General features: G+C 69.6%; 86 protein-coding genes, 1 tRNA gene and 2 pseudogenes. 61 read left to right on the forward strand and 28 right to left on the reverse strand.

The window, feature by feature from the left end; genetic code table 11:
- Positions 1-132: 132 nt before the first annotated feature.
- Genes qcrB through ctaE form a run of 4 tightly spaced genes read right to left on the reverse strand, consistent with a single transcriptional unit; the run spans position 133 to position 4,374 of the window.
- Positions 133-1,776, reverse strand: coding sequence for a cytochrome bc1 complex cytochrome b subunit (gene qcrB, locus ACKOQ4_RS06480; RefSeq protein WP_526290012.1), 1,644 nt, complete (start codon positions 1,774-1,776; stop codon positions 133-135).
- Positions 1,773-2,924, reverse strand: a complete 1,152-nt coding sequence (qcrA, locus tag ACKOQ4_RS06485) for a cytochrome bc1 complex Rieske iron-sulfur subunit (protein WP_526290014.1) — start codon at positions 2,922-2,924, stop codon at positions 1,773-1,775. The genes qcrB and qcrA overlap by 4 nt, the downstream gene beginning before the upstream one ends.
- On the reverse strand, positions 2,921-3,727 hold the full coding sequence (gene qcrC, locus ACKOQ4_RS06490; RefSeq protein WP_526290016.1) for a cytochrome bc1 complex diheme cytochrome c subunit: 807 nt from the start codon (positions 3,725-3,727) through the stop codon (positions 2,921-2,923). Before qcrC ends, qcrA begins: the two co-directional genes overlap by 4 nt.
- A 35-nt stretch (positions 3,728-3,762) precedes the next feature.
- Entirely contained in the window at positions 3,763-4,374 is a 612-nt protein-coding gene (ctaE, locus tag ACKOQ4_RS06495; RefSeq protein ID WP_526290018.1) for an aa3-type cytochrome oxidase subunit III, read from the reverse strand.
- A gap of 131 nt (positions 4,375-4,505) precedes the next feature.
- Between ctaE and trpD the strand changes: the two genes are divergently transcribed.
- Positions 4,506-5,579 (forward strand): anthranilate phosphoribosyltransferase, encoded by a 1,074-nt coding sequence (trpD, locus tag ACKOQ4_RS06500; protein ID WP_526290153.1) that lies wholly within the window; start codon positions 4,506-4,508, stop codon positions 5,577-5,579.
- On the opposite strand, the pseudogene ACKOQ4_RS06505 reads toward trpD, so the two are convergent.
- Positions 5,517-7,346 (reverse strand): annotated as a pseudogene (locus ACKOQ4_RS06505) (DEDD exonuclease domain-containing protein); the annotation flags it as partial. The gene trpD and the pseudogene ACKOQ4_RS06505 sit on opposite strands and share 63 nt — an antisense overlap.
- Before the next feature lie 124 nt (positions 7,347-7,470).
- Here ACKOQ4_RS06505 and ACKOQ4_RS06510 point away from each other — a divergent pair.
- From ACKOQ4_RS06510 to ACKOQ4_RS06550, 9 genes are all read left to right on the forward strand, one after another.
- On the forward strand, positions 7,471-7,701 hold the full coding sequence (locus ACKOQ4_RS06510) for a hypothetical protein (RefSeq protein WP_526290020.1): 231 nt from the start codon (positions 7,471-7,473) through the stop codon (positions 7,699-7,701).
- A 168-nt stretch (positions 7,702-7,869) separates the two neighbouring features.
- The gene (gene ripC, locus ACKOQ4_RS06515; protein WP_526290022.1) at positions 7,870-8,988 is read left to right on the forward strand and encodes a peptidoglycan hydrolase RipC; all 1,119 of its coding nucleotides are present in this window, start codon (positions 7,870-7,872) and stop codon (positions 8,986-8,988) included.
- Between the two features lie 46 nt (positions 8,989-9,034).
- Entirely contained in the window at positions 9,035-9,817 is a 783-nt protein-coding gene (locus tag ACKOQ4_RS06520) for a hypothetical protein (protein ID WP_526290155.1), read from the forward strand.
- A gap of 13 nt (positions 9,818-9,830) precedes the next feature.
- Complete coding sequence (locus tag ACKOQ4_RS06525) at positions 9,831-10,979, forward strand: glycosyltransferase family 4 protein (protein ID WP_526290024.1); 1,149 nt, start codon at positions 9,831-9,833, stop codon at positions 10,977-10,979.
- Positions 10,980-11,022: 43 nt separating this feature from the next.
- A complete protein-coding gene (locus ACKOQ4_RS06530; protein WP_526290026.1) occupies positions 11,023-11,403 on the forward strand; it encodes a polyketide cyclase / dehydrase and lipid transport in 381 nt (126 codons plus the stop codon).
- 73 nt (positions 11,404-11,476) lie between these two features.
- A complete protein-coding gene (locus ACKOQ4_RS06535; protein ID WP_526290028.1) occupies positions 11,477-11,911 on the forward strand; it encodes an SRPBCC family protein in 435 nt (144 codons plus the stop codon).
- 44 nt (positions 11,912-11,955) lie between these two features.
- Positions 11,956-13,212, forward strand: a complete 1,257-nt coding sequence (locus tag ACKOQ4_RS06540; protein WP_526290030.1) for an ArsA family ATPase — start codon at positions 11,956-11,958, stop codon at positions 13,210-13,212.
- Between the two features lie 19 nt (positions 13,213-13,231).
- Complete coding sequence (locus tag ACKOQ4_RS06545; RefSeq protein ID WP_526290032.1) at positions 13,232-13,630, forward strand: hypothetical protein; 399 nt, start codon at positions 13,232-13,234, stop codon at positions 13,628-13,630.
- 109 nt (positions 13,631-13,739) lie between these two features.
- Positions 13,740-14,480 carry a lysophospholipid acyltransferase family protein gene (locus ACKOQ4_RS06550; RefSeq protein ID WP_526290034.1) on the forward strand — a complete coding sequence of 247 codons (741 nt, stop codon included), beginning with the start codon at positions 13,740-13,742 and terminating at the stop codon, positions 14,478-14,480.
- On the opposite strand, the gene ACKOQ4_RS06555 is transcribed toward ACKOQ4_RS06550, so the two are convergent.
- Positions 14,422-15,729: a glycosyltransferase 87 family protein gene (locus tag ACKOQ4_RS06555; RefSeq protein WP_526290036.1), complete on the reverse strand. Its 1,308-nt coding sequence runs from the start codon at positions 15,727-15,729 to the stop codon at positions 14,422-14,424. The genes ACKOQ4_RS06550 and ACKOQ4_RS06555 overlap by 59 nt on opposite strands.
- Positions 15,730-15,862: 133 nt before the next feature.
- Here ACKOQ4_RS06555 and ACKOQ4_RS06560 point away from each other — a divergent pair, with 133 nt between their 5' ends.
- Positions 15,863-16,708 (forward strand): hypothetical protein, encoded by an 846-nt coding sequence (locus tag ACKOQ4_RS06560; protein WP_526290157.1) that lies wholly within the window; start codon positions 15,863-15,865, stop codon positions 16,706-16,708.
- 10 nt (positions 16,709-16,718) lie between these two features.
- Positions 16,719-17,204, forward strand: a complete 486-nt coding sequence (locus ACKOQ4_RS06565; protein WP_526290038.1) for a polyadenylate-specific 3'-exoribonuclease AS — start codon at positions 16,719-16,721, stop codon at positions 17,202-17,204.
- Here ACKOQ4_RS06565 and ACKOQ4_RS06570 read toward each other — a convergent pair.
- Positions 17,177-17,392: a (2Fe-2S)-binding protein gene (locus tag ACKOQ4_RS06570; RefSeq protein ID WP_526290040.1), complete on the reverse strand. Its 216-nt coding sequence runs from the start codon at positions 17,390-17,392 to the stop codon at positions 17,177-17,179. The two genes, ACKOQ4_RS06565 and ACKOQ4_RS06570, sit on opposite strands and share 28 nt — an antisense overlap.
- Before the next feature lie 88 nt (positions 17,393-17,480).
- Here ACKOQ4_RS06570 and bfr point away from each other — a divergent pair, with 88 nt between their 5' ends.
- Positions 17,481-17,960 carry a bacterioferritin gene (gene bfr / locus ACKOQ4_RS06575; protein ID WP_526290159.1) on the forward strand — a complete coding sequence of 160 codons (480 nt, stop codon included), beginning with the start codon at positions 17,481-17,483 and terminating at the stop codon, positions 17,958-17,960.
- A 57-nt stretch (positions 17,961-18,017) separates the two neighbouring features.
- Entirely contained in the window at positions 18,018-19,403 is a 1,386-nt protein-coding gene (locus ACKOQ4_RS06580; RefSeq protein ID WP_526290042.1) for a class II 3-deoxy-7-phosphoheptulonate synthase, read from the forward strand.
- Between the two features lie 68 nt (positions 19,404-19,471).
- Here the strand turns inward: ACKOQ4_RS06580 and ACKOQ4_RS06585 are convergent, their stop codons facing one another.
- On the reverse strand, positions 19,472-20,677 hold the full coding sequence (locus ACKOQ4_RS06585; protein WP_526290161.1) for a protein kinase domain-containing protein: 1,206 nt from the start codon (positions 20,675-20,677) through the stop codon (positions 19,472-19,474).
- Positions 20,678-20,798: 121 nt separating this feature from the next.
- On the opposite strand from ACKOQ4_RS06585, the gene ACKOQ4_RS06590 reads away from it, so the two are divergent.
- A complete protein-coding gene (locus tag ACKOQ4_RS06590; RefSeq protein WP_526290044.1) occupies positions 20,799-21,215 on the forward strand; it encodes an Rv2175c family DNA-binding protein in 417 nt (138 codons plus the stop codon).
- Between the two features lie 10 nt (positions 21,216-21,225).
- Here ACKOQ4_RS06590 and ACKOQ4_RS06595 read toward each other — a convergent pair whose 3' ends face one another.
- Genes ACKOQ4_RS06595 through ACKOQ4_RS06610 form a run of 4 tightly spaced genes read right to left on the reverse strand, consistent with a single transcriptional unit; the run spans position 21,226 to position 25,187 of the window.
- Positions 21,226-22,713, reverse strand: a complete 1,488-nt coding sequence (locus tag ACKOQ4_RS06595; RefSeq protein ID WP_526290046.1) for an alpha-(1->6)-mannopyranosyltransferase A — start codon at positions 22,711-22,713, stop codon at positions 21,226-21,228.
- A 6-nt stretch (positions 22,714-22,719) separates the two neighbouring features.
- Entirely contained in the window at positions 22,720-23,808 is a 1,089-nt protein-coding gene (idsA2, locus tag ACKOQ4_RS06600; RefSeq protein WP_526290048.1) for a bifunctional (2E,6E)-farnesyl/geranyl diphosphate synthase, read from the reverse strand.
- A gap of 46 nt (positions 23,809-23,854) precedes the next feature.
- The gene (locus ACKOQ4_RS06605) at positions 23,855-24,559 is read right to left on the reverse strand and encodes an LppM family (lipo)protein (RefSeq protein WP_526290051.1); all 705 of its coding nucleotides are present in this window, start codon (positions 24,557-24,559) and stop codon (positions 23,855-23,857) included.
- A 22-nt stretch (positions 24,560-24,581) separates the two neighbouring features.
- Positions 24,582-25,187 (reverse strand): GNAT family N-acetyltransferase, encoded by a 606-nt coding sequence (locus ACKOQ4_RS06610; RefSeq protein WP_526290053.1) that lies wholly within the window; start codon positions 25,185-25,187, stop codon positions 24,582-24,584.
- Positions 25,188-25,454: 267 nt separating this feature from the next.
- Here ACKOQ4_RS06610 and ACKOQ4_RS06615 point away from each other — a divergent pair, with 267 nt between their 5' ends.
- From ACKOQ4_RS06615 to ACKOQ4_RS06735, 25 genes are all read left to right on the forward strand, one after another.
- Complete coding sequence (locus tag ACKOQ4_RS06615) at positions 25,455-25,856, forward strand: SCO2097 family morphological protein (protein WP_526290055.1); 402 nt, start codon at positions 25,455-25,457, stop codon at positions 25,854-25,856.
- 347 nt (positions 25,857-26,203) lie between these two features.
- The gene (gene mraZ, locus ACKOQ4_RS06620; RefSeq protein WP_526290057.1) at positions 26,204-26,635 is read left to right on the forward strand and encodes a division/cell wall cluster transcriptional repressor MraZ; all 432 of its coding nucleotides are present in this window, start codon (positions 26,204-26,206) and stop codon (positions 26,633-26,635) included.
- On the forward strand, positions 26,610-27,782 hold the full coding sequence (rsmH, locus tag ACKOQ4_RS06625) for a 16S rRNA (cytosine(1402)-N(4))-methyltransferase RsmH (protein ID WP_526290059.1): 1,173 nt from the start codon (positions 26,610-26,612) through the stop codon (positions 27,780-27,782). The genes mraZ and rsmH overlap by 26 nt, the downstream gene beginning before the upstream one ends.
- Positions 27,783-28,826 carry a cell division protein FtsL gene (gene ftsL, locus ACKOQ4_RS06630; protein ID WP_526290061.1) on the forward strand — a complete coding sequence of 348 codons (1,044 nt, stop codon included), beginning with the start codon at positions 27,783-27,785 and terminating at the stop codon, positions 28,824-28,826.
- Positions 28,823-30,742: a peptidoglycan D,D-transpeptidase FtsI family protein gene (locus ACKOQ4_RS06635; RefSeq protein ID WP_526290063.1), complete on the forward strand. Its 1,920-nt coding sequence runs from the start codon at positions 28,823-28,825 to the stop codon at positions 30,740-30,742. The genes ftsL and ACKOQ4_RS06635 overlap by 4 nt, the downstream gene beginning before the upstream one ends.
- Before the next feature lie 55 nt (positions 30,743-30,797).
- Complete coding sequence (locus ACKOQ4_RS06640; protein WP_526290065.1) at positions 30,798-32,336, forward strand: UDP-N-acetylmuramoyl-L-alanyl-D-glutamate--2,6-diaminopimelate ligase; 1,539 nt, start codon at positions 30,798-30,800, stop codon at positions 32,334-32,336.
- Positions 32,333-33,814 carry a UDP-N-acetylmuramoyl-tripeptide--D-alanyl-D-alanine ligase gene (locus ACKOQ4_RS06645; RefSeq protein WP_526290067.1) on the forward strand — a complete coding sequence of 494 codons (1,482 nt, stop codon included), beginning with the start codon at positions 32,333-32,335 and terminating at the stop codon, positions 33,812-33,814. The genes ACKOQ4_RS06640 and ACKOQ4_RS06645 overlap by 4 nt, the downstream gene beginning before the upstream one ends.
- Positions 33,811-34,890 carry a phospho-N-acetylmuramoyl-pentapeptide-transferase gene (gene mraY, locus ACKOQ4_RS06650; RefSeq protein WP_526290069.1) on the forward strand — a complete coding sequence of 360 codons (1,080 nt, stop codon included), beginning with the start codon at positions 33,811-33,813 and terminating at the stop codon, positions 34,888-34,890. The genes ACKOQ4_RS06645 and mraY overlap by 4 nt, the downstream gene beginning before the upstream one ends.
- Entirely contained in the window at positions 34,890-36,353 is a 1,464-nt protein-coding gene (gene murD / locus ACKOQ4_RS06655) for a UDP-N-acetylmuramoyl-L-alanine--D-glutamate ligase (protein WP_526290071.1), read from the forward strand. The genes mraY and murD overlap by 1 nt, the downstream gene beginning before the upstream one ends.
- 4 nt (positions 36,354-36,357) lie before the next feature.
- Entirely contained in the window at positions 36,358-37,947 is a 1,590-nt protein-coding gene (ftsW, locus tag ACKOQ4_RS06660; RefSeq protein WP_526290073.1) for a putative lipid II flippase FtsW, read from the forward strand.
- A gap of 83 nt (positions 37,948-38,030) precedes the next feature.
- A complete protein-coding gene (murG, locus tag ACKOQ4_RS06665; protein WP_526290163.1) occupies positions 38,031-39,131 on the forward strand; it encodes an undecaprenyldiphospho-muramoylpentapeptide beta-N-acetylglucosaminyltransferase in 1,101 nt (366 codons plus the stop codon).
- Positions 39,132-39,166: 35 nt separating this feature from the next.
- Positions 39,167-40,588: a UDP-N-acetylmuramate--L-alanine ligase gene (gene murC, locus ACKOQ4_RS06670; protein WP_526290165.1), complete on the forward strand. Its 1,422-nt coding sequence runs from the start codon at positions 39,167-39,169 to the stop codon at positions 40,586-40,588.
- Positions 40,585-41,589 carry a cell division protein FtsQ/DivIB gene (locus ACKOQ4_RS06675; protein WP_526290075.1) on the forward strand — a complete coding sequence of 335 codons (1,005 nt, stop codon included), beginning with the start codon at positions 40,585-40,587 and terminating at the stop codon, positions 41,587-41,589. The genes murC and ACKOQ4_RS06675 overlap by 4 nt, the downstream gene beginning before the upstream one ends.
- A gap of 213 nt (positions 41,590-41,802) precedes the next feature.
- Entirely contained in the window at positions 41,803-43,020 is a 1,218-nt protein-coding gene (ftsZ, locus tag ACKOQ4_RS06680) for a cell division protein FtsZ (protein WP_526290077.1), read from the forward strand.
- A 26-nt stretch (positions 43,021-43,046) separates the two neighbouring features.
- Entirely contained in the window at positions 43,047-43,748 is a 702-nt protein-coding gene (gene pgeF / locus ACKOQ4_RS06685) for a peptidoglycan editing factor PgeF (RefSeq protein WP_526290079.1), read from the forward strand.
- A 3-nt stretch (positions 43,749-43,751) separates the two neighbouring features.
- The gene (locus ACKOQ4_RS06690) at positions 43,752-44,513 is read left to right on the forward strand and encodes a YggS family pyridoxal phosphate-dependent enzyme (RefSeq protein WP_526290081.1); all 762 of its coding nucleotides are present in this window, start codon (positions 43,752-43,754) and stop codon (positions 44,511-44,513) included.
- An 81-nt stretch (positions 44,514-44,594) separates the two neighbouring features.
- Positions 44,595-45,299 carry a cell division protein SepF gene (locus ACKOQ4_RS06695; RefSeq protein ID WP_526290083.1) on the forward strand — a complete coding sequence of 235 codons (705 nt, stop codon included), beginning with the start codon at positions 44,595-44,597 and terminating at the stop codon, positions 45,297-45,299.
- Positions 45,300-45,404: 105 nt separating this feature from the next.
- A complete protein-coding gene (locus ACKOQ4_RS06700) occupies positions 45,405-45,695 on the forward strand; it encodes a YggT family protein (RefSeq protein WP_526290085.1) in 291 nt (96 codons plus the stop codon).
- A 188-nt stretch (positions 45,696-45,883) separates the two neighbouring features.
- Positions 45,884-46,627, forward strand: coding sequence for a DivIVA-like cell division protein Wag31 (wag31, locus tag ACKOQ4_RS06705; RefSeq protein WP_526290087.1), 744 nt, complete (start codon positions 45,884-45,886; stop codon positions 46,625-46,627).
- A gap of 62 nt (positions 46,628-46,689) precedes the next feature.
- Positions 46,690-47,349: a hypothetical protein gene (locus ACKOQ4_RS06710; protein WP_526290089.1), complete on the forward strand. Its 660-nt coding sequence runs from the start codon at positions 46,690-46,692 to the stop codon at positions 47,347-47,349.
- Positions 47,350-47,367: 18 nt separating this feature from the next.
- The gene (locus tag ACKOQ4_RS06715; protein WP_526290091.1) at positions 47,368-48,735 is read left to right on the forward strand and encodes a TIGR01777 family oxidoreductase; all 1,368 of its coding nucleotides are present in this window, start codon (positions 47,368-47,370) and stop codon (positions 48,733-48,735) included.
- A 97-nt stretch (positions 48,736-48,832) separates the two neighbouring features.
- Positions 48,833-49,957: a 4Fe-4S dicluster domain-containing protein gene (locus ACKOQ4_RS06720; RefSeq protein WP_526290093.1), complete on the forward strand. Its 1,125-nt coding sequence runs from the start codon at positions 48,833-48,835 to the stop codon at positions 49,955-49,957.
- A 40-nt stretch (positions 49,958-49,997) separates the two neighbouring features.
- Positions 49,998-50,813 (forward strand): FAD/NAD(P)-binding protein, encoded by an 816-nt coding sequence (locus ACKOQ4_RS06725; protein WP_526290167.1) that lies wholly within the window; start codon positions 49,998-50,000, stop codon positions 50,811-50,813.
- Positions 50,810-51,571, forward strand: coding sequence for an NADH-quinone oxidoreductase subunit B family protein (locus ACKOQ4_RS06730; protein WP_526290095.1), 762 nt, complete (start codon positions 50,810-50,812; stop codon positions 51,569-51,571). The genes ACKOQ4_RS06725 and ACKOQ4_RS06730 overlap by 4 nt, the downstream gene beginning before the upstream one ends.
- A gap of 94 nt (positions 51,572-51,665) precedes the next feature.
- Positions 51,666-52,967, forward strand: a complete 1,302-nt coding sequence (locus tag ACKOQ4_RS06735; protein ID WP_526290097.1) for a Ni/Fe hydrogenase subunit alpha — start codon at positions 51,666-51,668, stop codon at positions 52,965-52,967.
- Between the two features lie 54 nt (positions 52,968-53,021).
- On the opposite strand, the gene ACKOQ4_RS06740 is transcribed toward ACKOQ4_RS06735, so the two are convergent.
- Positions 53,022-53,750, reverse strand: a complete 729-nt coding sequence (locus ACKOQ4_RS06740) for a type 1 glutamine amidotransferase (RefSeq protein ID WP_526290099.1) — start codon at positions 53,748-53,750, stop codon at positions 53,022-53,024.
- A 37-nt stretch (positions 53,751-53,787) separates the two neighbouring features.
- Between ACKOQ4_RS06740 and ACKOQ4_RS06745 the strand changes: the two genes are divergently transcribed.
- Both ACKOQ4_RS06745 and ACKOQ4_RS06750 read left to right on the forward strand, forming a co-directional pair.
- A complete protein-coding gene (locus tag ACKOQ4_RS06745; RefSeq protein WP_526290101.1) occupies positions 53,788-54,225 on the forward strand; it encodes a DUF2784 family protein in 438 nt (145 codons plus the stop codon).
- Positions 54,226-54,233: 8 nt separating this feature from the next.
- The gene (locus tag ACKOQ4_RS06750) at positions 54,234-55,220 is read left to right on the forward strand and encodes a TerC family protein (protein WP_526290103.1); all 987 of its coding nucleotides are present in this window, start codon (positions 54,234-54,236) and stop codon (positions 55,218-55,220) included.
- A gap of 2 nt (positions 55,221-55,222) precedes the next feature.
- On the opposite strand, the gene ACKOQ4_RS06755 is transcribed toward ACKOQ4_RS06750, so the two are convergent.
- A tRNA-Leu gene (locus tag ACKOQ4_RS06755) sits at positions 55,223-55,308 on the reverse strand.
- 64 nt (positions 55,309-55,372) lie between these two features.
- Positions 55,373-56,065 (reverse strand): sensor domain-containing protein, encoded by a 693-nt coding sequence (locus tag ACKOQ4_RS06760; RefSeq protein WP_526290105.1) that lies wholly within the window; start codon positions 56,063-56,065, stop codon positions 55,373-55,375.
- A gap of 110 nt (positions 56,066-56,175) precedes the next feature.
- Between ACKOQ4_RS06760 and ACKOQ4_RS06765 the strand changes: the two genes are divergently transcribed.
- On the forward strand, positions 56,176-57,510 hold the full coding sequence (locus ACKOQ4_RS06765) for a M20/M25/M40 family metallo-hydrolase (RefSeq protein ID WP_526290107.1): 1,335 nt from the start codon (positions 56,176-56,178) through the stop codon (positions 57,508-57,510).
- Between the two features lie 35 nt (positions 57,511-57,545).
- Positions 57,546-58,076 (forward strand): YbhB/YbcL family Raf kinase inhibitor-like protein, encoded by a 531-nt coding sequence (locus tag ACKOQ4_RS06770; protein WP_526290109.1) that lies wholly within the window; start codon positions 57,546-57,548, stop codon positions 58,074-58,076.
- Here the strand turns inward: ACKOQ4_RS06770 and ACKOQ4_RS06775 are convergent.
- Genes ACKOQ4_RS06775 through ACKOQ4_RS06785 form a run of 3 tightly spaced genes read right to left on the reverse strand, consistent with a single transcriptional unit; the run spans position 58,073 to position 60,407 of the window.
- On the reverse strand, positions 58,073-59,146 hold the full coding sequence (locus ACKOQ4_RS06775; protein WP_526290169.1) for a quinone-dependent dihydroorotate dehydrogenase: 1,074 nt from the start codon (positions 59,144-59,146) through the stop codon (positions 58,073-58,075). The two genes, ACKOQ4_RS06770 and ACKOQ4_RS06775, sit on opposite strands and share 4 nt — an antisense overlap.
- On the reverse strand, positions 59,146-59,388 hold the full coding sequence (locus tag ACKOQ4_RS06780; RefSeq protein ID WP_526290171.1) for a DUF5703 family protein: 243 nt from the start codon (positions 59,386-59,388) through the stop codon (positions 59,146-59,148). The genes ACKOQ4_RS06775 and ACKOQ4_RS06780 overlap by 1 nt, the downstream gene beginning before the upstream one ends.
- 20 nt (positions 59,389-59,408) lie before the next feature.
- Positions 59,409-60,407 carry a YncE family protein gene (locus tag ACKOQ4_RS06785; RefSeq protein ID WP_526290173.1) on the reverse strand — a complete coding sequence of 333 codons (999 nt, stop codon included), beginning with the start codon at positions 60,405-60,407 and terminating at the stop codon, positions 59,409-59,411.
- A 174-nt stretch (positions 60,408-60,581) separates the two neighbouring features.
- Between ACKOQ4_RS06785 and ACKOQ4_RS06790 the strand changes: the two genes are divergently transcribed.
- Genes ACKOQ4_RS06790 through ACKOQ4_RS06810 form a run of 5 tightly spaced genes read left to right on the forward strand, consistent with a single transcriptional unit; the run spans position 60,582 to position 63,902 of the window.
- Positions 60,582-60,881, forward strand: a complete 300-nt coding sequence (locus tag ACKOQ4_RS06790) for a hypothetical protein (RefSeq protein ID WP_526290111.1) — start codon at positions 60,582-60,584, stop codon at positions 60,879-60,881.
- A 53-nt stretch (positions 60,882-60,934) separates the two neighbouring features.
- The gene (locus ACKOQ4_RS06795) at positions 60,935-61,768 is read left to right on the forward strand and encodes an undecaprenyl-diphosphate phosphatase (protein ID WP_526290175.1); all 834 of its coding nucleotides are present in this window, start codon (positions 60,935-60,937) and stop codon (positions 61,766-61,768) included.
- A 22-nt stretch (positions 61,769-61,790) separates the two neighbouring features.
- A complete protein-coding gene (locus ACKOQ4_RS06800) occupies positions 61,791-62,483 on the forward strand; it encodes a histidine phosphatase family protein (protein ID WP_526290113.1) in 693 nt (230 codons plus the stop codon).
- Positions 62,484-62,538: 55 nt separating this feature from the next.
- Positions 62,539-63,123, forward strand: a complete 585-nt coding sequence (locus tag ACKOQ4_RS06805; protein WP_526290115.1) for an Rv2134c family protein — start codon at positions 62,539-62,541, stop codon at positions 63,121-63,123.
- Positions 63,120-63,902 carry an Rv2133c family protein gene (locus ACKOQ4_RS06810; RefSeq protein ID WP_526290117.1) on the forward strand — a complete coding sequence of 261 codons (783 nt, stop codon included), beginning with the start codon at positions 63,120-63,122 and terminating at the stop codon, positions 63,900-63,902. The genes ACKOQ4_RS06805 and ACKOQ4_RS06810 overlap by 4 nt, the downstream gene beginning before the upstream one ends.
- Before the next feature lie 4 nt (positions 63,903-63,906).
- Here the strand turns inward: ACKOQ4_RS06810 and ACKOQ4_RS06815 are convergent, their stop codons facing one another.
- Positions 63,907-64,356, reverse strand: coding sequence for an META domain-containing protein (locus ACKOQ4_RS06815; protein WP_526290119.1), 450 nt, complete (start codon positions 64,354-64,356; stop codon positions 63,907-63,909).
- Between the two features lie 60 nt (positions 64,357-64,416).
- On the opposite strand from ACKOQ4_RS06815, the gene ACKOQ4_RS06820 reads away from it, so the two are divergent.
- From ACKOQ4_RS06820 to ACKOQ4_RS06830, 3 genes are all read left to right on the forward strand, one after another.
- Positions 64,417-65,241, forward strand: a complete 825-nt coding sequence (locus ACKOQ4_RS06820; RefSeq protein WP_526290121.1) for a 3'(2'),5'-bisphosphate nucleotidase CysQ — start codon at positions 64,417-64,419, stop codon at positions 65,239-65,241.
- Positions 65,241-66,476 carry a cysteine--1-D-myo-inosityl 2-amino-2-deoxy-alpha-D-glucopyranoside ligase gene (gene mshC, locus ACKOQ4_RS06825; protein WP_526290177.1) on the forward strand — a complete coding sequence of 412 codons (1,236 nt, stop codon included), beginning with the start codon at positions 65,241-65,243 and terminating at the stop codon, positions 66,474-66,476. The genes ACKOQ4_RS06820 and mshC overlap by 1 nt, the downstream gene beginning before the upstream one ends.
- A gap of 69 nt (positions 66,477-66,545) precedes the next feature.
- Positions 66,546-67,997: a DUF1254 domain-containing protein gene (locus tag ACKOQ4_RS06830; RefSeq protein ID WP_526290123.1), complete on the forward strand. Its 1,452-nt coding sequence runs from the start codon at positions 66,546-66,548 to the stop codon at positions 67,995-67,997.
- On the opposite strand, the gene ACKOQ4_RS06835 is transcribed toward ACKOQ4_RS06830, so the two are convergent.
- The 5 genes from ACKOQ4_RS06835 to ACKOQ4_RS06855 form a co-directional block, all read right to left on the reverse strand.
- Positions 67,994-69,118 carry an acyl-CoA dehydrogenase family protein gene (locus tag ACKOQ4_RS06835; RefSeq protein WP_526290179.1) on the reverse strand — a complete coding sequence of 375 codons (1,125 nt, stop codon included), beginning with the start codon at positions 69,116-69,118 and terminating at the stop codon, positions 67,994-67,996. The two genes, ACKOQ4_RS06830 and ACKOQ4_RS06835, sit on opposite strands and share 4 nt — an antisense overlap.
- Positions 69,119-69,142: 24 nt before the next feature.
- The gene (locus tag ACKOQ4_RS06840; RefSeq protein WP_526290125.1) at positions 69,143-70,318 is read right to left on the reverse strand and encodes an acyl-CoA dehydrogenase family protein; all 1,176 of its coding nucleotides are present in this window, start codon (positions 70,316-70,318) and stop codon (positions 69,143-69,145) included.
- A gap of 64 nt (positions 70,319-70,382) precedes the next feature.
- Positions 70,383-70,790 carry a PIN domain-containing protein gene (locus tag ACKOQ4_RS06845; RefSeq protein WP_526290127.1) on the reverse strand — a complete coding sequence of 136 codons (408 nt, stop codon included), beginning with the start codon at positions 70,788-70,790 and terminating at the stop codon, positions 70,383-70,385.
- Positions 70,787-71,032 carry an AbrB/MazE/SpoVT family DNA-binding domain-containing protein gene (locus tag ACKOQ4_RS06850; protein ID WP_526290129.1) on the reverse strand — a complete coding sequence of 82 codons (246 nt, stop codon included), beginning with the start codon at positions 71,030-71,032 and terminating at the stop codon, positions 70,787-70,789. The genes ACKOQ4_RS06845 and ACKOQ4_RS06850 overlap by 4 nt, the downstream gene beginning before the upstream one ends.
- A gap of 71 nt (positions 71,033-71,103) precedes the next feature.
- Positions 71,104-71,943: a PAC2 family protein gene (locus tag ACKOQ4_RS06855; RefSeq protein ID WP_526290181.1), complete on the reverse strand. Its 840-nt coding sequence runs from the start codon at positions 71,941-71,943 to the stop codon at positions 71,104-71,106.
- Between the two features lie 298 nt (positions 71,944-72,241).
- Here ACKOQ4_RS06855 and metH point away from each other — a divergent pair, with 298 nt between their 5' ends.
- Positions 72,242-75,985: a methionine synthase gene (gene metH, locus ACKOQ4_RS06860; RefSeq protein ID WP_526290131.1), complete on the forward strand. Its 3,744-nt coding sequence runs from the start codon at positions 72,242-72,244 to the stop codon at positions 75,983-75,985.
- Positions 75,986-76,001: 16 nt separating this feature from the next.
- Here metH and ACKOQ4_RS06865 read toward each other — a convergent pair whose 3' ends face one another.
- The gene (locus ACKOQ4_RS06865; RefSeq protein ID WP_526290133.1) at positions 76,002-76,277 is read right to left on the reverse strand and encodes a hypothetical protein; all 276 of its coding nucleotides are present in this window, start codon (positions 76,275-76,277) and stop codon (positions 76,002-76,004) included.
- Between the two features lie 169 nt (positions 76,278-76,446).
- Between ACKOQ4_RS06865 and ACKOQ4_RS06870 the strand changes: the two genes are divergently transcribed.
- The gene (locus ACKOQ4_RS06870) at positions 76,447-77,112 is read left to right on the forward strand and encodes an HAD family hydrolase (protein WP_526290135.1); all 666 of its coding nucleotides are present in this window, start codon (positions 76,447-76,449) and stop codon (positions 77,110-77,112) included.
- A 10-nt stretch (positions 77,113-77,122) separates the two neighbouring features.
- On the opposite strand, the gene ACKOQ4_RS06875 is transcribed toward ACKOQ4_RS06870, so the two are convergent.
- Positions 77,123-78,658: a sugar porter family MFS transporter gene (locus ACKOQ4_RS06875; protein WP_526290137.1), complete on the reverse strand. Its 1,536-nt coding sequence runs from the start codon at positions 78,656-78,658 to the stop codon at positions 77,123-77,125.
- A gap of 110 nt (positions 78,659-78,768) precedes the next feature.
- On the opposite strand from ACKOQ4_RS06875, the gene ACKOQ4_RS06880 reads away from it, so the two are divergent.
- Genes ACKOQ4_RS06880 through ACKOQ4_RS06905 form a run of 6 tightly spaced genes read left to right on the forward strand, consistent with a single transcriptional unit; the run spans position 78,769 to position 82,792 of the window.
- Positions 78,769-79,041 carry a phosphoribosyl-ATP diphosphatase gene (locus ACKOQ4_RS06880; protein ID WP_526290183.1) on the forward strand — a complete coding sequence of 91 codons (273 nt, stop codon included), beginning with the start codon at positions 78,769-78,771 and terminating at the stop codon, positions 79,039-79,041.
- 6 nt (positions 79,042-79,047) lie between these two features.
- Positions 79,048-79,899: an ATP phosphoribosyltransferase gene (gene hisG / locus ACKOQ4_RS06885; RefSeq protein WP_526290139.1), complete on the forward strand. Its 852-nt coding sequence runs from the start codon at positions 79,048-79,050 to the stop codon at positions 79,897-79,899.
- A 47-nt stretch (positions 79,900-79,946) separates the two neighbouring features.
- Entirely contained in the window at positions 79,947-80,429 is a 483-nt protein-coding gene (locus tag ACKOQ4_RS06890; protein WP_526290141.1) for a DUF4126 family protein, read from the forward strand.
- Between the two features lie 55 nt (positions 80,430-80,484).
- Positions 80,485-81,084, forward strand: coding sequence for a hypothetical protein (locus ACKOQ4_RS06895; RefSeq protein ID WP_526290143.1), 600 nt, complete (start codon positions 80,485-80,487; stop codon positions 81,082-81,084).
- A gap of 21 nt (positions 81,085-81,105) precedes the next feature.
- Positions 81,106-81,957: a class I SAM-dependent methyltransferase gene (locus tag ACKOQ4_RS06900; RefSeq protein ID WP_526290145.1), complete on the forward strand. Its 852-nt coding sequence runs from the start codon at positions 81,106-81,108 to the stop codon at positions 81,955-81,957.
- 52 nt (positions 81,958-82,009) lie between these two features.
- Positions 82,010-82,792 (forward strand): aspartate racemase/maleate isomerase family protein, encoded by a 783-nt coding sequence (locus tag ACKOQ4_RS06905; protein WP_526290147.1) that lies wholly within the window; start codon positions 82,010-82,012, stop codon positions 82,790-82,792.
- Between the two features lie 47 nt (positions 82,793-82,839).
- Here ACKOQ4_RS06905 and ACKOQ4_RS06910 read toward each other — a convergent pair whose 3' ends face one another.
- Together ACKOQ4_RS06910 and ACKOQ4_RS06915 are read right to left on the reverse strand one after the other, a co-directional pair.
- Entirely contained in the window at positions 82,840-83,133 is a 294-nt protein-coding gene (locus ACKOQ4_RS06910) for a DUF503 domain-containing protein (RefSeq protein WP_526290149.1), read from the reverse strand.
- A gap of 7 nt (positions 83,134-83,140) precedes the next feature.
- Positions 83,141-83,638: an MTB12 family secreted protein gene (locus ACKOQ4_RS06915; protein ID WP_526290151.1), complete on the reverse strand. Its 498-nt coding sequence runs from the start codon at positions 83,636-83,638 to the stop codon at positions 83,141-83,143.
- A gap of 145 nt (positions 83,639-83,783) precedes the next feature.
- Here ACKOQ4_RS06915 and ACKOQ4_RS06920 point away from each other — a divergent pair.
- Positions 83,784-84,409: pseudogene (locus ACKOQ4_RS06920) on the forward strand (proteasome ATPase); the annotation flags it as partial.

Below are 84,409 nucleotides of genomic sequence, written 5' to 3' on the forward strand. Positions count from 1 at the left end.
CACACCGAGTCCCCCCCCCCCCCCCCCACCGGTACCGGTCACGGTCCCGGCAACGCCCGCACCCCCCGGTCCCCCCCCCGGTGCGCCCCGGCCCCCAGCCGCCGGGCGGGGGCCCTTCTCGAACCGGCGGGGCTACCGGGAGTAGCTGCCGTTCCCGTTCCCGTTGGGCTCGTGGTCCTGGTACTCCTTGAGCGCCGTCAGGGCCCGCTGCTCGGAGGCGTGTGCGGCCTCGTTGAGTGCGGCGTCCTCGACCGCCGGGTCGGCGGTCAGGAAGCTGCCACGGCCAGGCTTTCCGGCCATGCCCAGCTTGTTCATCCGCTTGGGCAACGCTGCGCCCTCGTACTCCAGCGGAATCGGGTGGCCGTGATCGTCGACCGGCCCCAGCGGCTGGTGCAACTCGATGTAGGCGCCATGCGGCAGACGCTTGATGATGCCGGTCTCGACGCCGTGCTCGAGCACGTCGCGATCACTGCGCTGCAGTCCGACCGCCCAGCGGTAGGCGATGAAGAAGGCCAGCGGCGGAATCACCAGCATCCCGATCCGGCCGATCCAGGTGGTCGCGTTCAGCGAGATGTGGAACTTGTAGGCGATGATGTCGTTCATCGCGCTGAAGGTCAGCACGGTGTAGAACGCGATCGCCATGGCCCCGATCCCGGTGCGAACCGGGACGTCACGCGGACGCTGCAGCAGGTTGTGGTGGGCGTCGTCCCCGGTGAAGATCTTCTCCAGGAACGGGTAGATGATCATCAGCAGGAACACCACGCCCATGATCACCGCAACCCAGACGGCGGCCGGGATGGTGTGGTTGCCGATGTAGATCTCCCACGGCGGGAACAGCCGGATCAGGCCGTCGGTCCAGAGCATGTAAAAGTCCGGCTGCGAGCCGGCCGACACCTGGGAGGGCTTGTAGGGACCCAGCACCCAGATCGGATTGATCTGCAGCAACCCGCCCATCAGACCGAGGATGCCGATGACCATCGCGAAGAAGGCGCCGGACTTCACGGCGAACACCGGCAGTACCCGCACCCCGACGACGTTGGTCTCGGTGCGGCCCGGGCCGGGGAACTGGGTGTGCTTCTGGAACCACACCAGGGCCAGGTGAGCTCCGATCAGAGCGAGCATGATCCCGGGGAAGATCAGGATGTGCACGGCGTAGAGCCGCGGCATGATGATGTTGCCGGGGAAGTCACCGCCGAAGATGGCCCAGTGCATCCAGGTGCCGACCAGGGGCAGGCCCAGGGTGATCGACGACAGCGCCGCCCGGATCCCGGTGCCGGAGAGCAGGTCGTCGGGCAGCGAGTAGCCGAAGAAGCCCTCGAACATCGCCAGGATCAGCAGCAGCGCGCCGATCATCCAGTTGACCTCGCGGGGCCGGCGGAACGCGCCGGTGAAGAACACCCGGGCCATGTGCACCATGATCGAGGCAGCGAAGAGCAGCGCCGCCCAGTGGTGCACCTGACGGACGAACAGACCGCCCCGCACCTCGAAGCTGATGTTCAGCGCCGTCTCGTAGGCCCGGGACATCTGGATGCCGCGCAGCGGCTGGTAGACGCCCTCGTAGGTGACCTCGGCCATCGACGGGTCGAAGAACAGCGTCAGATACACCCCGGTCAGCAGCAGGATGATGAAGCTGTACAGCGCCACCTCACCGAGCAGGAACGACCAGTGGGTGGGGAACACCTTGTTCAGCTGCCTTCGCAGGGCAGCCGCCGGGTGATACCGCGAATCGATGTTGTCGGCAGCCTGCTCCAGGCGGTCGGCGACGCTTGTGCTCATGATCTGCGCTCCCAGAATGCCGGTCCGACGGGCTCGATGAAGTCGCCGTTGGCGACCAGATACCCGTCTTCATCGATAGTAATGGGCAACTGCGCCAAGGCGCGAGCGGCCGGTCCGAAAATCGGCCGTGCGAAGTGCAGTGCATCGAACTGCGACTGGTGGCACGGGCACAGGATCCGGGAGGTCTGCTGCTCGTAGAGCGAGGACGGGCAGCCCAGGTGCGAGCACACCTTCGTGTAGGCGAAAAGCTCGCCGAAGTTGAAGCTCTCCTGGCCCTGGCGTTTGACCACCCGTGCCATGTCGACCGGCTTGATGCGGATCAGCATGACCGGATTGCGCACGCCCATCGAGATGTGGGTGAGCCGCTCGTGCGACTCGACCGTCGTCCCGTCGCCGTCCTCCTCGCGCCAGGGGAACACCGTCTCCATGCCGCCGGCGTCGATGTCCTCGGGCCGGATCTTGGTGAACGGCGATTCCCCCGGCAGGCCGGTGGCACGGCCCAGGTAGATGGTTTCGCCGGTGTAGCGCGGAGTCCAGTCCGAGGTCCACAGCACGGCCTTGAGGCCGTCGGCGGTCTGGACCACAGGCTTCCAGGGGTTCTTGATGAGGCCGCCGACGAACGCCACCAGGGCGCTGAGGCCGAAGGCACCGACGCTGATGCCCGCCGCGGCGCCGATGATCTTGCGGCGCTTGATAGTCGAGGTCTCGAAGGCGTTTACCAGGGTTGCCGCGGTGGCCTTTCGCTCCACCTCCGCGGAGGCGCCGTCGTGGCGGTCCTGGATGGAGATCTCCTCCGGGATAAAGCGCTTCTGGAAGAGCACCGCACCGATACCGATGGCCATGATCGACAGCCCGAAGGTAATGCCGTACATGGGAGTCGTCCAGGAGTAAAGCAGGTTGCCCTTGACGCCGTAGGGCTTGTACTGCCATGGCCAGAACAGGAAGACCAGCAGCAGCGCCAGGCCCATGAAACCGCCGAACAGCAGCCAGCCCGCGACCAGCCGCTCCGAGCGTTTCTCCGCACGGGTTCCCGGGACCGGCCAGCGGTCCTCTTTCAACACCGTCTCGACGCCGTCCAGCCGAGCGCCCAGTGCGGTCAGCTCCTCGTTGGACATCCGCGAGAGGTCCTCGCCCTGGTGCTCGCTCATGACCGTGCCCCGATCCACATCGCGACCGCGATCGCGGCCGCCATTCCGACGACGAAGATTGTGACGCCCTCAGATGCCGGGCCGAATCCGCCGAGACCGTAGCCGCCCTGGTTCATCGTCTGCGAGGACGAGCGAACGTAGGCGACGATGTCCTTCTTCTCCTCCGGGGAGAGCTGGCGGTCGGAGAACTTCGGCATGTTCTGCGGGCCGGTCAGCATGGCCGTGTAGATCTGCGCCGGGGTGGCAGGATCCAGGCCCGGCGCGTACTTGCCCGAGGAGAGCGCGCCGCCGCGGCCGGTGAAGTTGTGGCAGGACGCGCAGTTCAGCCGGTACAGGTAGCCGCCGCGGGCCACGTCGTTGCCGATCAGCGACTCGTTGGCGATCTGGCCGTTGGCATCGCGCGGGACCAGCGGGCCGCCGCCCATGCTCTGCACGTAGGCGGCCATCGCGTCGGTCTGGGCCAGGTCGAAGATCGGGTCCTTGCGGGGGGCTTGCGCCTCCCCGCGCATTGCCGGCATCCGGCCCGTGTTGACCTGGAAGAAGACCGCAGCCTCGCCGACGCCGACCAGGCTCGGCCCGCGGCCCTCGACGCCCTGCAGGTTGGCGCCGTGGCAGGTGATGCAGGCCGTCTCGTACAGCTGCTGGCCGGTGCGCAACAGCGCCGACTGCGATTCGTCGGCAACGGCCACCTGGGGCTTGGGCGTCAGGGTGGCGGCCAGCACGCCGGCCAGGGCGAGGCCGAAGAGCAACAGGACGGCGCCGGTCAGCCGGCGATGCAACCGCCGGCGCGACTTGCCGCTCATGCCCGATCCGATCGTGAGCATCGAACCCCTTTTCATCAGCGGATGAAGTAGATCGTCGCGAACAGGGCGATCCAGACGATGTCGACGAAGTGCCAGTAGTAGGACACCACGATCGCCGCCGTCGCCTGGGCTGGAGTGAACTTGCTCATCTTGGTGCGGAGCAGCAGCAGGACGAAGGCGACCAGGCCGCCCACCACGTGCAGGCCGTGGAAGCCGGTGGCCATGTAGAACACGCTGCCGTAGGCACTGGAGGCGATGGTCGTCCCGTGGGTGACCAGGTGGTGGTACTCGTAGGCCTGGCCGAGGACGAAGAAAAATCCCATCAGGAAGGTGATCACGTACCAGCGGCGCAGCCCGAAGACGTCCCCGCGTTCGGCGGCGAAGACGCCCATCTGGCAGGTGAAGGACGACGCGATCAGCACCAAAGTCACCGGAACTGCCTGGTAGAGGTTCAACTCCGTGGGCGGCGGCGGCCAGGCCCCGCCCGACTGGGAGCGCGCGGTGAAGTACATCGCGAACAGTCCAGCAAAGAACATCAGTTCACTGGAAAGCCAGACGATGGTGCCGACACTGACCATGTTCGGCCGGTTCAGCGAATGCACGCGCGAGGTAATTGCAGTTCCGGAGGTGCCCACAGCGCTCGTCACAAAGAGAAGTATGACGCTTTGTAGTTGTCGAGGTATAGGCAGGGGCGGAATTAGTCCGAACAAGTTTTCCGCCGCCCCCTCTCGGCGTTGGTGGCAGATGCCCCACGTGGGACGATCGGACCGTGACAACCCTGTCCTCAGACCCGGCCGGTGGCCCGCCGGCTTCGACATGGCCGCAGGTCCTGGGCCGATTGACGACGGGCTCGGAGCTGGTGCCCGGTCAGGCGGCCTGGGCGATGGACCAGATCATGTCGGGGTCGGCGACCCCGGCGCAGATCGCGGCTTTCGGCGTGTCGATGAAGATGAAGTGCCCCTCGGCCGCGGAGGTCCGTGAGCTGGCCGACACCATGCTCGGCTACGCGCTTCGGGTTCCCACCGACGTCATCGGCACCGACACCGTTGACGTGGTGGGCACCGGCGGTGACGGATCCAACACCGTCAACCTGTCCACCATGGCCGCGATCGTGGTGGCCGCCTCCGGGGTGCCGGTGGTCAAGCACGGGAACCGCGCCGCCTCGTCGCGCAGCGGCGGGGCCGACATGCTCGAGGCGCTCGGAGTCCGCATCGACCTGGGGCCCGAACAGGTCGCACGGTGCGTCGCCGAGATCGGGATCGGGTTCTGCTTCGCGCCGGTGTTCCACCCGTCGTACAAGTACGCGGGCCCGCCCCGTCGTGAGATCGGCGTCCCGACGGTGTTCAATATCCTTGGGCCGCTTACGAATCCGGCCGTGCCGCGGGCCGGCCTGATCGGCTGCGCGTTCGGCGAGCTGGCCGAGGTGATGGCCGGGGTGTTCGCGTCACGGCGGGCCAGCGTGCTGGTGGTGCACGGTGACGACGGCCTCGACGAACTCACAACCTCCACGACCAGCACCATCTGGCGGGTCCAGGCGGGCACCATCGACAAGATCACCTTCGATCCGCTCGGGTTCGGATTCCCGCGTGCCCGGGTGTCTGACCTGGTAGGCGGTGATGCCGAGGCCAACGCCGAGGAGGCCCGCGCGGTGTTCGGCGGGGCAACCGGCGCGGTGCGCGACGCGGTGGTCCTCAACGCGGCGGGAGCCATGGTCGCCCACGCCGGCCTATCCAGCCATGCCGAATGGCTGCCCTCCTGGGAGACCGGTCTGAGCCGGGCCGCCGAGGCGATCGACTCCGGCGCGGCGGGGCGACTCCTCGACCTCTGGGTGGAATTCACCCAGCGACTGTGAGGGGTGGAATTCACCCAGCGACTGTGAGGCCGCGCACTTTGCCGAGTTAGCCCTTTTCGCCCAGTCCTTCCATCGCCCGGCGGAATAGCGTGGTGTTGCGAAACCCTCTGTGGCGCAAACGATCCTGACTCCAGGCTGGGCGATCCAGCGGGCGATGAGCGAGGTCTCCTCGACCAGTGCGCCACCCAGCGGCGCCGGCTGTGGCAGCACCACCTGGGCCGCGCTGCGCAGCGCCTCGACAACCGGCATCGGCGGGACGCCCCGGCGCGCGCGCCCCGCCGCGGCGAGCTGACCGTGCCGAACCACCGCCAGCTGCCAGCCGCCCCGGCCGTCGGGCGCGGCCGCGACCAACTCCGAGACGCCGGCCAGGGCGCGCAACCGCTGGCCTCGCCACAGCACGTCGACGGCCACCGCGGTGAGGTCACGAAGCCGTGCGGCGTTCTCGTAGCGGGCGCGGGCGGCAAGCTCGCCGACCTTCTCGACCGCGGCGGCCAGGGGGGCGTCGTCCAGCCCGTCGATCAGGTCGGCGGCGCGCCGCGGGGCCGGCGCGTACCCCGCGGCCGTCAGGCCCCGCCGGGCCGGGCACGGCGCGACCTCGCGGTCCGGACAGTTGGGCCCGTGCTCGGCGGTGCGGCCGAGTCGGCCGGTGCAGGTCCGGACTGAGGTGAACCGGGCGATCAGGCCGGCGGTGTCGGCGGCGTCCGCACGCGATCGAAACGGGCCCAGGGCGCGCTGCTGCTGCGGCCCGCGGACCACGGACAGCCGCGGGAACGGCTCGTCGGTGAGTACCACCCACCACCACCGGTGCGGAAAGCGCGAGCGGCGGTTGTAGGGCGGGGCGTGGGCCGCAAGCAGACGCAGTTCGCGCACCCCGGCCTCCAGCGCGTGCGCGCATTCGACGTGGTCCACGGCGGTCGCCAGTGCCACCATCTCCTTGATCCGGCCGCGCGGATCGGCGCCGGTGAAGTACTGGCCGACACGACGGCGCAGGTCGCTCGCGGTGCCGACGTAGAGCACCTCATCGCGGGGGCCGCGGAACAGGTAAACGCCGGGCTGGTGCGGAAGATGCTGTGCCAGAGTTCTTTTGGCGCGCTGAGCGGTCGTCACGGCGGGTAGGTAAGAGCGCAACTCGCGATAGCTTCCGACACCCTGATTGCCCACTCGCTCGATGAGTGCGTGGAGCACGTCGACAGTGGCGCGGGCGTCGTCGAGCGCCCGGTGGGTGGGTTCGGTGGCGGATCCGACCAGCCGGGCCAGCGCGGCGAGCCGGACGCTGGGCGCCTCCTCGCGGGTCAGCACCCGCCGGGCCAGCCGCACGGTGCACAGCACCGGTGGCCGCGGCCAGTCGATCCCGCACTGCTCGGCGGCCGACCGCAGGAATCCGACGTCGAAGCCCGCGTTGTGCGCCACCAGAACGGCCCCGCGGGCGAACTCCAGGAACATCGGCAACACCGCGGAGATGGTCGGTGCGTCGCAGATCATCGCGGTGGTGATCCCGGTGAGCTCGACGATCTTCGGCGGAATGCTGCGCTGCGGGTCGACCAGGGTGGCGAACTCGCCGATCACCTCACCGCCGCGCACTTTGACCGCCCCGATCTCGGTGATCGCGTCGTGCGCGCCGTGGCCGGCGGACTTGGCCCGGGGGCCGGTGGTCTCCAGGTCGACGACCACGAAGGTGGTCTCGCGCAGGGGAGCATCGGCGGCGCCGGGCTGAAATCCCTCGGCGTCGCCGAAGCTCAACTGGGCGGGGGAGTGCGATCCGGCCACGGTCTGGACCGTAGGTGGGGATACCGACAAGGCCCCGGCGCGACACTCTGAGAATCTGTCGGAGGGTCGCCATATGGTTCACGGCAGTTCAGTCACCGACCACCGCCTGATGAGGAGACCGAAGATGGCGCAGCACACACCGGAGCCGGATGAGCCGGTTGTCATCGACTGCGACGAGTGCGCGGTGCGTGGCCCGGGTTGTCGGGACTGCGTGGTCAGCGTGTTGCTGGGAACGCCGGAGACTTTGCTGGAAGACGAGCGGGCAGCCTTGGAGGTGCTCGCCGAAGCGGGTCTAGCCCCTCGGTTGCGGCTGGTCCCCATCCGCCGGGACACCGGGTCAGGTCTGGCCGGCTAGCTCGGGTGCCGTGGGGCTGTTGTGATCGATGTGGCACCGGTTCTACGGGAATTCTCAGCGGTCCCGATGGACAAAGCCGATGCCGTTTCGTAACCTATCTGAGACCTAAAGCACACGGACCGGCGGCTCGACGTGTTGAGTCGACTGCAGTCGTAAGGATGCGAAGTCTTGAAGCTGGAGCCATTTTTCGTGAGGAAACACGCCGTGCGCAAGCCGGCGGCGGCAGCTGTCGCGGGAGTTTTGGCGCTCTCTGCCGTATGGGCAGGCGCGGCGGCCGCCGACCCGGCCGAGGACGCGCTGGCCAAGCTCAACGAACTCTCCCGTCAGGCCGAGCAGCTCACCGAGACCATGCACACGGCGCAGCTGGACCTCGACAAGAAGGTCGCGCTGCAGAACGAGGCTGACAAGAAGCACGCCGACGATCTGGCCGCCCTCGACGCCGCCAGGGCGCACCTGGAGACCTACCAGACCGCCGTGAACAAATTAGCTGCCGCCGTATACATGGGCGGGCGCACCGACGGCCTCAACGCGATCCTGACCGCCACCTCACCGCAGAACCTCATCGACAAGATGGCCGTGCAACGGGTGATGGGCATCGAGATGGCCGAACAGATGCAGGGCTACCGTCAGGTCAGCGAAGAAGCGGTCACCGTCGAGGCCGCCTCGGCACAGTCCGCCGCCGAAGCCAAGGCCGCCGCCGATGAGGCCGCCGCCGTGCGGGCCGAACTTCAGCGCAAGCAGTCCGAGTTGCAGGTCCAGATCGCCGCGGTCAAAGCCCGCTACGCCATGCTCACCCCCCTCCAGCAGGCAGTCCTGGCAGCCCCGGCGGCTCCGCCGCCGTCGGTCCTCGCCGCCGCCGCACCCGAGCCCGCGCCCGAGGCCGCCGCGCTGGGCGATGTCGCCTCGCTGGCCGCCCTTCCGATCCCGGGCCCGGGCAGCGGAGCGGGATCCACCGCTGTGCAGGCCGCGCTGACCCGGCTGGGTGACCCCTACGTCTGGGCGGCCGCGGGCCCCGACGCCTTCGACTGCTCCGGCCTGGTCATGTGGTCCTTCCAGCAGGCCGGAGTGTTCCTGCCGCATTCCAGTCAGGCGCTGGCCGCGGGCGGTCAGCCGGTGTCGATGGAACAGATGCAGCCGGGGGATGTGATCACCTACTACTCGGATGCCTCCCACGTCGGCATGTACGTCGGCGACGGCATGATGGTGCACGCCTCGACCTACGGAATCCCGGTGGCCGTCGTTCCGGTGAACAACGCCCCGATCTACAACGTGCGCCGGTACGGGTAACAACGTCCGCCGGTCCGCCCTGGCCGGGGTGCTGGCCGCCCAGTTGATGGCTGCGTCGGCCTTCCTGGCCGTCCAGTCCGCCGACGGCGTGACGGGCCGGCAGCCGCCCGGGACCGCCGCATCGTCGCAGACTCATCGGAGCGTCCGCGCGGTAAGCCTTGGAGGCGCCCGAACCGATCTCCTGCTCAACAGGGTCCGCGCTGAGATCGGCGGTGCCGTCACGGACGTCGAGCGGTTCTGGGGTACCGACTGGACGTCAGAGATCGTGGTGGTCGCCACCGACACCGAACGGAGCTTCGTCACCGAGGCGCGCCTGGACCCGGCCCGCCGCTGGAACGACATCGCGGCGGTCGCGGTGGCCGACCGGGCCGACCCGGTCCGCGGGCAGGCGGACGGACAGCGAATCGTGCTCGCGCCAGGTGCCTCCGACATGTCCGACACCGCGCTGCGACTCGTGTTGACCCACGAGCTTTTTCATCTGGCCGCCCGTGCCGAGACTGCGCTGGACGCGCCGCGGTGGCTGACCGAGGGTGTCGCGGACTTCGTCGCCCGGCCGGCTACGCCGATACCGCCGAATGCTGCCGACAACACCGCGTTGCCCGCCGACGCCGACCTCGACCGGGCCGGCCCGGGCCGATCAGCGGGCTACGACCGGGCGTGGTGGTTCGCCCGGTTCGTCGCCGATGATTTCGGCACTGACGGCCTGCGCCGGCTGTATGCCGCTGCCTGCGGACCCGGCCACGGCGACCTGCCTGCCGCGGCCCGTCAGGCGCTCGGGGTCGACATGGCCGAGTTGCAGGCCCGCTGGGCCCGTTGGCTGACCCGATAGCCTCATAACTCCGATGACACGGATCCTGCTGGTCACCAATGACTTTCCGCCGCGCCGCGGCGGTATTCAGTCCTACCTCGAGCAGTTCGCCAACCGGCTTGCCCGCACCGGCGAGCATCAGCTCACCGTCTACGCCCCGCAGTGGAAGGACGCCGACGCCTACGACCGCGCGGCTCCGTTCCCGATCGTCCGGCATCCGGGCACCGTGATGATTCCCGAGCCGGGCGTGGACCGCCGGATGCGCCGTCTGATCGGCGAACACGGCATCGAGACCGTGTGGTTCGGGGCGGCCGCGCCGCTGGCGTTGCTGGCGCACAGGGCACGCGGCGCCGGCGCGCAGCGGGTGCTTGCCTGCACGCACGGGCACGAGGTGGGCTGGTCCATGCTGCCCGGCGCCCGATCGGCGCTGCGTCGCATCGGCGACGGCGCTGACGTCATCACCTACGTCAGCCGCTACACCCGCGGCCGGTTCGCCTCGGCGTTCGGCCCCCGGGCCCGCCTCGAGCACCTGCCCCCGGGAGTGGACACCGCCCGGTTCCGGCCGGATCCGCAGGCCAGGGCCGAACTACGGGCCCGCTACCGGCTGGGCGAGCGGCCGGTGGTGGTGTGCATCTCGCGGTTGGTGCCGCGGAAGGGCCAGGACATGCTGGTCAAGGCGTGGCCGGATATCCGCCGGCGGATCCCCGGCGCCGCCCTGGTGATCGTCGGCGGAGGCCCGTACGCGGAGACCCTGCATCGACTGGCCGCCGATAGCGGAGTCGGAACCGAGGTGGTGTTCACCGGCGGGGTACCGGGCGCCGAACTGCCGGCCCACTACGCGATGGCCGACGTGTTCGCGATGCCGTGCCGGACCCGCGGTGCCGGTCTGGACGTCGAGGGACTCGGCATCGTGTTTCTGGAAGCCTCGGCCACCGGTGTCGCCGTGGTGGCCGGAGACTCGGGCGGCGCCCCGGAGACCGTGCTCGACGGCCGGACCGGCCGGGTCGTCGACGGGCGCTCCCGCGACCAGGTCGTGGGCGTCATCGCCGATCTACTGGCCGACCCGGCGACCGCCCGGCGGATGGGGGAGGCCGGCCGGCGCTGGATCGGCACCGATTGGGACTGGGACACCCATACCGCGCGTCTGGGCGAACTGCTGCGGGTCGGCCCGGCTCGGCCCTGACCCCGTCGGCGGCCGACGGGCCGGCCTGTGTAAAGCTCTGGCGATGAGCAGCATCCAGGTCGCCGACGAGACATTCGTCGCGGCCGGCTCCGAGGCGGTCGGCCGGGCGGTGGGCGACCGCGGCAACTGGCGGCGGTGGTTTCCGGACCTTCGGCTCGCCGTCGTCGAGGACCGCGCCGGCAAGGGCGTCAGATGGACAGTGGCCGGCCCCCTGACCGGAACCATGGAAATCTGGCTGGAGCCGGTGCTGGACGGGGTGATCCTGCACTACTTCCTGCACGCCGAGCCGACCGGTGCGCCGACAGCCCAGCGCGAGACAGCCGCCATGACGCACCGGCGGCGGGTGGCCGGTAAACGGATGGCCTTCGAGGTCAAGAATGACCTGGAGGCCGGACGCCCGGTAGGTGTGGCACCGACGGCGTAACGGCCTCCGAGGGTACGGTTTGGAACGGGACCGGTCGTGGGTCCCGCAGGGTGACGGGGTGAGCGGTAATCAGGTGGCTGACAAGACGGCGCAAACGATCCATATCGATGCGGATCCCCGCACCGTTATGGCCGTCATCGCCGACATCGGCTCCTACCCGGAATGGGTGTCGGAGTACACCGAGACCGAGGTTGTCGAGAGCGATGCCGAGGGCTACCCGAAGGTCGCCAGACTGGTACTGGACGCCGCGGTGCTCAGCGACACCATGGTGCTCGAATACGACTGGCCGCCGGATCGGGCCTCGGTGCGGTGGTCGTTGGTGTCCAGCACCCTGCTGAGGGCCCTCGACGGCGCCTACACGCTGACCCCGAGCGGACGCGGGACCGAGGTCACCTACGAGTTATCGGTGGACCTGACAGTGCCGATGATCGGTCTGCTCAAGCGCAAGGCGGAGCGCCGGCTGACCGAGACCGCGCTCAAGGACCTCAAGAAGCGGGTCGAGGGCTGAGCGTGAACAGAAGCGGGATCGGAGAAGCGGGAACGGTGGATGACGTGAGCCGACCGACCGGGGTCCGGATCGGTTTCTTCGTCGGCAAGGGCGGGGTCGGCAAGTCGACGCTGGCCTCGGCAACAGCGGTGCAGGCGGCACTCAGCGGTCAGGCGGTACTCGTGGTGTCTACCGACCAGGCGCATTCGCTCGGTGACGTCCTCGGCGTCGCCGTGCAGCCCGGCTGCGGCGCGGAGCCGGTACGGATCCTGACCGAGGAACAGGGGGGCGAGACCGGCGGCGGTCACCTCGACGCGCTGGAACTGGACACCTTGAAACTGCTGGAGTCGTTCTGGCGCCACGCCGCTCCGGTTCTGGCATCTCGCCTTCCGGAGTCCGACCTGGAACGCATTGCCCCCGAGGAACTTTCGGCGATCCCTGGGATCCAGGAGGTGCTGGGACTGAGCGCGGTCGCCGAACTGGCGGCCTCGGGCCGGTGGGACTACGTCGTGGTGGACTGTGCGTCCACCGCGGACGCACTGCGGATGCTCACCCTGCCGGCGTCGCTTTCGCTCTACCTCGAACGCGGCTGGCCCCGGCATCGGCGACTGTCGGCGAACACCGAGGATCCCAGGACCGCGGCACTGGTCGCCATGGTCGAGGCCGCATACGGCAGCGTCGAAGCCCTGACGGCACTGCTGACCGATCAACGGGTGGGCGCACACCTGGTGCTGACCCCGGAACGGGTGGTCGCCGCCGAGACCGTCCGAGCGCTGGGTTCGCTCGCTGTCATGGGCGTCCGGGTCAACGAGTTGATCGTCAATCAGGTTTTGTTCCAAGATGATTCGTTCGAATACCGAAACCTGCCCGAGCACCCCGCCTTCGACTGGTACTCGGCCCGGATCTCCGAACAGCAGGCGGTGCTCGACGAACTGGTATCCGCGGTCGGCGAGGTTCGGTTGCTGCTCACCCCGCACCTGGCCGGCGAGCCGATCGGACCCAAGGCGCTGGCTCAGCTGCTTGACGAGGCCCGCCGCCGCGACGGCTCGACCCCGCCCGGGCCGCTTCGCCCCGTTGTCGACCGGGAGTCCGGCGAGGGTCTCGATGCGGTGTACCGGATGCGGCTAGAGTTACCCCCGCTCGACTCGAGCCGGCTGAGCCTGGGCCGGGCCGGCGACGACCTGATCATCAGCGTCGGCGGCCTTCGCCGGCGGGTCCGGCTTGCATCCGTACTGCGGCGCTGCGTCGTCGCCGGTGCGGCTCTGCGCGGCAACGAGTTGACCGTTCGGTTCCGACCCGACCCGGAGGTGTGGCCCAGATGAGCCAGGAGGCGCATCGCGCATGAGCGAAGCCGGCCACCCCGAACTCGGGCCCGAATTGCGGCAGCTGGCCCGTGCCATCCTCGAGCGTCTGGACCCCGCGGTCCGGGCGGCCGCAACCATGGCGACCGAGGCGCTGCGCGGACCGGGCCGTTGCCAGCAGGTGTGGTGTCCGGTGTGTGCACTGGCGGCGCTGGCCAGCGGCGAGCAACATCCCTTGCTGGGTGTGATCGCCGAGCACAGCGTCGCGCTGATGTCGGTGGTGCGAACGATGGCGGCCGACCCGCAGGGCCGCGCCGAGGATTCCCGGCCGGCGGAGGACCCCCTTCCGGAGCCCTCCGGCGAGGCCGCCCCGCGGTCGTCGAACGGGAGTTACCACCACATCCCGATCGTCATCGAAACGGTCGGCGCCGACGACTGAGCAGCCTGTGGATTGGCCGTGAACCGGATCTTCCCGGTGGTTCGGCCAGTGGGTGGATGGGTACAGTGAGACACATCAACCAGGCCGCCGCGCATGAGAGGGAGGGATCATGTGGTACTGGCTTTTCAAGTACATCTTCATGGGTCCTCTGCTGTCGTTCCTCGGGCGCCCGAAAGTCGAAGGCCTGGAACACGTTCCGCCGTCCGGGCCGGCCATCCTGGCCAGTAACCACCTCGCGGTGGCCGACAGCTTCTTCCTGCCCCTCGTGGTGCGCCGCCGGATCACCTTCCTGGCCAAGTCCGAGTACTTCACCGGGAAAGGAATCAAGGGCGCTTTCAACCGGTGGTTCTACACGGTGGCCGGCCAGGTGCCGATCGACCGGACCAACGCCGACGCGGCTCAGGCCGCGCTTGAGACCGCCCAGCGGATCCTGGCCGACGGCAAGCTGCTCGGCATGTACCCGGAAGGAACCCGCTCGCCGGACGGCCGGCTCTACAAGGGCAAGAGCGGGCTGGCCAGGCTCGCGCTGGAAACCGGAGTCCCGGTGATTCCGGTCGCGATGATCGGCACCGACGTCGTCAACCCGCCGGGGTCCAGGATGTGGCGCTTCGGCCAGGTGACCGTCCGGTTCGGCAAGCCGATGGACTTCTCCCGATTCGACGGGATGGAGGGCAATCGCTTCATCGAGCGGGCGGTGATCGACGAGGTGATGTACGAGTTGATGGAACTGTCCGGCCAGGAGTACGTCGACGTCTACGCCGCGACGCTCAAGCAGGCCGGTGTCAAGACGGCTAAGCCGGCCGGACCAGGTCAGCCGTCCGCGCGGATCCCCCAGACTGCCGCAGGCTAGCCGCCGGCGGCGCGGACCGCAGTCCCGCGACCGCGATCAGCGCCAGCGCCCACCACACGTAGGACATGCCGAGCAGTTGGCGCCACCAGGAAGCGTCGGCTTCGTGGTGCTCGGGCATCAGGCCGATCGGTGACCAGACCGTCAGCGCAACCCCGGCCGCGCAGATCAGTCCCAGCACGGCATCGCGGCGCCGGGCAGCCGATACGGCGGTCACCACGATCGCCGGCAGCGTCCACACCCAGTGGTGCGACCAGGACACCGGCGAGACCACCAGGCCGAACAGGGCAACGCAGACCAGCGCCAGGGTGGGCTCGCCGGTGGCCAACACCCGGCGCACCGCCCACACCGTCAGCCCCAGCACTGCCAGGCAGGCTGCGGTCCACACCGCGAAATGAGTGCTGCCGTCCAGGCCGAGCCGGGCCAGCGCCCCGGCCGCGTTCTGATTGGTGTTGAGGGTCGGGGTGCCGATCCGCTGGGTGTCGTGCACGGTGACGGTCCAGTACTGCACCGAGTCGCGCCACGCCAGGGCGAAGCCGACCGCCGTCGCGGCCACGAACGAGAGCAGCGCGGTCAGCGCGGCGCGGAAGTCGCGGCGGAGCGCGAGGTAGAGCAGGAAAACCGCCGGGGTGAGCTTGAGTGCGATCGCCAGGCCGAGCAGCAGTCCGCGCGGCCAGGGCGTGCGCCGGGGGACGCAGTCGGCAATCACCAGGGTCATCAGGATGACGTTGATCTGGCCGAAGGAGAAGTTCGCCCCGATGGGCTCGAGCCACCAGACCGCCAGCGCCACCGTTCCAGCCGCCAGCCAGCTCCGGCGCAGCCAGGGCGGCCCCGTGTGGCCGGGCCAGTTCTCGGCCACACCCAGCCGGGTGAGCACGATCCAGGTCGACACCATCAGCAGCAACCAGGTGATCGCGGTGGTCGCCACACTGGCCGCCGGCAGCGAGACCAGCGCGAACGGGGCGAAGATGATCGCCGCCAGCGGGGGATAGGTGAACGGCAGGTCCAGGCCGCCCTGGGTGTGGAATATCGCCCCGTCGGCGTACAGCGGGCGGCCCTGCAGCCAGGCCTGCCCACCCATGCGGTAGACGTCGGTGTCAATGCGGTAGGGGATGTGGCCGAAGAGCATCCAGCCGGCATGCGCGACCGCGACGGCGATGAGCACCTGGGCCAGACGCCAGAGAATCGGCCGGCGCCCGGATCGGCTCCGCCCTACGGCACTGCCCGAGTCGGGCGATTCCAGCCTGCTCATCTCCGCACAAGAGTATCCGGCAGCAACCCCCGGAAGCCCGCAGGCGTATTTTCTAGCCGTGCCGTCAGCCGCGCTACCCGCCCTTTTCGCCGGCCTCCACTTCGACGTCGTCGCCCCTGGTCGACGGCCGTTGATGTGGTGTCTGATCGCGTTCATCGTGACCTTCTTCGTGACCAGGACCATCACCCGCTATATCCGCGCCACGGCCGACCGGACCGGCCCGCGCAAATGGTGGCAGCCGCACAACATCTCGGTCTCATCGTCCGGCGGTTCAGGCGGCGGTCTGCACATCCACCACGCGGTATTCGGCGTGATATTCGTGCTGATCGCGGGAGTGGCCATGGTGACCATGTCTACCGAGGGCACCGCTGATCAGTTCACGGCCACGGCAATCCTTTTCGGCATCGGCGCCGCCCTGGTGCTCGATGAATTCGCGCTGATCCTGCACCTCGAGGACGTGTACTGGACCGAGGACGGCCGGACGTCGGTAGACGCGGTCTTCGTCGCCGCGGCGGTGGCGGGGCTGCTGGTGCTCGGCTTCAACCCGCTGGCCATCTTCAACACCGGAGGCTGGCTGAACGCTGATTCGCTGCTCGCCAGGATCATGGTGGTCGCGGTGGTGCTGGTCAACCTGGGGCTGGCGGTGGTGGTGCTGCTCAAGGGCAAGCTGTGGACGGGGTTGCTGGGCATGTTCTTCACCCCGCTGCTTCTGGTCGGTGCCATCCGGCTGGCCCGTCCGCACTCGCCGTGGTCCCGCTGGCACTACCAGGACAAGCCCCGCAAGATGCGCCATTCGCTGGCCAGGGAGCGATACCTGCGCCGGCCGTTCGTACAGGCTGATCTGTGGCTGCAGCACGTCATCGCCGGTGAGCCCCGTTTCCCCAGCGACAACGAGGTCAACGCCGAACTCGACCGGCGGGTGCATGCCGCCCCCGCCCCCGGCCACCCCGCGGCCGAACCGGCCGCTGTCGCGTCGTAGGCGGGGACGCGTGCGTTTCTTCTACGACACCGAGTTCATCGACAACGGTCGCGTTATCGACCTCATCTCGATCGGCGTCGCCGCCGAGGACGGCCGCGAGTTCTATGCGGTGTCCACCGAGTTCGACCCGGAGTCCGCCGGCCGGTGGGTCCGCAGCCACGTGCTGCCGAAGCTGCCGCCGCCGGCGTCGGCGTTGTGGCGCTCGCGCCGGGAGATCCGCGAGGGCCTGGAGAGTTTCCTCGGGGTCGACGGCGACGAGCCCATCGAACTGTGGGCGTGGGTGGGCGCCTACGACCATGTGGCCCTGTGCCAGCTGTGGGGGCCGATGACCAGCCTGCCGCCGCAGATTCCCCGATTCACCCGCGAACTGCGCCAGCTGTGGGAAGACCTCGGGTGTCCCCGGATGCCGCCCAGGCCGTCGGACACCCACGACGCGCTGGTCGATGCGCGGCACAACCTTCGCCGCTATCAGCTCATGACGGGGGAGGCGTCCTGACGCGATATCGCAGAGGAGACGGCCCGCGCGGACCCCGCTTCGAGGATCGCTTTGACGCTTCGCAGGCAACGGCCGCAGTCCAGGCCCGCACCGCAGGCGATGGCAACCTGCTTGCAGGTCGACGCGCCGCAGGCCACGGCTTCGGCAACCGTCGTGCTGGTGACCCCGCTGCAGAGGCAGACGTACATCGAGAGCCTTTCATCGCGCAGGATCGGGTTAGTACAGGCTAATATAGCTTAGGCTACCCTATAACATTGGGCCATGAGAGGAGACGACGTGCGCGGCGACCCGGAGGTCCTGAATCTGCTCAACGAGCAGCTGACGAGTGAGCTCACCGCCATCAATCAGTACTTCCTGCACGCCAAGATGCAGGAAAGCTGGGGTTTCACCGAGATCGCCAAGCACACCCGCGCGGAATCCATGGAGGAGATGGTTCACGCCGAGCGGATCACCGACCGGATCCTGCTCCTCGACGGACTGCCCAACTACCAGAGGATCGGATCGCTGCGTATCGGCCAGACGCTCCGCGAGCAGTTCGAGAGTGACCTTGCGATCGAATACGAGGTGGTTGCTCGGCTCAAGCCTGGGGTCGTGATGTGCCGGGAGAAGCAGGACTCCACGTCGGCGGCCCTGCTCGAGGGCATCCTGGCCGACGAGGAACACCACATCGACTACCTGGAGACGCAGCTTCAGCTGATGGACAAGCTCGGCGAGGAGTTGTACAGCGCGCAGTGCGTATCGCGCCCGCCGGCTTGATTTCCCGGTGGTCTGCGCCGTTCCGGCGGCCGTGCCCGGCCCGGCTACGATGAGTCGGTGAACTGGACCGTCGACGTGCCCATCGACCAGCTGCCGGCCCTGCCGCCGCTGCCGACTGAGTTGCGCGCCCGGCTCGACGCGGCTCTGGCCAAGCCGGCCGCCCAACAGCCGAGCTGGGATCCCGACCAGGCCAGGGCGATGCGCACGGTGTTGGAAAGCGTTCCTCCGGTGACCGTCGCCTCGGAGATCGAGCGGTTGTCCGGCCAGCTCGCCGCGGTGGCTCGGGGCGAGGCCTTCCTGCTGCAGGGCGGGGACTGCGCGGAGACGTTCGCAGACAACACCGAGCCCCACATCCGGGCGAACATCCGCACCCTGCTGCAGATGGCGGTTGTGCTGACCTACGGCGCCAGCCTGCCGGTGGTGAAGGTAGCCCGCATCGCCGGCCAGTACGCCAAGCCACGCTCCTCCGACACCGACTCGCTGGGTCTGAAGTCCTACCGGGGCGACATGGTCAATGGTTTCGCGCCGGATCCCGCCGTCCGCGAGCACGACCCGTCCCGTCTGGTCCGGGCCTACGCCAACGCCAGTGCGGCGATGAACCTCGTCCGCGCCCTGACGTCGTCGGGACTGGCCTCGCTGCACCTGGTGCACGACTGGAATCGGGAGTTCGTGCGCACCTCCCCGGCCGGGGCCCGCTATGAGGCGCTGGCCGCCGAGATCGACCGCGGGCTGTCGTTCATGAGCGCTTGCGGAGTCAACGACCGCAACCTCGACACCGCCGAGATCTACGCCAGCCATGAGGCCCTGGTGCTCGACTACGAGCGCGCGATGCTCCGTCTCAGTGACGAGTTCGGCGAGCCTCGGCTCTACGACCTCTCGGCGCACTACATCTGGATCGGCGAGCGGACCCGGCAACTCGACGGCGCACACATCGCCTTCGCCGAAGTGATCGCCAACCCGATCGGGGTGAAGATCGGCCCCAGCATGACCCCGGAGTTGGCCGTCGAGTACGTCGAGCGGCTCGATCCGCACAACAAGCCGGGACGGCTGACGCTGGTCAGCAGGCTGGGCAACCACAAGGTGCGCGACTTGCTCCCGCCGATCATCGAGAAGGTGCAGGCGACCGGGCATCAGGTCATCTGGCAGTGCGACCCCATGCACGGCAACACCCACGAGTCCTCGACCGGCTACAAGACCCGGCACTTCGACCGGATCGTCGACGAGGTTCAGGGGTATTTCGAGGTACACCGGGCGCTGGGCACCCATCCCGGCGGCATCCACGTCGAGATCACCGGGGAGAATGTGACCGAATGCCTCGGCGGGGCGCAGGACATCTCCGACACCGATCTGTCCGGACGCTACGAGACCGCCTGCGATCCGCGGCTGAACACTCAGCAGAGCCTCGAACTGGCGTTTCTGGTCGCGGAGATGCTGCGCGACTGAGAGTCGGGCTGCAGGCTCCGCGGTTGGCGTGGGCGGAGATGCTGCGCGACTGAGAGCCGGGCTGCAGGCTATCGGCTGATCGAGCCGCCCAGATTCAGTCCCACCGACCACGCCGCCGCGGCCACGAGGCCGGTCAGAATCAGCACGGCGAGCACCCAGAACAGCATCGCCCGCCGTCCGCGCTGGCGGGCCCAGGCGAACTCCGCGATGTCGATGCCGGCGAATTGCCCTGGCGCCGAGGGATAGTCGCTGAAATCCCCGTCGTCTTCCGGCCGGCTGTCGAAGCCGTGGGCTGCCGGCCTTGGTTGGGGTTCGGGGGTGAACTGGCGGGTCCGGCTTGGCGGACCGGCATGGCGCGGTCCCAGCGGCGGCACGGGCCGGTTGCGCGGCGGGTCGGTTGCCGCGGCACGGCGGGCGGAGCGCTGGGCGGAGTTCCTCGGGGCGGGCACCCGGAAGGCCGGCAGTTCCAGTTCCCCGGCGATCGCTTCGAGTTCGGCGTCCATGGCGGCGGCGTCGGGAAACCGGTCCCGGGGGTTGCGGGAGGTAGCGTGCGCGATCAATTCGTCGAACTGCGGCGGCACGCCGGCGATGACGGTGCTGGGCGGGGGAACGTCGCGATCCAGTCGCTGGTGAGCGACGGTGAGCGCGGTATCCCCGCGGAAAGGTGTTGTTCCGGTGAGTAATTCGAAGGCCATGATGCCGGCCGAGTAGACGTCGCTCCGGGGCCCGGTCTCCAAGCCCTCGACCTGTTCCGGAGAGAGGTAACCGGCCGTGCCGAGGATGACGCTGGTCGCGGTGATCCCCGCATCGGCCATGGCCCGCACCAGTCCGAAATCGACCAGTTTGACCTCCCCATCGTCGGAGATCAGCACGTTCTCCGGCTTGATATCGCGGTGCACCAGACCGGCCCGATGTGCCACTCCCAGCCCGCCAAGCACCGGTCGGAGCACAGCCACCACCGCGTGCGGCGGCATCGGTCCGCGTTCGCGCAGCAACTCCCGCAGCGTTCCGCCCTCGATGAGTTCCATCACCAGAAACGGGTGGGTGACGTCGTTGCCCTGGTCGTAGATCGCAACCAGCCCGGGGTGTTTGAGCCGCGCGACCGCACGGGCCTCCCGCTGGAAACGAGCGAGAAACTGATGGTCGTCGGCGTAGCGGGAATCCATCACCTTCAGCGCGACGGGCCGGTCGAGCCGGGTGTCGAGTCCGCGGTAGACCGTCGACATTCCGCCGGTCGCTATTCGGGTCTCGACGCGATAGCGGCCGTCGAGCATGGCGCCGACGAGGGGGTCCGTCACCGGCCCATCCTAATTCGGGCGCACCCGGGGACCCGGCACGCCGAACTGTGCGCGACGGCGGCGTGTCCGGCCGCCCCGGGTATCTAGACTGGCGGTTGTGAGCAGCTTCCCGGTCGGTGAGGACGTACTGGATCCGGACGAGTCGGTGTACGACCTACCCACGGTTTCCGAATTGTTGCGGGTGCCGGTGACCAGGGTGCATCAGCATCTGCGCGAGGGTCACCTGGTGGCGGTGCGCCGCAACGGCATTCCCGTCGTACCGCAGGCGTTCTTCACCGGCGGCGATGCCGGTTCAGAGCAGGTGGTCAAGGCGCTGCCGGGTCTGTTGGCGGTCCTGCGCGACGGCGGCTACCGCGACTCGGAGATCCTGCGCTGGTTGTTCACCCCCGACCCGTCGCTCACCTTGACCCGCGACGGAGCGCGTGAGCCGAAGACCAACGCCCGACCGGTCGACGCGCTGCACTCCCATCAGGCGCGGGAGATCCTCCGGCGCGCCCAGGCCATGGCTTACTGAAGGATCCCGACTAGCCGGTGGGTTGCCGTTCGACCCGCCAGGCATCGGGGCGTTTGAGCGAATACCAGGCTGTCACGGCAATGGCGGTCGCGAGCAGCACATGCAGCCACGAGTACATACCGTGGGAGCCGTCGGGCTTGAAGATCACCATGATCCACGTCGAGAAGCCGGCGATGAGCGCGATTGCCGACCGCGACTGGGCCAGGGCCGACACGACGGCCAGCGGCCAGGTGTAATACCACGGCAGTGCGGCAGGCACGAACAGAACAACCACCAGCATCGCCCAGGCGATGCCTTGCAGCGCCTCCCGGTCGTCGTGCCGGAACCGCCACCACAGCAACGGAAGCGAGACCAGGATGATCCCGACTCCGATCAGTCGGGTGACGTCCAGAACGCCGTAGAAACTGACCGGTACGAACGAGCCGATGGTCGCATCGGTCAGGTTCGCCACGGCGGTGGGAATGGTGAGCCAATTGATGATCCGCACCGATCCCGCCAGCGCGGTCAGCCAGCCCAGTCCGACGCCGGCCAACCCCGACAGCGCCGCGAACACGGCGGCCAGTATGGCCAGCGAGCCCGCCGCCGCGGTGACGAAGGCCCGCACCGGCCTGCCGCCCAGATGGCGAACCCAGACCCACACCATGAAGGGCAACGCGAGTATCGCCGTGGCTTTCACCGCGACGGCCACCGCGATCATGGCGACGCCGACGGCGTGCCGGCCTGCGAAGGTCAGTGCGATGCCCGCCATCATCAGCCCGACCATCAGCATCTCGTTGTGCACACCGCCCATCAGGTGGATGATCACCAGCGGGTTAAGCACGCAGATCCACAGTGCGACCGCGCCGTTGGCGCCGACATGACGCGCCACCCGGGGCGCGGCCCAGATCAACAGCAGCAGGCCGGGCAGCATGCACAACCGGAGCAGCATGGTGCCCGCGACCACATTGTTGCCGACGATGGTCGTCACGAATCTGGCGATCAGGATGAAGGCCGGTCCGTAGGGGGCGGTTGTCGTCATCCAGACGGAACTGACGTTGTCCAGCAGCGAGTTCGGACTCTCGATGGGGCCGACGACATAGGGGTCGAAACCGTCCCGCAGCAAGGCTCCCTGCGCCAGGTAGGAGTAGGTGTCCCGGCTGAACAGCGGGACGCTGAGCAGCAGTGGCAGCAGCCAGAACCCGGTGGTGGCAATCATGGTGTACTCACTGGCCGATCTGCCGTCAACCAGCCTGCGGCCCAACCAGATCCACGCGGCGAGCATCACGATGACACCGCCCCACAACACCAGGGAAGACACCACCAGTCCGTGACCGAAACGCAGCCAGGACATGTGTGCGGACTCCAGGACCGGATCGTGCTGACGGGTGCTGCCGGCCCCCAGGCCGCCGACTGCGATTGCCAGCGCGCCGAGGAATCCCAGCCAGGCGGGTCGGCTCTCGTCGGAGCGTGCGAACCCGATCAGACGGGCGGTCGGCTTCAGGGCCGTTCCGGGTGCCATCGGAGCCTATGCCGTCCGGTTGGCGGCCAATCCGGCGAGCTCGGCCAGACCGGTCTTGGCCGGCGGGTTCACCGGCGAATCCTCGAGGAGTTGCAGTGCGTGGCGGGTCAGCGTGCCGATGCGGTCTTCAACCGCCGCCAGCGCGCCGACCGACTCGATGACCGAACACAGTTCGCGGACACCGTCCTCGCTCAGGTCCGTGCCGATCGAGGAGCGAAGCAGTTCCGCGGCCTCGGGGTCGCACCGCTCGGCCCGATCCACGGCCTCGGCCAGCAGCACCGTCCGCTTACCCGACCGCAGGTCGTCGCCGGAGGGTTTCCCGGTGACGGCGGGGTCGCCGAAGACGCCGAGCACGTCGTCGCGCAATTGGAAGGCGACTCCCAGGTCGTTGCCCAGGCTGTGGAACATGGCTTGCACCTCCGGGCGGTCGGCGGCGGCCGCCGCGCCCAACTGCAAGGGGCGCGAAACCGTGTAGGAAGCGGTCTTGTAGGTGTTGACGTTCATCGCGGTCTCGATCGAATGCGACCCGCTGGACTCGGCGACGATGTCGAGGTACTGCCCGCCGAGCACCTCGGTACGGATGTCCGACCAGACCCGCTGGACCCGGTTCTTGGCTTCCGCATCGAGGCTGACGTCGGCCACGATGTCGTCGGCCCACACCAGCGAGAGATCCCCGAGCAGGATCGCCGCCGAACGGCCGAACTGCTCGGCCGACCCGCGCCAGTTCCGAAGCCGGTGAAGCTCGGCGAAATGCTCGTGCGCGGTGGGCATTCCGCGCCGGGTGGCGGAGTCGTCGATCACATCGTCGTGGACCAGCGCGCATGCGTGCAGCAATTCCAGCGCCGAGAACAGTCGGAGGACCTCGTCGCCGACGGGATCCTCCGGACCTTCGGTGACAGCCCGGTAACCCCAGTAGGCGAAGGCCGGGCGGAGCCGCTTGCCGCCGCGCAGCACGAAGTCCTCCAGCACGGCGATGAGGTTGTCGTAGTCGGTTCCGATGTAGGCCGCCCCGGCGCGGCGGCCGGCCAGATAACCGCGGAGTTGGACGGTGACGGCGCCGGCAAGTTCGGCGGCCGACGGAGCAGCTGCGTGCACGCTCAGCGCGCGCCCCTTTCTCCCGGGCGGACCGGGTGCCTCCAGACTAGAGGTCGTCGTTCGGCTCGGCAGCCGCGAACCGGGGGGATGTGCGGTCGTGGTCACGCCAGGCCAGCGCCGCGATGACCCCGGCGACCAGGCCGGCCGCCAGCAGCAGCCAGAGCGCCGCGGCTGCGAACGAGCGGGTGCTGGGGTCGGTGTAGCGGGACTGCGCGCTCATGGTGGTGACCACACCCGGCTTGAGTTGCCACTCCACCGCGTTGGCGTCGATACGGTCGCCGTTGGTGGACGTCACCTCGCCCGGGAACGCGGCGCTGAACTTCACGTCGGCCTCCGGGTCGGTGACGTTGGTCAGATCGACCCGGCCTTCGAGGATCACCAGGTTCCCGGCCCGCCGCAGCGAGATGTCGACCCCCGTCGCGTCGCGGCTGAGGTTGGCCAGTTGCGGCACCTCGGCAAGGCTCAGCTGGTTGAAGGAGGCCCGTGAGCCCACGTAGCCGTCCGCCTTGTACGACGAGACCGATATCTTGTCGCTGAAGCCGACGTTATCGGCGAACTGCGGGCCCTGGTCCTTGTCGTCGCGGGGCTTGACCGCGGCGACGATCTCCCCGGACACCCGGTCATCGGATGAGACGGTGATCGAGGCGTGCACGCGCAGACAACCCGCCAGCAGCGGCGTGGCGAGAAGCAGCAGGACCGCCAGCACCCGCAGGTTGCTGCGGCGCGGGCGGTCACGCACGGGGGGACCCACGATGGGTATCGTGCCAGACGTCCTACAGCGGCAGGGCTCGACCCAGAATGGCGAACGCCCGCGGGTCTCCGGAGAAGTGATAGCCGCGGATGACGTCGGAGAAGCCCAGTCTGCGGTACAGCCGCCAGGCCCGGTTGGTCTCGCCGTTGATCTCCGGAGTGGAAAGCAGAACGTTCGACTCCGGGCGCTCGCTGAGCAGTCGGCGGGCCAATGCCTCGCCCAATCCGCGTCCCTGGGCGTCGGGATGGATGTGCAACTCGGTGAGTTCGAAGTAATCGCCCATCAGCCTGGTGATTTCGGCGTGCGGAAAACCGAAGTGGTGCAGCCCGCGCAGCACCTGCTGCTGCCACCACTGGTCGGGCGCGCCGCGATACCCGTACGCCACGCCGAGCAGGGGTGCGGCGGCCAGCTGCGCCGGCCCCGGCAGTCCGGTCCCGCCACCGTCGACCTCGACCTCGACCGCGGCCACCGCCCGCCAGCCGTTTCGCCGGCTGTGCTCCAACCACATCGGGGCGCGCTGGTTCTCGGTGCCGCGGGGATAGTGCATGGCATCGACGTAGACCGTCAGGGCGTCGTCCAGGCGAGCCTGCAGGTCATTGGGGGAAAGGTCGATCAGGAAGGTCCCCAACGTCTGCCTCCCCCTTCGCCGCCAACGAAGTGTTTCACCGTCATTATGGAGTCAGTCCGGCGTGCCGACGGACCCGGTTGCTGATGGACCCGGGGCCGGGGGAGCGAATTCCGGCCGACCAGAGCTAGACTTCGGCCACCACGGTCAAAATCCCGTGTTCAAACCGGGTGGTACAGGGCATCCTCACCTCGTATCATGTGGGTAGCCGCCGGGCTGTCGCCACGGCGGTCAACCCGTACACCGGCCGCATCGGCAAAGGAGGGACGAATGCCACTCTCCGAGCATGAGCAGCGGATGCTCGACCAGATCGAGAGCGCTCTCTACGCCGAAGACCCCAAGTTCGCGTCCAGCGTGCGTGGTGGCACGTTGCGGACGCCCTCGACCCGCCGGCGCCTTCAGGGCGCGGGGCTGTTCATCCTGGGTCTGGCGATGCTGGTGGCCGGAGTGGCGGTCAAGGCGACGATGGTCGCAGGCTTCCCGGCGCTGTCCGTGCTGGGCTTCGTGGTGATGTTCGCCGGCGTGGTCTTCGCCGTCACCGGCCCGACCGTTCCCGGAGCGCGTGATCGCGGGGGCGCCCCCGGCGCACCGCGTCAGCAACGCCGCGGCAAGGCGAGCGGATCGTTCTCCAGCCGCATGGAGGATCGCTTCCGGCGCCGTTTCGACGAGTAGAGGCAGCTCAGGGGCACAATGGCAGCCGATTCGGCTGCCGTTTTCCGGTTGCGCAGCCGATTCGGCCGTCCCTTCGGGTTTTCTCGCTGCGACCGGTTCGGCCGCCTGTACAGGCGTGGCGGCCCCACGCCGCCCCACCACCGTGATTTGACCGCTGATCTGCGGTTATCCAATCAGTAGCGGTAGGAAGCGGGCGCTGCCGCGGCGGGATTTGCCGACATCGGGGGTGATTCCGGGCGAAATCCACGACTTTTCGGGCCGTCAGTGGAGAAAAGTGGGGGATTGTGGGGTATCGTGGCGGCAGCGGAGTGACTCCCACTCCGGGGTGTTAGGAGGAGGTGCGGTGGATGTTCCTCGGCACCTACACACCCAAACTGGACGACAAGGGGCGGCTGACCCTGCCGGCCAAGTTCCGCGACGCACTGGCGGGTGGCCTGATGGTCACCAAGAGCCAGGACCACAGCCTCGCGGTCTATCCGCGGGCGCAGTTCGAGCAGTTGGCGCGGCGTGCGGCGGCGACCTCGCGCAGCAACCCGGAGGCGCGGGCGTTCCTGCGCAGCCTGGCGGCGGGAACCGATGAACAGCATCCCGATGCTCAGGGCCGGATCACCCTGTCGGTCGACCACCGGCGCTACGCGAACCTCACCAAGGACTGCGTGGTCACCGGAGCGGTCGACTTCCTGGAGATCTGGGACGCCGGATCCTGGCAGGACTATCAGCAGGCCCACGAAGAGAACTTCTCCGCAGCCAGCGATGAAGCCCTCAGCGACATTATCTAGCCCAGCAGTCCGAACCGCGGTGGCACCTGCATCGTGGTCTCTGCCCGAGCCGGCCCTGGCGTACTTCCCCGACGCCAGGTTCGCGATCTCGGACAGGGACCTCGGTGCAGGACCCCGGCGGGATCGGGCCGGAGCACATCGAGGCGGAGGGTGTGCCGCGGTGACAGACGACGACCACGGGCACGTCCCGGTGCTGCTGGAACGATGCGTCGAGCTGCTGGCCCCCGCGCTGGCCCGTACATCGCCCGATGGCGCCGGTGCGGTGCTTGTCGATGCCACTGTCGGCGCCGGAGGGCATGCCGAGCGATTCCTGGAACGCTTCGCCGGCCTGCGCCTGATCGGTCTGGACCGGGACCCCGACGCGCTGGCCATCGCCGGAGAGCGGCTGGCCCGCTTCGGGGACCGGGTCACCCTGGTGCGTACCCGCTACGACGGTCTTCCGGCGGCGCTGCTCGGAAGTGGTCTGGCCGCAACCGATTCGGTGGACGGCGTACTTTTCGACCTCGGTGTCTCGTCGATGCAGCTGGACCGGCCGGAACGAGGTTTCTCCTACGCCCAGGACGCGCCGCTGGATATGCGGATGGATCCCGACGCGGAACTGACCGCGGCCGAGATCCTCAACACCTGGGATCACGGGCGGATCGCCGACGTGCTGCGTCGCTTCGGCGAAGAGAAGTTCGCCGGCCGGATAGCCGGATTCATCGTGGAGCGGCGCGCGCGGCGGCCCTACATCCGGACCGGTGACCTGGTCGAGACGCTCTACGCTGCGATTCCCGCCGCCACCCGGCGCACCGGCGGGCACCCCGCCAAGCGCACCTTCCAGGCATTGCGAATCGCCGTCAACGCCGAGTTGGACGCGCTGAGCGCGGCACTGCCGGCCGCCCTGGCCGCGTTGCGTCCCGGCGGGCGCATCGCCGTGATGGCCTACCAGTCACTGGAGGACCGAATCGTCAAGACGTCCTTCGCGGCCGCTACAGCATCACGCACGCCCGAGGGTCTGCCGGTCGAATTACCCGGTTACGAACCGGAATTCGTGACGCTCACCAGAGGCGCTGAACGTCCTGACGCCACCGAGGTGCAGCGTAACCCGCGCAGCGCCCCGGTCCGGCTGCGAGCAATTGAACGCCGCGAAGAAAGAGGGATGTGAATGAAGGTCGGGCGTAAGCCGGGCACCCGCGCCGGAGCCGATGACGCCTCCAACCGAGTGGGCGCGCCGGCCCGTTCCCGCCGCGGTGAGAAGGGCTCGGCGCCCAGACGCCGCTCCGCCGACAGCCCGGGCCGTTCGCGAGCCGGTACCCGCACCCGTCCGCAGGAGGCGCGCAGCCCGCGGCAGGGACCGCAGAGCGCACCGGCCGCGCGACCGGCCGACCGCCCTGCGCGCCCGAAGAGCTCCAGTCAGGCCAAGGCCCGGGCCAAGGCACGTAAAGCGAAGGCTCCCAAAGCGATCCGGCCGCCACTTCGTGATCGGTTGCTGATCAAGCTTGCCGCCGTCGAATTGAGCCCGCGCGCCCTGATTGCCCGGATTCCATTCGTGGTTCTGGTGATCGCCGCACTGGCACTGGGGCTTGGTATCACGCTGTGGTTGTCGACCGATGCCGCCCAGCGCTCATATCAGCTGGGTAGTGCCCGCGCCCTCAACGATGCCCTGGTCCAGCAGAAGGAGGCCCTCGAGCGCGATGTGCTGGAAGCCGAGTCGGCACCGGCACTGGCTGACGCCGCTCGCAACCTGGGCATGATCCCGTCGCGCGACACCGCCCATCTGGTGCTCGATCCGGCCGGCAACTGGGTGGTCGTCGGGCAGCCGAAGCCGGCAGAGGGCGCGTCGCCGCCCCCGCTGAACACCAAATTGCCCGAGGAGAAGCCCCCGGCCCCGACTCCGGCCGGGCCGCCGGTCGCGCCAGCGGTCAAGCCTGCGCCCGGCGCCGAGATCCCGGCCCGGACCGTGCCCGCGGCCGCCGGCCCGGAGGTTCCGGTGCTGGTGCCCGTCACGCCGGCCCCACTCACCGCGCACAACCCCGCGGGGGCGCCTCCCGGGCAGGCGCCACTGCCCGGCCCGGCCCCCGGCCCGCTGCTCGCGGCTCCCGGTGTCCCCCCTGTCCCTGCCTTGACGACAGCCCCGGGGCCTATCGCCCCGGCCGTGCCGCCCGCCGCCGCGCCCCTGGTTCCCGCCGGACCGGGAGTCGTCCAGTGAGCAGGCCGGGAGCCAAGAGGCGGCCGCGCGTGCGTGCCACCACGACCGTGCCTGTCACCCAGGGCCGGGCCGCTAACTCCCGCCGGGTCAGAACGGTCGCCGAACCCTCCTCGGGCACATCGTCATTCGTCTACCGCTACCGGGTGGGCAATGCAGTCATCTTCCTGGCGTTGATCGTCGCGGCCGCCCAGTTGTTCAACCTGCAGGTCCCTCGTGCGGCGGGACTGCGGGCTGAGGCCGCCGGTCAGCTGAAGGTCACCGATGTCGAGAAGGCCGTTCGCGGCGCCATTGTCGATCGCAACTTCGACAAGCTGGCGTTCACCACCGAGGCCCGGGCGCTGACGTTCCAGCCCGCCAGGATTCGCAAGCAGCTGACCGAAGCTCGGCAGAAGTCCCCGACGGCGCCCGACCCCGACCAGCGACTGAGTGAGATCGCACGGGACGTCGCCGCCGCACTGAACAACAAGCCGGATGCCCCGACGCTGCTGAGGAAACTACGCAGCAACGAGACCTTCGTGTATCTGGCCCGTGCCGTCGACCCCGGCATCGCGGCCGGAATCACCAAGAAATTCCCCGAAGTCGGCGCCGAGCGTCAGGACCTGCGCCAGTATCCCGGCGGGTCGCTGGCGGCCAATGTCGTCGGCGGCATCGACTGGGACGGCCACGGACTGCTCGGCCTGGAGGACGCCATGGACTCGATGCTGGCCGGCGCCGACGGGTCGGTGACCTACGACCGCGGCTCTGACGGGGTTGTCATCCCGGGCAGTTACCGCAACCGGCACGAGGCCGTCAACGGCGCCACGGTGCAGCTCACTCTCGACGACGACATCCAGTTCTACATCCAGCAGCAGGTGCAGCAGGCCAAGGACGCCTCCGGTGCGCGCAACGTCTCGGCGGTGGTACTCGACGCCAAGACCGGCGAGGTGCTGGCGATGGCCAACGACAACACCTTCGACCCCAGCCAGGACATCGGCCGCCAGGGTGACCGCCAGATCGGCAACCTCCCGGTCACCTCGCCGTTCGAGCCGGGCTCGGTCAACAAGATCGTCACCGCCTCCTCGGCGATCGAGTTCGGCCTGACCAACCCCGACGAGGTCCTCTCGGTTCCCGGCTCGATCAACATGGGCGGGGTCAACGTCCGCGATGCCTGGGGACACGGTGTGATGCCCTACACCACGACCGGTGTGTTCGGTAAGTCGTCGAACGTCGGCACGCTGATGCTGGCCCAGCGGATCGGCCCGGAGCGCTACTACGAGATGCTGGGCAAGTTCGGACTGGGCCAGCGGACCAATGTGGGCCTGCCGGGCGAGAGCGCGGGCATCGTGCCGCCCATCGACCAATGGTCGGGCAGCACCTTTTCCAATCTGCCTATCGGGCAGGGTCTTTCGATGACCCTGCTGCAGATGACCGGCATGTACCAGGCGATCGCCAACGACGGAATGCGCATCCCGCCGCGCATCGTCAAAGCGACGATCGCCGCCGACGGCACCCGCACCGAGGAGAAGCGGCCCGACGGCATCCGGGTGGTCTCGTCCCAGACAGCGCGCACCGTGCGCAACATGCTGCGCGCCGTGGTCCAGCGCGACCCGATGGGCGATCAGCAGGGCACCGGCCCGGCCGCCGCCGTCGACGGCTACCAGATGGCCGGCAAGACCGGCACCGCCCAGCAGATCAACCCGGGGTGCGGCTGCTACTACGACGACGTGTACTGGATCACGTTCGCCGGTATGGCGCCAGCCGACGATCCCCGCTACGTGGTGGGAATCATGATGGACGCCCCGGCGCGCAACGCCGACGGCACGCCGGGGCACTCGGCGGCCCCGTTGTTCCACAACATCGCCGCCTGGCTGATGCAGCGCGAGAACGTCCCGCTCTCGCCGGATCCGGGTCCGCCGCTGACGCTGCAAGCCGCCTGAGGTGCGTGACCGCTCGGTAGGGTGGTGAGCCGGGCTGGATGGAGGTGAGGCGGCGGTGACCGGTGTCCTGCGGCCCCAGTCCACCCCGGGACTGTCGCTGACGCGTCTGTCGGCCGGGATCGGTGCGGTCCCCCTCGACGACCCGGCCCTGCCCGGTGTCCCCGTCAGCGGTGTCACCCTGCGAGCCCAGGACGCAGCCCCTGGCGATCTGTTCGCCGCCCTGCCCGGAGCCAGTGCGCACGGTGCGCAGTTCACCGGCGCGGCCGTGGATGCCGGTGCGGTCGCCGTTCTCACCGATCCCGACGGCGCGGCGATCATCCACCGACTGCTCGGCGACCCCGCCCCGCTGCCGGTGCTGGTGCATCCGGCCGCGCGCTCGGTGCTGGGCGGACTGGCCTCCGACGTCTACGGGCGTCCCTCCGATCGCGTGGTGGTGCTCGGCGTCACCGGAACCTCCGGGAAGACCACGGTGAGCCACCTGATCGAGGCGGGGTTGCGCTCGGCGGGCCGCACCGCCGGCCTGATCGGGACCGTCGGGGTCCGCATCGCCGGTCACGACGTCCCCAGCGCGCTGACCACGCCGGAGGCCCCGGCCCTGCAGGCCCTGCTCGCGGTGATGGCGGAGAGGGGTGTCGACACCGCAGTGATGGAGGTGTCCAGCCACGCCCTGGAACTCGGCCGGGTGGATGGAATCCGCTTCGCGGTAGGCGGTTTCACCAACCTCTCCCGCGACCACCTGGACTTCCACCCAAGCATGGAGGCCTACTTCGAGGCCAAAGCCAAGCTGTTCGAGCCGTCCAGCCCGCTGCATGCCGGCATTTCAGTGGTCTGCGTCGACGACGACGCCGGCCGGGCGATGGCGCGGCTCGCGGCGGAGGCAGTCACCGTCAGCGCCGAAGGCAATGCCGCTGACTGGACCGTCGAGGACGTCGTCGCACTCGGCAGCGGAGCGCAGGAGTTCACCGTCGTCGACCCGGCGAGGGTGCGTCACCGCCTGCGCATCGGGCTGCCCGGCCGTTACAACGTCGCCAACGCACTGCTGGCGGTGGCCATGCTGGACAGCATCGGGGTGTCTCCGGAGCAGGCGTCGCCGGGACTGCGCACCGCGACGGTGCCGGGCCGGCTTGAGCCGGTCGACCTGGGACAGGACTTCCTTGCCGTCGTGGACTACGCGCACAAACCGGGAGCGCTGCGCGCGGTCCTGGAAACACTGGGCGCCAAGCCCGCCGGCCGGCTCGCGGTGGTATTCGGCGCGGGCGGCAACCGCGATCCGGGCAAACGCGAGCCGATGGGCGAGGCTGCCGGCGACTTGGCCGACCTGGTGGTGATCACCGACGACAACCCCCGTGACGAGGACCCCGCGCTGATCCGGGCCGCCATCCTCGCCGGCGCCCGCCGCGCCGGGCGCGCCGAAGTGGTCGAGATCGCAGACCGCCGCGCCGCCATCGACCACGCGGTCGGCTGGGCCCGATCCGGAGACGTGGTGGTGATCGCGGGCAAGGGGCACGAGACCGGACAGACCGCCGGCGGCCGGACCCGGCCCTTCGACGACCGCGCGGAACTTGCCCGCGCGCTGCGGGGGAGGACCCGGTGATCGACCTGACCGTCGCTCAGATCGCCGACATCGTCGGCGGCCGGCTCTCCGGGATCACCCCCGCCGAGGCGGCCGTCACCCGCGTCACCGGAACCGTCGAGTTCGACTCCCGCGCGGTGGGCGAGGGCGGACTGTTCCTCGCGCTGCCGGGAGCCAGATCCGACGGGCACGACTTCGCCGCCGCCGCCGCCGCGGCCGGGGCCGCGGCGGTGCTCGCGGCCCGGCCGGTCGGAGTTCCGGCCATCGTGGTCCCGCCGGCCTCGGCGGCCGACGCCCACGCCGGTGTCCTCGAACACGACTCCGACGGCTCCGGTGCGGCGGTGCTGTCGGCGCTGGCCAGACTGGCCGCCGCGGTGGCCGCCGAACTGGTCGCCGGGGGCCTGCGCATCGTCGGCATCACCGGCTCCTCGGGCAAGACCTCCACCAAGGACCTCATTGCGGCGGTGCTGCGCCCGCTCGGCCAGGTGGTCGCCCCGCCCGGATCCTTCAACAACGAACTGGGCCATCCCTGGACGGTGCTGCGGGCTGACCGCGACACCGACTATCTGGTGCTGGAGATGTCGGCGCGGCACCCCGGCAACATCGCCGCCTTGGCCGCCATCGCCCCGCCGTCGGTCGCGGTCGTCCTCAACGTCGGAACCGCCCACCTGGGCGAGTTCGGCTCCCGCGAGGTGATCGCGCAGACCAAAGCCGAACTCGTGCAAGCGGTTCCGGATTCCGGCGTGGCGGTGCTCAATGCCGACGATCCGGTGGTCGCAGCGATGGCCGCCATGACCCCGGCCCGGGTGGTGATGGTGGGCCGCGCCGAGACGGCAGACGTCCGAGCCGACGGGGTGGAACTCGACGAGCTCGCCCGCCCGCGGTTCACCCTGCGCACCGCCGCCGGCTCGGTGGACGTCGCCCTGGCCGTGCACGGTGAGCATCAGGTCGGCAACGCCCTGTCCGCGGCGGCGGTCGCCCTGGAATGCGGCGCGAGCCTGCGGCAGGTGGCCGACTCGCTGGCCGCCGCGGCGCCGGCCTCCCGCCACCGGATGGAGGTGCGCACCCGCCCCGACGGGGTGACCGTGGTCAACGACGCCTACAACGCCAACCCGGATTCCGTGCGTGCGGGTCTGCAGGCGCTGGCGGTGATGGCCCGTCAGCCGGGCGGCCCGCGGCGCAGCTGGGCGGTTCTCGGCGAGATGGGCGAACTGGGGCAGGATTCGATAACCGAACACGATCGCATCGGCCGGCTGGCGGTGCGCTTAGATATCAGTCGGCTCGTCGTCGTCGGAACCGGGAGGCCTATGAGCGCCATGCACCACGGGGCGGTCATGGAGGGTTCCTGGGGGCCGGAATCGACGATGGTTCCCGACGCCGATGCCGCGCTGGAGTTGCTGCGTGCCGAACTCGCCCCCGGGGACGTGGTGCTGGTCAAGGCATCCAACGCCGCCGGGCTGGGCGCATTGGCCGAAGCGCTGCTGGCGGACGGTCGATGAGGCAGATCCTGATCGCGGTCGCGATCGCGCTGACCGTCTCGATACTGCTGACCCCCGCGTTGATCAGGCTGTTCACCCGACAGGGTTTCGGCCAGGAGATCCGCGAGGACGGTCCGCCGAGCCACCAGACGAAGCGCGGCACCCCGTCGATGGGCGGGGTGGCGATCGTGGCCGGTATCTGGTCCGGCTACTTCGGCACCCATCTGGTCGGCCTGGCCATGGACGGCGTGGGTCCGTCGGCCTCGGGTCTGCTGGTCCTCGGACTGGCCACCGCCCTGGGCGGCGTTGGCTTTCTCGACGACCTGATCAAGATCCGGCGGTCACGCAACCTGGGCCTGAACAAGACCGCCAAGACGGTGGGTCAGATCACCGCCGCGTTGCTGTTCGGAATTCTGGTGCTGCGCTTTCCCAACGCCGAGGGGCTGACCCCCGGATCGAACCAGCTGTCCTACGTACGCGAAATCTCCACTGTCGCACTGCCTCCGGCGTTGTTCGTGCTGTTCGTCGTCGTCGTCGTCAACGCGTGGGGCAACGCGGTGAACTTCACCGACGGGCTGGACGGGCTGGCTGCGGGCTGTATGGCGATGGTCAGTGCGGCCTACGTCCTGATCACCTTCTGGCAGTTCCGCAACGCCTGCGCGACGGCGCCCAACCTGGGCTGCTACAACGTCCGCGACCCGCTGGACCTGGCGATCATCGCGGCCGCCACCGCCGGGGCCTGTGTCGGGTTCCTCTGGTGGAACGCCGCGCCGGCCAAGATCTTCATGGGCGACACCGGTTCGCTGGCGCTGGGCGGCATCATCGCGGGGCTGTCTGTCACCAGCCGCACGGAGGTGCTGGCGGTCGTGCTGGGCGCCCTGTTCGTCGCCGAGGTGACCTCGGTGGTGGTTCAGATCGTGGCGTTCCGCTCGACCGGTCGCCGGGTGTTCCGGATGGCGCCGTTCCACCACCACTTCGAACTGCTCGGCTGGGCCGAGACCACGGTGATCATCCGGTTCTGGCTGCTGACGGCGATCGCCTGCGGGCTCGGGGTGTCGCTGTTCTACAGCGAGTGGCTCTCCGCAATCGGGGACTGATGCACGACGAGCTGTCGCTTCCGGCCCCGGGGGCGCGGGTGCTGGTGGCCGGAGCCCGGGTCACCGGCCGGGCTATCGTCTCGGCCCTGGCGGACTGGGACGTCCGGCTGTCGGTGTGCGACGACGACGTGTCCGCCGCCGACGCCCTCGACCGTGCCCACGCTCTCACCCCGGCCGAGGCGGCCGGCCGGGCCGGCGAGTTCGATCTCGTGGTGACCAGCCCCGGATTTCCGCCCACCGCACCGGTTTTGGCCGCCGCCGCCGCCGCGGGCGTGCCGATCTGGGGCGATGTCGAGCTGGCTTGGCGGCTGGACGCCGCCGGCCGGTTCGGACCGCCGCGACGCTGGCTGGTGGTCACCGGGACCAACGGCAAGACCACCACCACCTCGATGCTCTTCGACATGCTCGTCGCCGACGGGCGCTCGGCGGTGCTGTGCGGGAACATCGGCGAGCCGGTGCTCGACGTGCTGGACCGGCCCGCCGAGGTCCTTGCCGTCGAGGTCTCCAGCTTCCAGCTGCACTGGGCGCCGTCGCTGCGGCCCGATGCGGGTGTGGTGCTCAACGTCGCCGAGGACCATCTCGACTGGCATGGCAGCTTCCAGGCCTACGCGGCGGCGAAGGCCCGCGCGCTGGACGGCCGGGTGGCGGTGGTGGGTCTCGACGACCCGGCGGCCGCGGCGCTGCTGCCCGGGGCCGCAGCTCCGGTGAAGGCCGGTTTCCGGCTGGGTGAGCCTGGGCCCGGCGAACTGGGCGTGCGGGACGGCGCACTCGTCGACCGGGCCTTCGCCGCGGACCTGGTGCTGGCCCGGGCCGAGGCGATCCCGGTCGCGGGGCCGGTCGGGGTGCTCGACGCGCTGGCCGCGGCGGCGCTGGCCCGGGCGGTGGACGTTCCCGCCGCCGCGGTCGCCTCGGCACTGGCCGGTTTCCGGGTCGGCCGGCACCGCGCCGAGTTGGTCGGCGTGCTCGACGGGGTCCGGTACGTCGACGACTCGAAGGCCACCAACCCGCACGCCGCGCAGGCCTCGATCCTGGCCTATCCGCGGGTGGTATGGGTGGCCGGCGGGATGCTCAAGGGCGCCTCGGTGGACGCCGCGGTGGCCGCGGTGGCCCCCCGGCTGGCCGGTGCGGTGCTGATCGGCAGGGACCGGGCGGCGTTCGCCGGGGCATTATCGCGACACGCACCCGATGTCCCCGTCATCCAGGTTGTGACGGGGGAGGATGCTGTGATGCATGAGACCGATGAGTCGGATGTGACTAGTGGGACTCGCGTGGTTCACGCATCGGGGTCCGGCCTGGGCCGGTTGGTGATGACCCAGGTCGTCGCCGCGGCCGCCGGCCTGGCACGCTCCGGCGACACGGTCCTGCTGGCTCCGGCCGGTGCCTCCTTCGACCAGTTCAGCGGTTATGCCGCCCGCGGCGACGCGTTCGCCGAGGCCGTCCGGGCCGCGGGCGGGGCCAGGTAGCGCGATGGGCGCGCTGTGGTCCCGGTTGAGGCGCCGGGACGCCGGGCCGGCCGCCGTCGGCGGCCCGGCGACCGAACCCGCCGGGGCCGGGAAATCGCGGTTCGTGCCCAACGCCCGCTTCGGCGCCTGGCTGGGCCGGCCGATGACCTCGTTTCACCTGATGGTGTCGGTAGCCGCGCTGCTGACCGTCCTCGGGCTGACCATGGTCCTGTCCGCCTCGGGGGTGCACTCCTACGACGAGGACGGCTCACCCTGGTCGATCTTCATCCGCCAGCTGATGTGGGCCGGACTGGGCCTGTTCGCCTGCTGGTTCGCCCTGAGGCTGCCCGTCGCGTTCCTTCGCCACACCGCCTTCGCCGGGTTCGCGCTGACCGTCGCGATGCTGGTGGCCGTTCTGATCCCCGGGGTCGGTCACGTCTCCAACGGCACCCGGGGCTGGTTCGTGGTCGCCGGGCTGTCCATGCAGCCCTCGGAGCTGGCCAAGATCGCCTTCGTCGTCTGGGGATCGCATTTGCTGGCCGCCCGGCGCATGGAGCGGGCCAGCCTGCGGGAGATGCTGATCCCGCTGATCCCGGCCGCCGTGATCGCCCTGGCACTCATCGTGGCGCAGCCCGACCTGGGCCAGACCGTGTCGCTGGGCATCATCCTGCTGGCCCTGCTCTGGTTCGCCGGCCTGCCGCTGAAGGTCTTCGTCAGTTCCCTGCTGGCGACGATCTCCGCCGCCGCGGTGCTGGCGGTCTCCGCGGGCTACCGATCCGATCGGGTGCGGTCCTGGCTGGATCCCAACGCCGACGCGCAGGGCGCCGGCTACCAGGCCCGGCAGGCCAAGTTCGCGCTGGCCAACGGCGGCGTCTTCGGCGACGGTCTGGGCCAGGGAACCGCCAAGTGGAACTATCTGCCCAACGCCCACAACGACTTCATCTTCGCCATAATCGGCGAGGAGCTCGGCTTCATCGGGGCCTTCGGGCTGCTCTGCCTGTTCGGACTCTTCGCCTACACGGGTATGCGGATCGCCAAGCGATCGGTAGACCCGTTCCTGCGGCTGTTGTCCGCAACCGCCACCGCCTGGATCGTGGGGCAGGTCTTCATCAACGTCGGGTACGTGATCGGCCTGCTGCCGGTGACCGGAATCCAGCTTCCGCTTATATCGGCTGGCGGAACATCGACGGCGACAACACTTTTCATGATCGGGCTGCTGGCCAACGCGGCCCGTCACGAGCCGGACGCGGTGGCGGCGCTGCGAGCGGGCCGCGACGACCGGATGAACCGGCTGCTGCGGCTTCCCCTGCCCGAGTCCTACCTTCCGAGCCGAACCGAGGCATTGCGCGACCGGTTGCGGTCCCGTCCGGAGGCCGCCAGGCCGGCCGCCAAGACCGTCAAGACCGCCAAACCCGCCGCGCGTAAGGCGACTGCGGCGGCCGCGCCGGGCACCGCGCGCCGGTCCGGCCACAGCGCCGCTCCGTCGCGACGATCGGGGCATGGCGCAGGCGTCCCGCGCCGATCAGGGCATGATGGAGGCGCCTCGCAGAGGAGGGCCGTCGCGGCGAAGGGTCGCGTCCGGCAGGGAGCACTGGAAGGTCAGCGTCACGGGTGAGCGTCTCTGGAGTCGACGGCGGGATCGGCCGCCGCGACTCGGGCATCGACGGCGATGAGGCCCGTCGGGACGCCGGCCGGGCGGTGTCCGTCGTGCTGGCCGGCGGCGGCACGGCCGGTCACGTCGAGCCGGCACTGGCCGTCGCCGACGCGCTGCGGGCGCTGCGGCCCGACATCCGGATAACCGCCCTGGGAACGGCCCGCGGGCTGGAGACCAGGCTGGTGCCCGAACGCGGCTATGACCTGCGCCTGGTGACTCCGGTGCCGCTGCCGCGCACGCTCAACGCCGACCTGCTCCGGCTGCCCTGGCGGATCCGCCGGTCGGTTCGCGAGGCCAGGGCCGTGCTCGACGCCGTCCGCGCTGACGTCGTGGTGGGTTTCGGCGGATACGTGGCGGTTCCGGCCTACCTCGCCGCGCGCGGAAGCGGCGTGCCGGTGGTGGTGCACGAGGCCAACGCCCGGGCCGGGCTGGCCAACCGGCTGGGTGCCCGGATCGCCCGGCGGGTGCTGGCGGCGGTTCCCGACTGCGGACTGCCGCGCGCGGAGGTCGTCGGGATGCCGCTGCGAGCGTCGATCACCGGGCTGGACCGGGCCGCGCTGCGCGCCGAGGCGCGCGCACATTTCGGCTTCGCCGAAGAAGCCCGGGTGTTGCTGGTCTTCGGCGGCTCGCAGGGCGCGGCCTCGCTCAACCGCGTCGTCTCGGCGGCGGCCGGGGAGTTGGCCGCGGCCGGAGTCTCGGTACTGCACGCGCACGGGCCCAAGAACACCCTGGAGTTGCCCACGCCGCGGCCCGGCGACCCGCCATATGTCGCGGTGCCCTACCTCAACCGGATGGATCTGGCCTATGCGGCCGCCGATTTGGCGATCTGCCGGTCGGGCGCGATGACCGTCGCGGAGGTATCGGCGGTCGGCCTGCCCGCTGTCTACGTGCCGCTGCCGATCGGCAACGGCGAGCAGCGACTCAACGCGTTGCCGGTGGTCGGTGCCGGCGGCGGGCTGCTGATCGCCGACGCCGACCTGACGCCCGGCTACGTCGGCGCGGAGGTCGTGAGGCTGCTCTCCGACGGACCGCGGCTTGCCGCGATGACGGCCGCGGCGGCCGGCGTCGGCCACCGCGACGCGGCGCGACGCCTGGCTGACGTGGTGCTCGACGTGGCGCGCGCCGGCCGGGGGGTCCGCCGGTGAGCCGGGCACTGCCGCCTGAACTCGAACGGGTGCACATGGTCGGAATCGGGGGAGCCGGGATGTCCGGGATCGCCAGGATTCTGCTCGACCGGGGCGGGCTGGTGTCGGGCTCGGACGCCAAGGAATCGCGCGGGGTGGCTGCGCTGCGCGCCCGCGGCGCGCAGATCGCGATCGGCCACGACGCGGCCAATCTCGACCTGCTGCCGGGCGGCCCGACCGCCGTGATCACCACCCACGCCGCCATCCCCAAGACCAACCCCGAACTGGTGGAGGCCCGCCGCCGTGCGGTGCCGGTGATCCTGCGGCCGGCCGTCCTGGCCAGGCTGATGGCCGGCATGCGCACGTTGATGGTGACCGGCACGCACGGGAAGACGACCACCACCTCGATGCTGATCGTCGCGTTGCAGCACAGCGGGTTCGACCCGTCCTTCGCCGTCGGGGGTGATCTGGGGGAGGCCGGCACCAACGCCCATCACGGCAGCGGCGAGGTGTTCGTCGCCGAAGCCGACGAGAGTGACGGCTCGCTGCTGGAGTACACCCCAGACGTGGCCGTGGTCACCAATATCGAAGCCGACCATCTCGACTTCTTCGGCACCCGCGAGGCCTACACGGCGGTCTTCGACGAGTTCGTCGAACAACTGGCCCCCGGCGGAGCGCTGGTGGTGTGCGCCGACGATCCGGGAGCGGCGGCCCTGGCGGACCGCAGTGCGGCGATGGGGGTGCGGGTGCTGCGCTACGGCAGCGACCCCGGGGCCGACCTGGCCGCCCGCCTGGTCGGCTGGGAACAGCATGGAACCGGCGCGGTGGCCGAGATCCGGTTGGCCGGAGACACCCGGCCCCGGGCGATGCGGCTGGCAGTACCGGGCCGGCACATGGCTCTCAACGCATTGGCCGCGCTGCTGGCCGCCCGCGAGGCCGGCGCCCCGGTCGGAGAAGTCCTCGACGCGCTGGCCGGATTCGAGGGCGTGCGCCGGCGCTTCGAACTGGTCGGCGTCGCCAACGGGGTGCGTGTCTTCGACGACTACGCGCACCATCCGACCGAGGTCCGGGCCGCCCTGACCGCGCTGCGCGAGGTCGCCCGCCAGGACCCCAGCGGGCGTCCCGGTGCGGGAGGCCGGAGCATCGTGGTGTTCCAGCCGCATTTATATTCGCGCACAAAGGCTTTCGCCCGCGAGTTCGCATCGGCCCTGGACAGCGCGGACCAGGTTTTCGTCCTGGACGTGTACGCGGCCAGGGAGCAGCCGCTGACTGGAATCAGCGGCGCCACGATCGCCGAACACGTCAGCGTCCCGGTGCGCTATCTGCCGGACTTCTCCGCCGTCGCCGGCCAGGTGGCCGCCGTGGCCAGACCGGGCGACGTGGTGGTCACCATGGGGGCCGGGGATGTGACGATGCTGGCCCCGGAGATCGTCGGGGCGCTCAGCGCGCGGGGCGGCGCACCGGGGAGTTCGCGATGATCGGCGAGGCCGGGGATCGCCACGACCCCGAGGCCGAGACGGATTCCGACGCGCCCCGCGCCGACGCCGGGACCGGGATCGGGGAGCCCGTCACGGCCGACCTCGCGAGCGCCGACCCGGACAGCGCGGACGGAGCCGGCGCCGACCCGGACAGCCCGGACGGGGCCGCCGAGCAGGCGGCCGATCCGGAGGGTCCGCGGCGGCGCGCGCGCCGGGAGCGCGCTGAACGGCGCGCCGCCCAGCAGCGGGCTATCGCGATCGAGGAGGCCCGCCGCGAGGCCAAGCGACGGGTCCGCGGGCAGGGGTCCGGGGACTCGCCCCGCCCGACCGCCCGGACCGTCAAAGGGCTCCGGCTGCTGATCTGGTCGATCGTGCTCAGCGTGGTCGGAGTCGCGCTGGGACTGGTGCTGTACTTCACGCCCGTGATGTCGGCGCGTTCGGTCGTGGTCATCGGCACCGGGGCGGTCAGCCGCGAGGAGGTCGTCGAGGCCGCCGGGGTCAGGCTGGGAACGCCGTTGCTGCAGATCGACACCGACGAGGTCGCCGATCGGGTGGCCGGCATCCCGCGGGTGGCCAGCGCCCGGGTCCAGCGGGAATACCCGTCGGCCGTCCGGATTTCGATCGTCGAGCGAATCCCTCTGGTGGTCAAAGACTTTCCGGACGGTCCGCACCTGTTCGACCGGGACGGAGTGGACTTCGTCACCGCGCCGCCTCCTCCCGGCCTGCCCTATATCGACGTCGACAACCCGGGTCCGGCCGATCCGCCCACCATCGCCGCGCTGGAGGTGCTGACGGCGCTGCGACCAGAGGTGGCGGGACAGGTTGGCCGGGTCGCGGCGCCGTCGGTGGCGGCGATCACCCTGACCCTGATGGATGGCCGCATCGTGGTGTGGGGGACCACGGACCGCACCGACGAGAAGGCCGAGAAGCTGACGGCGCTGCTGACCCAGCCGGGTCGGGTCTACGACGTGTCGAGCCCGGATCTGCCCACCGTCAAGTAGTCCGGGGGCGGCGCGACTCTGGGAGACCGCGGCCCGAAATTCCTCCGGCGACACGCGGGCGCGCCTCCCCGATCGCGTGGCCGGCCGGTCATACGGTGCTGAAGACACGAACAACTTGACATAACTCTAAGCCTGAGGTTGAGGTTGAGGGTTTATCAGGGAAGTCGCGCCAGCCCAGGCTCACAGCAGGTCCACACCGGAGGAAGACCACCGATGACCCCACCGCATAACTATCTCGCCGTCATCAAGGTTGTTGGCATCGGCGGCGGCGGCGTCAACGCCGTCAACCGGATGATCGAACAGGGACTCAAGGGAGTCGAGTTCATCGCCATCAACACCGACGCGCAGGCGCTGCTGATGAGCGACGCCGACGTCAAGCTCGACGTCGGCCGGGACTCCACCCGCGGCCTGGGCGCCGGGGCCGATCCCGATGTGGGGCGCAAGGCCGCCGAGGACGCCAAGGACGAGATCGAGGAACTGCTCCGCGGCGCGGACATGGTTTTCGTGACGGCCGGCGAAGGCGGCGGCACCGGGACCGGGGGCGCGCCCGTGGTGGCCAACATCGCCCGCAAGCTCGGCGCGCTGACCGTCGGCGTGGTTACCCGGCCGTTCTCCTTCGAGGGCAAGCGCCGCTCGAACCAGGCCGAGACCGGCATCAACTCGCTGCGCGAGAGCTGCGACACCCTGATCGTCATTCCCAACGACCGGCTGCTTCAGATGGGCGACGCGGGCGTCTCGCTGATGGACGCCTTCCGCAGTGCCGACGAGGTGCTGCTCAACGGGGTCCAGGGAATCACCGATCTGATCACCACGCCGGGCCTGATCAATGTCGACTTCGCCGACGTCAAGGGCATCATGAGCGGAGCGGGCACCGCCCTGATGGGGATCGGTTCGGCCCGTGGCGAGGGCCGCGCGCTCAAGGCCGCCGAGATGGCCATCAACTCCCCGCTGCTGGAGGCGTCGATGGAAGGCGCCCAGGGCGTGCTGATGTCGATCGCCGGCGGAAGCGATCTCGGCCTGTTCGAGATCAACGAGGCGGCCTCGCTGGTCCAGGAGGCCGCCCACTCGGAGGCCAACATCATCTTCGGCACCGTCATCGACGACTCGCTCGGCGACGAGGTCCGCGTCACCGTGATCGCGGCCGGTTTCGACGCCAACAGCGCAAGCCGCAAGCCCATCATCATCGGTGAGGCCACCACGGGGCCGGCCACCGGAGCGGCCGAGGCCGCGGCGGCTGCCCCGGCCCCGCCGCCGCCGACGGTGTCCACCACCCACACCTTCGCCCCGGCCGGCGCCGGCCAGGTCGGCAATTCGCCGCTGTTCGACTCGCTGGAACCCCCGCTCGCCACCGTCTCGGCGCGCACCAACGGCTCGGCGCCCTTCGGCGACGAGGACGACGACGTCGACGTGCCGCCGTTCATGCGGCACTGAAACACAGGAGCCGATCACCCGAGACCGTGCGCATCCGCCGCGTCACCACCACTCGTTCCGGGGGAGTCTCGGCACCGCCGTACGACTCCTTCAACCTCGGCGACCACGTCGGCGACGATCCGGCGGCAGTGTCGGCCAACCGCGACCGGCTGGCCGCGGCCCTCGGTCTGCCGCCGGACCGGGTGGTGTGGATGAACCAGGTGCACGGCGACCACGTCGAGGTCGCCGACGGACCGCAGGCCGAACCCTTCGAGGCCACCGACGCCCTGGTGACCAGGACACCGCGCCTGGCGCTGGCCGTGGTGACGGCCGATTGCGTGCCCGTTCTGATGGCTGACGGCCGCGCCGGGGTGGTGGGCGCCGCCCACGCCGGCCGGGTCGGCGCCGCCAAGGGCGTGGTCCTGCGCACTCTTGAGGCGATGCTCGCCGCGGGCGCGCACGTGGCGGACATCTCGGTGCTGCTCGGCCCTTCGGTCAGCGGGCCCAATTATGAAGTGCCCGAGGAGATGGCGGCCGCCGTCGAGGCCAGCCTGCCGGGCAGTCGCACCACCACCCCGTCCGGAACTCCGGCGCTGGACCTGCGGGCCGGTATCGCACGCCAGCTCACGGATGCCGGTGTCACCGCGATCGACGTCGATCCCCGGTGCACCGTCGCCGACCAGGCACTGTTCAGCCATCGCCGCGACAACCCGACCGGTCGGCTGGCCTCGCTGGTGTGGATGGAGTGAGCGGTGGTCCCAGATCCCGGTGACCGGGTGGCGGAGCTGACCGCGAGTCTGGCCGCGGTGCGAAGCCGACTGGCGCGCGCGGCGCAGGCCGCCGGCCGCGCCGCCGACGGCATCACCCTGCTGCCGATCACCAAGTTTTTCCCGGCCGGCGACGTCGCCATCCTGTGGCGGCTGGGGTGCCGGGTCTTCGGCGAATCCCGAGAGCAGGAAGCCGCGGCCAAGATCGCCGAGTTCGACCGGCTGATCGCGGAATCGCCGGACCCGGGGCCGGCCCGCTGGCACATGGTCGGTCAGATCCAGCGCAACAAGGCCAAGCACATCGCGGCATGGGCGGATACGGTTCACTCGCTGTGCACCGAGAAGGTGGCGACGGCGCTTGACGGCGCATCGGCCCAGGCCATCGCGGAAGGCCGTCGCAACCGGCGACTGCGAGTGTTCGTCCAGATCAGTCTCGACGGGGACACCCGCCGCGGCGGCGTGGACATCGGCGACCCGGCGGCGGTGGACCGGTTGTGCGCGCGGGTCGCCGACTCCGACGGGCTCGAACTGGTCGGGTTGATGGCGGTTCCGCCGCTGGGGGCCGACCCCGACCGCGCCTTCGCCGCCCTCGCCGCCGAGCACCGTCGCGTCCGGGGCGAGCACCCGGGCGCCACCGAACTGTCCGCCGGCATGTCCGGCGATCTGGAGGCCGCGGTGCGACACGGCTCAACCTGTGTGCGTGTCGGTACGGCGCTTATGGGCAAACGTCCTCTAACGTCTCCCTGAGTAGTCACTCCAGTCACAGGTTCATCACGAACACCGATCAAAACAAGACATCGCAATCTTCAGCTTCAGAAGGGTCAGCGGATGAGCACTCTGCACAAGGTCAAGGCCTATTTCGGCATGGCGCCGATGGATGACTACGAGGACGAGTACTACGACGACGACCGGGACACCGGCGCCGGCCGCGGTCGGGGTTTCTCGCGTCGCGCCGACAGGTTCGCCGACGGCGGATACGACGACCGTGCGGGCGGGCGCTACGACGACGTCCGCGCGGGCGGGCGCTACGACGACGACCCCCGGATGGGCCACGACTACGACGACCGTGATCCGGACTACCCGCCGACCGGAGGTTTCCGGGCGGCCGGCTACGCAGACGAGCCGAGGTTTCGGGCGCGCGAGTTCGACCGCGACCTGCCGCGTTCCCGATTCGGCGCACTTCGCGGTTCGACCCGCGGGGCCCTGGCGATGGACCCCCGCCGGATGGCGATGCTCTTCGAAGAGGGCAGCCCGCTGTCGAAGATCACCACCTTGCGTCCGAAGGACTACAACGAGGCCCGCACCATCGGCGAACGCTTCCGCGACGGTCAGCCGGTGATCATGGACCTGGTGTCGATGGACAACGCCGACGCCAAGCGGCTTGTCGACTTCGCCGCCGGGCTGGCGTTCGCTCTGCGCGGCTCCTTCGACAAGGTCGCCACCAAGGTGTTCCTGCTGGCCCCGGCCGACGTCGACGTCACCGCCGAGGAGCGCCGCCGAATCGCCGAGGCCGGGTTCTACAGCCACGTGTGATCGGGTCGCGGACGGGGCCGGGGCCTGCCGGTGGCGGAGTCGGTAGGCTGACGGTCGACCAGTCCGCCGCCCGACAGGCACCGTCAGACAAGGAACCGTTCGCCGGTGAAGCCCATTTTCGCGATCGTCGGCTTCGCGCTGTTCGTGTTCTGGCTGCTGCTGATCGCCCGGATCGTCGTGGAGTTCATCCGGTCGTTCAGCCGGGACTGGCAGCCACGGGGGGTCACGGTGGTGATCCTCGAAGCCATCATGACCGTCACCGACCCCCCGGTGAAGTTGTTGCGGCGGATAATTCCGCAGCTCACCATCGGCGCGGTCCGGCTGGACTTCTCCATCATGGTGCTGCTTTTCCTGGCGTTTCTGGGGATGCAACTGGCCTTCGGCGCGTCGGCCTGACGCTGCGCGAATCGGTTCGCCGTGTTGATGGCGGAACTCTGAAAATCACCCTTAATTCCTGATCACTCCTGCAACCGGCGGGTCTGGTGTGACAGGATGGACGCCAGTTACAGTTCGGAACGAACTGGATCTCTCGTTTACACTGCGGAGCGGTCCGAAACAACCGTCCCAATCGGAAGGGGCTGATGATGCCACTGACACCGGCCGACGTGCACAACGTGGCGTTCAGCAAGCCGCCCATCGGCAAGCGTGGCTACAACGAGGACGAGGTCGACGCCTTTCTGGACCTGGTGGAGACCGAACTCGCGCGGCTGATCGAGGAGAACGCCGACCTGCGCCAGCGGGTGGGTGAACTTGACGCGGAGCTGGCCTCGGCCCGTGGCGGCGTCACCGCGGTTCCGATGGTCCGGGCCGAACCGGTCGTCGAGCAGGTCGTGGAGACCACGACGCTGGGCGAGGACCAGGCGCTCAAGGCGGCGCGGGTGCTCAGCCTGGCTCAGGACACCGCCGACCGGCTGACCAACACCGCGATCACCGAGTCCGAGAACATGCTCGCCGATGCGCGGGCACAGGCCGAGCAGATCGTCTCGGAGGCCCGCTATCTGGCCGACACCACGGTGACCGACGCCCAGGAGCGCGCCGACGCCATGCTCGCCGACGCCCAGACCCGCTCGGAGGCCCAGCTGCGGGCGGCCCAGGAGAAGGCCGACATCCTGCAGAACGACGCCGAGCGCAAGCACACCGAGCTGATGAACACCATCAACCAGCAGCGCACCCTGCTCGAGGGCCGTCTCGAGCAGCTGCGCACCTTCGAGCGCGAGTACCGCACCCGGCTCAAGACCTACCTGGAGTCCCAGCTCGAGGAACTGGGTCAGCGCGGCTCGGCCGCCCCGACCGATACCGGCGACGTCGGTTACACGCAGTACCAGTAGGGCTGCCGAAATAGGAGCCTGCTGGTGAGAGCCGACCGACGACGCACGATCCAGCGGGCCGCATGCTGATCGTCGCGCTGATCCTGGCGGTGATCGGGCTGGCCGCCCTGGTGACCGCGGTGGTCACCAACAACGAGCTGATCGCCTGGGTGTGCATCGGCGCCAGCGGCCTGGGCGTTCTGCTGCTGGTGTTCGACGCCATCCGGGAGCGTTCGCAGCGACGTTCGGTGACCCCGGTCGCGGCCGCGGAGCTCACCGAGGTGATCGAACCCCTCGAACCGGCCGAGAGCACCGATGTCATCCAACCGGTTGCCGACGGCGTCGAACCGGACGACGCCCTCGCCGAGGAACTCGCGGCCGAGGACTATCCGGAGGAACTCGTCCATGACGAGCCCGACTACGACATGCCCAGCGATGACGAACCGGAATTCCCGGAGCCGGCCGAGGAGGCCGCACTTCACGTCGTCGATGAGACCGACGTCGACGACGGGCTTGACGACGATGTCGGTGACGACGCCGGCGAACCGACCGCGGAAGGCCACCAAGACGAGCATGTGACTGTGGTCTCCTACGTCGAAGAGCCACAGGGCGCTGAGACCGAGTACCGCTACGTGGTGAGTTCCGAGGCCGGGTACACCTATGTCGAGAGCGATTCCGTTGATATCGAATCCGATTCTGGTGCAGCGGATTCCGATGTCGCCGAAGACCGCCGTGACCAGTAACCCGACACGGGGGATCTGATGGGAATCGAGTACGCAAGCATCGTCGATCATCCGCTCGACGAGGTGTTCGCCTGGCATACCAGGCCCGGTGCGATGCGCCGGCTGGTACCGCCGTGGCAGCCGATGCGGGTGGTCAAGGAGACCGAGTCGCTGGCCGACGGAACCGCGATCCTCGGGCTTCCCGGCGGGTTGCGCTGGGTGGCACGGCACGACCCTGCCGGCTACCACCCGCCGAACCAGTTCGTCGACGTGCTGTCCTCCGACGGGTTGATGACCATGCCGCCGCGGGTGATCGGCTGGTGGCGGCACACCCACAAGTTCAGCGAGGCCGGCGCAGGGCAGACCCGGGTACTCGACGAGGTCGACACCACCGTGCCCGGTGCGGCGTTGCGCTCGACCTTCGCCTATCGGCATCGCCAGCTCGCCGAGGACATGGCCGCTCATAGCGACGCGGCCCGGGCTGGAGCAGGGCAACTGGTCGTCGCGATCACCGGAGCGTCCGGGCTGGTTGGCACCGCCCTGGCTGCCTTCCTGTCGACCGGTGGCCACCGAGTGATCCGACTGGTCCGAGGAGCGCCCGCGGGGGAGAACGAAAGGCGCTGGGATCCAGCGAATCCCGCCGCGGATCTGCTGGCCGGGGTGGATGCAGTGGTACACCTGGCCGGAGAGTCGATCGCAGGGAGATTCACTGCGGCCCACCGGCGGGCGATCCGCGATTCCCGGATCGAACCCACCCGCAAACTCGCCGCCGTCGCCGCGGGCACCGCCGGGCTCGGCGCCTTCGTCAGCGCCTCGGCGATCGGTTTCTACGGCTTCGACCGGGGCGATGAGGTGCTCGACGAGAACAGCTCCCGCGGTGACGGGTTCCTGGCCGACGTGGTGGCCGACTGGGAGGCCGCGACTGCCCCGGCCGCCGAGAGCGGGCGGCGGGTGGTGCTGGTGCGAACCGGGATCGTGCAGGCAGCCGCGGGCGGCACCCTGAAGCTGCTGCGGCCGTTGTTCGCGGCCGGACTCGGCGGACGGCTGGGGAGTGGTCGGCAATGGCTGTCCTGGATCGGCATCGACGACCTGCTAGACGTCTACTACCGCGCCGTCTACGACAGCAGGCTGGCCGGGCCGGTCAACGCGGTGGCGCCCAATCCGGTGCGCAACGAGGAGTACACCAGGGCGCTGGCGGCCACGCTGCACCGGCCGGCGCTGCTGCCGGTGCCATCCTTCGGTCCTCGGTTGCTGCTGGGCAAGCAGGGCGCGGCCGAGCTCGCCGGGGCCAGTCAGCGGGTCGAGCCCGCGGCGCTGGAGGCGCTCGGCCACCGGTTCCGCCAGCCGTACGTGGCCGACGCCCTGGCACACCAGCTGGGCCGCGATGCCGCCACCGGGGTGCTCTAGACGGTCTGATCCGTTTGATGGGGACCTTCGTCGCGGTGTTTGAACCGGGGACGAAGGTCCCCGCGCGCATCGCGGGCGATTCGGGCACGATGGGTTCATGTCTTCCGCCGTGATCGACGGCCCGGGTCTGGATCAGCTGATCGAGGAGTTGCACCGCCGCGGCATGCAGGTGGTCGGACCGACACTGCGGGACAACGCCATCGTGCTGGCCGAGATCACCGGCGCCGCGGATCTGCCGGCCGGATGGGGAGTGGACGTGGCCCCGGGCACCTACCGGCTGCGGGCCCGTGCTGATCGCGCCGTGTTCGGGCACTCGGCCGGTCCGCAGTCCTGGAAACAGTTCCTGCACCCGCCGCGCCAGCGGGTGTGGTCCTCCGGCGCCGATCCCGCCGAAGACGCCGACGCACAGCCCCGCTATGCGTTCCTCGGGGTCCGCGGCTGCGACCTTGCCGCCATCGGCGTCCTGGACCGGGTGCTGGTCGGCGGCGCCCACCGCGACGGCTCCTATGCAGCCCGGCGCGGCGCCTTCATCGTCGCCGTCAACTGCACCGATCCCGGCGGGCTGTGTTTCTGCGCCTCGATGGGTACCGGGCCGGCATGCGGAGCCGGTCCGGCGTCGGCGCCGTCCTACGACCTGGCGCTGACCGAACGCGCCGACGCGGAGTCGGCGAGCTATCTGGTCGAGGTCGGCAGCGAGGAGGGGGCCGACGTGCTGGCGGCCGTCGACCACCGCCCGCCGCGCCCGGGGGAACGGGAAGCGGCGGCCGCCGACATCGCCGCCGCCGCCGGCAGAATGGGCCGCCGTATGCCCGAGGGCGACCTGCGCGAGCTGCTGGTCGGCGCCCGGGACTCCGCGCACTGGGACGAGGTGGCCAACCGGTGCCTGACGTGCGGCAACTGCACGATGGTGTGCCCCACCTGCTTCTGTACCTCCACATCCGACGTCACCGACCTCAGCGGCGAGCACGCCGAGCGGTGGTCGGAGTGGGCGTCCTGCTTCGAAATTGACTTCACCTTCATCCACGAGGGCCCGGTCCGGCGCTCCGGCGGGTCGCGCTACCGTCACTGGCTGACCCACAAGCTGAGTTCGTGGCACGACCAGTTCGGTAGTTCGGGCTGCGTGGGCTGCGGTCGCTGTATCGCCTGGTGTCCGACCGGAATCGACATCACCGAGGAGATGGCGGCGTTCGACGCGGAGCGCGCGGAGCGTGCCGGTGAGTGACGTTCAGAGCGCGCCGGTCAGTGACGTGCGGCGCGCGCCGATGACGCCGGTGCCCTATCGGGTGCGGTCCAGGACCGTGGAGAACACCGACTCGGTGACGCTGTGCCTCGAACCGGTGGCGGTGACGCTCCCGTCGCCGCGGCCGGGGGAATTCATGATGATGTACTACCACGGGGTCGGCGAGGTGGCCATCTCGGTCAGCGGTGACCCATCGCGTACCGACGGCACCGTCACCCACACCATCCGCTCGGTGGGGAGGGTGAGCGCGGCACTGTGCGCCGCCGAGCAGGGATCCACAGTGGGTATGCGTGGTCCGTTCGGCACCACCTGGGGGCTCGAGGAAGCCGCCGGGCGTGACCTCGTCGTGGTCGCCGGCGGGGTCGGATTGGCTCCGCTGCGGCCGGTCGTACTCGGGGCGCTGGCCGACCGGCACCGCTACGGGCGGGTGATCGTCATCGCGGGGGCCCGGGCGCAGCGAGACTTTCTCTACACGGCGCAGCTGGCGGACTGGCAACGGGATTCGCGCCTGGAGGTGCACCTGACCGTCGACGTCCCCCTGCAGGGCTGGCCGGGGGAGACCGGCCTCGTCACCGAACCGCTGCGCCGGCTCGAACTGCAGCCGGACCGGACGACGGCGTTTCTGTGCGGGCCGGAACCGATGATGCGCTCCGGGGCGCAGGCGCTGTCGGACAAGGGCATCGCAGCACAGCACATCCGGCTCTCGCTGGAGCGCAACATGCAGTGCGGCGTCGGCTGGTGCGGGCACTGCCAGCTCGGGCCGCTGCTGCTGTGTCGGGACGGACCGGTGGTCGGCTACGACGTGGCCCGGCCCTTGCTGGAGGTGGAGCAGCTGTGACGAGCCGGCCGAGCCTGGCGGTCTGGAAGTTCGCCTCCTGCGACGGCTGTCAGCTGACAATTCTCGACTGCGAGGACGAGTTGCTGACCCTCGCCGAGCAGGTGCAGATCGCGACGTTCGCTGAGGCGTCGAGCGCCATCGTCGGCGGCCCCTATGACGTGTCCCTGGTCGAGGGGTCGATCACGACGGCGAACGACGAGCGTCGGATCCGCGAGATTCGTTCGCAGTCAACGGTTCTGGTGGCGATCGGCGCCTGTGCGACGGCCGGCGGGATCCAGGCGCTGCGCGACTTCGCCGACGTCGCCGAGTTCACCTCGGTGGTCTACGCCCGACCCGAGTACATCGACACCCTGGCAACCTCAACCCCGGCGTCGGCGCACGTGACCGTCGATTACGAGCTGCGCGGTTGCCCGATCGACCGGCACCAGCTGCTCGACACCCTGGCCGCCCTGCTGGTCGGTCGCAAACCGCGCCTGCCGGCGGCCACCGTGTGCACCGAGTGCAAACGCGCCGGCGTCACCTGCGTGACCGTCGCCGAGGGCATCGCCTGTCTGGGGCCGGTCACCCACGCCGGCTGCGGTGCCCTGTGTCCGCGTCATCACCGCGGCTGCTACGGCTGTTTCGGTCCGGCGGCCACCCCCAACACCACGGCGATGATCCCGCTGCTGCGTCGCGACGGTATGTCCGGCGGCGACGTCGACCGGGTCTTCTCCACCTTCAACGTCACCGACTTCGACGCGCACCGGGGCCGACAGTGAGTGTTCGACAGTGAGTGTTCGACAGTGAGTGTTCGGCAGTGAGTGTTCGGCAGTGAGTATTCGACAGTGAGTGTTCGACAGTGAGTATTCGACTATGACCCGGCGAACCATCCGCGTCGGCGCCCTCACCCGCGTCGAGGGCGAGGGTGCCCTGCACATCGAACTGCGCGACGGCCACCCTGAACGCGTCGAACTCAACATCTACGAGCCGCCGCGCTTCTTCGAGGCGTTCCTGCGCGGGCGCGCACACACCGAGCCGCCCGACCTGACCGCCCGCATATGCGGGATCTGCCCGGTGGCCTACCAGACCAGCGCCTGCAACGCGATCGAGGACGCCTGCGGGGTGACGCTGGATCCTGAACTGCTCGCGCTGCGCCGGCTGCTGTACTGCGGTGAGTGGATCCACAGCCACGCGCTGCACATCTACCTGCTGCACGCCCCGGACTTCCTCGGCGTCCCCGACGTCATGACGCTGGCCAAGCACGACCGTGCCGCCGTCGAGCGCGGGCTGGCACTGAAGAAGGCCGGCAACCGGCTGCAGGAACTTGTCGGCGGCCGGGCCATCCACCCGGTCAACGTGCGGGTCGGCGGGTTCTACTCCGTGCCCACCCGCGCCGAGTTGACGCCGATGGCCGAGCAGTTGCGCGTCGCTCTCGACCATGCGCTGGCCACCGTCTCCTGGGTGGGCGGGTTCGACTTCCCGGACCTGACCGTCGACCACGAACTGTTGGCCCTCACCGCTGACCGCTACCCGATGGAACGCGGCGAGATCGCCCGCAGCGCGGGCCCCGCGTTCGGTCTCGCCGAGTTCACCGAACACGTCCGCGAGACCCAGGTGCCGCACTCCACCGCCCTGCACGCCACCCTGGACGGACGACGGCACCTCACCGGGCCGCTGGCCCGCTACGCACTCAACCACGACAAGCTCTCCCCACTGGCCCGCGAGGCCGCACGCGCCGCGGGTCTGGGCGAGGAGTGCCGGAACCCGTTCCGCAGCATCATCGTCCGGGCCGTCGAGGTTCTGTATGCCGTCGAGGAGGCGCTGCGGATCATCGAGGAATACCGGCGGCCCGCGAGGCCCTTCGTCGAGATCGAGCCCCGCCCGTCGGTCGGCCACGGCGTCAGCGAGGCCCCGCGGGGCCTGCTGTACCACCGCTACGCGCTCGACGACGCCGGCCGGATCGCCGGCGCGGTCATCGTGCCGCCGACGTCACAGAACCAGGGGGCGATCGAGGCCGACCTGACCGAGGTGGTGTCGGCCGGAGCCGGACTCGACGACGCCGCGCTGACCGCGATGTGTGAACGGGCCATCCGAAATTACGACCCGTGCATCTCCTGTGCCACCCACTTCCTGACGGTGACGGTCGACCGGGGGTCCGCGGATAGCGCGCCGTGATCGGGGCAGCCGTGCCTGGCCGGTGGGCGGACGCGCACCGGTGGCCGGGCCCGTTCACCCACGTGCAGCGTTCGGGTCGGCCCTATCCAGCAGGGCCAGGAACCCGCTCACCAGAAGCCGCAGCCGGCCGGCCGCGTCGCCGGCCAGCGCGGCGGTGCGCTGCCGGATCTCCGTTGCGCTCAGGCCCAGCCGGGTGATGTCGCCGTCCGGGCCGTCCTCGCTGATCCAGCGGTCCACCAGTGCGGCGTCGACTTCCGGGTGGAATTGCAGCCCCAGTGCCCTGCCCTGTGCGAAAGCCTGTGTGGCACAGTCGTTCCAGGCGATCTCTGTTGCACCGGGGGGAGTGGTGAGCCGGTCGAAGTGCCATTGGAACCACGGCCCGTGCGGAACCAGTTCAGGTCTGCCGCTGTGCACCGGGCGCCAGCCGACCTCCGGTTGGGGCGAGCGCGACACCGCCCCGCCCAGGGCGTGCGCCAGCAATTGACCGCCGAAACACACCCCGAGCACCCCGACCCCGTTGTCCAGAGCGTCCCGCACCATCGCCGTCTCGCCGGCGACCCACGGCAGCCGGTCGTCGTATACCGCCCAGCGCGACCCCAGCGGAACGACGGCGTCGTAGTCCAGCGGATCCGGGAAGACGACTTCAAGGGCGGGATCCTCGGTCCGGTCGGGCGGAACGACGTCGAACGTGCTGACCGCGAACCCGGATTCGGCGAACACCTCGCCGAGCAACGCTTCCGGGGCTGACGGGTCGTTGTAGAGGAACAGCACCCTGCGGGTCACCGGTCCACGGTAAGCCGACCGGGGCTACCGTTGCGACATGCGGCCACTCTTCGTCGCTCTGACCGGACTTGTGGCCGCCGCCCACTTCGCCTTCCTGATCTACCTGCCCGCGGGAGGCTTCCTGGCGCTGCGCCGGCGGCGCAGCATCTGGCTGCACCTGGCGGCGGTGGCCTGGGCGATCGGCAGCGTGGCTTTCGGCTTCTGGTGCCCGCTGACCGCGCTGGAGCGCTGGGCCCGTGCGCATGCCGGCCTGGCACCGCTGGGGTCGGCGGGGTTCATCGACCACTACATCATCGACCACTACATCATCGACCACTACATCACCGGAAGGTTCCATCCGGCAGCCGCGGCCGGTTCGGTGCAGGCACTGGTGCTGGCGGCGGTGCTGGTGTCGTGGGCCGGCTACCTGCTCAGCGCCCGACGCGGTCCGGCCCGGCGCGGGCCGACACCCGTGCGAAGTACATTTCCTGAATAATGGCCGACATGACGGTTTCCGCCGGGGTCTGGGCCCTGACCTGCCTTGCCATCCTGGGCCTGTTCGTCTTCGACTTCTTCGCCCATGTCCGGGTCGCGCACGAGCCGACCTTCCGGGAGTCGGCGATCTGGTCCGCGGTCTACGTGGGGCTGGCGGTGCTCTTCGGTTTCCTGATCTGGTGGCGCTGGGGCGGCGAGTACGGTGGGGAGTACTTCGCCGGGTACGTCACCGAGAAGGCACTGTCGGTGGACAACCTGTTCGTCTTCACCGTCATCATGAGTTCGTTCGCGGTGCCGCGGATCTATCAGCAGAAGCTGCTGCTGATCGGCATCGTGATGGCGCTGATCATGCGGGCGGGGTTCATCGCCGTCGGAGCCGCCGCGATCAACGCGTTCAGTTGGGTCTTCTACCTTTTCGGGGCGTTCCTGATCTTCACCGCTCTCAAACTCGCCCGGGAGAGCGGTCACGAACGCGAGGCCGAGGAGGAACGCGAAAACCGCCTCGTGGCCCTGGTGCGCCGCTTCGTTCCGACCACCGACGACTACGACGGCGACCGATTCCTCACCAGCGTCGACGGCAGGCGGGCCGTGACCCCGATGATGCTGGCGCTGGTCGCCATCGGATTCACCGACCTGCTGTTCGCGCTGGACTCGATCCCGGCGATCTACGGACTGACCGAACAGCCCTACATCGTCTTCACCGCAAACGCCTTCGCGCTGATGGGTCTGCGGCAGCTGTACTTTCTCATCGGCGGGCTGCTGGACCGGCTGGTCTACCTCTCGGCCGGCCTGGCGATCATCCTCGGCTTCATCGGGGTGAAGCTGATCCTGCACGCGCTGCACAAGAACACCCTGCCGTTCGTCAACAACGGCAACTACGTCAACGTTCCGGAGATCTCCACCGCGATGTCGATCGGAGTCATCGCCGTGGTGCTGTTCATCACCACAGTGGCGAGCCTGATCCGCACCCGCGGCCGGAAGGTGGAGTCGTCCTAGAGTGTCCGAGGGGGGACTTGAACCCCCACGCCCGTTAATAGGGCACTAGCACCTCAAGCTAGCGCGTCTGCCATTCCGCCACTCGGACCCGAGAGCGCCTAAGGCTATCGGATCGGGTCTCGTCGGCTCAAACCCGCTCGTGCGGAACCCGGCTAGGCCGGGCCGATCCGACCGGCGATCGCGCGGGCGATCGTGGTCGCCGCCGTGCTCGGGCCGTTCAGGCTGCATGCCTCGACATCGACGGCGACGTTCTCGTGGACGGTCAGCGCCCGCTGGCAGGACCACTTCTGCGGGCTGCGCTCCACCCGGGAGACCGCCAGCATCTCGTGGTCGGCGCTGACCGGGCCGACCGTCCACACCTGGGGCGGCACCAGCGACTGGGCATAGGTCAGCTCGCGGTCCGAGCAGCCCGCCCAGCGGCGGCGCGACGCGGCGAAGAAGACCTCCGCGGCTTCGGCGGAGGGGAACAGCACCGCCGACTGGACGGCGAAATGCGCCCACGCCGACGCGGCCGGCGGCTCACGCAGCACGCGGGCGTGCAGGGCGGTCCAGCCGGTGCCTGCGTACTCGGCCTGCTGAGCCGCCCCGGCCACGGCCAGGCAACCCGGCGGCGCATCCGGCAAGTGTGCGACGTCATTCCACGGCGCCGTCGCTTCGCGGGTCACCACCAGGCCGGGCGCACCCATGGCCTGACCCACCTCGGCGGCCGGCAGCAGCAGGGCCGGCAGGGTGCCGGGGGTGGGCGGAAGTTGGGCCGGCGGCAGCGCGGTGCCGGCGGTAGTGGTGGCGCAGCCGCTGCCGGTCAGGCACAGCAGGGCGGCCAGCACGGGCACCCGAGACGTCACCTGGTAAATAGAAGCGCATGTTGCGCGTGTTGTAAATGCGGTTTTTGTTAATGATGTGGTATCGCGACTCCCGGGCAGCCGTTCGTGCGGGCCAATGGTAGGAAAGGGAGGTGACGCGGGCGAGTCCGGATGACGCGGCCGGCGAGGTGGTCGGGCTTGTCAGCGCGCTGATCCGGTTCGACACCTCCAATACCGGCGATCCGGAGACCACCAGGGGCGAGGCGGACTGCGCCCGCTGGGTGGCCGAGCAGCTGCGCGAGGTGGGTTATCAGCCCGAGTACATCGAGTCCGGTGCGCCGAATCGGGGCAACGTGTTCGTGCGGCTGCCCGGCGCCGACCCGTCCCGCGGGGCGCTGTTGATTCACGGACACCTCGACGTGGTGCCGGCCGAGGCCGCCGACTGGAGCGTGCATCCGTTCTCCGGTGCGGTGTCCGACGGCTACGTATGGGGTCGTGGTGCGGTCGACATGAAGGACATGTGCGGGATGATGCTCGCCGTCGCCCGCCACTTCCGGCGTGCGGGCGTGACACCGCCGCGCGACCTGGTGTTCGCTTTCGTCGCCGACGAGGAGCACGGCGGCAAGTACGGCGCCCATTGGCTGGTGGACAACCGGCCCGATCTCTTCGACGGGGTCAGCGAGGCGATCGGCGAGGTCGGCGGTTTCTCGGTGACGCTGCCGCGCCGGGACGGCGGCGAGCGCCGCCTCTACCTGATCGAGACCGCAGAGAAGGGTCTGCTGTGGATGCGCCTGACCGCGCGCGGCCGGGCCGGGCACGGATCGATGGTGCACGGGGACAACGCGGTCACCACGATCGCCGGCGCGGTGGCTCGCCTGGGCGCGCACCAGTTCCCGCTGATACTCACCGAGACCGTGGCGGAGTTCCTCGCCGCCGTCGCCGAGGAGACCGGGCTGACCTTCGACGCCGAGGACCTGGAGGGATCGGTGGCCAAGCTGGGTCCGATGGCCCGCATGCTCGGCGCCACCCTGCGCGACACCGCGAACCCGACGATGCTGGCGGCCGGCTACAAGGCCAACGTCATCCCGGCCACCGCCTCGGCGGTGGTCGACTGCAGGGTGCTGCCCGGGCGGCAGGCCGCCTTCGAGCGCGAGGTCGACGAGATCATCGGACCGGACGTCACACGCGAGTGGATCTCCGAACTGCCGTCCTACGAGACCAGTTTCGATGGCCATCTGGTCGACGCGATGAACGATGCGCTGCTGGCGGCCGACCCCGAGGCGCGCATCGTCCCCTACATGCTTTCCGGCGGCACGGATGCCAAAGCCTTTGCTCGCCTTGGTATCCGGTGTTTCGGGTTCGCACCGCTGCGGCTGCCGCCCGATCTGGACTTCGCCGCGCTGTTCCACGGGGTCGACGAGCGGGTCCCGGTGGATGCGCTGCGGTTCGGCGCCCGGGTGCTCCACCACTTCCTGATGCACTGCTGAGCACAGAGAACCGACAACCGCAGAAGGGATCCGCCATGGCTTTTCCGTACAACCCCTACGACTACTTGCCGAAGCTCCCGGGCTTCACGCTGACCAGCCGCGACATCGCCGACGGCAAGCCGCTGAAGATGGCCCAGGTCAGCGGCATCATGGGCGCCGGGGGCGAGGACGTCTCGCCGCAGCTGAGCTGGTCGGGATTCCCCGAGCAGACCCGCAGCTTCGCGGTGACCGTGTTCGACCCAGACGCCCCCACGGCGTCGGGCTTCTGGCACTGGGCGGTGGCGAACCTGCCGGCAGAGGTGACCGAGCTGCCCGGTGGCGTCGGTGACGGCTCGGTGCTGCCCGGCGAGGCGCTGACCCTGTGCAACGACGCCGGTATGCGCCGCTACGTCGGTGCGGCCCCGCCGGCCGGCCACGGCTATCACCGGTACTTCGTCGCCGTGCACGCCGTCAGCGTCGAGCGACTGGACCTGCCCGAGGACGCCAGCCCGGCCTACCTGGGTTTCAACCTGTTCATGAAATCCATTGCGCGGGCGGTCATCTACGGTACCTACGAACAGAACTAGCCGGGTATCCGGCGGTGCTCCGAGCCGACCGCCTCGGCCAGCGAGGCGTACCCGCCCGCTCGCAGCCGCGCGGCGATTCCGTCGTGAATGTGCTTGGCCCACAGACCGCCGCCGTAGACGAAGCCGGTGTAGCCCTGCAGCAGCGACGCCCCTGCGGTGATCCGCTCCCAGGCGTCGTCTGCGGTCTCGATTCCGCCCACGCCGATCAGCACCAGCCGGTCGCCGACCCGGGCGTAGAGCCGGCGCAGCACCTCCAGTGCCCGGTGCGCCACCGGCGGGCCCGAGACGCCGCCGGGCCCCAGGCTCTCGGCCCCCGGGGTGTGCAGGCCCGCGCGCGAGACGGTGGTGTTGGTGGCCACGATGCCGGCCAGACCCAGTTCCACCGCGAGGTCCGCCACCGCGTCGACGTCGTCGTCGGACAGGTCCGGGGCGATCTTGACCAGCACCGGCGTGGCCGTCTCGGCCAGCACCGCGGACAGAATCGGGCGCAGGGACTCCACGGCCTGCAGATCGCGCAGGCCCGGGGTGTTGGGTGAGCTGACGTTGACCACCAGGTAGGACGCCAGCGGCCCGAGCAGTCGGGCGCCTGCGGCGTAGTCCGCGGCGGCCCGTTCGGCGGGGGTGTCCTTGGACTTGCCGATGTTGACCCCGATGGGAACGTCCGGGTGGTGGCGGGCAAGTTGCAGCGCCAGTCGCCCGGCGCCGTGGTTGTTGAAGCCCATCCGGTTGAGCAGGCCCCGGTCCGCCGGCAACCGGAACAGCCTGGGCTGGGGGTTGCCCGGCTGCGGCCGGGGAGTCACCGTGCCCACCTCGGCGTAGCCGAACCCCAGCGCCCCCCAGACGTCCAGGCCCAGCCCGTCCTTGTCGAACCCCGCCGCCAGCCCCATCGGCCCGCCGAAGCGCACCCCGAACACCGTGCTGGCCAGGATCGGGTCATGCGGGGCGAGTGCCCGCCGCAGCCGGCGGCGGGCGGGTCCGGTGGCGGTGGCGCCACGCAGTGCGGAGAACACCAGGTGGTGGATCCGCTCGGGGGGCGCCTGGAACAGGAAGCCGCGCAGTGCGTCGTAGATCACGGTCCGGGCTGATCGGCGGGCCGCCTGGCAGCGGCACTGTCCTGGTGAGACTTCCTGCGCCGCAACAGAACCCGCCTGCTGCCGTCGGTGTACAGGCGGACCCGGGTCAACTCCCAGCCGCGGTACTCGGCCTCGATCGACAGTCGGGTGGAAGCGCTGATCCGGGTCACGTCGGGAGGCAGCCGCAGCGGAATCCACTCGTAGTCCTCGGAGAGTTCGACCTCCCAGGCGGCCGGCATCCGTCCGTGCGGGGCGGCGCTCACCGCGGCCCGCCGGCGTCGCGGATCACCTGAACCCCCGCGCCGGACCCGGACACCACGTACAGGGTGCCCGAGGACTCGTCGTAGGCCAGCGCATTCGGTTGCTGCACGGTCGGGTAGCGCACCTTCTCCACGGGAATGCCAGTGCCCAGATCGTAGCCAACGACGGTGTTGGAGGCGGTCAGCGAAACCCAGACCAGCGTGCGCGATCCCGCTATCCCGTAGGGGGACTCGCCCACCGGGTAGGCCTGCCGTTCGATCAGCGGGTCCACGCCGAAGACCAGCAGCTGCCCGCCGCGGGAGTCGGCGACCAGTACCCGGCCCGCCTGGTCGGCGGCGATGGTGGTGGCGCCGAGTCCGGCCCGCAGAGCCTGCGCGCGCGAGCCGTCCGGTTTCAGCGCCGTCACCGAGGTCTGGCCGCGGTCCAGGACGACGGCGACGTCGCCCTGCGCGACCAGGGCGTCCACCCGGGCGAAGATGTCGGCTTTGCCGGCCACCCGGCCGTCCTGGTCGAGGGTGTAGGCGACCCCGTCGGCATCGCCGAGCACCAGTCTGCCGTCGGCGCGCCGCGCGATGGCGGTGAAGTCGGTGTCGGCCTCGCCGACCTCGGTCCGGTTCGCGGTGCCGGCGGCCAGGTCGACGGCGAAAAACCCGCCCCGGGTCGCCGCGTAGGCGGTGCCGCTGCCGTCGCCGGCGACGGCGGTGACCGGCCCGGGCAGAGCGACGGTTCGCGGGGCGCCGGTGGGCCCCACGACGGCCAGGGCCGCCGGCGCCGTGTCGTCGGCGCCCGGTGTGAGGACCACCAGGGAATCGCCGACCATGACGGCGGCCTGCGGCCTGCCGCCCAGTGCCAGGACCTCGCCGACCGGGGTGGTTCCGGCCGGCGGGGACTGTGCCGCCCGGGCGGGTTCGATGGTGGGCGGCGATCCGTCCAGCTGGTCAGACCCGCACCCTGCGGCCAGCGGGGCCGCCGCGAGCAATCCGGCCGCGACGACCAGTGCCGGTAAGCGCTTTCCCTGCTCCGGCAAAGGGCGCTCCCGGGTGTCGGTCGGGTGAACGGGGTGATCGAGTGGGTCTCGAAGCCGTGGAAACTCGAATTCTAGGGGCCACTCGCCGCGCCCGGTCGGGCCGGAGTGGCCCCGCACTGCCGTAACCCGCGTTATGGTGGGCGCATGGCGCTGGTTCCCGCCTCCCAGTCCGACGGGACTGAATTCGTCATCGAGGATCTGATCACCGGTCTTCACGCCAGTGGTTTCGGTCGGCTGGGCGACGGGCGCAGCTTCTCCTTCCACGTCCACCACGGCCAACTCGTGGTCGAGGTCTACCGGCCCCGCCGGGCGGTACCGGTGCCGCTGCCCGAGGACGTCACCGCCACAGCCACCCGGGGCCTGGCCGGCGTCGACGTCGACGACGCCCGCAGCCTGTCGGCGGCGGTCCGCGACGCCGTCGCCGCCGCGACGCCGGTGCGCTGACGGCGATTGCCCAACCGGACGCCTGTACGGTCAGCGTCGTGAGCGAGACGCCGATGTCGTGGCTGCAGGTCGTGGTTCTCTCGGTGGTCCAGGGCCTGACTGAGTTCCTGCCCGTGTCGTCCTCGGGTCACCTGGCGATCGTGTCCCGGGTGTTCTTCGCCGGGGACGCCGGGGCGTCCTTCACCGCCGTCTCGCAGCTGGGCACCGAGGCCGCGGTGCTGCTCTACTTCGGCCGCGACATCGTGCGGATCCTCCGGGCCTGGTTCGACGGACTGCTGGTTCGGGCGCACCGGGACAACCCCGACTACCGGCTGGGCTGGTACGTGATCATCGGGTCGATCCCGATCGGGGTGCTGGGAGTGTTGTTCAAGGACGTCATCCGCTCGGAGGTGCGCAACCTGTGGGTGGTGGCCACGGCCATGCTGGTCTTCTCGGCCGTGATCGCCGCCGCCGAGTACGTCGGGCGGCAGAACCGCCACGCCGGCGAACTGACCTGGCGGGACGGCCTGTTCGTCGGAGTCGCGCAGTGCCTGGCGCTGGTGCCCGGGGTGTCGCGGTCCGGGGCCACCATCAGCGCCGGCCTGCTGCGCGGCCTGGACCGGCCGCTGGCGGCGAGATTCGGTTTCCTGCTGGCCATCCCGGCGGTTTTCGCCTCCGGGCGGTTCTCGCTGCCCGACGCCTTCCACCCCGTCAGCGAGGGGATGAGCGCCACCGGCGCCCAGTTGGCGGTGTCGGTGGTGATCACCTTCGTGATCGGCTTCGCCGCGGTGGCCTGGCTGCTGCGCTTCCTGACCCATCACGCCATGTACTGGTTCGTCGGCTACCGGGTGGTGCTCGCGCTGACGGTGATGGCGCTGCTGGCGACCGGCGTGGTCTCGGCGACGTGAGCGCTGAGAGGATCTGCAGACCATGACCGTCATCCTGTTGCGTCACGGCAGGTCGGTGTCCAACACCGCTCACACCCTGGCCGGCCGTTCGGAGGGCGTCGAACTCGACGAGCGGGGCGCCGAGCAGGCCGCCGAACTCGTCGGGCGCCTCGAGGGCCTGCCGATCAGGGCGTTGATCCGCTCGCCGCTGCTGCGCTGCCGCCTGACCTTGGAACCGCTGGCCGCCGCACTCGGCCTCGACCCGGTCGTCGACGAGCGGCTCTCCGAGGTGGACTACGGGCAGTGGACCGGCCGCAAGATCGGCGAACTGGTCACCGAGTCGCTGTGGTCGGTCGTGCAGCAGCAGCCCAGTGCCGCGGTATTCCCCGACGGTGAGGGACTGGCGCAGGTGCAGGCGCGGGCGGTGGCCGCGGTGCGCCAGCACGATCGCAGGCTGGCCGACGAGCACGGCGGTGACGCGCTGTGGGTGGCGTGCACCCATGGCGATGTGATCAAGGCCGTGCTGGCCGACGCGCTGGGCAGCCACCTCGACAGCTTTCAGCGGATCACCGCCGACCCCGCGTCGATGAGCGTCATCCGCTACACCGACGCGCGGCCGTTCGTCCTGCACGTGAACCACACCGGGGCCCGGCTCGCCGCGGCCCTCACCGCAGGGCCGCGCCCGGTCGAGGGCACCTCGGAATCCGACGCCGTGGTGGGCGGCTCGACCGAGTGAAGAGGCGGCCGCGTGCGGCCAGCCTTTCCCGTTCAGCCGGTATTTTGTAACTGACATGGCCCGCTCGATTCACGTCTTCCGAACCCCCGACCGGTTCATCGCCGGGACGGTGGGCCAGCCTGGCAACCGCACCTTTTTCCTGCAGGCCGTGCACGACAACCGGGTGATCTCGGTGATGTGCGAGAAGCAGCAGGTCGCGGTGCTCGCCGACCGGATCGGAGCGCTGCTGGACGAGGTGCACCGCCGGTTCGGCACGCCGCTGCCGCCGAAGACCGACGTCGAGGACCTCGGACCGCTGATCACTCCTATCGACGCGGAGTTCCGGGTCGGCACGATGGGACTGGGCTGGGATGCCGAGGCGCAGAGCGTGGTGGTCGAGTTGCTCGCGGTCAGCGACGACGCGTTCGACGCGTCGGTGATCCTCGACGACGCCGAGGAGGGTCCCGACGCGGTCCGGGTGTTCCTGTCGCCCGAGTCGGCGCAGCAGTTCGCCGACCGCTCACACCGGGTGATCTCCGCGGGCCGCCCGCCCTGCCCGCTGTGTGACGAGCCGCTTGACCCCGGGGGGCACCTGTGTGTGCGCAGCAACGGGTATCGCCGGGCCACGATTTACGGTTCCGAGGATGACGCCGACCCGTGAGCGGCCAGCCGCAGGAGACTCTGCAGCGCGGCGAAATCGTCGTCCTGGGCCGGATCCGCTCGGCCAGCAACGCGACTTTCCTCTGTGAGGCACGGCTGGCGGAGACGGCAGTCCAGTGCGTCTACAAACCGGTTGCCGGTGAACAGCCGCTGTGGGATTTCCCGGATGGGACGCTGGCCGGCCGGGAGTACGCCTCTTTCCTGGTTTCCGATGCCCTCGGCTGGAATATTGTGCCGCACACGATCATTCGGCAGGGCCCGGCCGGGCCGGGAATGGTGCAGCTCTGGGTCGAGCAGCCCGAGGATTCCAGGCTGGTCGATCTGTGTCAGGCGGATTCCGTTCCGGCGGGCTACCTTTCGGTGCTGACCGCTTACGACTACTCCGGCGGAGAGGTGACTCTGGTGCACGCCGACGATCCCCGGCTGCGCCGGATGGCCGTCTTCGACGTCGTCGTCAACAACGCCGACCGCAAGGGAGGTCACATTCTTGCCGGGGTGGACGGCGGGGTCTACGGAGTGGACCACGGCATCTCGCTGCACGTCCAGGACAAGCTGCGCACGGTGCTGTGGGGATGGGCCGGGTCTCCTGTCGACGACGACACCCTCGCGGCGCTGAAGACCCTCGACGAGCGGTTGGGCGCGAAGCTGGGCAGCAGGTTGCGCAAACACATCACCGGCGCCGAACTGGCCGCGATGCGACGGCGGGTGCGGGCGCTGCTCGACGACCCGGTTATGCCCAAGCCCGAGCGGGGCCGGCCGCTGCCCTGGCCCGCGTTCTGAGGGCCTAACCGCCGGGTTTGGCCGGCTGCCAGTGCATGACACCGCTGTCGGCCTCCAGCGACAGGTGCAGCTTGCCGTCGGAGATCAGGTAGCTGCGTACCCTGCCGAGCGCGGCGGCGACCTTCGTGTCGATCGACGGTTGCGGGCACATCATCCGGGTCAGGGCGATCGGCCCGAAGCTCAGCGTGCCCGAGTCGGAGGCCCCGGCCTCCGACGTCCAGGTCGAGTTGCCGCGGTTGCAGTCGACGCGGAATCCGGCCTTGCCGTCGTCGCCGAAGGTCACCGTGTACTCCGACGGGTCCTCGACGGTGGTGGACGGCTGCTCGTCGGGCGCCATCGACTCGATGCCGACCAGCTGCCAGGTGGTCCCGGTCAGGGGGTCGGTTGCCGGTTTCGAGCCGCAGCCCGCCGCGGCCAGTGCCAGGGTGACGCCAAGAACGCTCGCGATCCGCATGCCGGCAAATCTACGTCGGCCCCCGCCGACGCGCCGTCCGCTTTCAGCGATACTGGCGGGGTGAGTCGCACGGACGCCGAGTTGGCCGCGGACCTGGCCGAGGAGGCGGGGAGGCTGTTGCTGGCCCTTCGCGCCGAAATCGGCCACGGTTTCCCGCCCGCTCTCGGCGACGAGGGCGACGTGCGGGCCAACGAGCTGCTGCTGCGCAGGCTGCGGGCCGAGCGTCCCGGTGACGCGGTGCTCTCCGAGGAGGCCCACGACGACCTCGCCCGGTTGCGCGCCGACCGGGTGTGGATCATCGACCCGCTCGACGGCACCCGCGAGTTCTCGATGCCGCGCCGGGCGGACTGGGCCGTGCACGTCGCGCTGTGGCAGCGCACCGGAGCCGCCGGGCCGGCGACGTCGGGCACCGGAGCCGCCGGGCCGGCGACGTCGGACACCGGAGCCGCCGGTCAGGGCGTCATCACCGATGCCGCGGTGGCACTGCCGGCGATGGGCGAGGTGCACCGCAGCGACCGGGTGTCCGCTCCGCCACCGGCGCCGGCCGGCCCGATCCGTATCACCGCCAGTGCCAACCGGCCCCCGGCGGTGTTGTGGCGGCTGCGCGACCGCCTCGACATCGAGTTCGTGCCGATCGGTTCGGCTGGGGCCAAGGCGATGGCCGTGGTCCGCGGCGACGTCGATGCCTACATCCACGCGGGTGGCCAGTGGGAGTGGGATTCGGCCGCGCCGGCAGGGGTGGTGCAGGCGGCCGGTCTGCACGCCACCCGGCTGGACGGCTCGCCGCTGCGCTACAACCAGCCCGACCCCTACCTGCCCGACTTCCTGATGTGCCGGCCCGAGGTGGCCGGCGTCCTGCTCGACGCCATGTGGCTGGCCAGCTGATGCGGGCCTGGCCGTCCGCCGACATCCCCCGGGTACCGGGCCGCGGGCCCGCGCTGAGGCTCTACGACAGTGCCGACCGGCAGGTGCGGCCCACCGTGCCGGGTCCCACCGCAACGATGTACGTCTGCGGCATCACCCCCTACGACGCCACCCACCTCGGCCACGCGGCGACCTACCTGGCCTTCGATCTCGTCTACCGGGTATGGCTGGACAACGGCCACCGGGTCCACTACGTGCAGAACGTCACCGATGTCGACGACCCGCTGTTCGAACGCGCCGAACGAGACGGGGTGGACTGGCGTGACCTGGGCTCCCGGGAGACCCAGCTGTTCCGCGACGACATGACGGCGCTTCGGGTGCTGCCGCCGCGGGATTACGTCGCGGCCACCGAGGCCATCGACGAGGTGGTCGAGATGGTGGAGAAGCTGCTGGCCTCCGGAGCGGCCTACGTCGTCGACGACCCCGCGTATCCCGACGTCTATTTCCGGGCGGAGGCCGACGTCGCGTTCGGGTACGAGTCGAACTACGACCGCGAGATGATGCTTCGGCTGTTCGCCGAGCGCGGCGGAGACCCGCAGCGCCCGGGCAAGACCGACCCGCTGGACGCGCTGCTGTGGCGTGCCCGGCGCCCCGGTGAGCCGAGCTGGCCCTCGCCGTTCGGCCCTGGCAGGCCGGGCTGGCACATCGAATGTGCGGCAATCGCGTTGAGCCGCATCGGTTTCGGATTCGACGTCCAGGGCGGTGGCAGCGACCTGATCTTCCCGCACCACGAGTTCACCGCCGCGCACGCCGAGTGCGCCACTGGCCAGCGCCGGTTCGCCCGGCACTACGTCCATGCCGGGATGATCGGCTGGGAGGGCCACAAGATGTCCAAGAGCCGGGGAAACCTGGTGCTCGTCTCAGCGCTGCGCGCCCGCGGCGTGGACCCCGCCGCCATCCGGCTGGGCCTGCTGGCCGGGCACTACCGCAGCGACAGGTTCTGGAGTGACGAGGTGCTCGACGAGGCCGGGGCGCGGCTGCAGCGCTGGCGCACGGCGATCGCATTGCCGGCCGGCCCGGATGCCGCCGACGTCACCGCCAGGCTGCGCCGCTACCTGGCCGATGATCTCGACACCCCGAGGGCCCTTGCCGCCGTGGACGGCTGGGTGACCGACGCACTCGAGTACGGTGGCCGGGACGCCGCCGCCCCAGAGGCGGTCGCGACGGCGCTGGACGCCCTGCTGGGCGTGCGGTAGCGCAATCCGAATGCCGGTCAACCCTCGGAGGGTAGCTTTGACAGCGTCTGAGCAGTGCTGAGGAGTCCGATGCGGAATCAGGTCGTTGTCGTCGTCGCGCTGCTGATGGCATTCCTTGTCGGGTGCGCCGCCACCAATCCGGCTCAGGCGCCCACCACGTCGGTCCCGGCCGCGCCGCCTTCGTCGGAGGGTCCGATGACTCCCGAACGCGCGCGGGAGATCGCCAAGGAGGCCTACATCTACGGCTTCCCGATGGTGGACAGCTACCGGGTGCAGAATGCCTACTTCATCAACCCCGGAAGCCCGGAGTACAAGGGCCCGTGGAACGAGGTCCACAGCGTGGCAAGGGTTTTCACCCCGGCCGACACCGCTGTCCAGACGCCGAACTCCGACACCCCGTACTCGATGCTGGGCGCGGACCTGCGCGCCGAACCACTGGTGCTGCTGGTGCCGCCGATGGAGAAGGAACGCTACTTCTCGTTGCAGTTCATCGACGGCTACACCTACAACTTCGCCTACGTCGGCAGCCGCACCACCGGCAACGACGGCGGTGCCTACCTGCTGGCGGGGCCGGAGTGGAGAGGGGAGAAGCCCGAGGGCATCAGGGACGTCATCAGGGCTGACACCGACTTCGTGCTGGTGGCCTACCGCACCCAACTCCTGGGCGCCGACGACCTGGAGAACGTCAAGAAGATCCAGGCCGGCTACAAGGCCGAGCCGCTGTCGACCTTCCTGAAGTCGAAGGTCCCTGAGGCCGCCCCGGCGATCGAGTGGCCCGCGCCGCTGTCCGCCGACGACGAGAAGACCTCGCTGCGGTTCTTCGACCTGCTGGACTTCCAGTTCAGGTACGCGCCCGTCCTGCCATCGGAAAAAGACGTCCGGGACCGGTTCGCCTCCCTCGGGCTGACCGGCGAGGGCACGTTCGGCTCCGAGAAGCTCAGCCCGGAGATGGCCGAGGCGTTCAAGGCCGGGATGGCCGATGCCTGGACGGAATTCAACGAGCTGAAGAAGGACAAGATCGACACCGGCGAGGTGAAGATGGGAGCGATGTTCGGCACCAAGGAGCAGTTGAACGCCAACTACCTCTACCGGATGGCCGGCGCCGTGGTCGGTATCTACGCCAACTCCGCCGAAGAGGCGATGTACCCGGTGCTGTCCACCGACTCCGACGGGGCGCCGCTCACCGGCGCCGACAGGTACACACTCACCTTCGCACCCGGGCAGCTGCCACCGGTCAACGCGTTCTGGTCGGTGACCATGTACCAGCTGCCGGAGAGTTCGCTGGTGGACAACCCGATCAACCGGTACCTGATCAACTCGCCGATGCTGCCCGACCTGGTGCGCAACCCCGACGGCGGGCTGACGATCTACATCCAGAACAGCCCGCCGGAGTCCGACAAGCAGCCGAACTGGCTACCCGCGCCCCCCGGCCCGTTCACCGTCTTCATGCGGCTGTACTGGCCCAAGGGCGAGGCGCTGGACGGCACCTGGCAGCCGCCCAAGCTGGTCAAGGTCCCTTAGAGGACGGCCGTTCCGTAACTGCCCACCTGGCTGACCAGATGGCGCAGCTGGTCGTCGGCTGAGCCGAAGGTCTGCCCGATCGCGGTCAGCCGCGCGGCGTAGTGCGCGATCGGGTACTCGGCGGTGACCCCGATGCCGCCGTGCATCTGGATGGACTCCTCGGCGATGTGCTTGCCGGATCGGCAGATCTGCAGCTTCGCCCGTGCGGCCACCAGCGGATCGAGCCGGCCGTCGGCAACCGACACCGCCAGGTAGTAGCTCATGCTGCGGGCCAGTTCCAGTGATACGTACATATCGGCTGCGCGCTGGGTGAGCGTCTGAAACGTCTTGAGCGGAACCCCGAACTGCTTTCGGGTCTTGAGGTAATCAGTTGTCAGCCTTAATGATTCGTCCATGGCGCCGACAGCCTCCGCGCACAGAGCGGACTGGAAGCGAATGACGGCGGCTTCGATGGCCGGGCCGGCGTCGCCCCCCGAGCCGAGCGGCTCGGCCGGCGTGTCGTCGAGGGCGATCTCCGCGCCGCGCTGCCCGTCGAAGGTTCGGAAGCCGTGCCGGGTCACGCCCGGCGCGCCGGCGTCCACCAGGAACAGCCCGCTGCCGCCACCGGGAAGAGCCGCGGTGACGATCAGGGTGCCGGCGGCCTCGCCGGCCAGCACCGGGTTCTTGCGCCCGGAGAGGGTCCAGGACCCGCCCTGTTCGGCCGCCCGGGTGGTCAGCGTGGCAGCGCCACGCCGGCCCGGCTCGGTGTGGGCGAAGGCGAGCAGGCGCTGCCCGGCGGCCACCTCGTCGAGCAGTCCGCGCTGCTCGTCCGAGCCGTACTCGGCGATCACCGCACCCGGTATCAGTGCCGCCGCCGCGACCGGCTCGGGGGCCAGTCTCCGGCCGACCTCGGTCATCACCACCATCACCTCGATGGGTCCGGAGGCGTCGGGATCCCCGGGCGGGTCCTGGCCGAGTCCGAGGATGCCGATCTCGGCGAGCTGTCCCCAGACGTCGCTGCTCCAGCCCGGGCCCGCATCGAGCGGGGTGTCCACGACCTTGTTGCGGGTCTCGGGGTTGTCGTAGCCGCGGGAGAGCACATCCCGGGTGGTGTCGGCCAGCATCTGCTGCTCTTCGGTCATGTCGAAGTTCACCGGTGTGCCCTCCTACAGCCCGAGGATCGTCGAGGCGATGATGGTTCGCTGAACCTCGTTGCTGCCGCCGTAGATCGAGGTCTTGCGGAAGTTCAGGTAACGCGGCGCGGCATGCTGCGCCCACTCGGGGGAGTCGATCGTGTCACCGGCTTCGAACGGCAACGAATCCGGGCCGGCCACCTCCACCAGAAGGTCGGTCACTGCCTGCTGCAGCTGGGTTCCGCGCAGTTTCAGGATCGACGACGCCGGGTTGGGCTTCCCTCCCAGCTCGTCGCCGGCCACTCGCAGCTGGGTGAGCTCGAGCGCCAGCAGTTCGTTCTCCACCTCGGCCACCCGCGCGGCGAACAGCGGATCCTCCATCAGCGTCCCGTCCCCGACCGGAGTCTTGGCGGCGCGCTCCTTGACCTCGGTCAGCCACACCTTGGTCGTGCCCACCCGGGCGATTCCGGTGCGCTCGTTGGACAGCAGGAATTTCGCGTAGCTCCAGCCGGCGTTCTCCTCGCCCACCAGCTGGTCCGCCGGCACCCGCACATCTTCGAACCACACCTCGTTGACCTCGAAGCTGCCATCGATCAGTTTGATCGGCCGTACGGTGATGCCCGGGGTCGACATCTCGGCCAGCAGGAATGAGATGCCGGCCTGCTTCTTCGGCGCGTCCGGGTCGCTGCGGGCCAGCAGGAAGATCCAGTCGGCGTACTGGCCCAGCGTCGTCCAGGTCTTCTGTCCGTTGATGACGTAGTGGTCGCCATCGCGGATCGCTGTGGTGCGCAGCGACGCCAGGTCCGAGCCGGCCTCCGGCTCGGAGAAGCCCTGGCACCACCAGATGTCGAGGTTCGCGGTGGCCGGCAGGAAGCGCTCCTTGAGTTCCTGGGAACCGAACTGTGCGATCACCGGCCCGACCATGCTCGCGTTGAAAGCCAGCGGCTCCGGCACGCAGGCCATCCGAAGCTCCTCCGACCAGATCTGGTGCTGCAACGGCGTCCAGTCCTTGCCGCCCCACTCCACCGGCCAGTTCGGCACCGCCAGTCCGGCCTCGTTGAGGATGCGCATCGAGGTGACCATGTCGTCGGGGTAGTTGAGGTTCTCGTTGCGGACCCGTTCGCGGATCTCGGCGGGGATCGCGGTGGTGAAGAACCGCCGGAGCTCATCTCGGAAAGCGGAGTCGGCTTCGCTCAGTGCGAGTTTCATGCCTGCACGTTAGCGCAGCGGGCTCGCCGGTCGCGCCGTCTGCTCCAGCCCGGCCACGCGAAAGCTAGGCGGCGATCAGCCGGTAGGTGATCCCCAGTGCCCGGTATGTCCGTTCGGCTCTGAGGTCGAGGGAAAGCAATTCGTGGCCCCAGCTTTGGGCCGTGAGCCCGACGAGTGCGTCATAGGTCCCCCCTCCCGCCACCCCGGCGGCCGCAGCGGCGGCCGCGAGGGACTCGTAGAGTTCGGCGCCCGGCGCGATAACCCTTCCGCCCCACTGGCGGAGGAGATACTCGGCGACTGTGGCTGCGTCCATCCGGAACGGCTCGGGCATGCGGGTAAGAACCGCGTAGGTCTCGGTCACAACGTGAGCCGGAACGACCGCCCCGGCTGTGACGGCACTGCGCGCGGCCGCGTGTGCCTCATGCCAGGGCGCGAAGGCCGCGATGACGACGCTCGTGTCGAGCGCCGTCAACGCCGGGTGGCTTCCAGCGCATCCCGGACCTGTTCGGCGGTGAGCACCGGAAGGTCTGCGTCGGCCGCCGCCACCAGAGCGCCGTCGTGATCGACGAGTAGCACGGGCGTGACGGCCGGTGAGATTTCGAGCAGTCCGTCCACCTCGCGCAACATGATCCGGCTGCCGGGGCGCAGTCCGAGGCGCTCCCGGACGTCCTTCGGCACCACGACGCGCCCGCCCGCATCAATGGTTGCAAACATGGTTTAACGATACCATTTCACCGTTACCGCAGATGGCGAGGGTTTCATCGTCTGCGGATCTGCTTTCGGCCTCAGCGCCCGCGGCGGCGCAGATAGCGCTCGAACTCCGCGGCCAGGGCGTCCCCGTCCACCTTCGACATCGCCTCGTTGACGTCGATCTCGGCGTCCCCGCGGGCCTCCAGTCCGGCCACGTAGTCGGCGATCTCCTCGTCCTCGGCGGTCATCTCGGTGACTGCCTGTTCCCACTCCTCGGCCTGCGCGGGCAGGTCTGCCAGCGGCACCTCGATGTCGAGCACATCCTCGACGCGGCGCAGCAGGGCCACGGTGGCCTTCGGGTTGGGCGGCTGGGAGACGTAGTGCGGCACCGCCGCCCAGAACGTCACCGCCGGAATTCCGGCGGCCACGCAGGCATCCTGGAACACCCCCGCGATGCCGGTGGGCCCCTCGTAGCGGGACTCCTGCAGGCCGAAGAACTTCGCCGAGTCGGGGGAGTACGCCGCCCCGGACACCGGCACCGGGCGGGTGTGCGGTGTGTCGGCCAGCAGCGCGCCCAGGATGACCACGGTGTCGACGTTGAGCTTGTCGGCGATGCCCAGCAGTTCGGCGCAGAAACTGCGCCACCGCATGTTCGGCTCGACCCCGTGCATGAGCACGATGTCGCGGTCGGAGCCCGGCGGGCGGCAGTGCGAGATCTGCATCGAGGGCCAGACCAGTTCCCGGGTGACCCCGTCGACCTGACGGATCACGGGCCGGTTGACCTGGTAGTCGTAGTAGGACTCGTCGTCGATCTCGATGATCGGCTGGGCTTCCCAGATGGCGTCGAGATGTTCGAGGGCGTCGCTGGCGGCGTCACCGGCGTCGTTACAGCCCTCGAAAGCGGCCACGACGATGGTGTGCTGGAGTTCGGGCAGGTTGGGACCCTGGTGGCCGCTGCCACCGGCGGCGGCGCCGCCGGCCCGGTTCCTCGGGGTCACCTTTTCAGCCTAAGCCCTGCTCGGCCGCGACGAGCCGGATAGGACCCGGCACGCCGCGCCGGGCTAGACTTTTCTGGCCGAGAGGCGTTGCAACGGCTACGCGGGGTGCCAGGACCCCGGTATCCGCCACGCTCGGCAGAGTTAAGGACGCCTTCCCGCTGAGGAAGGACCTGAGTGCCCGGATGTGTCCAATGAGTGCCCGACTTCCGAAGAGCTCCGAAACTCGGGGCTCCCGATGAGCGCCTTCGAGCCGGATATCCGCCCGGACTGCACTGACGAGCTGACGGCGACGCTTCGCCGGCGGATCATGGTGATCGACGGCGCGATGGGCACCGCGATCCAGCGGGACCGCCCGGACGAGGCCGGCTACCGCGGGGCGAGGTTCGCCGACTGGCCGAGCGATCTGGTGGGCAACAACGACCTGCTCACCCTCACCCAGCCGCAGATCATCGAGGGCATTCACCGCGAGTACCTCGAGGCGGGCGCCGACATCCTGGAGACCAACACCTTCAACGCCAACGCGATCTCGCTGTCCGACTACGGAATGGCCGAGCTGAGCTACGAACTGAACTACGCCGGCGCAGCCCTGGCCCGTCAGGCCTGCGACGAGTTCAGCACCCCGGACAAGCCGCGGTATGTCGCCGGCGCGCTGGGCCCGACCACCCGTACCGCCTCGATCTCGCCGGATGTCAACGACCCCGGCGCGCGCAACGTCTCCTATGACGAACTCGTCGACGCCTACCTCGAGGCCGCCGGCGGCCTCGTCGACGGCGGCGCCGACATCCTCATCGTCGAGACGATCTTCGACACGCTCAACGCCAAGGCGGCGGTGTTCGCCATCGAGACCCTGTTCGAGGAGCGCGGCCGTCGCTGGCCGGTGATCATCTCCGGCACCATCACCGATGCCTCCGGGCGGACGCTGTCCGGTCAGGTCACCGAGGCGTTCTGGAACTCGATCCGGCATGCCAGACCGATCGCCGTGGGTCTCAACTGTGCGCTGGGCGCACCGGAGATGCGGCCATACATCGCCGAAATGTCGCGAATCGCGGACACGTTCGTGTCCTGTTATCCGAATGCCGGACTGCCCAACGCTTTCGGCGAGTACGACGAGACGCCGGATCGTCAGGCCGGCTACATCGCCGACTTCGCCGACGCCGGGCTGGTCAACCTGGTCGGAGGCTGCTGCGGGACGGCGCCGCCGCACATCGCCGCGATCGCGCAGGTTGTCGAGGGCAAGCCGCCGCGCGTGGTTCCCGAGATCCCGGTCGCGACCCGGCTCGCCGGCCTGGAGCCGCTCAACATCACCGACGACTCGCTGTTCGTCAACATCGGTGAGCGCACCAACATCACCGGTTCCGCCCGCTTCCGCAACCTGATCAAGGCCGGCGACTACGACACCGCGTTGTCGGTCGCCCTGCAGCAGGTCGAGAACGGCGCACAGGTCATCGACATCAACATGGACGAGGGCATGATCGACGGCGTCGCCGCGATGGACCGGTTCACCAAGCTGACCGCGGCCGAGCCTGACATCAGCCGCGTCCCGGTGATGATCGACTCCTCCAAGTGGGAGGTCATGGAGACCGGCCTGAAGAACGTGCAGGGCAAGCCGATCGTCAACTCGATCTCGCTGAAGGAGGGAGAGGAGAAGTTCGTCCGGGAGGCGCGGCTGTGCCGCAAGTTCGGCGCCGCCGTCGTCGTGATGGCCTTCGACGAGCAGGGTCAGGCCGACAACCTCGAGCGCCGCAAGGAGATCTTCACCCGCGCCTACCGGATCCTCACCGCAGAGGTCGGCTTCCCGGCCGAGGACATCATCTTCGACCCGAACTGCTTCGCGCTGGCCACCGGGATCGAGGAACACGCGACCTACGGGATCGACTTCATCGACGCCTGCGCCTGGATCAAGCAGAACCTTCCCGCGGCGCACATCTCCGGCGGCATCTCCAACGTGTCGTTCTCGTTCCGGGGCAACAACCCCGTCCGCGAGGCCATCCACGCGGTGTTCCTGTTCCACTCCATCAAGGCCGGCCTGGACATGGGCATCGTCAACGCCGGCGCGCTGGTGCCCTACGACTCCATCGACCCGGAGTTGCGCGAGCGCATCGAAGACGTCGTCCTCAACAGGCGTGAGGACGCCACCGAACGCCTGCTGGAGATCGCCGAGCGGTTCAACAGCACCGACCAGGCCGAGGAGCGCGGGGCCGCCGAATGGCGCAGCCTACCGGTCCGCGAGCGGATCACCCACGCTCTGGTCAAGGGTATCGACGCCCACGTCGACGACGACACCGAGGAACTGCGGGCCGAGATCGCCGCGGCCGGGGGCCGTCCGATCGAGGTGATCGAGGGCCCGCTGATGGACGGCATGAACGTCGTCGGCGACCTGTTCGGGGCAGGCAAGATGTTCCTGCCGCAGGTGGTGAAGTCCGCCCGGGTGATGAAGAAGGCGGTCGGGTATCTGCTGCCGTATATCGAAGCCGAGAAGGCGGAACTGGGTGCCGGGTTGGCGGAGTCCAGTAACGGCACCATCATCATGGCCACCGTCAAGGGCGACGTCCACGACATCGGCAAGAACATCGTCGGCGTCGTGCTGCAGTGCAACAACTACACCGTGGTCGACCTCGGCGTGATGGTGCCCGCGCAGAAGATCCTCGACGCGGCCAAGGAACACGGCGCCGACATCATCGGGCTGTCCGGCCTGATCACCCCGTCGCTGGACGAGATGGTCAACTTCGCCGCCGAGATGGAACGCCAGGGGATGGACATCCCGCTGCTGATCGGCGGTGCGACCACCTCGCGGGCACACACGGCCGTGAAGATCTCGCCGCGCCGGAGTGGTCCGGTGATCTGGGTCAAGGATGCGTCCCGGTCGGTGCCGGTCGCGGCCGCACTGCTGGACGACAGGCAGCGGCCGGCTCTGCTGGAGACCACCGAGAAGGACTACGCATCCCTGCGCGAACGGCACGCGCAGCGCAACGAACGGCCCATGCTGACACTGGGCAAGGCCCGCGCCAACCGGACTCCGATCGACTGGGACGGCTACACACCGCCGGTGCCCGCGATGGGCACGGGCGTCCGTGAATTCGAGGACTACGACCTTGCCGAGTTGCGCGAGTACATCGACTGGCAGCCGTTCTTCAACGCCTGGGAGATGAAGGGCCGTTTCCCCGACATCCTCAACAACCCGGCATCGGGCGAGGCTGCCCGCAAACTCTACGACGATGCGATTGAGATGCTCGACACCCTGATCAAGGAGAAGTGGCTTCGGGCCAACGGGGTGATCGGATTCTTCCCGGCCAACTCGGTCGGCCCTGGTGGTGAGGACATCGAGGTCTACACCGACGAGACCCGCACCGAGGTGCTGGCAACGCTGCACAACCTGCGCCAGCAGGGCGAGCACCGCGAGGGCATTCCCAACCGGAGCCTCGGCGATTTCGTCGCGCCCAGGGACACCGGTCTGGCGGACTACGTCGGCGCCTTCGCCGTCACCGCCGGACTGGGCGGCCAGGACAAGATCAAGGAGTTCAAGGAATCCCACGACGACTACAGCGCGATCCTGCTGGAGTCGCTCGCCGACCGGTTGGCGGAGGCGTTCGCCGAACGGATGCACCAACGGGTCCGCGAGGAGTTCTGGGGATACGACCCCGACGAGCGACTGGACAACGAGGCGCTGATCGGGGAGAAGTACGTCGGAATCCGGCCCGCCCCGGGTTACCCGGCCTGCCCGGAGCACACCGAGAAGGTGACGCTCTTCGAGTTGATGGACGTCACCGAGCGGACCGGTATCGAGCTGACCGAGTCGATGGCGATGTGGCCCGGTGCCGCTGTCAGCGGCTGGTACTTCTCACATCCACAGTCGCAGTACTTCGTGGTGGGCCGGCTGGCCCAGGACCAGGTCGCCGATTACGCCAAGCGCAAGGGCTGGACGCTGGCCGAAGCCGAGCGCTGGCTGAACCCCAATCTCGGCTACAACCCGGAGGACTGACGCGGCGGAGCGGCGCCTACTGACAGACGCCGTTGACCTTGGACTGACCGGGTCCGCAGGACGTCGAGTCCATCGGGCCGCGCTCGGAGATGCTGGGCACCGGCTGCGGATTGGCGGGTATTAACTTCTCGGTGGACGACAGCGCCGGCCCGGTGGAGGTGGCCGGCGCCGTGGTGGAGGTCTTCGGGGCTTCCTTGGTGCTGTTGCTGCAGCCCGCGGTCAGGGTTGCCATCCCGACGATCGCGGCGCCACCGGCGAGAACGGCGATCAGGCGGTTCAAGTCAGACTTCATGGTGGGTCCTGTCCAAATTCGTTCGATCCAGTGAGTCGTTCGATTCACTGTGCTCTTTCCTTCGACGTGCTCTTTCCTTCGACGTGCTCTGTCCTTCGACGTGCTCTTCCGTCCACTGTCTCACGGCGCTGGTCCACTCGCGCAACCCGGCGATGCGACAATCGGTGGCATGAAGGCGGTGCTGTTCGACATGGACGGCACGCTGGTGGATTCCGAGAAGCTGTGGGACATCGCGATGCGGGAGCTCTACGCCCGCCACGGCGCAGTGCTGACCCAGCAGGTGCGCAACGCCACGGTGGGCGGCTCGTCGGAGACCGTCATCGGGATCGTCTACGCCGACTTGGGGCTGGCTCCCGATCCTCAGGAGATGGCGGCCACCGCCGACTGGCTGCACGAGATCACCGGAGAGTTGTTCGACGCCGGCTTGCCCTGGTGCGACGGAGCCCGGGACCTGCTTGACGAGCTTGCCGCGGCCGGCCTGCCGATGGCGCTGGTCACCAACACCCGGCGGTCCCTGACCGAACGGGCGCTGGAGAGCATCGGCCGGCACTACTTCACAGCCAGTGTCTGCGGCGACGAGGTTCCCCGAGGCAAGCCTGCACCGGATCCCTACCGCCGGGCGGCGGCGCTACTGGGCTTCGACCCGGGGCACTGTCTGGCCATCGAGGACTCGGTGACCGGCGCCGCCTCGGCCGAAGGTGCAGGCTGCCCGGTTCTGGTGGTACCCAACGAGGTCGAAGTGCCCACCGGGCCCCGGCGTCGGCACGAGCCGACCCTGGCCGGCCTCGGGGCCGACCGGCTGCGCCGGATCCACGCCGAACTGGCCGCCCGGTGAGACGGCTCGGCTAGACCCGGACGCCCTCCAACTGCTCCATGTCCTCGAGCTGGACGCCCTTGGTCTCCTTGACGTAGCGGGACACGTAGAAGAACGACACCAGCGCGCCCAGGGTGAACAGCCCGTAGGCCAGACCCAGGGAGATGCCGACGAGCCCGGGGAACGTCTCGGAGACGATGAAGTTGGCGATCCAGTTCGCCGCCACCGCCACCGACATCGCCGCGGCCCGGATCTTGTTGGGGAACATCTCGCCGAGCAGCACCCAGACGATGGGTCCCCAGGTGGCCGCGAAGAATGCCACGTATGCGTTGAGCATCACCACCGCGATCATGCCGCCGGAACTCGACAGGATCGGTGTGTTGAGGTCGGCGACCGTGGCGCAGCCCTCCTGGCCCAGCCTCGCCTCGGTGCAGGCCGGCGCCGACTGGAAGACGAAAGCCAGCACACCCAGGGTGACGGCCATCCCGATCGAGCCGATCAGCAGCAGCGGCTTGCGGCCCAGCTTGTCGATCAGGCCGATGGCGACGAAGGTGAAGATGACGTTGACCGCGCTGATGATCGTGGAGGTCAGGAACGCCTTGTTCTCGCCGAATCCGACGGCGCTCCAGATCAGGTTCGAGTAGTAGAAGACGGCATTGATTCCGACGAACTGCTGCAGCACCGCCAGGATGATGCCGACCCAGACGATGGGCAGCAGGCCCGCTTTGGGGCCTTTGATGTCCGACAGGTTCATCTTGTGCTCGCCCGCCAGCGAGACCTTGATGGCGTCGACCTTGTCCTTGACGCTGCCCACGTAGATCTGGTCGAGGACCTTCGCGGCACCGGCCTCGTCGCCCTTGGCGACCAGGAAGCGCGGAGACTCCGGCAGGCCCAACGAGAGCACCCAGTAGATGATCGCCGGGATGACCATGCACAGGAACATCCACTGCCAGGCGCCGAGTCCCAGGGCGAGGGTGTTGTTGGCCTCGACCGGCGGCACCGTCGGGTTCTTCATCGGCTTCTCCACCACGTCGGGGGTGAAGTGGATGATGATCTGGTTGACCAGTTGGGTGGCGAAGATCCCGACCACGATGGCCAACTGGAACAGCGAGGTCAGCCGTCCGCGCAGATGCGCCGGGGCGGCCTCGGAGATGTACATCGGCGACACCACCGCCGCCAGTCCGATGGCGAAACCGCCCACGATCCGCCAGAACATGAAGTCTCCCGTGCCGAACGGGAAGGCCTGTCCGATGCCGGCGATCAGGAACAGGATGGCCGAGGTGATCATCACCTTCCGCCGGCCGAACTTGTCGGTCAGGCGGCCGCCGATGAAGGCGCCGACGGCAGAGCCCAGCAGCGCGACGGCCACCACGAAGCCCTGCATGAATTTGTCGGTGAGCTGGAAGTTGTAGAACACGGCCTTGTTGGCGCCGTTGATCACCGAACTGTCGTATCCGAAGAGAAATCCGCCCAGGGCGGCGATAGTGGCGATCGCGACGACCCGTCCGGTGTGGACGGGCTCGCGCGGTGCTTCCTCCACCCCTCCGGTGCTGGTTGGCCCCTGCATGGTTGCCTCCTTCGCTGTGGGTGCGACCCTAACTCAGCAGTTCCGGCGAATCCGGCGAAACGGCCGCGCCGCGGAAACCGCCGTGACGGCCGACCCGGCCGCGTGGAACAATCCGGCCCGTGAAAACCTTCGAGGAACTGTTCGCCGAACTGGGCGAGCGGGCCCGCACCCGACCGGCCGGCAGTGCGACAGCGGCCGCACTCGACGCCGGTGTTCACGGGCTGGGAAAGAAGATCCTCGAGGAGGCCGGCGAAGTCTGGCTGGCCGCCGAGCACGAGCCCGACGACGCCCTCGCCGAGGAGATCAGCCAGCTGCTGTACTGGACGCAGGTGCTGATGATCGCCCGCGGAATCGGTCTCGACGACGTCTACCGGAAGCTGTGAAGGCCGATGCTGCGAATCGCTGTCCCCAACAAAGGGGCGCTCTCGGAGTCGGCGGCCGAGATCCTGTCCGAGGCCGGCTACCGCCGCCGCACCGATCCCAAGGACCTGACCGTCATCGACCCCGCCAACGGCGTCGAGTTCTTCTTCCTGCGACCCAAGGACATCGCGATCTACGTCGGATCGGGGGAGCTGGACCTCGGCATCACCGGCCGGGACCTGGCCGCCGAGTCCGGGGCTCCGGTGCGCGAGCGGCTGGCGCTGGGCTTCGGGTCGTCGAGTTTCCGTTACGCCGCGCCGGCCGGGCGGCCCTGGACGCACGCCGATCTGGCCGGCCGGCGCATTGCGACCGCCTACCCGAATCTGGTGCGAAAAGATCTGGCCGCCAGGGGGATCGAGGCGACCGTCATACGCCTGGACGGCGCGGTGGAGATCTCGGTGCAACTCGGGGTCGCCGACGCCATTGCCGACGTCGTCGGTTCCGGGCGCACGCTGGCCACTCACGACCTGGTGGCCTTCGGAGAGCCGTTGTGCGACTCCGAGGCGGTGCTGATCGAACGCGACGGCGACCCGGAGACCAACCGAGGCGCCCGCGACCAGTTGGCCGCCCGGGTGCAGGGGGTGGTGTTCGGCCAGCAGTATCTGATGCTGGACTACGACTGCCCGCGCGCGGTCCTGCAGCGCGCCACCGAGATCACCCCCGGCCTGGAGTCCCCGACGATCGCGCCGCTGGCCGATCCGGACTGGGTGGCGGTGCGCGCACTGGTGCCGCGCAGGGACGTCAACGCAATCATGGACGAACTCGCCGGCATCGGCGCCAAGGCGATCCTGGCCTCCGACGTGAGGTTCTGCCGGTTCTGAGGGCCCCGTGCTAGCGTCCCGGTGACCGCACGAGGACGGAGGACGCCGTGACGCACGCGCTCGTACTGCTGCTGGCACTGCTGATCGGTGTCGTCGCCGGTCTTCGTGCCTTCACCGCGCCCGCCGTGGTGGCCTGGGCGGCGCTGCTGCACTGGATCAACCTCGACGGGACCTGGGCTTCCTGGATGGCGCACCCGGTCACGGTCGGAATCCTCACCGTCATCGCCGTCGCCGAGCTGGTCAGTGACAAGATGCCCGCCCTGCCCAGCCGCAAGACCGCGCCGCAGTTCCTGGTGCGGCTGGCGGCCGGCGCGTTCTCCGGTGCGGTGCTCGGCACCGCCTGGGGGTATCGCTGGGGCAGCCTGGGAGCCGGCCTGATCGGCGCGGTGATCGGAACTATCGGCGGCTACGAGGCCCGCACCCGGCTGGTGGCCGCCAACGGCGGCCGGGACCGTCCGGTGGCCGTCGCCGAGGACATGGTGGCGGCGGTGGGCGGCATCGCCGTCGCCTTCCTCACCAGCGTGGTCTAGCGTCGAATTGCCGATTCGCACGCACGTCCCGTCGTCGCCTGCCGATAATCGTCCGATGATCGCCGATGTGAAAGCGGCCCTCGCGCGAGCCGGGACCGTCCTGGGATGCGTCGCGGTCGGGCTGGCCGTGGCGGTGCCCGGCCCGGCCCGGGCCGACGACGCGGCCTCGCTGCCGGTCTTCGTGCCCTACCCGTCGGGATGGCAGCCGAACTACACGGTGTTCCCCTACAACCTCTGGCAGAGCCGCGTGACCCCGGAGATGGTCGCCGCCGAACGCGACGCCTGCCAGTGGTTCAACGCCCAGTACGACACCCTGAGCCGGCAGGCCTTCGGGTTCCAGGGCGCCCTGCACGACAACTTCGACGTGTGGTCGGCGGTGGGCGGCGCCGGCGACGTGCTTCGGGCCAACCTCGACCGGTCCGCGGCCTTCCTGGAACCGCGGGTGCACACCCTCTACATCACCAACTACCCGGACCAGAGCGAGTACTCCCCGCTGTACAACGGCGACTCCTTCTATCACCTGTGGTTCCAGCTCACCCAGATCAGCGACAAGATCGCCCGCCGGCTGCCGTCCGGGGTGATCAACGCCAACAACGCCACGATGAATGTGTACGGCACCGTGATCCGCGAGTCGGGAGTGTGCAACGGGGCCTAGCCTCTGGCAGGCTCAACGGCTGTGACCGACCAGCCTGCCCGTCCGACCGGGCCGTTCGCCGTCGGTGACCGGGTACAGCTGACCGACGCCAAGGGCCGGCATTACACGATGATCCTGGCCCCGGGCGGGGAGTTCCACACCCATCGCGGGATCGTCGCCCACGACGAGGTCATCGGCGCGCCGGAGGGCAGTGTGGTCAAGGCCACCAACGGGGACGCCTTCCTGGTGCTGCGTCCGCTTCTGATCGACTACGTCATGTCGATGCCGCGGGGCGCCCAGGTGATCTACCCCAAGGACGCCGCCCAGATCATCCACGAGGGCGATGTCTTCCCCGGAGCCCGGGTGCTGGAGGCCGGCGCCGGATCCGGTGCGCTGACCTGCTCGCTGCTGCGCGCGGTGGGCCCGGCCGGCCGGGTGATCTCCTACGAGCTGCGCGAGGACCACGCCGAGCATGCCCGGCGCAATGTGGAGACCTTCTTCGGCCGGCTGCCCGAGAGCTGGCAACTGGTGATCGGCGACGTCGCCGCGGCCGACCTCCCCGACTCCTCGGTGGACCGGGTGGTGCTCGACATGCTGGCGCCCTGGGACGTGCTGGACGCGGTGGCGCGGATGCTGGTACCCGGCGGCGTGTTGGTCATCTACGTCGCCACCGTCACCCAGCTGTCGAAGACCGTGGAAGCGCTGCGCGAGCAGCAGTGCTGGACCGAGCCCAGGTCCTGGGAGACGCTGCAGCGCGGCTGGAACGTCGTCGGCCTGGCGGTGCGGCCCCAGCACAACATGCGCGGGCACACCGCCTTCCTGATCTCGGCACGCCGGCTGGCCCCCGGCACGGTCACGCCGGTGCCGTTGCGCAAGAAGGGCCGGGGCGGCTGAGCGCGGCAGGTTCGGCGCCGAGCCGGCGGGGCAGTATTACGGTGGCGAGCCCATGAGGCTGTTGCCGGATCCCGCCACCGCCTACCGGGTCGGCGTGGTGGTGCCGCCGTCCAACCCGGTCGTGGAGCCGGAGCTTGGCGTGCTGCTCGGCGACGGCATCCTGCTGTACGGCGCCCGGCTGCCCCGGTTCACCGGGCTCACCCTGCAGGAGCGCAACCAGCGCTACCTCCCCTGCTACGCCGAGTCGCTCGACACCCTGCACGGTCTCGATGTCACCTGCGCGCTTGTCGCGATGACCGGACCCAACTACCAGTTGGGTGTCGACGGCGACAGCGACCTGTGCTCCGACCTGAGCAGGGGTTTCGGTGCACCGGTGCGTACGGCGAGCCTGGCGATCCACGACGCGCTGCGGTCCATCGGCGTCTCTCGGATCACGCTCTTGTCGCCCTACCCGGACTGGCTCACCGACCAGACCGAACGCTACTGGGCCGGCTGCGGGATCAACGTCATCGGTGTCGAGCACATGCTGGGGGAGGGCGACCAGTTCCACGCCTACGAGACCCATGCCGCGGAGGTGGTCACCCGGCTGCGCGGGATCGACCCCGAACCCGGTTCGGCCGTGCTGCTCACCGGCACCGGGCTGGTCAGTGTCTCCAGCATCTACCAGGTCGGCCACGGGTGCCGGGTCCCGATCCTGTCGTCGAACCTGTGCGGGGCGTGGTGGATCCTCCATCAGTGTGGACCCAGCCCCGGTTCGGAGGTCTACGAGGAGATCGCGCCGGATCATGTGCCGGGTCCGGAAGAGCCCTGCGCAGCGTGGTGCGCGGTGCACTGAGCGTCCCGCTCGAGAACGCACTGAGCGTCCCGTGCTCGCACGACCCGCTAGTCGTCGCTTCGGCGCAGATCCATTCGGGCCGAGAGCAATTCGATCTCCGGCCGCGCGGCAACCAGACGTTCGGCGGCGTCGAGGACCTCAACCACATGAGCACGGTCGGCGGCTACCATCGCGACCCCGATCCCGGCGCGGCGAAGCAGATCCAGCGAGCCGGTCTCGGCCGCCGACACCGAAAACCGCCGCTGCAACTCGGACACGATCGGCCGCACCACCGAACGCTTCTGCTTCAGCGAGTGGATGTCACCGAGCAGGATGTCGAACTCGAGCCAGCCGATCCACAAGCCCGGATCAGCCGCCGAAGATGGCCAGCACCGTCGAGGCCGAGGAGCGGGACAGCTTCCAGCCGCCCTGGTCGACGAAGGTGATGGCCTGGGTGGTCGCAGGCATGGCCGGCCCGGTCGCGGTCACGGTTGCGCTGGCGATGCCGGGGCCTGCCGGGGTGATGGCGTCCACGGTGAAGTTCAGCGGGAGCTGGCCCTTGGCCGCCGCGCTCATCATCAGTGCGTCGGCGGTCTTGGCCTCCAGCCGGCCGAGGCCGCCCTCGACCAGATAGCCCTTGCTGGCGAACGGCACGCTGGGGTCGGCCAGGCCGTAGAGGACACCGTTGAGTTGCTCGGCGGTCGGCAGGTCGACGCCCGGGTCCAGCGGCAGCGGCGCGCCGAACACCGCGCGGGTGACCGCGGGGGAAGCGATCGGCGTGATCGTTACCACCGTCGCCACCGCGGTGGCCGCCCCGCCGACGATCGCGGCGGCTGCCATGCAGGTGGCGAGGAGTTTTGCGGTCACGGCTGTCCTTTCGATCGGGCCGATTCCCCTGCAGGCTATCAATGACGTCAGAGTGTCGACATTCACCGATCGCCCAAGATGGTTGAATCGCCGGTAGCGTTGGGGAGTCCGCCGCGCCAGATTCGGTGCGGGGAAGGAGCTGTTCATGACCGACTCGCACCGCTCTGAATCCTTCGGTGCCCACGATGACGAGGACGCCGCTGAGCTCGAGCAGCTGCGCCGCGAGGCCTCGGTCCTGCGGGAGCAGCTGAAGAACGTCGGCGGCGGTAGCCAGCGCTATCGCGAGGTGCAGCAGTTGGAGGCCCGGATCGACTCGCTGGCGGCCCGCAACGCCAAGCTCATGGACACCCTCAAGGAGGCCCGTCAGCAACTGCTCGCGCTGCGCGAGGAGGTCGACCGGCTGGGCCAGCCGCCCAGTGGCTACGGAGTGATGCTGGGCGCCCACGACGACGACACCGTCGACGTGTTCACCTCCGGCCGCAAGATGCGGCTCACCTGCTCGCCGAACATCGAGGTCGCCTTGCTCAAGAAGGGCCAGACCGTGCGGCTCAACGAGGCCCTCACCGTCGTGGAGGCCGGGACGTTCGAAGCGGTCGGCGAGATCAGCACCCTGCGGGAGGTGCTCGCCGACGGGCACCGTGCCCTGGTGGTCGGTCACGCCGACGAGGAGCGGATCGTCTGGCTGGCCGAGCCCCTGGTGGCCGCCGAGGACATGGACCCCGAGGTCGCGGCCTCCCTGGCCGAAGACGACCGGCCGCGCAAGCTGCGTCC

The organism is Mycobacterium sp., assembly GCF_046095365.1.
In the GTDB taxonomy this organism is placed as follows: domain Bacteria; phylum Actinomycetota; class Actinomycetes; order Mycobacteriales; family Mycobacteriaceae; genus Mycobacterium.

What these genes read in the sequence shown, in the direction of transcription:
- qcrB (WP_526290012.1), bottom strand. Translation starts at nt 1,776, where the DNA reads ATGAGCACAAGCGTCGCCGACCGCCTGGAGCAGGCTGCCGACAACATC.
- qcrA (WP_526290014.1), bottom strand. Translation starts at nt 2,924, where the DNA reads ATGAGCGAGCACCAGGGCGAGGACCTCTCGCGGATGTCCAACGAGGAG.
- qcrC (WP_526290016.1), bottom strand. Translation starts at nt 3,727, where the DNA reads ATGAGCGGCAAGTCGCGCCGGCGGTTGCATCGCCGGCTGACCGGCGCC.
- ACKOQ4_RS06510 (WP_526290020.1), top strand. Translation starts at nt 7,471, where the DNA reads ATGGCGCAGCACACACCGGAGCCGGATGAGCCGGTTGTCATCGACTGC.
- ACKOQ4_RS06520 (WP_526290155.1), top strand. Translation starts at nt 9,035, where the DNA reads ATGGCTGCGTCGGCCTTCCTGGCCGTCCAGTCCGCCGACGGCGTGACG.
- ACKOQ4_RS06525 (WP_526290024.1), top strand. Translation starts at nt 9,831, where the DNA reads ATGACACGGATCCTGCTGGTCACCAATGACTTTCCGCCGCGCCGCGGC.
- ACKOQ4_RS06530 (WP_526290026.1), top strand. Translation starts at nt 11,023, where the DNA reads ATGAGCAGCATCCAGGTCGCCGACGAGACATTCGTCGCGGCCGGCTCC.
- ACKOQ4_RS06545 (WP_526290032.1), top strand. Translation starts at nt 13,232, where the DNA reads ATGAGCGAAGCCGGCCACCCCGAACTCGGGCCCGAATTGCGGCAGCTG.
- ACKOQ4_RS06550 (WP_526290034.1), top strand. Translation starts at nt 13,740, where the DNA reads ATGTGGTACTGGCTTTTCAAGTACATCTTCATGGGTCCTCTGCTGTCG.
- ACKOQ4_RS06555 (WP_526290036.1), bottom strand. Translation starts at nt 15,729, where the DNA reads ATGAGCAGGCTGGAATCGCCCGACTCGGGCAGTGCCGTAGGGCGGAGC.
- ACKOQ4_RS06560 (WP_526290157.1), top strand. Translation starts at nt 15,863, where the DNA reads ATGTGGTGTCTGATCGCGTTCATCGTGACCTTCTTCGTGACCAGGACC.
- ACKOQ4_RS06570 (WP_526290040.1), bottom strand. Translation starts at nt 17,392, where the DNA reads ATGTACGTCTGCCTCTGCAGCGGGGTCACCAGCACGACGGTTGCCGAA.
- ACKOQ4_RS06585 (WP_526290161.1), bottom strand. Translation starts at nt 20,677, where the DNA reads ATGCTCGACGGCCGCTATCGCGTCGAGACCCGAATAGCGACCGGCGGA.
- ACKOQ4_RS06595 (WP_526290046.1), bottom strand. Translation starts at nt 22,713, where the DNA reads ATGGCACCCGGAACGGCCCTGAAGCCGACCGCCCGTCTGATCGGGTTC.
- ACKOQ4_RS06615 (WP_526290055.1), top strand. Translation starts at nt 25,455, where the DNA reads ATGCCACTCTCCGAGCATGAGCAGCGGATGCTCGACCAGATCGAGAGC.
- mraZ (WP_526290057.1), top strand. Translation starts at nt 26,204, where the DNA reads ATGTTCCTCGGCACCTACACACCCAAACTGGACGACAAGGGGCGGCTG.
- rsmH (WP_526290059.1), top strand. Translation starts at nt 26,610, where the DNA reads ATGAAGCCCTCAGCGACATTATCTAGCCCAGCAGTCCGAACCGCGGTG.
- ftsL (WP_526290061.1), top strand. Translation starts at nt 27,783, where the DNA reads ATGAAGGTCGGGCGTAAGCCGGGCACCCGCGCCGGAGCCGATGACGCC.
- mraY (WP_526290069.1), top strand. Translation starts at nt 33,811, where the DNA reads ATGAGGCAGATCCTGATCGCGGTCGCGATCGCGCTGACCGTCTCGATA.
- murD (WP_526290071.1), top strand. Translation starts at nt 34,890, where the DNA reads ATGCACGACGAGCTGTCGCTTCCGGCCCCGGGGGCGCGGGTGCTGGTG.
- ftsW (WP_526290073.1), top strand. Translation starts at nt 36,358, where the DNA reads ATGGGCGCGCTGTGGTCCCGGTTGAGGCGCCGGGACGCCGGGCCGGCC.
- murC (WP_526290165.1), top strand. Translation starts at nt 39,167, where the DNA reads ATGGTCGGAATCGGGGGAGCCGGGATGTCCGGGATCGCCAGGATTCTG.
- ACKOQ4_RS06675 (WP_526290075.1), top strand. Translation starts at nt 40,585, where the DNA reads ATGATCGGCGAGGCCGGGGATCGCCACGACCCCGAGGCCGAGACGGAT.
- ftsZ (WP_526290077.1), top strand. Translation starts at nt 41,803, where the DNA reads ATGACCCCACCGCATAACTATCTCGCCGTCATCAAGGTTGTTGGCATC.
- ACKOQ4_RS06695 (WP_526290083.1), top strand. Translation starts at nt 44,595, where the DNA reads ATGAGCACTCTGCACAAGGTCAAGGCCTATTTCGGCATGGCGCCGATG.
- wag31 (WP_526290087.1), top strand. Translation starts at nt 45,884, where the DNA reads ATGCCACTGACACCGGCCGACGTGCACAACGTGGCGTTCAGCAAGCCG.
- ACKOQ4_RS06710 (WP_526290089.1), top strand. Translation starts at nt 46,690, where the DNA reads ATGCTGATCGTCGCGCTGATCCTGGCGGTGATCGGGCTGGCCGCCCTG.
- ACKOQ4_RS06715 (WP_526290091.1), top strand. Translation starts at nt 47,368, where the DNA reads ATGGGAATCGAGTACGCAAGCATCGTCGATCATCCGCTCGACGAGGTG.
- ACKOQ4_RS06720 (WP_526290093.1), top strand. Translation starts at nt 48,833, where the DNA reads ATGTCTTCCGCCGTGATCGACGGCCCGGGTCTGGATCAGCTGATCGAG.
- ACKOQ4_RS06725 (WP_526290167.1), top strand. Translation starts at nt 49,998, where the DNA reads ATGACGCCGGTGCCCTATCGGGTGCGGTCCAGGACCGTGGAGAACACC.
- ACKOQ4_RS06735 (WP_526290097.1), top strand. Translation starts at nt 51,666, where the DNA reads ATGACCCGGCGAACCATCCGCGTCGGCGCCCTCACCCGCGTCGAGGGC.
- ACKOQ4_RS06745 (WP_526290101.1), top strand. Translation starts at nt 53,788, where the DNA reads ATGCGGCCACTCTTCGTCGCTCTGACCGGACTTGTGGCCGCCGCCCAC.
- ACKOQ4_RS06750 (WP_526290103.1), top strand. Translation starts at nt 54,234, where the DNA reads ATGACGGTTTCCGCCGGGGTCTGGGCCCTGACCTGCCTTGCCATCCTG.
- ACKOQ4_RS06770 (WP_526290109.1), top strand. Translation starts at nt 57,546, where the DNA reads ATGGCTTTTCCGTACAACCCCTACGACTACTTGCCGAAGCTCCCGGGC.
- ACKOQ4_RS06780 (WP_526290171.1), bottom strand. Translation starts at nt 59,388, where the DNA reads ATGCCGGCCGCCTGGGAGGTCGAACTCTCCGAGGACTACGAGTGGATT.
- ACKOQ4_RS06790 (WP_526290111.1), top strand. Translation starts at nt 60,582, where the DNA reads ATGGCGCTGGTTCCCGCCTCCCAGTCCGACGGGACTGAATTCGTCATC.
- ACKOQ4_RS06795 (WP_526290175.1), top strand. Translation starts at nt 60,935, where the DNA reads ATGTCGTGGCTGCAGGTCGTGGTTCTCTCGGTGGTCCAGGGCCTGACT.
- ACKOQ4_RS06800 (WP_526290113.1), top strand. Translation starts at nt 61,791, where the DNA reads ATGACCGTCATCCTGTTGCGTCACGGCAGGTCGGTGTCCAACACCGCT.
- ACKOQ4_RS06805 (WP_526290115.1), top strand. Translation starts at nt 62,539, where the DNA reads ATGGCCCGCTCGATTCACGTCTTCCGAACCCCCGACCGGTTCATCGCC.
- ACKOQ4_RS06815 (WP_526290119.1), bottom strand. Translation starts at nt 64,356, where the DNA reads ATGCGGATCGCGAGCGTTCTTGGCGTCACCCTGGCACTGGCCGCGGCG.
- mshC (WP_526290177.1), top strand. Translation starts at nt 65,241, where the DNA reads ATGCGGGCCTGGCCGTCCGCCGACATCCCCCGGGTACCGGGCCGCGGG.
- ACKOQ4_RS06830 (WP_526290123.1), top strand. Translation starts at nt 66,546, where the DNA reads ATGCGGAATCAGGTCGTTGTCGTCGTCGCGCTGCTGATGGCATTCCTT.
- ACKOQ4_RS06835 (WP_526290179.1), bottom strand. Translation starts at nt 69,118, where the DNA reads ATGACCGAAGAGCAGCAGATGCTGGCCGACACCACCCGGGATGTGCTC.
- ACKOQ4_RS06840 (WP_526290125.1), bottom strand. Translation starts at nt 70,318, where the DNA reads ATGAAACTCGCACTGAGCGAAGCCGACTCCGCTTTCCGAGATGAGCTC.
- ACKOQ4_RS06850 (WP_526290129.1), bottom strand. Translation starts at nt 71,032, where the DNA reads ATGTTTGCAACCATTGATGCGGGCGGGCGCGTCGTGGTGCCGAAGGAC.
- metH (WP_526290131.1), top strand. Translation starts at nt 72,242, where the DNA reads ATGAGCGCCTTCGAGCCGGATATCCGCCCGGACTGCACTGACGAGCTG.
- ACKOQ4_RS06865 (WP_526290133.1), bottom strand. Translation starts at nt 76,277, where the DNA reads ATGAAGTCTGACTTGAACCGCCTGATCGCCGTTCTCGCCGGTGGCGCC.
- ACKOQ4_RS06870 (WP_526290135.1), top strand. Translation starts at nt 76,447, where the DNA reads ATGAAGGCGGTGCTGTTCGACATGGACGGCACGCTGGTGGATTCCGAG.
- ACKOQ4_RS06875 (WP_526290137.1), bottom strand. Translation starts at nt 78,658, where the DNA reads ATGCAGGGGCCAACCAGCACCGGAGGGGTGGAGGAAGCACCGCGCGAG.
- hisG (WP_526290139.1), top strand. Translation starts at nt 79,048, where the DNA reads ATGCTGCGAATCGCTGTCCCCAACAAAGGGGCGCTCTCGGAGTCGGCG.
- ACKOQ4_RS06895 (WP_526290143.1), top strand. Translation starts at nt 80,485, where the DNA reads ATGATCGCCGATGTGAAAGCGGCCCTCGCGCGAGCCGGGACCGTCCTG.
- ACKOQ4_RS06905 (WP_526290147.1), top strand. Translation starts at nt 82,010, where the DNA reads ATGAGGCTGTTGCCGGATCCCGCCACCGCCTACCGGGTCGGCGTGGTG.